Raw genomic sequence first — 115,343 nt, 5'->3', positions numbered from 1 at the left:
GGAGCCGACCGGGTACTGCGTGCCGCCGGCCGCCCGGGCGGCCTCGAACGCGGTCCGGTTGGCGGCCAGGAGGCGGTCGACCGTCGCGGTGTCCTGCGGCGGGGTGGTGCGCAGCACGGCGAGCAGGTACGGGACCGGGTCCTGGCCGGCCCGCAGCAGGGGCCGGTGCAGGTGCTCGCGCAGCAGCGGGTAGAGGAGCACGACGCCGGGGCCGAGGTCGGCGGGCGTGAGCGCGTCGAGGATGCCGCCGGCCACGGCGGCCGCCTTCTCGCCGGGGATGAGCAGGTTGAGCCAGGGGTGGGCGAAGTCCCACAGGCCGGCGGCCTTGAGTGCCGCCACCGAGGGGGCCAGCCGGTCGAGGAAGTCGAAGTAGCCGAGGTCCTCGGTCTGCACGCCCGCGGCGTCGTGGCGCAGCCCCGCCAGCAGCGCGGCGTCGTCGGGCGCGGCGTCGTAGGAGACGGCCTCCAGGACGTAGCCGCGGAAGGCTCCGTTCGCGTCCGGGACGACCTGGCCCTCCACGTAGCCGAACCGGCCGTCGGTGACGAGCAGTCGCTGGTCGGCGAGGAAGGTCCCCAGGTCGTGGTACGGCAGCAGATAGTGCCGGACCGTCGTCGGGGCCTTCACCAGGCGCAGCGTGGCGGAGACGATGACGGCGCACTGGCCCAGGCCCGCCAGCACCGCCTCGAACAGGTCCCGGTGCCGCGACGGGGAGCAGCGCACCAGTTCGCCCGCGCCGGTGACGACCTGCAGTTCGGTGACGTTGTCGACCTGCGCGCCGTGGTGGTGGCTCTGGCCGCCGAGTCCGCCGACGGACAGCGTGCCGCCGACGGAGAGTTCGAGGTAGTCGGTGAAGACGGGCGGCGTGAGGCCGTGCGCGAGGGTGGCCCTGGTGACGTCGCTCCACTTGGCCCCGGCGCCGACGGTGACGGTACGGCTGCGCGGCCCGACCGGGCCGATGTGCGCCAGCGGTGTGGTCTCGACGACCAGGCCGCCGTCCACCTGGGCCTGGCCGGACGTCCCGTGGCCCTGGCCGCGCGGCGCCGCCTTCAGGTTGTGCCGGTTGCAGAAGCGCACCATGGCGACCACGTCGTCCACCGACCCCGGCCGCAGCACCGCGGCCGGCCTGCGGTGCACGATGTGCCCGAAGTCGTCCGCGGCGGCGCCGAGCGAGGCGTCGTCGGTGAGCAGCGTCCCGTCCAGGTGGGGCAGCCCCACCAAGGCGTCGTCCGCCCGGTCCGCGGCCGTCCCGGCAGCGGCCCAGCTTCTGCCGATCGGGTCGAAGCCGACGACCGCGGCACCCGCGGCCGTCGCCGCCGTCCGCAACATGGCACGCCTGGACGGAAGTCGGGACATGCGCGCTCCCCCTGAACGGGTCGGTTCACGGTGCAACAATTGGCGATTCTAGGCCTGGTTGCGCCCTGTCGGCGGGAAGTCGCTCAATCCCGTGGGGGCCACCCGCCACGCGGACCGACCGGTCGCCGGGCGGCCCGCCGAGCGGGCCGCCCGAGTGATCATCCGAGCGAGTTCCACCGGGAGTCGGTCGCGGCGGCCACGAGCTGGTCCATGCTCAGGGCGGGTGCGGAACGGGTGGGGGGCCGGTGGTAGGCGCCGGAGTTGAGTTCCGCGATGACGACCCGCAGACCGTCGGGACGCAGGGTGTCGGCCTTCCACTGCCGGATCCCCGCTCCGCCCTTGTCGCCCCGTCCCTTCTCGGTGTCCACCAGGGTGCCGTCCGGCAGGGTCTCGGGATTCGAGAAGCGCAGGTCCCCGGTGCGCTCCGGGTCCCAGTGCTGGACGTTGACCTCGACCAGAGTGGCCCCGTGGCCGTCGTCCACGGTGACGTGGGCGTAGCCCTCCTCGCCGACCGGCTGCGTGATCTTCAGCCCTGACGGCATGACCGCCTTGAGGCGCTCGAGGATCTCCTTGCCGCTCACCTCACCCGATCCCGCGGCGGGCTCCTCCGGCGTGGCCGACGGGTCGGGGAACGAGGCGAGCACCCGCTTCCACTCCGGTGCGCCCACCAGGGCGGCGAGTTGGGCCGCGCTCAACGGCGGGTGGTCCCGGGTGGTGTGCTCGGCCTTCTGCTCGGTCGCGTTCCACTCGTCGACCGCGATCACGAAGCCGTCCAGGGTGGTCAGGACGGCCCGCCAGTTCTCGGGCCCCTCGCGTTCGTCCTGGTACTCCCAGGTCTTGAGGACCACCAGCACCGACCCGTTCGCGAGTTCCGTACGGGTGCAGGCGCTGCCCTGCTTCATGGTCGTGAGGTCGGGACAACGCGTGAGGTCCCGACCCGGCGTGGCGCGGCTGAGGTCGACGGCGATCGTCGAGGCGCCTCGGCCGTCGTCCCAGAGGACCTGGGCCCTGGGCCACATGTCCGCCGCGGGTCCCGTGTCCGTGGCGTGCCCGCTGAGGATCCTGCCCTCGGGGAGGAGGCCTTCGAAGAGGGCGAGCATCTTCCGGTCGGAGGGCGTCTCGGACCCCCATCCGGGGTTGGGGTCCGTCACCGCCGCCGCGGGGCCGGTGCTCTGTGCGTCCCCGCGCGGTACGACCAGCGCGGCCGTCATCCCCGCGGCCGCCACCGCGGCGACGGTACCGGCGACGGCGGCCGTCCGGCGACGGCGGGATCGCCGGCCCCGGGTGTGGGCGGTCGCGACCAGGGCGCCGCCGTCGGTGCTGAAGGTGGCGCCGGTGCGCCGCAGTGCGGCGCCGAGGTCGTCTTCGAAGGGCATGGTGGACCACCGTCCGGAGGAGAAGGGCAAGAGGAGGGAAGAGAGGGCGAGAGGGGGGGTCAGTAGGTGGAGACGAGTTCCGCGAGGCTGTCGCCGAGCAGTTCGCGGAGCTTGGCGAGGGCGCGGACCGAGCGGGTGCGCACGGCGCTGGAGCTGGCCCGCATGGCGTCGGCGGTCTCCTCGATGCTGCGGTCCTCCCAGTAGCGCAGGACCACGACCGCCCGGTCCTTGGGTGGCAGCCGGGTCAGCGCGTCGAGGAGGGTGAGCCGCAGCAGCGCGGTGTCACTGTCGGAGCCGTCGGCGCCCGCGGGCACGTCGGGGAGTTCCCCCGTGGGGGACTCGCCGCTGCTGCGCCGCCGCCGGTGGGTCAGGAAGGTGCGGACGAGCACGGTCTGGGCGTAGCCGGCGGGGTTGCCGACCCGGGACACCCGCCGCCAGGTGACGTACAGCTTGCCGAGGGTCTCCTGCACCAGATCCTCGGCGAGGTGGGTGTCACCGCCGGTGAGCAGGCACGCCGACCGGAAGAGGTGTCCCGCGCGGCTCGCCGCGAAGTCCAGGTACTCCTTTGTACGGTCCTCGTGCATGCCCCACCCCGTTGTCGTCCGGCACCGCCCTCACCTCACTGACGTCGTGAGGGCGGGAAAATGTTGCACCGCCACAGCAGGAGCACGGGGAGCAGGAGCGGAAGCGCCGCGAGGGCGAACAGCGGTCCCGGCCCCGACCAGTGCGAGCCCAGGGCCCAGAGGCCGAAGAGCAGCAGCGACCCGGCCTCGGAGCCCAGGCCGGCCAGGGAGGTGACCGTCGCGCGGGTGCGGTCGGTGATGCGCTCCTGGAGGGCGGCGTCGGCGGCGGTCGTCGCCCAGTCGAGGACGCCGAAGGCCAGGGCCACCAGGGCCACGCCCGCCGGATGCGCGCCTGCCGCGCCCGCGGCCAGGCAGACCGCGGCCGCCACCGGCGCGAGCGGCGCCCAGCGCGTTCCGCGACCGGCGAGCCAGCCGCCGGCCACGGCTCCCGCGGTCACCAGGAGGACGAGCAGGGGGACGTGGGACGCCCGCACGCCGGTCGCCTGAGCGAGCAGGGGGACGTACTCGTCCAGCGCGGTCGCACCGGCCAGCAGGGAGACGACCGCCACCATGCGCCCGGCGCCGGGGGTGTGCCGGGCCTGGCCCAGGGCCTCGCGCAGCAGCCCGGTGTACGAGGCGGCTGCACCGGCCTCGGCGGGGGCGGCCGCCCGGGCACGGGGCTCCGGCAGCGCGAGGGCGGAGGCGGCGGTCAGCACGGTGACCGCGACGCTGGCGAGTCCGACGGCGCGGACGCCGCCGGCCGCGAGAAGCGGCCCGGCCAGCGCGGTCGCGACCAGGGCCGCCGTGGTGCCGAGTGCCTGGGCCCGGCCGGTGAGGCGGGCGTAGGCGTGGCGGGCGCCGACACGGTTCAGCTCCTCGTGCACCAGGGCCTGCAGCGCCCCGGAGCGCAGCGCGGACCCGGCGCCCCACAGGACGAATCCGGCCGCGAAGGACGCGTAGCACGGCCACAGCGTCCACAGCGTGAAGCCCGCCCCGGCCAGCAGGGGCGCGACGAAGAGCAGGGCGCGCCGGGAGAAGCGATCGGCCCACACGCCCGAGGGCACCTCGAGCAGGAACGCCGTGAGCGACCACACGGCGAACAGCGAGGAGATCCCGGCCTCGGACAGCCCGGCGCCGGCGAAGAGCACCGCGTACACCGGGTAGAGCGGGATCAGGTCCTCGAGGAAGGCGTAGGCGTAGAGCCTGCGCGCCAGAGGGGACTCCGGTGAGGATCAATGTCGCCATGTCATGGGACGAGCGTAGCCGGGTACGAACCGAATGAGGAGGCGTTTTCCATGCGTATGGGACGTACCGGGAATGAGCCCCTGCGGGCTCGCAGCGCATTGCGGACGCGGCTCGCGCTGGCGGCCTTCGGGCTGGCCTGGGCGATCGCGGGGACGGTTCTCTTCGCGGAGCTCGGGCGCACCGGGTGGGCCGTGTTCTTCGGCCTGCTGGCGCTCGCCGCGGCCATCGATCTCGTCGTGATCGTGCGGCACATCCGCCAGGGCGCGCACTGGCAGCCGGGTCGCGACGTCCCGCCCTACGAACCGCTCCGCAAGCGCTGAGGCACGACCGCGGCGCCGGAACGCCGTGCGCACGGCCGGCCACGCAGGGGTACCCACGGGCACGCAAAGGCCGAGGGCCCGGTGCTTTCGCACCGGGCCCTCGGCTTCAGTAGCGGGGACAGGATTTGAACCTGCGACCTCTGGGTTATGAGCCCAGCGAGCTACCGAGCTGCTCCACCCCGCGTCGTTGAACAGAACCTTACGGGGTCTCGGCGCCAGGACCAAATCCATATCCGGTCAGGCTTCCGGGGCTGTGGTCCCAGTCCCTCCGTGGCGCTCACCTTTCCGGGGGCCCAGCAGCGGATCGACACACCTCGCGAGCACCTCCAGGATGTGCTGTTCACCGCCCACCACACACAGGTCGTCGGTGCCCCCAGCCGGGCCGGGGGAGATCGGTCGGGTCCTCGCCCTGACACAAAGCGCACTGTCGATCGACATAGGCCTTCTCCGGTGAGCCACGACTCCGTCTCCCGGCGCGTGCGCGCACCGCTCGCCCTCAGCCGGGTCGCCCGCCTCCGTCGATCCGGTCCAGCACCGCCATGAGCTCGTCGCAATAGGTGCGGAACATGGACTGCTCCAGCGGCGTCACGACGCCCATGCGGTTGTGCACCATGGGGTTGCGGACCTTTGCGAGCAGGGCGAACCGCACCTCCCAGTAGGCCTTGTCGCGACCGAGAAGTTTGCCGAAGACATCCCAGTGGGAGGCCATCAGGTCGTACAGGTCCCGTGGATAGGTGAAGTCGAGAAGACGGCCGGATGCGCGGTCACCGTATGTACGCAGCTCGCGGTCACGAAGCTCGGCGCAGCGGTCCAGGAGCGGCGCGACCTTGGGGCCGCGGGCCTTACGCAGACCGCCCTCCCAATCCTCGCCGTAACGTGCGATGAATCCGCTCTCGACGAGGTCCCGAACGCGCTGCTCGACCGCCATCCAATTGTCCCAGTGCCCGAGGCTGCGTCCGATGACGGTCAGATAGTGCTGAAAATCCTCGGAGAACGCGCGGTAGGTATCTCCCCGAACGACCAGCAGCCCCTGCTGCAGAAGGATCTGGGCGTCCTCCGGCGTCACCTCCAGTTGCGGGCCGAGCACGACCTCGAGAATCGCCCGCAAGCGTCCGTCCGTCCGCAGCAGGTCCTCGAGGTCCCGGTAGTAGTACTGGAACTCCGCAGGCAGCGGCGTGGCGTGGCGATCTATCGCCACCTTGAGGGATCCGCCGGGGACGCCGGCGGAGCACACGCGGTCGAGCAGAACACTCGCCAGGTACGGGTGCCCGCCCGTCAGCTCGGCCAGCCGGTCAACCGGCCCGGGGGCCTCAGCGGCACGTGAAGCCAACTGGGCGAGCTCATCGTCCTCGAAACAGGTCAGGAAGACCGAGCGGAAGATCCCGGCGAAGGTGGACTCGTCAGGATCGGCCATATCCACGATGTCCCGCAATTCACGGCGCGATGTGGTGACGAGACCGATGTTCCAATCCAGGTTGTAGGCCATCTCGCGAAGCGCCTGGAAGGTTCCGGGCTCGGCCCGGAAGACCTCGCGGGCCGCGTCGAATTCATCGAGCACGAGCACCACACGCCAGTCGCGGCGACGCACCAGTCGCAGGAACTCCTGGGTCTCCAACTGAACTTCGAGCCACGGGACGCCCTCGGCGAGAGCGCGGTCACGGGCACGGACGAGACGTCGGTCTCCAGCGCATTCGGGAGCCGCCTCCTCCATCAGCTCCCAGACTTCGTCGACGAGACGGCGCAACACCTTCGTGATGCCCCCCTGGGTGCGGACGTTCATCCACACCGGCAGCAGCCTGGGGTACGTCTGCCGGGCTTCGGGACGCATGAACAGGTGATAGGCGAGTGAGGACTTTCCGATGCGAGGCGGTCCGATGATCGCGGTCGCCCCAGCGACCGGCTGTTCGAGGACTCGCTCCCGCACGATGCGAAGTTCCTCGGCGCGACCCACGTGCGCATCGCCGTACACGGGGTGGCCGACCGTCGCGAACGGGTTGACGGACCACCTCCCCTGGAGGGCGGACTGCGATGTGTCCGACATGCGCTCACGCCCTCCTGTGGGACAGCCACTCGGCGAACAGTCCGACCTTGATCCGGAACCTTCCCTCCGACGCCTGCTCGATCACGTCACGACGCAGCAGGTCCTCTATCACGCGTTGCCCGTCGGTGAGTTCACGCGCCCTGCGGCCGTCGAGGTACACGTCCTTGCCCACACCCTCAAGGGCGCCCTTCAGTACAGCGAGTACCACGTCGCCCCGCAGCTCGCTCACGTCCGCGTCGCCAGGAGTCAGAAGGTTGTCGAATTGCTCCTGCGGCAGTGCGCGTTCCCCGCGCACCAACGAGGCCGCGACGGCGTCCACATGTGCGGGACCGATAAGGGGCTGGCGCAGTCCGTTCATGTGCTGGACCAGACGGTTGCAGAAGAGCTGGATGTAGTACGGGCTACGCGCGGTCAGTTCGACCACACGCTGCACGGAGTCGCCTCGGTAGCGGCTCTCCCCACCGGGCAGCGCGATGGGCTCGGTGATGAGTGCCTCCGCGGAATCCTGGTCAAGGTAGGAGACAGGTTCCTGGCGGGCCACCTGGAACTCGTTCGGGAAAGCCTTGAGGAAGCGAGGCATCAAGTCGTTGCCCACCACGACGCTCGAGAACATCTTGCCCTCGAGCATGGCCTTCCACGACTTCATGAACTCCCGCGGCAGCACACCACGTTCGATTGCCGAATACAGCACTGTGAACTCGTCCAGAAGCAGTACGAGGCGCCAGTTCCGGTAGGCCTCGCTGCGGCGCATCCGCTGCCGCATGTCGTACATGTACTCATCGAAGTGGAGGTTCGGGGTGCCGCTGTCGATGAACGCGGTGAGGCTGGGGCGGTCCAAACCCAGCGCCGGGTGCCCGGCGTCTTCCAGCTCCTCCAGCCGGCGGTGGAACGCGGTGGCGATGAGAAAGTACAAGGTCCCGTGGTCGATCTTGCTGGCGATCTCGAGAAGGCTCAGCTTCGCGGCCAACACCGGCGGCGCGAGTTCTTCCTGCAGATGGTGCAGGACGGACGACTTGCCGACCCGTTTCTGTCCGTAGATGACCACACACGTCGCGTCGGCACGGTGGAAGGTGTCCACAAGGATCGCGAGCAGCGCGTCGCGCCCGAAGAACATCCGGCGGTCCTGGACGGGAGCGCCCTCGGCGTACGGATTGTGGATGGCCTCCCACCGCTGAGCGTCGCTGAGCTGCAGAGACAGAGTGCTGACCTCGCTGGCGAGGACGCGTTCGGAGCGCGAGGAGTACTCCAGTCGAAACCGCAGCGTCGCGAACTGCTCGCGGATGGCCTTCGGTGTCACTGTCAGCGATACCGTGCAGGTCTCGGTTTGCTCGTCTCTCAGCGTGTGCGCGACCGGGACGGCGGTCTCGACCGGCTCATAGTCCTCGTCGTTGCGCAGAACGCGCAGCTGCACCCCGCCCGCCGGGGAGCGGTGCGCAGGATTGGTCACCGACAGTTGCACCTGGATGACGTTCGCCGCGTCCGGGGTGTAGGCGGACAGCACTTCCTTGACCGCGAGGTCGGTCGGCTCGGCGGCCCTCTGCACCTGCGCGAAGTGCTCGGTCAGCGCGCGGTCCACGTTGTTCAGCAGCGGCACGAGGTATTCGACGCTGAGCCGGGTCGGCAGCCGCTCGATGGTCGCCACCAGCTCGCGGATCGAGGTGCCAATGCGCGAGGAGAGCCGCTCCTGTTCGAGGTACGACGGCTGTTCCAGATATCCCCGCAGCTCCGCCAAGACCCCGGCCGCCTTGTTCAGCCGGTCCCGGTCCAGCGGCGGGGTGTACGCGGTGTCCGCAGCGCTTTCCAGGACACCCCGGTCCTCGGTCAGCGTACCCAGCGGTTCAGGGCGCTGCAGAAGCGCCTGCAGCATCGTGCGCTGCAGGTCCAAGAGACGGACGTGCGTACGCAGCGCCTGGTCCCACAAGGTCAGGTAGGCGTCCTGACTCGTGGACGCGGATGTCTCGCCCAGGAAGTCGCGCAACTCCCGGAAGAGGACGTCACGGATCTGGTTGTCACGGTAGGTGATCGACATGATCTCCCGCCGGACCCGCAGGGGAGACACCGAGAGAAGACCGACGAGGCCCATCGCAAGAGGCTTGTGGCGGCTCTTGTCCTCCATGACCCAGTGCGCACACTCCACGAACGTGTAGCGGCTCTTGGGCTCCTCCCAGCCGGGGTCCAGATAGGAGGCGACAAACTGCTTGACCTTCAACTCGCTCATGTTGTCCCAGCCACCGCCGAGAGCCACGGCCTCCGTGTAGTAGGAGCGGGTCACCTCGGGCGCGCGGCGTTCCGCGGCACACAGGTCGCCCATCGCCGCGCCGAAAGCCCGCAGGGAGCGCAGGAAGCGCGGATCGGTGGTCTGGCTGATGTCCCGCAGGATGCGAGCGGCGGACAGATTGAACTCGGCGCGGTCTGCCGGACGTGAAGTACCGAGACGCTCGATGAGTTTGGTCAGCTCCTGGACGTCCTGCTCACCGAGGGAGCCTTCCTGAATGCGTACTGCGGCAACTCCCGCGTACTCACAGCGGTTGAGGTGCATACGGATCACCGCGCTCAACGACTCGGACTGTTCGGGTTGCCACTCGCTCTTCGCGAGGAGTTCGTCCAGCTTGTCCCACAGCCCCGTACGGACGGCTTTCGTGACCGCGTCGTGGATTGAACGGAACTCGGGATTGCGCGGACCGTGCGCGAGGAGCCGCTCTGCGGCATCAGTGGCCCGCTGCTTGTCGCGCTGCCGCTGGTAGACGGCGACCAGGCGTTTGAGCAACCCGGTGCGGGTCTGGTTCGGGTGCTCGCCGCGCAGCAGTCCTTCCAGGAGGAGGGCCGCCTCCGGAAGTCGTTTGCGGTCGGTGAGGATCGTGATGATCATGTTCTGGTGCTGCAGGGTCTCCTGCACCACCGCCCCGGGCTCACGGAGGACCTCGAGGGCCTCGTCGCTGCGGTGGTAGCGGTGCAGTCCCCACGCAAGGGCGCGCCGCGCCCGCTCGTGGCCCGGATCCTCGGCGATCGCCTGACGGTAGAGAGCCTCCGCCTTCTTCCAGTCCTTCTCCTGGGTGTCCGCGTGCTGCGCCCTGGCGTACAAGGTGGTGTTGCGGGGGCGCGGTGCCTGCGCTTTCAACGGCTTCGCCGGCTGAGCGGGCCGAAGGGTCCCCACGGCGCGGCTTCGCTCGGCGGTCAGGGCTGTCAGCTCCGCTTCGGCATGCACGGCGATCCCCGAAAGGTCCGGATCGCCGGGGAAGTCCACCAGGGCGCTGCGGGCGATGGCAATCGCCGCGTCGAAGTTGCCTTGCTGGAATTGCCGTCGAGCCGTCTCCGTCTGGCGCTGGAGGTCCTTCGCTGTCGCGTGGGCCGTGCCGAGTCCAGGCTTGGGGCGCCCGTTGACCGCGGCCGGGAAGGGCGCGGTGGGCTGGGCATGGTGTGCGGCAGGAGGGTGCGTCACGGGTTGGGGCCCCGGAGCGGCGGACATGCCGCCGTCCGAGAGACCGAACTGTTGCGACGTCCCGGGGCTGAGCACGTCCAGGACGCGGCACAGGTCGCCCGGGGCCGGGGCCTGACGCACCAGTAGGGACTCCAATGGGGCGGCCCGCTCGGGGAACAACCTGCTCACCAGGTACAGCGCCGCTCTCGTCGCCACACGCCTGGGCTCGGGTCCCGCGTCCACGGCACCAGCGAGGGCGTGGACGGCATGGACCGTGTCCCCCGCGTAAGAAGCCTGGTCCAGGAGGGCTCGCAGAAGCCTGTCGTCGGTGGCCTCCGCCGGAGTCGCGCGCAGTGCCGCGCCAAGAGCGGCCATCGCGTCGCCGATGCGCCCGGCACGGGCCCGGAGCACCGCGAGATCCCATGCGTAACGCCCGCCAAGATGCGCGGCCTGTTCCATCCACGCTTCGGCCTGGCTCCGGGTCGCATCGACCTCGCGCCAGTCCAGCAGACTCAATGCGGCAAGGTGCAGCCCGGGCGGGTAGCCGCTGGCCTCCGAGGCGGCTGCCAGGTCGCGTATCGCGGCACTGGCCTTGCTCACGTCCTGTGCCACGCGGGCTGATTCCAGCCGGTTCTTGGCACGCGCGAGATGTTGCTCGACCGATTTGTGCATGGTGTAGCCGAGGTCGACCACTGGATCGCGCTTAAAAGACGGTTTGCTGAGCGTGAGCTTGAACTCGCCTGGGCCGAACTCCGCTTCCAGCGGTTCCCAGAGAGAGGTGTCCCGCCGCACCGCGGAGACACTGCCCGGCGGGGCCGATGCCGGTTCCGGTCCACCGTCCTGAGGGGTGTCGGCCGCACTCGGGCCGGACTCCGCCGGACTTGGAGCCCTCCCGACGGCTACCGCACCCGGCAGATCGCCCGCCACCGTTGGTATGTCGAGAACCTCGATCAGTTCGATGGCCTCCGCGCTCACCAGCGCCGGCCCCCGCTCGGTGGCCAGCACCACGCTGCCGTTGCCGATCTCGGCGAGCCGTCCGCGTGTGGAACGGCCACCGCCGAGGTGAACGATCACGTCCATGCCCACCGAGTAGTACTGCTGGATCATCCCCGCGTCCACATGAGAACGGTAGACCATACGACGTCATATGAGAGGCCTTATGTACATCAACCATCCTTCAGGCGGACAGTTTTGTGCGGACCACCCTCTCCCACGACGCGCGCATCAGGGAAGTCCGAAGACGGCTCTGCACACACGCCCGGCGAAGGGAGCGCCGCAAGCCGGATCCCCCCGGCGGCCGAGGGGCTCTCGGGCGGCGGACGGCCGGCCGGAAAACCACGGGCTCCGGCAGGCGTGCCCCGGACCTCCTCGCCAGCGGGGGGCCGCGGCCAGAACCGCGGCCGTCACGAGGTCGACGACCGGCACGCCGACAGCGCGGGCCGGGAGGCCCGGGAGTGCACGGCGGGCGTGACGGACATCGCGACGGGAACGGTCACTCGCTCCATGGGCCGGGCACCCCGTAAATCCGTTGCCGGGGGCCCCGTCCCGGCGTAGCTTCGGCCGCGGCCCTGCCACCGTCCGATTGGAGAAGGCCGTTGCTCTTCTGAGGTCCGGGACACCGTGCCCGCGGCGCCGAACCGGCGACCGCGCGGGCCGTTGTGCGACCTCGGCCGTGAGCAGCCGCCCTGTGCAGCGCCCGCCTTCCGGTGTCCCCGTGTGCCGATCTGTCGTCATTCACGAGCACCCCGGAGGACCACATGGGACATCCCACCCTGTCCATCACCTGCGTCGACCTGTCCTTCGCCTGGCCGGACGGCACTCCCGTCCTGGACGGCTTCCAGCTCGCCGTCGGCCCCGGCCGCACCGGCCTGATCGGGCTCAACGGCTCGGGGAAGTCGACCCTGCTCAGGCTCGTCGCGGGCGAACTGACCCCCACCGACGGCACGGTGCGTGTCGCCGGCGAGGTCGGGTACCTGCCGCAGGACGTCGTCCTCGACACCGCGCTGCGGGTGGACGAGGCCCTGGGCATCGCCGATGCGCGGGCCGCCCTGCACGCCATCGAGGCCGGTGACGTACGCGAGGAGAACTTCGCGGCGGTCGGCGACGACTGGGACGTGGAGGAGCAGGCCCGGGCCGGGCTGGACGGCCTCGGGCTGGGCCACGTCGGCCTCGACCGGGTCGTCGGCGAGCTGTCCGGCGGCGAGTGCGTCCTGCTGCGGCTGGCGGCCCTGCTGCTGCGCCGGCCCGACGTGCTGCTGCTCGACGAGCCGACCAACAACCTGGACCTGGAGGCCAGGCGGCGGCTCCACGAGGCGGTCGCGGGCTGGAACGGCGTGCTGGTGGTCGTCTCCCACGACCGCGAACTGCTCCGGCACGTCGACCGGATCGCCGAACTGCGCGACGGCGGGGTCCGCTGGTACGGGGGCGACATCGAGACCTACGAGGAGGCCCTGGCCGTGGAGCAGGACGCCGCCGAGCGCATGCTGCGCGTCGCGGAGTCCGATGTGCGTCGGCAGAAGCGGGAGTTGGCCGACGCCAACGTCAAACTGGCCCGGCGGGTCCGGTACGGGCAGAAGATGTACGACACCAAGCGGGAGCCGCGCGCCGTGATGAAACTGCGCAAGCGCAGCGCCCAGGTCTCGGCGGGCAAGCACCGCGTCCTGCACACCGAGCGGCTGGCCGAGGCGAAGGACCGGCTGGACGAGGCCGTCGAGGCGGTGCGGGACGACGACGAGATCCGCGTCGACCTGCCGCACACCGCGGTCCCCGCGGGCCGGACCGTGCTGACGCTGCGTTCGCTGCGGACGGCGTACGGGGCACCGGCCGGGGACCTGGAGCTGCGCGGCCCGGAACGGATCGCGCTGGTCGGCCGGAACGGCGCCGGGAAGACGACGCTGCTGCGGACGATCACCGGCGAACTGCCCCCGGCCGCGGGTGAGGCGCTGGCACATGTGCCGCTGCGCTTCCTGCCGCAGCGGCTGGACGTCCTGGACGACGAGCTGTCGGTCGTGGCCAACGTGGCGCGGTTCGCCCCGGAGGCCACGGGCAACCGCATCCGCGCGTCGCTGGCCCGCTTCCTGTTCCGCGGTGGGCGGGCCGACCAGGCGGCCGGTTCGCTGTCGGGCGGGGAGCGGTTCCGGGCCTCGCTCGCGGCGCTGATGCTCGCCCAGCCGGCGCCGCAGCTGCTCCTGCTGGACGAGCCGACGAACAGCCTGGACATGGCGAGCGTACGGCAGTTGACGACGGCGCTGGCCTCCTACGAGGGGGCGCTGATCGTGGCGAGCCACGACCTGGCGTTCCTGCGGGGCATCGGCGTCACGCGCTGGCTGCGGCTCGACACCGAAGGGCTGACGCTCGTAGAGCCGCTGTGACGGGTGCGGTGCCGTCGCCGGCGGCGGGGCGCCCCCCGGTGCCCCGCCGCCGGTGTCCGTGGGCCGCCCGGCGGCTCCGTCAGCGGTACAGCTTGTTGACGGCGGTCCGGGTGGTCTTCTTGAAGGCCTTCAGCGGGATCTGGTCGAGGGTGCCCATCTGGCCCCACTCGACGACGGTGACGGTGCGGCCGTCGCGGCCGATGCCGTACAGCCGGACGTTGTGCTCGGACTCGGGGGGTGCGACGTGCACGCCGTAGACGTGTGCGCCCTCCTCCACGGCGAGGCCGCCGAAGTCCTTCCAGTCGGCCTGTGAGCCCGGGTTCTGCGCCAGGAAGCGCGCGGCGCAGCCCCGCACGGACTTGCGGAGCTCGGCGGCGAGGTCGCGCGCGGCCTTGCTGTTCTTGGTCGTGAAGGTGACCTGCTGGGCGTTGGTGTCCAGTTCGGTCCAGAAGGAGCGGTGCGAGACGCCCTTGCGGGGCAGGCCGCGCAGCGTGCAGGCGGTGCCGCCCTCGGGCAGGCCGCTCTTGACCCGGTCCGCGTACCAGGGCGAGTCGGGGTACGGCGGCAGTTCCTTCGGCGCGAGGAACCTCGGTGCCGCGGTGGGCGCGGCGGTGGCGCCGGCCTCCGCGGAACCGGCGGCCAGGAGCGAGGTGGCCGCGACCGTGGACATCGCGGTCACGGCGGCGCGGCGGACGAGTGTGCTGTTCAAGGTGGTTCCCCCGTGGTCAGGTCGTGGACGAGGACCGCCGCCGACGGGCGGCGGTGCTGGTCCCAGCCTGCGCGGCGCCGTCACGGCCCGGCAACAGCGGCGGCGGCTTCCGGGACGCTGGAACGGTTGCGCGTACCCTGGCCTGGGGAGACGTGAGCGCCCTGGAACGGGCGGCCGGGACACGGGAAGGCGTCGGGGGCGCGGGACATGGGTGGTACGGCGGCGGGCAGCGAGCACTTCGCCCGGAATTTACGTGAGCTGAAGGACCGTTCGGGGCTGAGCTACGGGCAGTTGGCGAGCCGGCTGCACGTCAGCACCTCGACCCTGCACCGCTATTGCAACGGCGACGCCGTGCCGGCGGACTACGCGGTCGTGGAGCGTCTGGCGCGGTTGTGCGGCGCGGGGCCGGAGGAACTGGTCGAGCTGCACCGCCGGTGGGTGCTCGCGGACGCGGTCCGGCGCGTGGGCAACCGCGGGGTCGCCGGTGCCGGGGCGGAGCGCGGCGAACAGGGTGACGGCGGCGCCGGGGAGGGTGGGGGCGAGGACGGCACGGACGGCGGCGAGGACGCCGCGCCCGCCGGTGGCGTCCCCGCCGCACGGGCACCCTTGCCGGTGCCCGAAGCGGCCGCCGGGGCGGCGGCCCCGGTCACGCCCGCCGAACTCGACCCGATCGGGACCGTCCCGCCGCCGCGGCGGCCGCGCTCCTGGCGCCGCCGGCTGTCCCGGCCGGCCGTCACCGGTTCGGTGGCCGCTCTGGTGCTCACCGGCGCCGCGCTGGCGATGACCGACGGCGCCGGCGGCGAGGGCCCGCCGGCCCGTGCCGCCACCTCCTCCTCCGCGCGCCCCGGCGGCACGGACGTCACACCCCCTTCGCCCGGCGGTACGGGTACCGTCCCGGTGTCACCCGGCGCGTCCCCCTCCGGCCGGACCCCGTCCACCGGGCCGTCGGTGAAGGACACGAAGGCCGTTCCGCGCTCCCCCAGCGGTGGCACGGCCTCCCGTACCCCGGTGCCGGCGCGGCCGCTGGTCTGGAGCGTGCGCTCGCACGTCTGGGAGAACGGCTGCGGGCACCACTACCTCATCGACCGGCCGCCCGCTGACGTCCCTCCCCCGCCGCTCTCCCAGGACGCGCGTGCCTGGGCCACCGCCCTGGGCGCGGTGCACGGCGCCACGACCATCGTCGAGACCACGATCCGCGGGCGCGGGCCGGCCCCGGTGGTGGTGCAGGCCCTGCACATCCGCGTCGTCGAGCGCCGCGACCCGCCGCGCTGGTCCTCGTACTCGATGGACAACGGCTGCGGCGGAGCGCTGACGCCCGCCGAGTACGCGGTGGACCTCGACGCGGCCCGTCCGCAGCCGCAACCGCGCGACGGCAGCGACAGCGAGCACACCCTCCCCGTGGTGCGTCTGCCCTACCAGGTCTCCGCGCAGGACCCGCTGGTGCTCCGGGTGCACGCCCGCACGGTGCGCTGCGACTGCGACTGGTTCCTGGAACTGGAGTGGAGCGCGGGCGGCCGGTCGGGCACGGTCCGCGTCGACGACGGCGGGCGTCCCTTCCGCACCAGCGGCGTCAAGGGCCGCCCCGAATACGAGTACTGGTCCCCCGCGGGCTGGACCCGCAACTAGTACTCCAGCAGCATTTCGCTGTCTGACCTGCGGGTTTCGCTGGGCGGCTGGAGTGTAGCGGGTCGCGGTGTGGGCAGGGGCGGCCTCACGGAGACCGCCCCCGCACGACCGACGTCCCGCTACACTCCCGCCACCCGGCGGAAGACCAGGTCAGACAGCGAAACCCTGCTGGAGTACTAGGGCGTTTTCCGATAGAGAAGCTGGAGGCGGCGATCAAGGCGCTGGATGAGGCGCGCGCAGGGGGGCTGGAGAACGTCGTGTACGCGGAGCGCCCGCAGGTGGCCGGGGTGTACGACTACTTCCAGGACGACGATGTGCGTGGAACCGCCTCGGGCCGCACGCTTTCCGCATCCCCGCGTTCGGGCCGCGCCCCGACGTCAGGCGCGCCTGTATCGGCCCTCTACTGAACACATCCGTACACACGCGGCCACAACGCGGCCCGCGGCCCGGTCCCGTAGGGGGAGGCGGGACCGGACCGCGTGGTCTCGGGAGTACGCGTGGGGCGTCCTTTGCCGGGTTACTCGCGTGAGCCGAGCTGGACGGTCCGTGCGCGCAGTGCGGCGCTGACGGGCAGCACCGTGCCCATCACGGCGAGCAGGGTGGACACGACGGCGACAGCGATGACGATCACATACGGCACCACGATCGGTGTCGAGCCGAACAACTGGAGCAGCGCACTCCACAGACCTCCCAGGTTGACTGCCGTGGCCACGAAGGCCAGCACCACACCGATGGCGGAGACCAGCAGGGCCTCGGCGAGGAAAAACCGGACGACCTGCCTCGGCGTGGCACCTGCCAACCGCAGCACCGCCAGGTCGCGGCGCCGGTCTGCCGTCGCCATGAGGAGCGTGTTGAGGATCGCGATGAAGCAGAAGATCATGATGATCACCGCGGTGGAACGCTGCCGCACCTCCGTGAGGTGACGTGCGTACGCGCTCTCGGAAGCGACCAGCTGGTCCCTCGTCATGAACTTGGCTCCGCTGCCGGCCACCGCCTTGCGGATCCGTGCGGTAACCGCGGCGTGATCGGCTCCGGAGTCCAGGGTGATGTAGGCACGCCGGGCGAGGCCGTCCCGGGCGTAGCCGGCCGACTTGGCGAACCGCGGCGTCAGGTAGGCCACGTCCTCGCCCCGCAGCGCCTTGTAGGTCGCCGCGACCCGCAGCTCGACGTGCTCGCCGTCGGCCATCTCCACGTCGAGCTTCTCGCCGACGTCCTTGTGCCACAGATCGGCCACGGCCGTGCTGTTGTCGTCGAGATCGTCCAGGGACCCGTCGATGATCTTCAGGTCCATCGCCTTCTTCAGCGCGGCGGGGTCGACGACGAGCCCGTCGTCCGCGTCGTACCGGTTCTCGTCCTTGGTGTAGACGGTGGTGAGGATGGGCGCCGCGATGTGCACGCCTTCGATCGCCGCGACGCGGTCGATCACCTTCGGGCTGATGCCCGGAGTGCCGTCGGGCGCCAGCGCGTACTGCGAATTGACCTGGTTCTGGAAGCCGTTGTCACGAGCGGCGCCGAGCGAGTCGGTGGCGGCGAGAAGCGAGAAGGTGAGCCCGACGGTGAGCAGGACTGGCGCCGCGGTGGCGGCGGTACGCCGTCGTGAGGTCAGCGCACTCTCGCGTACCAGCATCGCGGTGGGGCCCGAAGCTCCCCGGAAGGGCAGCATCAGCACCTTGGTGAGCGGTCCGACGACCAGCGGTGCGAGCACCGCGGCGGCCAGGACCGGCACCGTCAGCGAGATGACGTAGACAGTGGGCGAGAGCACGCTCGTCGGCGAGCCGATGGCGATCCACGCCGTCCACCCCACACCGCCCGCCAGGGCGACGACACCGAGCAGCGCCCGGCCGGGCGTCACCCCCGTATCATCGACCGACGCTTCACGCAGCGCCTCGACGGGACGGATGCCGCCGGCCCTGTGTGCCGCGGTCGCCGCACCGCCGACCGCCACCAGGAGACCGATCAGGAAGGCTGCGGCGAGGGGTGCCAGTACGGTCCAGCGCAGTGAGGGTGCCACCGTGAACCACTCCGGCGAGATGTCCATCGCCTTGAGCATGTCGGCGAGCAGCTGCGCACCGAACAGCCCCAGGACCGCGCCGACGGCGGAGGCGACGATGCCGACGAGCAGCGCCTCGTTGCGGACCATCTTGCGCACCTGCTTGGGGGTGGCGCCGACGGTACGCAGCAGCGCGACCTCCCGGCGGCGCTGGACGACGGCGAAGGCGAAGGTGGAGGCCACCACGAAGATCGCGGTCACGCCCGCGACGCCGGCCATCACCGGCACCAGCGTGATGGTGTTGTCCAGCGTCTCGCGGTCCTGGGCCTCGCTGGCATCCGCCTTGTGCCGGTCCTGGCCGGTGAGCACCGCGGCACTGTCGCCGACGGCGGCCCGCACATCGGCCACCGGGCCGAGCGCCACCAGGGACTCGATGCGCGGGGAGAGCCGGGCGGCCTCCGCGTCGCTGAAGAAGACAGCGTTCTCCCAGCCGACCGGGTCGACCGTGCCGCTGACCGTGTACTGCTCGACTCCAGAGGCGGTCAGAACCGTCACCTTGTCACCGGTACGCGCCTGGTCGGACGCGACCACGACGTCCTTGGCGCCGGAGGGCTCCTTTCCGTCGGTCAGCACGTAGCCGCCGAAGCGTGCCACCGGCCAGGGGTGTCCCACCTGATCCGCGGGGCCGCCCTCCAGTTGGGCGTAGAAAGCGCGGTCGACCACGGTCTCGCCGGTGGCGGCGACCTTCTCGCTCAGCTCGGGCGAGATTCCGTGGGCGGCCGCGAGCGACCGGACGCCGAGGTCGTGATGGGCGGGGTTCCACTCCGGGTCGGAGGCCTGTACCACGGCGGGCGCCTCGGCGAACCGTTCCACCGGCCGGTCCGGCAGGTCGAGCATGGCCATGATGAGTACGCCCATGGCCGCGACCTGCGCGACGCCGAGCACCAGTGCCACGATGGTGCCGAGGAACGACACCCACCGTGTCCGCAGGGTCTGGAATGCAACCCTGATCACTGGGACACCGCCAGGTCCGTCATCCGCGCGGCGACCGCCTCGGCGGTGGGCGAGCGCAGCTCACCGACCAGGCTGCCGTCGGCGAGGAAGAGCACCGTGTCCGCGTACGCCGCCACGTTGGGGTCGTGCGTGACCATCACGATCGTCGTGGTCACCCGCTCCCCGCGGCCCGGGACTGGCAGGACGCCGGGATCCTGCACGGGCGCACCGGCCAGCTGACGTAGCGTGTCGAGCAGTTCGCGACCCGTGGTGAGGTCGAGCGCACCGGTGGGTTCGTCGGCGAAGAGCACGGCGGGCCGGGCCACCAGCGCGCGGGCGATGGCGACACGCTGCTGCTGGCCGCCGGAGAGCTGGCTGGGCCGGCTGCCCGCCTTCTTCTCCAGCCCCACCTGGGCGAGTGCCTGCTGCACGACCTGGCGCTTGGGCTTGCGCCCGGCCAGCCGCATCGGCAGCGCGACGTTCTGCTCAGCCGTGAGGGACGGCAGCAGGTTGAAGGCCTGGAATATGAACCCCGTGGTGTCGCGGCGGAGTTCGGTGAGCTGGGTCTCGTTCAGCCCGACGATGTCCGTGCCGTCGATGAACACCCTGCCCGATGTGGGTCTGTCGAGTCCGGCGGCGCACTGCAGAAGAGTCGACTTGCCGGAGCCCGACGGGCCCATGATCGCGGTGAAGCTACCGCGGGGGAAGGACAGGCCGATCTCGCGTAGCGCCGTCACCGCGCTGTCACCGGATCCATAGGTCTTGGTCAGCGACTCGAGCCGAACTGCGTCATCCATCGATTCTCCGCGATTGCAGGGTGGTGAAGGGATCGGCCGTCGGCCCGTCCGCGACGGCAAGAAGCTCGGGCTGTGGGAGCGGTGCGCTGTCCTGCCTGTCCTTAACTGCCGTACCCCGCGTGGTGAAGACCCACGGCGGCGACCAGAGCGAGCAGCACCATCACTACTGACTTCGGCTCGTCAGGGTGAACTTTGGCGAGCCGAAGTCAGTAACCGGCAGAGATGATCGTAGTGGTCGTGGACGCCGGTGCTGTCGTCGGTGGTGCAGCCTTGGCCAGCTGGATCGTGCCGTCGGTGCCGGTGGACGGCACCGGTTGGTATCCGGCGCCGCGGTAGAGGTCGAGGTTGCCGTGGCTGGCGGCGCCGGTGAACAGCACGATGCGGCGGCAGTCCGGTTCGGCCGCGGTTTCCGCGGTGTTCAGCAGCCACCGGCCCAGCCCGTGGCCGCGCAGGTCCGGTACGACGGCGAGGCGGCCGACATGCCAGTCGGTGTCGATGCGGCGGGTGCGGACCATGCCCAGGAGGCGGCCGTCCAGCCACAGGCCCGTGGTGTGCCAGGTCGCCAGCCACCCGCGGACCTGCTCCGGTGACTCGTGCAGGGCCGGGAGGTCCAGCGTGCCGTTGGCGATGGCCTCCTCCACCCAGCAGCACCGCTGCAGCACGGTGACCGCCGCGGCATCGTCCGGGTGCAAGCGCCGGGTGTACGAGCCCGGCAGCGGACCGGGGAGCGCTCCGGTCGCGGCCGGCTCGCGCATCGGCCGCAGCGCGTGGGCCAGGCGGACCAGTTCGTCCAGCACACGGAGGGCCGCCGCGTCAAGAGGGGCGGTCGGCCGCACGCGGCCATGCTCAGTCGCATCGGCGATGCGGATGGCGACCGTTGCGCCCAGCGGCACGAGGCGCAGAGTCGACACCACCTGCTTGGCGTGCTGCACCGATCGGGTGCCGGCCGAGGTGTTGCCGTAGCTGACGAAGCCGATCGGCTTCCATGCCCACTCGCGGCTCAGGTAGTCCAGCGCGTTCTTCAACGTCGCGGGCATGCCGTAGTTGTACTCCGGTGTCACCACGACGAAGCCGTCCGCCGCGTCGACCAGCGCGCTCCAGCGGCGCGTGTGCTCGTGCCGGTAGACGCCCGACGACGGGTGCTCCTCCTCGTCGAGGAACGGCAGCCCGAGGTCGGCGAGCGCGACCGGCACAAGTTCGGCACCGAGTTCCGCAGCGCGAGGCATGAGCGTGTCGACCAGCCACTGTCCGATGGCGGGGCCGAGGGCGCCCGGCCGGGTGCTGCACACGAGCACGAGAATTTTGAGCGATTTCGTTGACATGGAAATGAATCTAGGCCTAGATTAGTTACATGTCAACGAAAAATCCGGCGGCAGTGCACTGGCTGAACCCGGACGAGGAGCGGGCTTGGCGTGCGTTCCGTCGCGTGATGATCGCCGTCCAGTCCTCCACCGCGCAGGACCTAGCCGCGATCGGGCTGTCCGAGGCCGACTATGAGGTGCTGAGCACGCTGTCCGAGCGGCCAGGCCACACGAGCACGCTGCACGAGCAGGCCGACAAGATGGGCTGGTCACGCAGCCGCTTGTCCCGGCACGCGACACGGATGGAAGCACGCGGGCTGCTACGGCGGGCACCCGACCCGACCGACGGCCGGGGCTGTCTGCTGGTGCTCACCGATCAGGGTATGGACACGCTCCGCCACGCCGCGCCCGCCCACCTCGCCTCGGTACGCCGCCACTTCGTCGACCGCCTCGCTCCGGATGACCTCGTCGCGATCGAGCGGCTGGCGGAGAAACTCGCGTGAAACACCCGGCGTAGCACGGGAGGCGGGGCGGTGCCGCCTGCCCCGGTCCTGGTGGTACGGAAGGGTCCCCACTCCCCCCGTGCGGAGTGGGGACCCCTCCCCCGTTCCCGTCGGCCGCCTCCCCGGCGGTCAGAGGCCGAACGGCCAGATGAGGCCCTTGTTCATGGTGATGAGCACGACCAGCACCATCAGGTCGGCCGCGCCGAGCACCAGGCCCGCGATCGCCCGGACGGGACGCTCGGTGCCCCGGACGAGCGCCATGCCGCCGAGGACCAGGGCGAAGGGGCCGAGCACGATGTTGAAGGCCAGCAGGCCGACCAGGCCCAGTGCGAACGAGGCCACGGCCATGCCGTCGGAGCCGTCCGAGCCCGACCGGGCTCCCCTGGCGCGCAGTTCGCGGTCACGAGCGGGCACGTAGGAGTTCATGGGTGGGTTCCCCCCTGGGAGACGTGGGTCAGCGGTGGCGGTGGCGCCCGACGCGCTCGCGGACGTAGAACGCGAGCAGCCAGGCACCGACCACGCCCGCGGCGACGAGGAAGACGGGGAGCGGGGTGTAGGAGACGGTGCCCAGGAGGATTCCCATGGCGACCAGGACGACGAGGAGGGTCACGGACGGGTGCCTTTCTCGGTTGCCGGACGGCACTGCGGGATGCGGACGTCGGAACTCAGTGAACAACTGGAAGAACAGTTGTTCACTGAGTCGGTAGCCTACTCTCGCACAACTCGGCGAACAGCTGTTTACTGGATGACATGAGTCACACCCTCGGGGCCCGCGAGGCCCAGAAGCAGCAGACCCGGCGGGCCCTCCTCGACGCGGGCCTGCGCCTGCTGGAGAACCAGAGCCTGAGCAGCCTGGGACTGCGCGAGGTCACCCGCGAAGTGGGCGTCGCGCCCGCCGGGTTCTACCGGCACTTCCGCGACATGGGCGACCTCGGGGTGGCCCTGGTCGCCGAGTCGCTGGGCAGCCTGCACGCCATGATCCGGGCGATCCTCGCCGAGCAGGACGACGCGGAGGAGGTCATCGCGCACTCCGTCCGCCTCATCGCCCGGCACGTGCGCGACCACCGGCCGCACATCCGCTTCATCGCCCGCGAGCGGCACGGCGGGGTGCAGGCCGTCAGGGAGGCCATCGCCGCCGAACTCTCGCTCTTCGCCGACGAGGTGGCCGAGGCGCTCGGCACGCAGCCCGTCTCGCACGGCTGGTCACCCGAGGACGTGCACATGCTCGCCGAACTGTACGTCGACCGCATGCTGATGACGGCGATCGCCTTCATGGAGGCGCCGGCCGGCGACGCCGCGGCCGAGGAGGACGCCACGCGACGGGCCCGCAAGGAGCTCTACCTGATCCACCTGGGGCGACGCCACTGGCTGGACACCTGAGGGGAATCGACACTTGCGGATCCGCTTCGCGAGCGACCGCTTCGTGCACGAGGGCGGCTCGCGCTGGGCCGTCCACGGCCACCTCAGCATGCACGGCATCAGCCGCTCGGTGACGCTGGACACCGACTACCTGGGGTTGGCGACCGGCGGCTATGGCGAGGAGTTGCGGTGCGCGGCCCTCGCCACCGCCGAACTGCACCGCGACGACTACACCCTCAACTGGCAGAGCATGCTGGCGCGGGGCATCGCGGTGGTGGGCCCGACCATCAAACTGGAACTCGACGTCCAGGCCATGTTCTCCCGCCACGACACCCCGACGCCGCCGGAGTAGCCGCCGTGCGCCTCCTCAGCCCGCGGAGGGCGGAGGCGTGATGACGCCGAAGGCCGCGCCCTGCGTGTCGACGACCTGGGCGAAGCGCCCGACCTCCGGCACCTCCGTCGCGGGGACGCGGATCGTGCCGCCGGCCGACACGGCCTTGGCCAGGGTGGCGTCGCAGTCGGTCACCTCGAAGTACGGCAGCCAGTGCGCGCCCGCGCCGGCCGCGAGCATCTGCTCGTCGAGCTGCATGACGCCGCCGTGGGCGTCGCTCTCGCCGCCGCCCGCCGGGGAGACCAGGGTGTAGGCGGCGCCTGGCATCCCGGAGTCCTCGGTCCGCCAGTCGAAGACCGAGCGGTAGAAGGCCAGTGCCGCGGGCGCGTCCGTGGTGAAGAGCTCCGTCCAGTACAGCGTCCCGGGTTCATCGACGACGTCCAGGCCCTTGTTCTCGCCCGGCTGCCACACGCAGAAGCGGGCCCCGGCCGGGTCGGCGTACGCCGCCATCCGCCCGAGGCCGAAGACGTCCATGGGGGAGAACCGCACACCGCCGCCCGCCTGCTCGACGGACTTGGTGGTGGCGTCGGCGTCGGCCGTCTGGAAGAACGGCTCCCAGGCCGCGGTCGTGACACCGGGTTCGTTGTTCGGTCCGATGCCGGCGACGGTCCGGCCGGCGATCCGGAACATGCCGTAGCCGCCCGCCTCCGGACCGGCCGAGAGGTGGTCCCAGCCGAAGACCTCGCGGTAGTAGGCCACGGAGGCGTCGATGTCGGGAGTGCCCAGGTCGAGCCAGTTGGGCGCGCCGGGTACGTAGTCGGTGCTGAGCATGGGGTGCTCCTTCGACGGGGGTGCTGTGCCCTGGTGACTCCCAGTCTTGCAGCGGGCACTGACAGTGCCCCCGTGTCGCCTCGTCAGCTCTGCCCGGGCTGGCTGGCGATGACCGCGAACAGCGCGCCGAAGGGGTCCGCGAGGTGCGCGAAGCGGCCGACGCCCTCGGTGTGCCGGGGCGCCATGACGACCGTGCCGCCGAGCTGCCCGGCCTTGGCCACCACCGCGTCGGCGTCCTCGACCTCGAAGTACGGCAGCCAGCGCGGGGTGACGCCGGCCTCCCGCATCTCGCCGGTGATCTCCACGATCCCGCCCAGGGAGGCCTCCCGGCCGCCGCCCGAGGTCGACAGCACGCTGTACCTGGTCGTGCCGAGCGGCACGTCCTGCGTCTGCCATTCCAGGACCGCGCCGTAGAAGGCGCCGGCCGCCGCGGCGTCCGGCGCGTACAGCTCGGCCCACCCGAGGCTGCCCGGCTCGCTGACCACGTCGAGGCCCTTGGTGTCGCGGGGCTGCCACACGGCGAACTCCGCTCCCCCGGGGTCGGTGAAACCGGCCATCCGGCCGTTGGTGAAGACGTCGAAGGGCGCGACGCGCACGGTGCCGCCCGCCTGCTCGACCGCCTTGGCGGTGGCGTCGGCGTCGGCCGTCTGGAAGTAGAGCGTCCAGGAGGACCGCATGCCCTTCTCGCTGAGCGGCCCGAAGGCGGCCACGGTCTTCCCGCCGATGCGGAAGAAGCCGTAGCCGCCGGCCTCGGGCCCGAGCGGCTGCGCGTCCCAGGAGAAGAGCCCGGTGTAGAAGGAGACCGCCGCCCCGGTGTCCGGGCTGCCGAGGTCGATCCAGTTCGGCGCGCCGTTGACGTACTGGGTGGTGAGCATGGCGGTCTCCTTGGCCTGCGTGCGTGCCCGGTGCTGCCGTGGTCCCGATGTCCGTCCTCAGTCTGGCACCGGTGCCCGGCTCGCGCCGGGCGGCGTCACTTCCCCTGGGTGAACGCCTCGTACGCCTTGAGCACCTCGTCCGTGGGGCCGTCCATCCGCAGCGTGCCGTGCTCCAGCCAGATGGCGCGGTCGCAGGTGTCGCGGATGGACTTGTTGTTGTGGCTGACCAGGAAGACGGTGCCGGCCTCCTTGCGGAGCTCGCGGATCCGCTCCTCCGAGCGCTTGCGGAACCGGTTGTCACCGGTCGCGAGCGCCTCGTCGATCATGAGGACGTCGTGGCTCTTGGCCGCGGCGATCGAGAAGCGCAGACGGGCCGCCATGCCGGAGGAGTACGTCCGCATCGGGAGCGAGATGAAGTCGCCCTTCTCGTTGATCCCGGAGAACTCCACGATCTGCTCGTAGCGCTCCCGCACCTCGTCCTGCGACATGCCCATCGCCAGGCCGCCGAGCATGACGTTGCGCTCGCCGGTCAGGTCGTTCATCAGGGCCGCGTTCACACCGAGCAGCGAGGGCTGCCCCTGGGTGTACACCTTGCCGCTCTCCGCGGGCAGCAGCCCCGCCACCGCCTTGAGCAGGGTGGACTTGCCCGAGCCGTTGGAGCCGATCAGCCCGATGGACTCGCCCCGGTGGGCGGTGAAGCTCACGCCGCGCACGGCGTGCACGGTGCGGACGTTCGGGTTGGCCCCCTTGCGGCGGACCAGCCGCGACAGGGCGTTGACCGCGGTACCGCGGCCGCTGCCCGCGCCGTGCACCCGGTAGACGATGTGCAGGTCGTCCACGATCACGGTGGGGACGCGCTCGCCGCCCGGGGCGGTGTCGATGTGCTCAGCCACGGCCGTACCTCTCCTCAGCCTTCCAGAACCACACGAAGCCCCCGAGGCCCATGACCAGCGCCCAGCCCAGGGCGACCGCCCACACGTGGGGCGGCAGCTGCTCGGAGGTGAAGCTGTCGATCAGCGCGAAGCGCATCAGGTCGATGTAGACCGCCGCCGGGTTCAGGCCGAGCAGGATCTTCACGGCCTGCGGCGCGTGCGCCGCGACGTGGCTGATGCTGTACATCACACCGGAGGTGTACATCCAGGTGCGCAGGATGAACGGCATCAGCTGCGCGAGGTCGGTCATCTTGCTGCCGAGCCGCGCCATCACCATCGCCAGGCCCGCGTTGAAGACCGACTGCAGCAGCAGCGCCGGGATCACGAGCAGCCAGGACGGGCCGGGCACCTCGCCGGTCATCAGCACGATGGCGAAGAGCACGAGCATCGACATCAGCAGCTGCTGCAGCTGCATGATCGTCTGCGCGATCGGCAGGCTGGCGCGGGGGAAGTGCAGGGCCCGCACCAGGCCGAGGTTGCCGGAGATGGCACGGACGCCCGCCATCACCGAGGACTGGGTGAAGGTGTAGACGAAGATGCCGGTGACCAGGAACGCGATGTAGTTGTCGACGCCGCGGTCGGTGCCCAGCAGCAGGCCGAAGATCAGGTAGTACACGGCCGCGTTGAGGAGCGGGGTCAGCACCTGCCACAGTTGGCCCAGGCGGGCCCGCGTGTACTGCGCCGAGACGCGGGCGGTGGCGTACGAGGTGATGAAGTGCCGACGTCCCCACAGCTGCCGCACGTAGGCGCCCAGGCCGGGACGGGCCCCGCTGACCGTGAGGCCGTGCCTGGCCGCCAGCTCTGCGGGGGACGGCGCCGGGGCGCCGGGCGGCGCGGTCGCCGCTGAGGAGGACTCGATGTCAAGGCTCACGAGGGTGGCGCTTCCGTTCGGGGGGTGAGGCGCGAGGGGGCGATGATGCGCCGACGGAACGAGACCGTATCGTCGTTACCAGGACGTTAGACCACACGAGCGTTGGAACGCAACCGTTCCGTCCCGTCGTCGCGTAGGCTGCCGGACATGGCACCGGACACCGCACCCCCACGACGCGCCCCCGCCGGGGCGGCAGTGCTCCGAGACGATGTCACGGAGGCGATCCGCGCGGCCGTCTTCGCGGAACTCGCCGCGGTCGGGTACGGACGGATGTCCATCGAGGGCATCGCGCGGCGCGCGGGCGTCGGCAAGGCCGCCGTCTACCGGCGCTGGCGCTCCAAGCTTCCGCTCGTCCTCGACGTGGTCTCCGCCGTCGCGGCGGTCGGGATGCCGGCGCCCGCCACGGGCAGCCTGCTGGGCGACATCCGGATGCTGCTGGAGGTGACGGCGCGGGCGCTGCGGCACCCCGTCGCCTCGCAGATCATCCCCGACCTGCTGGCGGAGGCCGCCCGCCACCCGGAGATCGCCGAGACCCTGCAGACCGCGCTGCGGGACACCCAGCGCGGCATCGCCACGGCCATCGTCGAGGCCGCCGTCGAACGCGGCGAGCTCCCCGCCGGCACGGACTGCGACCTCGCCCTCGACCTCATCGCCGGTCCCCTCTACTGGCGCCTCGCGGTGCTCCGTTCCCCCCTCACCCCCCGCTACCTCGACCGCCTCGCCGTCGCCACGGTCGCCGCCCTGGCGGCCTCGGCCTGACGCCCGCGCGCACCGGGCCGGCGAACGGCCGGGGCCGCCCGCCGGCCCGGTGCGGTCGGCGGGCGGCCCCGTGGCGGTCGCGTCCCGCGCGGGCCGCGGCCCGGTCAGATCGTGGACGCGTCGATCACGAAGCGGTAGCGCACGTCGCTCGCGAGGATGCGCCGGAAGGCCTCGTTGATCCGGTCGGCGGGGATCAGCTCGATCTCCGCGCCGATGCCGTGCCGCGCACAGAAGTCCAGCATCTCCTGGGTCTCCGCGATGCCGCCGATCAGGGAACCGGCTATGGTCCTGCGGCCGTTGATCACGGAGAACAGGTCCAGGGAGATCGGCTCCTCGGGCAGGCCGAGGTTCACCAGGGCGCCGTCGGTCCTCAGCAGCTTGAGGTAGGCGCCGAAGTCGAGCGGTGCCGAGACGGTGGACAGGATGGTGTCGAAGGTGCCCTCGAGCTCCTCGAACGTCCTCGGGTCGCTGGTGGCGCGGTAGTGGTCGGCGCCCAGCCGCAGTCCGTCGTCCTTCTTGCTCAGGGACTGCGAGAGCACCGTCACCTCGGCGCCGAGCGCATGGGCGATCTTGACGGCCAGGTGACCGAGGCCGCCCATGCCCAGGACCGCCACCTTCCTGCCCGGTCCGGCCCCGAAGTGCCGGAGCGGGGAGTAGGTGGTGATGCCGGCGCAGAGCAGGGGCGCGGCCACGTCCAGGGAGAGGCCGTCCGGGATGCGCAGGACGTAGTTCTCGTCGACGACGACGGTCCGGGAGTAGCCGCCGTACGTCGGCTCGCCGTCCCTGCCGACCGCGTTGTACGTGAAGATCATGCCGCCGCCCGTGCAGTACTGCTCCAGGCCCGCCCTGCAGTTGTCGCAGGTACGGCACGAGTCGACCATGCAGCCGACCCCCACCCGGTCACCGACCTCGAACTTCGTGACACCTGGGCCGACTTCGGAGACGACGCCGGCGATCTCGTGGCCGGGGACCATCGGGAAGATCGCCTCACCCCAGCCCTCGTCGACCTGGTGGATGTCGGAATGGCAGATGCCGGAGTACTTGACGTCGATCAGGACGTCGAACTCGCCGACCGCGCGACGCCGGATGGTGGTGCGCTCCAGCGGGGACTTGGGGGCGTGAGCGGCGTACGCGTGGGTGGTGCTGGTCATGTCCGTGGTCTCCTCATGGATCGGTGCCGTGACGCTCGGTGATCTCGGCAGGCGGCGGCGGCCTCGATGCGCTCGGGGACGCCGTCCGCGGGAGGGAGGGGGACCGGGAACGGGGGCTCGGCTGGATCCGTGCCTGCCCGGTGGGCCTCCGAGATCCAGGACACCACGCGGCAACCGGGCCGCGGGGGCCGCTTTCGGGCCCTGACCTGCCGGGGAATCGGCTGCGTAGGACTCGGCGACCCCCTTTCCCGGGTCGCCCGCGCCACCTCGCGAGCGAGAATGGACGCATGGCCCGCAACGTCGAGCTCAGCGAGTTCCTGCGTCGATCACGCGCCCGCATCAGCCCCGAATCGGCCGGGCTGCCCGAACGGGGCGCCTACCGGCGGGTGCCGGGGCTGCGCCGCGAGGAGGTCGCCCAACTGGCAGGAGTGAGCACCGACTACTACACGCGGCTGGAGCAGGGGCGGCAGATCAGCCCCTCGGCCGGCGTGCTGGAGGCGGTGGCCGCCGCGCTGCGGCTCGACGCCGCGGAACGTGCCCACCTGTTCGACCTCACCGGGCCCAAGCCCGGTACCGCCCGCCGCCGCTCGGCACCGACCGTCCAGCGCGTCAGGCCCGGGATGCGCCGGTTCATGGACTCCTTCGTCGACCAGGCCGCCTTCGTGCTCGGGCGCCGCACCGACGTGCTGGCCGCCAACCACCTGGCCCGCGCGCTGATGGCGGATTTCGACGCCATGCCGGCACGCGAGCGCAACCTCACCCGCTGGATCCTGCTGGACGAGGCCGCCCGCGCCCTGTACCCGGACTGGGAGCAGGTCGCCGCCGAGATGACCGCCACCCTCCGTCTCGACGCCGGCCGCCACCCCGAGGACACCCGCACCGCCGAGCTGGTGGGCGAACTGGCCATGAAGAGCGAGCACTTCCGCCGCTGGTGGGCCGACCACAAGGTCTTCGACCGCACCCACGGGAGCAAGCGCCACCACCACCCCGTCGTCGGCGACCTGACCGTCGAGTACCAGGCGTTCACGATGCCGGGCGAGCCCGACCAGACCCTGTTCATGTACCTGCCGGCTGCGGAGCAGGCCTCGCAGGACGCATGGAAGCTGCTCGCGAGCTGGAGCGCCCGGGAGCCGAAGGCACCACGGGACACCGGCGGGCACGACGACGCTCCCGCCCGCGCCGGCACCACCCGGGGGTTCGACCGGCGTTCCGCCTGACGGCGTCCCGCGGGGGACGACGCGGCGGTGCCGCGGCCGGTGCCGCGCTTCAGCCGCGGGGGACGGCGAAGTCGTCGAGGCGGGCGTGTTCCGGGGTGAGGGAGGACCAGGGGCCGGGCCAGGCCAGGACGGCGAGGGCCGAGGTCGGGAACTTGTCGGCGGCGCGGAGGAGGGCGTCCGCGCGGGCCTCGCCCGTCAGGCGCAGGACGAGGTCCTGGACGCCGGGGTTGTGGCCGACCAGCAGAAGGGTCCCGGCGTCCTCGGGTGCCTCGCGCAGGACGTCGAGAAGGGCGCGGGCAGGGGCCGCGTAGACCCGCTCGTCGAGGCGCACCGGCGCGGGCGCCCGGGCGCCCAGTGCCTCCGCGGCGAGTTCCCAGGTCTCCTGGGTGCGCCGGGAGGTCGAGCAGATCACCAGGTCGGGCGTGTGCCCGGCCTCGCGCAGCCAGCGGCCGACGGCCGGGGCGTCGCGGCGGCCGCGGGGGCCGAGGGGACGTTCGTGGTCGGGGACGTCCGGGGGCCAGGCGGACTTGGCGTGCCGCAGCACGACGAGCCGTCGCGCTCCCCCCGCGCGGCGCCTCACGACCGCACCCCGCCGACCTCGCCGGTCAGCTCCAGGGCGAGCACGCGGTCCGCCCGGGCGAACGTCTCGAAGCGGGAGCCGTCCGGCAGGGCGGTCTCCTCCAGCCGGTCCAGGGCCGCCAGGCAGGCGGCGGTGTCGAGGTCCGCGCGCAGGGCCGTCTCGATGCGTTCGACGTACTCGGCGCACATGGCCTTGGACGGCGACCGCGCCCAGCGGGCCACCGCGCCGCGCCAGTGCCGCAGTCCGTCCTCCGCCGCCTCGACGGCTCGCGGGGTCAGCTCCGCGGGGGCCCGGCGGTCCAGCCGGAGCAGCGCGAGCCGTACCGCGGGGCCGGGAGCGGCCACCTCGTCCGGGTGAGCGGGTCCGACGTCCAGGCGGGGGCCGCCGGTGTCCGTGCCCGCCGGGGCGACGTGCACCCGGGCCGGTCCGGCGAGCGCCTCCTCGACCTCGTGCTCGGTGTCGCAGCGGGCCTCGCGTGGCCTGATGCCCAGCGCCGCGGCGGCGGCGTCGAGTGCGGGGTCGGCCGGGCCCACCACGGCGACCAGCGCCTGCCCGCCGTAGGTCTCCGCGGTGCGCGCCAGCACGTCCGCGACCAGCAGCACCCGCAGCGCGGCCGTCCCGCCCACGTCGCCGGTGTGGGCCAGCACCCGCAGCGGCGCGCGCCGCCCCGGGTCGAGTTCCACGGGCTCGCCGTTCCTGCCGTCCACGATGCGCAGCACGCCTTCGAATCTAACCCGTGCGGCCCACCGGCGCAGGTGCCTTCGCGGGTGACGGGGTCTCGCGTGACGCTCGGGCCACGGGTGACGGCGCCCCGCGGACCGCCCCCGCATCCCCTGGGCGCGTACCCGGACGGGACGCATGTCGCGCGGCCGTGAAGTGCCGTGCACGCCGGGGGACTTCCGGCCGGCCGATGCCGGACCCGTGCGCGCCGACGGGCTGTCGGCCGCGCGCACCGTCCGGCCGCGGCCCGGCGGACGTACGTGGCGGTCGCCCGTCCGGCCGCGGTCGGACGGGCGGGCGGGCGGAGCGCGTCCGTGGCGTCGCCGCCCGCCGAAACGCCGGTGGAGCACACGCGGCAGCGCCTCCAGGCAGTCGGGAGGGATCTCACCTCGGAAGGGCGTCGGACCTGCTCATCGCGGGGCTCGGCACCACGTCCCGCGCGGACCGGGACGACTCAGGCCGCGCGCACGGCCGTTCCGGACGCGGGGACGGCGACGGGCCCGCCGGCGCCCGACCACGCCCGGTGCGTGGGCTCTTCGCCCGATGGCGGCCGGGTCCGCGCACGGCTGCCGCCGTCCGGATCTGCCGCGGCGGTCAGTCCCCGGCGGGCGCAGAGGTGTCGCGGTCGGGCCCCTGGGCGCGGACGCGCTGGACGTGCTCAAGGGAATCGCGCAGGTCGCCGAGCCAGGTGTCGGTGTTTCCGAGGACGAGGCGGACGCACCAGGCGAGGGCCTCGCTGCGGCTGCGGGCGACACCGCCCGCGACGAGGGTGTCGAGGACCTGCCGCTCGGGCTGGCGCAGCCGGGTCATGACGGGGACGGAGACGGTGGTGTACATGGCCCGGCGCCCGCCGCACTCCACGCCCCACGAGACCTTGCGCCCGAAGCGGTGCTCCGCCTCGCGGGCAACGGCGACGCGGTCCTCGCGGGTGCGCTCCCGGAACTCCGCGATCCGCCCGTCGAGCGCGGCCTCGCGTTCCACGGCCGACGCCTCGGCGCCGACCGCGGGCGCGGGGATGCGGCCGACGACGGTGATCTCCTCGCGGTCGACGGTCACGTCCACGAGCGCCTCGAAGAGCCCTTCGGGGAGCCGCCCGGCGAGCCAGCCGCGCAGCGCTTCCTTCTGCTCGCTGGTAATCATGTAATCAACATTACGCCTCGGATTTCCGAGCGCAAGAGGCCTGCGAAACTCGCGTCCGAGGCGTCGCGCTGTCCCCGGGCGCGACTTACAGTTGCGCGTATCAGAGCAGAACGGGGGATTCGCCACGCGGCGCCTCTGGGAGGGCATATGACCCGCATCTCGGTGAAGGTGGACGGCACGGCCTACGAGGACGAGGTGGAGCCCCGCCTCCTGCTCGTCCATTACCTGCGGGACCGGCTCGGCCTGACCGGTACCCCCGTCGGGTGCGACACCACGAACTGCGGTGCCTGCACGGTGGACCTCGACGGTAAGAGTGTGAAGAGCTGCTCGGTGCTCGCCGTCCAGGCCGACGGCGGCGAGGTGACGACGATCCAGGGCCTGGCCTCCGCCGACGGCGAGTGGCACCCGCTGCAGAGGGCCTTCCACGAACAGCACGCGCTGCAGTGCGGCTTCTGCACTCCCGGCATGATCATGGCCGCCCGCGACCTGCTGCGGGAGAACCCCGACCCCACACCCGAGGAGGTCCGCGAGGGACTGGAGGGCAACCTCTGCCGCTGCACGGGCTACATGAACATCGTGCGCGCCGTGCTGGCGGCCGCCGCCGAGGAACGCCGGCACCGGGCGCCCGAGCCCGGCGCCGTCGCGGAGCACGCCGAGCCGAGCGCGGCCGGGAGCGGGGCGCCGGTATGACCGACCAGCTCACCGGACGCGAACCCGAGGTCGGCCGGGCCCGGGTCCGCAAGGAGGACGCCAGGCTGGTGACCGGCCGGACCAACTGGACCGACAACATCACCGTCCCGGGCCTGCTGCACATCGCCATCCTGCGCAGCCCCATGGCGCACGCCCGCATCGAGCGGATCGACGTCACGCCCGCCCTGGAGCGGCCGGGGGTCGTCGCCGCCTACAGCGGCCGGGACCTGGCCGAGGGGCTCGGGTCGCTGCCGTGCGCCTGGCCCGTCACCGAGGACATCGTGCTGCCCGAGCACCCGCCGGTCGCCGTCGACGAGGTCCGCCACACCGGCGACCCGGTCGCGGTCGTCGTCGCCCGGGACCGCTACGCGGCCGCCGACGCGCTGGAGGCGATCGACGTCGACTACGAGCCGCTGCCCCCCGTCCTCGACATGGAGGCGGCGCTCGCCGAGGGCGCTCCGCTGGTCCACGCCGACAAGGGGACCAACCGCTGCTACACCTGGCCGCTGGCGACCGGCGAGGACTACGCGACGGTGCGCGAGCGGGCCGACGTGGTGCTGCGCCGGCGCTTCGTGCAGCAGCGGCTCATCCCCAACGCCATGGAACCGAGGGCCGTCGTGGCGGTCCCGCCGGACACCTCGGACCAGTACACCCTGTACTCCGCGACGCAGATCCCGCACATCGTGCGGGTGATGATGGCCGTCGTCACCGGCATCCCCGAGCACCGGCTGCGCGTCGTCGCGCCGGACGTCGGCGGCGGCTTCGGCTCCAAGCTCCAGGTCTACGGCGAGGAGGCGATCGGCCTGGCCGTCGCCCGCAAGCTCGGCCGCCCCGTGAAGTGGACGGAGTCCCGGTCGGAGGGCTATCTGGCCACCCACCACGGCCGCGACCAGATCCAGGACCTCGAACTCGCCGCGACGCGCGAGGGCAGGCTGCTCGGACTGAAGGTCGACCTGCTCGCCGACATGGGCGCGTACCTGATGATCGTGACGCCGGGCGTCCCGCTGCTCGGCGCGTTCATGTTCCCCGGCATCTACAAGATGGACGCCTACGACTTCACCTGCACGGGCGTCTTCACCACCAAGACCCCCACCGACGCGTACCGCGGCGCGGGCCGCCCCGAGGCGACGTTCGCCATCGAGCGCATGATGGACGAACTCGCCGCCGAACTCGGCATGGACCCGGTCGAGGTGCGCCGCCGCAACTGGATCGGCCACGACGAGTTCCCGTACACCACCATCGGCGGCCTCACCTACGACAGCGGGAACTACGAGTCGGCGACGGACAAGGCGCTCGCCCTCTTCGGCTACGACGACCTGCGGTCCGAGCAGCGCAAGCGCGAGGAGCGCGGCGACCCGGTGCGGCTCGGCATCGGCGTGTCGACGTACACCGAGATGTGCGGGCTCGCGCCCAGCCGGATCCTGCGCGACCTGCGCTACGGCGCGGGAGGTTGGGAGGCGGCGTCCATCCGCATGCTGCCCACCGGCAAGGTCGAGGTGCTGACCGGTACCAGCCCGCACGGCCAGGGCCATGTGACGAGCTGGAGCCAGATCGCGGCGGACGTGCTGGGCGTGCCCTTCGAGGACGTCGAGGTGCTGCACGGCGACACGCGCACGGTGCCGCAGGGCATGGACACCTACGGATCGCGCTCGCTGGTGGTGGGCGGGGTGGCCGTGCACCGCGCCGCGCGGAAGGTGGTGGACAAGGCCCGCAAGGTCGCCGCGCACCTGCTGGAGGCGAGCGAGGACGACCTGGACTTCGCCGACGGCGTCTTCTCGGTCAAGGGCTCCCCGGACGCGCGCAGGACCATCCAGGAGGTGGCGTTCGCGACGTTCACCTCGCACGACCTGCCCGACGGGCTGGAACCGACGATCAACGCCGAGCACGTGGAGGACCCGGAGGCCTTCTCCTACCCGCACGGCACGCACCTGTGCGCGGTGGAGGTGGACACCGAGACCGGCCGGGTCCGGATCCGCAGTTACGTGTGCGTGGACGACGTCGGAAAGGTCGTCAACCCGATGATCGTGGAGGGCCAGGTGCACGGCGGTCTCGCCCAGGGCATCGCCCAGGCCCTGTTCGAGGAGGCCGTGTACGACGCGGAGGGCAACCTGGTGTCCGGCACCATGGCCGACTATCTGGTGCCCTGCGCCGCCGACCTGCCCGACTTCCTCACCGACCGCACCGAGACGCCGGCGACCACCAACCCGCTGGGCGTGAAGGGCGTCGGCGAGGCCGGGACGATCGCCTCGACCCCCGCGGTGGTCAACGCCGTGGTCGACGCCCTGCGCCCGCTGGGCGTCACGGACGTGCAGATGCCGTGCACGCCGGAACGGGTCTGGCGGGCCCTGCGGGACGCGCGGTCCGCCCGGCCGGAGGAGGACGGCTCATGATCCCCGCGTCGTTCGACTACGCCAGGCCCCGCTCCGTGGAGGAGGCGGTGAGGCAGCTCGCGCTCGCCGGGGAGGACGCGAAGGTGCTGGCCGGCGGCCAGAGCCTGCTGCCGATCCTGCGGATGCGGCTCGCCTTCCCCGAACTCCTCGTGGACGTCGGCCGGATCCCCGGCCTGCGCGGGGTGCGAGCCGACGGGGACACCCTCGTCATCGGCGCCCTGACCTCGCACCACGATGTCGTGCACGACCCGCTGGTGCGGCGGCACGCCGGGCTGCTGGCCGCCGCCACGGCCACGGTGGCCGATCCGGCGGTGCGGCACCGGGGCACGATCGGCGGCTCCCTCGCCCATGCCGACCCGGCCGGGGACGTGCCCGCGGCCGTCCTCGCGCTGGACGCCGAGCTGGTCGTCCAGGGCCCGGACGGGCGGCGGAGCGTCCCGGCGCGGGAGTTCTTCACCGACTACCTGCAGACGGCGCTGCGGCCGGACGAACTGCTGGTGGAGGTGCGGGTGCCCAAGGCCGACGCATGGGGCTTCCACTACGAGAAGTTCCAGCTCAGCGCCCAGGCCTGGGCCGTGGTGGGGGTGGCCGCGCTGGTGCGGCGCGACGACGGCCGCATCGTCGAGTCCCGTGTCGGTCTGTCCAACATGGGGCCCACCCCGGTACGCGCCACCGCCTGCGAGGCGGCACTCGCGGGCGCCGACGCCGCGCCGCAGGCGGTGGCCTCGGCCGCCGACAGCGCGGCGGAGGGCACCCGGCCGGCGTCCGACCTGTCGGCGTCCGCCGAATACCGAGGGCACCTGGCGAGGGTGCTGACCCGCAGGGCGGTCCTGGCCGCGGCGGACCTGACATGAGGAGCGGACGCAGCGCATGACCTGGCCGGCGCACGGGAATCCGCCGGGGTGGACCACCGCGGCGGGCCCCTCCTGCGGGCCGCTTCCCGTCACGACGGCACGCGCCGGGGCGGTGGGACCCCACGGCCCCGGCGCCCCGCGTTCCGACCCGGGCCCGGCCCCCGCCCCGGCCCCTGGGGCCTCCGGGACTCCCCCGGCCGCGCCCGCGGCCGGGGCCGCGCCGGGGATCGCCGGTCCCGAGCAGATGCGGGCCCGTCTGGAGGAGACCGGCTACCTGGTCGACGACGGCCTCGCCGTCGCCTGCTATCTGGCGCTCGCGCTGCACCGCCCGATCTTCTGCGAGGGCGACGCGGGCGTCGGCAAGACCGCGCTGGCGCACGCGCTGGCCGAGGCGCTCGGCGCGCCGCTGATCCGGCTGCAGTGCTACGAGGGCATCGACGCGTCGCAGGCGCTGTACGACTGGGACTTCCCGCGGCAGTTGCTGCACCTGCGGGCGGCCGAGGCGGCCGGCGTGAGCGACCCGGGAACGCTGGAGGGCGAGCTCTACAGCCGGCGCTTCCTGCTCGCCCGGCCGCTGCTGCGGGCCCTGGAGACCACCCCCTCGGTGCTGCTGGTCGACGAGATCGACCGCGCGGACGACGAGTTCGAGGCCTTCCTGCTGGAACTGCTGTCGGAGTACTCCGTCACCGTCCCCGAACTGGGCACCCTGCGGGCGCAGTCGCCGCCCGTGGTGGTGCTGACGTCCAACCGGACCCGCGAGGTGCACGACGCCCTCAAGCGGCGCTGCCTGTACCACTGGTTCGAGCACCCCGGCTTCGATCGGGAGCTGGCGATCGTACGGCGCCGGCAGCCGCACGTGGCGGCGCGGCTCGCGGCGCAGGTGACCGCCGTGGTGCAGTGCCTGCGGGAACAGGATTTGGTGCGGCCGCCCGGGGTGGCGGAGACCATCGACTGGGCTGAGGCGCTGGCAGCGCTGGGCGCGACGGAACTCGACGCGGACCTGGCGATGACCACCCTCGGCTCGGTGCTGAAGTACCGCGAGGACGCGGAGCGGGCGCGCTCGCTCGACCTGTCGGAGATCCTCGCCGCGCGGGCGGGCGGGTCGCGGTGAGCACGGTGCGCACGGCGACGGCGGACGGCACGGCGGGGGTGGTGGGCTTCGCCCGCGCCCTGCGGGCCGCCGGGGTGCCGGCCGGCCCCGACCGGGTGGCCGCGTTCCTGGCCGCGCTCGGCCGGCTCGACCCGGGGCGGCGCCGCGACGTGTACTGGGCGGGGCGGCTCACGCTGTGCGGCGGGCCTGATGACCTGGAGCGCTACGACCGGGTCTTCGCGGCCTTCTTCGACGGCGAACGGCCGCCGCGCCGGGTGCGTCCGGCGGCCCGCCCGGTGCGCCCGCCCGCGGTGCCGCGGGCCGAGCCCGGGGAGCGGACCACCGAGGAGGGTGGAGGACCCACCGCGACCGCGCTCGCCAGTGCGACGGAGGTGCTGCGGCACCGTGACGTCGCCGTACTGACCGCGGTCGAGCGGGCCCAACTGAACCGGCTGCTGGCGGTGTTCGCCCTCGACGGCGAGCCGCGCCGCAGCTCCCGGCGCCGTCCGGCACGCCGTGGTGGTGTGGATCCGCGCCGTACCGTGCGGGAGTTGCTGCGCCGGGGCGGGGAACCGGCCGTCCTGCTGCGGCGGGCCCCGGCCCGCAAGCCGCGCCGGGTGGTGCTGCTGCTGGACGTCAGCGGGTCGATGGCCCCGTACGCGGACGCGCTGCTGCGGTTCGCGCACGCCGCCGCGCACGGTTCGCGCGGCCGTACGCCCACCGAGGTCTTCACCCTCGGCACGCGGCTGACCCGGGTCACCCGCGAGATGGCGCGCCGAGACCCGGACGCGGCGCTGGCCGCGGTCGGCGCGGCGGTGCCCGACTGGAGCGGCGGCACCCGGCTCGGGGAGACCCTGCGGGCGTTCCTCGACCGCTGGGGCGCGCGGGGGACGGCGCGCGGCGCGGTGGTCGTGCTGCTGTCGGACGGCTGGGAGCGCGGCGACCCCGCCCTGCTGGCCGCGCAGATGCGGCGGCTGGCTCGGCTGGCGCACCGCGTGGTGTGGGCCAACCCGCGCAAGGCCAGACCGGGGTACGCCCCGCTGGCGGCGGGGATGGCGGCGGCGCTGCCGAGCGTCGACGCCTTCGTGGAGGGGCACAGTCTGGGCGCGCTGGAACGTCTGGCCGCCGTGGTGAGAGGAGCCGACGGTGCGTGAGATCCTTCCTGCGCTGGACGACTGGTACGCCTCGGGAACCCCCTTCGGGCTGGCCACGGTGGTGGCGGTGAGCCGCAGCGCGCCGCGCGGGCCGGGCGCGGCCATGGCGGTGGGGCCCGGTGACGAGGTCGTCGGCAGCGTCTCCGGGGGCTGTGTGGAGGGCGCGGTCTTCGAACTGGCCAAGGAGGTCGTCGCCTCGGGCGAGGCCCGGCTGCACACCTTCGGCTACAGCGACGCCGACGCCTTCGAGGTGGGGCTGACCTGCGGCGGCGAGATCACCCTCCTGGTCCGTCCGGTCTCCCCTGCCACGGACGCGGGCTTCGGCGAGGTCGCGGCCTCCGTCGCCGCGCACCGCCCGGTGGTCACCGCGACGGTGCTCGACGGCCCCGCGCCGCGCGGCGCCACGCTCACGGTGTGGCCGGACCGGGTGGCCGGCACTCTCGGCTCGACGGGCCTGGACGCGGCGGTCACCGACGACGCCCGGGGCGAGCTGGCCCAGGGCGCGACCGGGCAGCGCCACTACGGCCCGCACGGCGAACGGCGCGAGGACGACGTGACGGTCTTCCTGCAGTCCTTCGCCCCGCCGCCGCGGATGCTGGTGTTCGGCGCGATCGACTTCGCGGCGGCGGTGGCGCGCATCGGGCTGTTCCTGGGCTACCGGGTGACCGTCTGCGACGCGCGTCCGGTCTTCGCGACCCCGAAGCGCTTCCCCGAGGGTGTGGAGGTCGTCGTCGACTGGCCGCACCGCTACCTGGGCGGCACGGAGACCGACGACCGCACGGTGGTCTGCGTCCTCACCCACGACCCCAAGTTCGACGTGCCCCTGCTGGAGGTCGCGCTGCGCCGCCCCGCCGCGTACATCGGCGTCATGGGCAGCCGGCGGACGCACGACGACCGGCTCAAGCGGCTGCGCGACACGGAGATGGATCCGGCCGAACTGGCCCGGCTGCGCTCGCCGATCGGCCTGGACCTGGGCGCGCGCACCCCCGAGGAGGTCGCGGTGTCGATCGCCGCCGAGATCATCGCGCTGCGCTGGGGCGGCAGCGGCACCCCGCTCTCGGGCACGGCCGGCGCGATCCACCCCCCGGTGCTCAGGCCGGTGTGACGAGGAGAAGATCATGGAACTGCACCACGAGTTCGGGGTCCCTGTCCCGGTGGCGGACGCCTGGCGGGCGCTGCTGGACATCGAGCGCGTCGCCCCGTGCATGCCGGGCGCGACGGTGGAGGAGTACGACGGCGAGACCGTCAGGGGCACGGTGAAGGTCAAGGTCGGCCCGGTGACGGTGACGTACCGCGGCACGGCGGTCTTCGAGGAGCGGGACGGTACCGCGCACCGCGTCGTGCTGGCTGCCCGCGGCAAGGAGGTCCGCGGCCAGGGGACGGCGCGCGCGACGGTGACCGGCACGCTGACGGAGAAGGACGGCACGACGGTCGTCTCGGTGACGACCGACCTCGCCGTGACCGGCCGCCCCGCGCAGTTCGGGCGCGGCGTGATGGCGGAGGTAGGCGACCGCATCATCGGCCAGTTCGCCGACTGCCTCGCCGGACGGCTCGCCGCGCCGCAGCCCCCTGCCGGGGGCGAGGACGCCGCGAAGGACGCCGAGGACGCGCCCCTCGTACCGGCGGGCCACGAGGACGAGCCCCTTGACCTGCTCAGGGTCGCGGGCGCCCCGCTCGCCAAACGTGCCGCGGCCGCGGGCCTGGTGGCGGCCGCCGTCGGCGCGGCGGTCGTCGTCTTCCTGCGGCGCCGCAGGCGCTGACGCGTACGGCGGTGGGGGCTTGCTGGCGTGGGGGGGGGTGGGGTGTGGTTGTTGGGCTGTCGCGCCCTCTCGCGCCCGAAGGGCGCGACACGGCGGGACAGCCGAACCACCGGCACAGGCCCCGGCACCGGCACCGGGGCACTGCCCGCGAGCTCAGAAGTTGATCATGTGACCGGCCAGGCCGTGGACCGCCTCCTGGACGGCCTCGCTGAGCGTCGGGTGGCCGTGGACGTTGCGGGCCAGCTCGGCCGCCGTGAGGTCCCATTTCTGCGCGAGCGTCAGCTCCGGCAGCAACTCGGTGACCTCGGGGCCGATCAGGTGACCGCCCAGGATCTCGCCGTACTTCCCGTCGCTGATGAGCTTCACGAAGCCGCTCGCGTCGCCGAGGCCGTGCGCCTTGCCGTTGGCGGTGAAGGGGAACTTGGCCACGCGCACGTCGAAGCCGCGCTCGTGGGCCTGCGCCTCCGTCCACCCGAAGCTGGCGATCTGCGGCTGGCAGAAGGTCACGCGCGGGATCATCACGTAGTCGAGCGACATGGTCTCGGCCTCCGCGATGGTCTCGGCGGCGACCACGCCCATGGCCTCGGCGGCGTGCGCGAGCATCAGTTTCGCGGTGACGTCGCCGATGGCGTAGATGTGCGGGACGCTGGTGCGGCAGAACTCGTCGATGTCGATGGCGCCGCGCTCGGTGAGCCGCACGCCGGTCTGCTCCAGGCCGTAGCCCGAGATCCGCGGCTGGAAGCCGATCGCCTGGAGCACCTTGTCCGCCTGAAGCGTCTGCCGCTGGCCGCCGGTGGTCACCATGACCTTCACCGAGTCGCCGGCGTCGTTGATCGCCTCCACCCGGGTCGAGGTGAGCACGTCGATGCCCAGCTTGCGGTACTGGCGGGAGAGTTCGGCCGAGACCTCCTCGTCCTCCAGCGGCACGATCCGGTCGAGGAACTCCACGAGGGTCACCTTCACCCCGTAGTTGTGCAGGACGTACGCGAACTCCACGCCGATCGCGCCGGCGCCCGCGATGAGCATGCTGCCCGGGAGCGTGTCCGTCATGATCTGCTCCTCGTAGGTCACGACCCGCTCGCTGAGCGAGGTGCCGGGGAGCAGCCTGGTGGTGGCGCCGGTGGCGATGATGCAGTGGTCGAAGGTGACGGTCTCGCTGCCGCCGGAGCCCAGCGCGACGTGGAGGGTGTGGTCGCCGGTGAAGGTGCCGTGGCCCTCGAACTTCGTGATGTCGTTCTTCTTCATCAGGAAGTGGACGCCCCTGACGCGGCCGTCGGCGACCTTGCGGCTGCGCGCGAAGGCCTCGCGGTAGTCGAAGTCGACCTCGCCGTTCACCCGGATGCCGAAGGTCTTGGCCTCCTTGGTGAAGATGTGGGCCAGTTCCGCGTTGCGCAGCAGGGCCTTGGAGGGGATGCACCCGACGTTGAGGCAGACCCCGCCCCAGTAGCGCTCCTCGACGATCGCCGTGCGCAGGCCCAGCTGGGCGGCCCTGATGGCGGCGACGTATCCGCCGGGACCCGCGCCCAGGACGACGACGTCGAAGTGTGTGCTCATGCGGCGACCCCCTGGGTGGACCACGGTGCGGATGCTCGGGCGGGCCGGAGTGTCCCTTGGCCCACGATCAGGCCCCGGGGGCGGCCGCGCAACACGGGGGAGTCGGGCACCGCGTCGCATCGGCCGCCCGGTGCGCGTCCGGGACGACGGCGGGTCAGTTGTTCGCCAGGAACTGGCGGGCGAGGGCGTCGCCGACGGAGACCGCCTTGGCGTGGCTCTCGATCGGCGAGACGGAGGAGTTCTTGAAGAGGATGTACGTCACACCGGACTCCGCCCCGCCGGTCTCGGGGTCGGGGTCGATGCCGAGGGCCTGCGCGGTGGCGTAGGAGGCCTCGCCGATGATCGCGGTGGGTCCGGTGTCGCCGACGACCGCGTACTCGACCCGACCGCCGTACACGACGGCGACGACACCGCCGCCCTTGATGCCGGCGCCGCGGTAGTCCCAGGTGCCGCTGGGGCTGGGGACGACGACGTAGGGGAGCGTCTCGGAGTCGAGCGGGCGGCCGTCCGACTGGTGGAAGGCCGTGTCGTCCTGGAACCAGGGGTCGGTGTCCCAGTTGCACCGGGCGGTGACCTGGCCGTCGCAGTCGATGTCCATGTCGGCCTTCCAGAACACGGCGCCGTTGGCCCCGCAGACCGGGACGGTGGCGGTGGTCTCCTCGTCGGTGCGGTACCCGCCGTTGGAGATCTGGCTGCAGCCATTGACCTTGGCCAGCAACTGGGCGGCGGTGACGGAGCCCTCCTGCGGGCTGCGGGGGGAGGTTCCGGCGGGGCCTGCGGCGTCGGCGGCGGGGGTGAGGAGGGCGGCCAGCAGGGTGGCTCCGGCACCGGCGGTGGCCAGTGCGAGGCGCTTGCGCACGAGGGACTCCTTCCGTTAGGAAACTTTCCTAACGCCCATCGTGACATCTTGTCGGGGGCATGCCAAGAGGGCGAAGGTCCCGCCGGGGAAGGACCAGACGATGACCGAAAGACCGAGGGCGCGCCGCCGCGCGCCCCCTACGGTGGGGGGCTGATCCGCATGCCCGGCATGCGGCAGCCGGCCCCAGGAGGTACCACCGTGGCACTGACGACCCGCTCGACCCGAGCGCTCGGAGCGGTCGCGGCGGTGACGCTCGCCGGAGCCGCACTCGCCGCCTGCGGCACGGAGCACATGGTGCAGAACGCCGGTGCCGCCCACTCGGCGCCCTCCGCCCCTGCCGTCGCGTCGCCCGCCACACCCTCCGCGCCGTCGGCGCCCTCGTCCGCACCCGCCACAAAGCCCTCCGCGGGACACGGCACCCCGCCGGGCACGGCCCGCACCCCGGCGGGCACCGGGCACCACGGCCCCGGGCACCACGGCAGCGCGCACCCCGGCCCCGCCGCCGCGGGGACCGGCCGTCCGCAGGCCCCGGCGCACGGCTCGGACGCGCCCCATGGCACCGCGCCCCACGGCACCGCCGTCCGGGCCCCCGACCGCGCCACGGCCGTGACCGCGCGCTCGATCCAGCACGGCGTGGAGGCCCCGGGCAGGTCGGTGGCGCTCACCTTCGACGACGGCCCGGACCCGATGTGGACCCCCAAGGTCCTCGAGGTGCTCGCCCGGCACCACGCCAAGGCCACCTTCTGCGAGATAGGCCCCAACGCCCGGGCCCACCCCGACCTGGTCCGGCGGATCGCCGCCGCGGGCCACCGGCTGTGCGACCACTCCGTCCACCACGACGAGGCGCAGAGCCGCAAGTCGCCGGAGTACAACCGCCACGAGATACTCGACGCCCGCGACGAGATATCCCGCGCCGCCGGCTCCGGCGACGCGCCGCTGTGGTACTACCGTGCCCCGGGCGGCGACTTCTCCCCCGCGATCCGCGCCATCGCCGCCGACCACGGGCTGCGCCCGCTCGGCTGGACGGTCGACTCCGACGACTGGCGCCGCCCCGGCGCGGACGCCATCCTCGCGACCGTGAACCGCGAGCTGAAGCCCGGGGCCATCGTGCTGATGCACGACGGCGGCGGCGACCGGAGCCAGACCGTGCAGGCGCTGGAGACCCTGCTCGAGCGGCTCGACGCGGCCGGCTACACGTACACCTTCCCCCAGCGCTAGGCCGTGTCGTCCTAGACCCGGATCCCGGGACCGCGGTCGTCCCGCGCACCACCAGGGAACGCGGCGCCGCCCTCGATACCCCGCCCGCCCGGCGCCCGGCTCCTGGTCGCCGATGTCTTCGGCGGCAACCCCCGCCTGCCCCGGCCCGGCTGGGGACGCTGCTCGCCGGCCGGGTGCGGGCCCACCGGGAGCCGGGCGAGCGCGCTGCCGCTGCCCGGTGCGGACCCGGCCGTGGTCCGCGGCGAGTTCCCGTAGGTGGACGCCGCCGTTCAGGCCGTCCACAGCCCCCGCCTGCGGCGCTTCGTGGAGTCGGGCGGGGATCCCGGCATCGCCACCGCGTTCGTGGAGGGCCGGAGGGACGTGGCGGCGTACGCGCGGCACGGACCGTGTCTGCCGGACCCCGCCGCGGCGCGTCCGCGCGCGGGGCTGGTCGCGACAGCGGGGGGCCGAGGGCCCCGTCCCGCGTTCTTCTCACGGCCCGTGACGATTCCCTGCACACGGGCTGCGCCGGGGCTCCGGAGGCGGTGTAATGACGACGTGGTCAGCGACGGCGCGAAAGGACGCAGAGGTCGGGCGCTGTCCGCCGAGCTCGCGCTGAAATCGCTCCGATCCGACCTCGGCCGGTCCGCCCGCCTGCGGTCCGTCATCGAACAGGCTCTGGTCTTCACCGGTGCCACCCACGTCGCGGTGTACGCGCCATCGGAGACCGGCGGGCAGTTGTGCCTGGTCGCGTCGGCCGGGGTGCCGCGCATCCTGCACGGGCTGCGCCAGAGCTACGCGACGGACGGCGGTTCCCCCATGGCCGTCGCCGTGCGCCAGGACCGCGTGGTGACCGCGGGGCCCGCGGAGGTCGCCCGGCTGGTGGGGAACGGGGCGTCGGAGACGCCGGAGGTCTCGCTGACCGCCCTGCCGCTGCGGGCGGACCACGTGTGCGTCGGCTGCCTCGTGGCGGTCACCGACCAGCCCGGCGGCTTCGACGCCGAGGACCGGCGGAGTCTCGAACTGTTCGCCACGGCGATCGGCCATCCCGGTCCCGCGCCCGGCGACGTGTGCGCCGACACCGATCCGGTGGCCGGGGCGGAGTCCCGGGCCACCGGGTTCACCCTCGACATGGACACCGGCTGGATCAACGTCGGCGACGACGTGCTCGCCCTGTTCGGCCTGGAACCCGCCGCCTTCGACGGCCGGGTGGAGACCCTGCTCGCGCTGACCGTCCCCGAGGACCTGCCCGCGCTGATGTCGGTGGTGGAGGCCGGGCACATGGCCACCGGCGACCGCGAGCTGGAGTTCCGCATCCGTCGGCCCTCCGGGGAACTGCGCTGGCTGCGGCTGCGCGGGCGGGTGCTGTTCGCCCCGGACGGCCGTCCCGTACGGCTGCTGGGCACGGTCGGCGACGCCTCGCGGATGCGGGCCGGGGTCAACGACGTGGGCCGGGTGCAGCAGCTCGCCGCCGACCTGGCCAACGCCGCGACGGTGCGCGAGGTCAGCACGGTGGTGGTGACCTCGCTGCGCCGCCCGCTGAACGCCGACCGGATCGCGCTCGCCGAACTGGAGAGCGACCGGCTGGTGGTCACCGTCCTCGATCCGGCGGACCCATCGGCGTGGCCGGAGGTGTGGCGCACCGAATGGCGTTCCGAATGGCCCGACGCGCCGACCCGGGCCATGCCCACGCTGGCGACCGCGCTCCGCGAGGGCCGGGTCGGCTTCTGGCCGGCCGGGGCACCGCTGGAGTCCACGCTGGCCGGGGTCGGGCCCGGCGGCCTCGCGGTGCTGCCGCTGCCCGCGGCCGGCCGCGTCGTCGGATGCTGCATCATCGGCTGGGACGAGCCCCACGAGTTCGGCGCGGACGAACGGGCCGTGCTGACCGCCGCGGCCGGCCTGGTCGGCCAGGCGCTGGTGCGCGTGAGGGCCTTCGACGCCGAGCACGAACTGGTGGGCACCCTCCAGCGCACCCTGCTGCCGCGCCGGCTCCCGGTGCTGCCGGGCGGTGTCGCGGTCGCCCGGTACCTGCCGACGACCGGTGGGCTCGAGGTCGGCGGCGACTGGTACGACGTCATACCCCTGCACGACCACCACGTCGCCCTGGTCATCGGCGACGTCCAGGGCCACAACGCCGGGGCGGCCACGCTCATGGGCCAGATGCGCACCGCGATCCGGGCGTACGCCGTGGAGGGCCACTCCCCCGACGTCGTCGTCTCGCACGCCAACCGCCTGCTCGTGGGCATGGAGACCGACCTCTTCGCGACCTGCTGCTACGTCAGCATCGACATGGAGGAGGGCAGCGCCTGGTGCGTGCGCGCCGGCCACCTGCCCCCGGTGCTGCGGCTGCCCGACGGCAGCACCCGGACCGTGGAGGGCGACGGCGGGCCCCCGCTGGGTGTCGTCGACGACGCGGACTTCCCGCTGATCCCGCTGCGGCTGCAGATCGGCACCGTCCTCGCGCTCACCACGGACGGCCTGGTGGAGTCGGCCGAACTCCCCCTGGACGAGGGCATGCAGAGGATGTCGCGCGAGCTGTCCGAGACCGACCCCTCCCACCTGGGCCGCATGGCCGACGCCCTGCTCAGCGCCGCCACCCGCAGCGACGACGTGGCGCTGCTGCTCATGCGCTACGACGGCATGACCGTCAAGCCCGTACGCGAGAGCTGGACGGTGTGGCGGCTCCCCGACGCCGCCTCGCACGCCCGCCGCTTCACCGCCCGCACCCTGCGCGCGTGGGGGCTCGGCGAGGCGGCCGACACGGTGCTGCTCGTCGTCTCGGAGCTGGTCACCAACGCCCTGGTGCACACCGAGGGCCAGGTCCGGCTCGATCTCACCCTCACCGGCGACCGGCTGCGGATCGCGGTCGGCGACGCCTCGCCGCGGACGCCGGTCAAACCGGCGATCATCAACTGGCACGACACCGGCGGCCGCGGCATCCTCCTCGTCGACGCCATGTCCGCCGCCTGGGGCACGATGCCGCTCAGCGGCGGCAAGCAGGTGTGGTGCGAGGTCCCCGTGCACCCCCCGCACACCGGCCCCGCCGGCTGAGGCCTCGCCCGCCCGCGCACGGATCCGGCCCCGCCGCAAGGCGTCCCCCGGCCGTTCCGCGCGGCTCTGGGCCCGCGCCCACGAAACCGCCGAACGGGGGCCGGGACGGAGCCTGTTCGGGCCCCCGCGGGACGGTGCCTCAACCGTGACCTGCAGCACCTCTTCCCGACATGCCGACCAGTCGGTATCGTGCGGCCACCCCGGGGCACCGACGCCCGGGGCGTACCGGCCGAACCTTGCCCGTCCCTCCACCGCGCCCGAACACCCTGGCCACACAAGCCGCTTGGAGACCGCGCGATGACGTACCACGGCGACACCCGGCACCACTGGCAACCACCGCCACCGGCTGCGGCACCTCCACGGCCACCGGTGCGGCCCACCGCGGCCGGTCCCGGCGCTCAGCGCGCTCGGCTGCTTCGTGGTCCTCCTCCCGCTCTCCGTCCTCGCGCGGGACGCGATGGGAGCGCGGATCGCCGGAGAACCCGCGCCGGGCGCCCTGACGGGCCTGTCACAGCTCGCCGCCACCTTCGCCGCGATCCGCCGGCACGAGCGCAGCGCGCGGCGGTCGGTGGACCCGCCGGCGCGGCGCGTACGGCAGCTGATCGGGACGGCCGGCGGAGCCGCCCGGTGAACCGGTTCGCGGCCGGACACGACTCGGGGACGCTGAGCGCCGTCCCCCTCTTCGTCAGGTTCCTGGTGACCCGCCCGCTGCTGGGCGTCTTCGCCGGGCCGGAACGGGACGACCTCGCGGAGTTCTGCACCGGGTACCGCACCCTCGCCCCGTTCAGGAACGGACCGGCCGTCGCCGGCGGCCGCGTCACCGCCGCGGCCGTCCTCGGCACCACCGGCGTCATCGTCCTCGCCGACCGGCTGGGCAGCCGCTACGTCCGGCGGCGCCGGGACGGGACGGCCGCCGGGAGCGGGCGGCACCACGAGGTGGACGAGGCGCGGCCGCTCGCGGGCGCCGGCTAGCCGAACTCCTCGTCACCGGGGGCTTGTCAGCGCCTCGGGCGGGGGTCACCCTCAGTCGGAACCGAATCCGATTCTGATTCGGTCCGAGCTGGGAGGAGCCCTCCCGAACGGCAGGCCACCGCGTGCGGGAGGCCCGGCGCGCCGTCCCGCACGACCCCGCGCCGAGCCGGCGGGCGGCCGGGCGACCGGGCCGTCCGCGCGATCACTCCCCCGACCCCCGACCCCTCACCCCTCTCGTCCCTCCCGTCCCGTACCACCCCCGCCGAACTCCCAAGGAAGGGTGACTGGTGGAAAGCCTCCTGCGCATCGACGGACTCGAGGTCTCCTTCGGAGGCCTGTCCGCGCTCGATGCGGTGTCCCTGTCGGTCCGGCCGGGCGAAGTGCTCGGCGTCATCGGCCCCAACGGGGCCGGAAAGACGACCCTGTTCAACGCCGTGTGCGGCTTCGTGCGCCCGGCCGCCGGGACGCTGTACTGGCAGGACCGGGCACTGCCCTGGCCCCGCCCGCACCAGCTGGCCCGGCTCGGCATCGCCAGGACCCTGCAGGGCCTGGGGCTGTTCCCCCGGCTCACCGTGCTGGAGAACGTCATGGTCGGGGCGACCCGGCACGCCCGGGCGGGCTTCGCCTCCGCGCTGCTGGGCCTGCCCCGTTCCGACCGCGACGAGCGGCTGCTGCGCCACCGTTCGCTGGCCGTCCTGCGGGAGCTCGGCGCGGAGGACGCCGCCGGCCGGCTCCCCGGCGAACTCCCCTACGGGGTGCAGAAGCAGGTCGCGCTCGCCCGGGCGCTGGTCGGCGAGCCGCGGCTGCTGCTGCTCGACGAGCCGGCCTCGGGGCTGTCCGAGGACGGCATGCGCGGACTGGGCGAGGTCATCTCCGGGCTGCGCGAACGGATGGCGGTGATCCTCGTCGAGCACCACATGGACCTCGTCATGCGGGTCTGCGACCGCGTCCTCGTCCTCGACTTCGGAAAGGTCATCGCCTACGGCACCCCGGACGAGGTGCGCGACGACCCGCTGGTGACCGAGGCGTACCTCGGCGACGAGGTCACCGAGAGGACACCGGCGCCGGCCGACACCGCGGCGCCGGGGGCGCCCGAGGCGCGAGAGGAGTCCTCCCGTGCTTGAGGTCCGTGAACTCGCCGTCTCCTACGGCATGGTGCGGGCCCTGGACGAGGTGTCCCTCACCGTGGACCAGGGCAGCATCACCGCCGTGCTGGGCGCCAACGGCGCCGGCAAGACCACGCTCCTGCGCACCGTCAACGGACTCGTCCGGCCCCGCTCCGGCAGCGTGCTGCTCGACGGCGCCGACATCACCCGGCTGCCCGTGGAGGAGGTCGTGCGGCTGGGCCTGGCCCATGTGCCGGAGGGCCGCGGGGTCATCACCGAACTGACCGTCCAGGACAACCTCCGGCTCGGTGTCCTGTGGCGGAACCGGCGCGAGCGCAGGGCGCTGCAGTCCACCGGTCTGGAGGAGGTGTACGCCCTCTTCCCCGCGCTGGCCGAGCGGCGCGCACGGCTCGCGGAGACGCTCTCCGGCGGCGAACGGCAGATGCTGGCCATCGGCAGGGCGCTGATGACCCGGCCGCGGCTGCTGCTGCTCGACGAGCCGTCGCTGGGGCTCGCTCCCCGGGTCACCGCGCAGATCCTCGCGGTCCTGCGGGAGTTGCGGGAGCGGCAGGGGCTCACCGTGCTCCTGGTGGAGCAGAACGCGCGCAGCGCCCTGTCCGTCGCGGACCACGGCGTCGTGCTGAACCTGGGGCGGGTGGTCGCGTCCGACGCGGCCGCGAGCCTCGCCACCGCGGACGACCTCCGCCACGCCTATCTGGGGTTCTGACATGTACTTCATCAATCTGACACTGGGCGGGGTGAGCAGCGGCATCGTCTACGCGGCGGTCGCGCTGGCCCTGGTGCTCATCTGGCGGGCGACCCGGATCGTCAACTTCGCCCAGGGCGGCATGCTGATGATCACGACCTTCGTCGCGCTCGGCGTGATCCACGCGACGGGTTCGTACTGGCTCGGGCTGCTGGCCGCCCTCGCCTCGGGGTTCGTCCTGGGAGCGGTCGTGGAACGGGTGCTGGTCCGCCCGATCGAGAACGGGCCGCCGATGAACGCGGTGATCGTCACCCTCGGCCTGCTGCTGTTCCTGCAGGCGGTGGCCGGGATGGTGTGGGGCGGCACGCCGCGTTCCTTCCCGCCGCTGCTGGGCATCAAGGGCTTCGCGGTGGGCGACGCACGGTTGCTGCTGTCGCCCTCGGACCTGTTCGTCATCGGGGCCGTGCTCGTGGTGATGGCGCTGCTCGTGCTGCTCTTCCGGGTCACCCCGGTGGGGCTGCGGATGCGGGCGGCGGCGTTCTCCCCCGAGGTGGCCCGGATGTTCGGGGTGCGGGTCGGACGGGTGCTCACGCTGGGCTGGGCGCTGGCGGGGGCGGTCGGGGCGCTCGCCGGGGTCCTGGTGGCGCCGGCGACCTTCGTCGGTCCCAACCAGTTCGACGCGGTGCTGGTGTTCGGCTTCGCCGCCGCCGTCGTCGGGGGGCTGGACAGCCCGCCCGGTGCGGTGGTCGGCGGGCTCGTGGTCGGGCTCACCCTGTCCTACGTCTCGGGGTACCTGGGGTCCGAGGTCGCGCTGCTGGGCGCGCTGGCGGTGCTGATGACGGTGCTGATGATCAGGCCCAACGGCCTGTTCTCGCGTACCTCCGTGCGACGGGTGTGAGGGGCACATGACCGACACGACCGACACGACCGACACCGCCGAGGACCCGGGGTCCGCGCGCGGGGGCCCGGCGGCCGCGGGCCTGGCGGCCCGGCTGCGGGGTCCGATGGACCGCACCGCGGTACGGCACCTGGTGCCCGCGCTGCTCGGGCTGCTGGTGGTCTGCGGCGTCAGCGCCCTGCTGTCGCCGTACCAGAACCTGGAGGTCGCCACCGTCGCCACGTACGTGTGCGCGGTCGCCGGGCTGACCGTCCTGACGGGGACCAACGGCCAGATCTCGCTGGGCCACGGCGCGCTGATGGCGGTCGGCGCCTACGGGACCGGCCTGTTCCTGACCGAACTGGGCTGGCCGCTGGCCGTCTCGCTGCCGGCGGGGACGGCGGTCACGGCCGCCCTCGGCGCGCTGGTGGGCGCCGCCGCGGCGCGGCTGCAGGGCCCGTACCTCGCCGGCGCGACCCTCACCCTGGCCGTCGGCCTGCCGGCGCTCGCCAACTACCGGCACCTGACCGATCTGCTCGGCGGCGAGAACGGGCTCGTGGTGGACTCGCCCCCGCCGCCCGAGGCGCTGGGACCGTACTTCCCGCTGGAGCGCTGGCAGGCCTGGGTCTGCGTGCTGTGCGCGGTGGTCGTGCTGGTGTTCCTCGCCGACCTCGGGCGCAGCCGTGTCGGCCGGTCGTGGCGGGCGATCCGGGACGACGAGGTCTCCGCTGCGCTGGCCGGCATCCACGTGGCCCGGCTGCGGGTGCTCGCCTTCGTGGTCAGCGCGGCCTGCGCGGGCCTGGGCGGCGGGCTCCTCGCGGTGGTCAGCTCGCTGGCCGCGCCCGGGGCGTTCCCGCTGGCGCTCTCGCTGTCCCTGCTGACGGCGGCGGTGCTCGGCGGCCTCGGCAGCCTGGCGGGCGCCGTGTACGGCTCGGTGCTCCTCGTCCTGCTGCCCAACTGGACGGGGGACGTGGCGGACGCCCTGGAGCTGTCCCGGGGCTTCTACGCGAACCTGCCGCCGGCCCTGTACGGCCTCGCGCTCGTCCTGTCGATGCTCCTGTTCCCGCAAGGGATCCAGGGGGCCCTCATCCGTCTGGTCCGGCGGCTCCGCACCCGGGGCCCCGGTACCTGACCGTCCGCATCCCGTTCCCTCGACCACCGGCACGTCATGTGAAATCCGTTCAAAACCCACCGAATCCGATTCGGTTCCAGGAGGGGTCATGAGAAGAAGTCACCGACAGGGCCTGCGTCTGCGCGGCGGCGCCGCGCTGGCCGTGCTGGCCCTGGTGCTCACCGCCTGTTCGGGCGGCTCGGGCGGCGGTTCCGCCGCACCGGGCGTCACCGAGGACAGCATCGTCATCGGCAGCCACCAGCCGCTCACCGGGCCCGCGGCGCCCGGGTACAGCAACGTCTCGGCGGGCGCCAAGGCGTACTTCGACCACGTCAACGCGGGCGGCGGGGTCAACGGCCGGAAGATCGACTTCCGGTACAAGGACGACGCGTACAACCCGACCCAGACGGTGAAGGTCACCAAGGAACTCGTCCTGGAGGACAAGATCTTCGCCATGATGGGCGGCCTCGGCACGCCGACCCACACCAAGGTGGTCGACTACCTCAACAGCCGCCGTGTGCCGGACCTGTTCGTGTCCTCCGGCTGCCGCTGCTGGGACCAGCCCGACAAGCACCCGCAGACCTTCGGGTGGCAGCCGGACTACCTCGTCGAGGGCAAGATCCTCGGCCAGTACATCAAGGAGAACTTCGCGGGCAAGAAGGTCGCCTACTTCTACCAGGGCGACGACTTCGGCAAGGACGGCGTCGAGGGGCTGGACCAGTACGTCCCCAAGGAGTCGGTGGTCAGCCGGCAGAGCTACCAGCCCGGCGGCACCGACATCGCCCCGCAGGTCACAGCCATCGCCCAGTCCAAGGCGGACGTGGTGGTGCTGTTCACCATCCCGACGTACACCGCGCTGTTCAAGCTCACCTCGCTCAAGCTCCGGTACAACCCGCAGATGGTGGTGACCAACGTCGGTTCCGACCCGACCACCCTGGCGGGACTGCTGCAGTCCTTCGCGAAGCAGGCGGGCGGCACGGCCGACCCGGCGGCGCTCATGGACGGCATCATCACCGACACCTACATGCCGCCCACCAACGACGCCTCCAACAGCTGGATCAAGCTCTTCCGCGGGATCCACGACAAGTACATCCCGAAGCTGCCCTTCGACGGCAACGTCGAGTTCGGGATGTCCATGGCCTACACCTTCGTCCAGGCACTGCAGGGCGCCGGGAAGAACCCCACGCGCGAGTCGCTGGTGAAGGCCGTGGAGAAGGGCGGCTTCACCGGACCCGGGCTGGTGCCTTTCCGGTTCAGCGGGGACTCCCACGCGGGCTACACCGGCGTCCAGATCGGCATCCTGAAGGGCAGCACCGAGGTCGCCCTGCAGGGTACGCCGCTGGTCACGGACTCCGAGCGGGGCGCCATCACGCCGTACACCACGGCGCAGCCGCAGGCCCCGGCCGACGGCATCCCGGCACCCTGAACGACCAGGGGTAGTGTGCTGCCCCTCCAGGCAGTGGGTTCACGGCGCGACGCGACCGTGACGGACGGAAGGTCCCGGGATGGGCGACACACGCGGTGACGAGCTGCTCATCGGCGATCCCGCGGACCTTCCCACGACCGGTGGGGCGTCCGGGCCGGCCCCGGCCCGGACGCCCGGCCGGGCGGCGACCACCCGGCAGTCGCTCCTCAAGGCGGCCCGCGAGGTCTTCGGGGAGTCGGGGTACGCGGCGACCGGCATCGCCGAGGTGGTCCGCCGCGCGGACGCCAGCGTCGGCGGGCTCTACCACCACTTCGACGGCAAGGTGGACCTCTTCCTGGCCCTGTGGGAGGAGTTCCGCACCGCGCAGGCGCAGACCACGGCGCGGGCGGTCGCCCGGCTCCGGGAGACCGGCGAGAGCCGCCCGCGCGCCCTCTTCCTCACCGGCACCCGCGCGTACCTGGAACACACCCGGGCCCGGCGGGAGATGGCCAGGCTCTTCTACACCGGGGACACCCCGCCGGGCTTCGACCTGCTCGGCCGGCAGAACCTCAGGACCTGGATCAGCCACAACGCGACCCTGCTCGGCATCACCCACGAACGGCCGGGCGACCGCGCCCTGCTGATCGCGCTCACGACGACGATCGCCGAGATCGGGCGGGAGCTCGTCGTCTGCGACGACGCCCGCGAGGCCGCGGACCTGACCGACACCGCCCTGGAACTCATCGGCAGGCTCTGCGACTTCGGGCTGTCCGGCGCAGAGGGCGACGCCGCCGGCCGGGCCCGTCCGGCCACCGCCTGAGCCCGTCCTGGCCCCGGCCCCCGGCGCCCGCGGACCGCGGGATCACCCCTGCTCACGGGGCGAAAGGCCCCGCTCAAGCTCAGGGCTGAACATTACCTCCGGTAAATCTGCACACCGCACACGCGGGCGACATACGGCCGCACGTCCGTACGGGACACCTCCCGGCAGTGTGCGCGGTTTGATCCGGAGTGCCCGGTTCCGCAGCCCCGGGGAGATCCGCGAGTGTGAAGGAATTGCCGCCGGAAAGTGGGAAACGCACCACACCGGTGAAGTCGCGAATCCGAACCAAATTCGAACACACCCGTCGCCAATTGGCCGTCCCAGCTGCTCCCATGCTTGTATCCCGTGCCGTGGCGAAGAGGTTGCCCCCCTGATGATTCGCCACATGAAATGTGTTCACACGAAGGGAAACCCCCCATGGACTTCACCTCCCAGGTTGAGACCCGCGAGATCTCCGACGCGGACCTGGACAACGTCTCCGGCGGTCTCGTGGGCGGCCTCGTGGCCAACGCCACCGGCACCGTCGAGTCGATCGCCCCGGTCGCCGGCACCGTGTCCGGTGTCGTCGGCACGGTCGAGGGCATCTCCGGCGTCAACACCGGCGCCGTGACCGGCCTGGCCACCGGCCTGATCGCGGGTCTCTGACACTGATGGATCCGCGGGTCCCGGATGCCTCCCTTCCGGGACCCGCGGACGCCATTGCGGCCTTGTGCCCCGATGGCGAGGCATGCGGCTGAGGGAAGAGTTCCGTGCAGTTTCGCCAAAAGGCCCTTGCCAAGCTCCAATCACCGGAAGCGCTCGACCTCCCGGTGCGTTTTGCGCGCCCGCAGGGCCGTGTCGTGCTGGCCGTCGCCATTCTTGTGATCGCCGCCGCGAGTTCCTGGGCGGTAAACGGTTCCGTGTCCTCGAAATTGAGCGTGCCGGGAATTATCGGCTACGGGCAGGGCAGTTACGTCCTGCAGAGTCCGGTCGCCGGCCAGGTCACCCGGGTCCTCGCCGAGGAAGGGCAGCGCCTGCCCGCCGACGCCCCTCTGCTCAACGTCCGTACGGCGCGCGGCGACACCGTCGTCCGCACCGTGGCGGCGGGCCGGGTCACCGCCCTGGTGGCCTCGATCGGCACCGTCGTCACCGTCGGCGCGGACGTGGCGGCCGTCGAACGCGTCGCCCGCACCGGCGACCCTCTCGTCGCGACCCTCTACGTCCCGGCGACCGGCGCCTCCTCGGTACCGGTGGGCGCCGCGGTGGACCTCGCCGTCGAGTCCGCGCCCCAGGCCCGGTACGGGGTGCTGCGTGGCCATGTGCAGACCGTCGGCCGCACCTCGCGCACCGCCCGGCAGATCGCCGCGGACCTCGGCGACCCGCAACTCGCGGCGCAACTCACCCGCGCGGGACGCCCGGTGGCCGTCGTCGTGAGGCTCGACGCCTCCTCCTCCACCCCGACCGGATATCGCTGGTCCAAGGGCGACGGTCCCGCCTACGAGCTGGACTCGATGACCCTGGCCACCGGCGCCGTCCACCTGGCCGCACAGCGCCCGATCGATTGGCTGCTCCCTTGACCGCGCCGACCGCCCGGCCCCAGCAGCGGCCGCTGCCGCCCGCCGGCCGCCGCAGACACCGTCCCGAGCCCGCGCGCGCCCGCCGGCAGCGTCCGCGCAGCAGGCCGCGCACCGTCCGCACGCCGACGGTGCTGCAGATGGAGGCGGTGGAGTGCGGGGCGGCCTCCCTGGCGATGGTGCTCGGCCACTACGGCCGACACGTGCCGCTGGAGGAACTGCGCATCGCCTGCGGCGTCTCCCGCGACGGCTCCCGCGCCAGCAACCTGCTCAAGGCCGCCCGCGGCTACGGCCTGCAGGCCAAGGGCATGCAGATGGAGACCGCGGCCCTCGCCGATGTTCAGGCGCCGGCCATCCTTTTCTGGGAGTTCAACCACTACGTCGTCTACGACGGCACGGGCCGCCGCCTCGGCCGGCGCGGCGTCCACGTCAACGACCCCGACAAGGGGCGGCGTTTCGTGCCGGTGGAGGACTTCGACACCAGCTTCACCGGTGTCGTGCTGACCTTCGAGCCGGGCCCGGACTTCCACCGCGGCGGCCGCAGGCCCGGCGTCCTCGGCGCCCTTCCGGCCCGGCTGCGCGGCACCAGCGGCACCATGCTCGCCGCGCTGGTGGCCAGCCTCCTGCTGGTCGCGGTCGGGGCGGCGCTGCCCGCGCTCAGCCGCACCTACATCGACCTGTTCCTGATCGGCGACCAGACCTCCCTGCTGGGCGTGCTGTTCGCGTCGATGGCCGTCCTGGTGGCGCTCACCGCCGCGCTCACCGCGGTCCAGCAGTCCAACCTGCTGCGCGGCCGCATCATCTCCTCCACCCTCGGCAGCGCCCGCTTCCTTCGCCACCTGCTGCGGCTGCCGGTCACCTTCTTCACCCAGCGCAGCCCGGCCGACCTCGTACAGCGCCTGCAGTCCAACGACGCGGTCGCCGAGACCCTCGCCCGCGACCTGGCCGCGGCGGCCGTCGACGGCGTCGTCGTCGTGCTCTACGCGCTGCTGATGTGGACGTACGACCCCCAGCTCACCGTCCTCGGGGTGGGGATCGCCCTGCTCAACGCCGTCGCCATGCGCCTGGTGACCCGGCTGCGCGCCACCCGGACGCAGAAACTGCGCGCCGACAGCGCCCGGCTCACCAACACCTCGTACACCGGCCTGCAGTTGATCGAGACGATGAAGGCCACCGGCGGCGAGAACGGCTACTTCCGCCGCTGGGCCGGGCAGCACGCCTCCACCTTGGAGGAGCAGCAGCGGCTCGGCGTGCCCAGCGCCTGGCTGTCCGTCGTCGCCCCGACGCTCGCCACGCTCAACAGCGCGCTCATCCTGTGGATCGGCGGGCTGCGGGCGGTGGAGGGGCACATCTCGATCGGTCTGCTCGTCGCCTTCCAGGCCCTGGTCACCCGGTTCACCGCGCCCATCACCCGGCTCAACGGCGTCGCCGGCCGCATCCAGGACTTCGCCGCCGACGTGGTGCGGCTCAAGGACGTCGAGAACTTCCCCGTGGACTCGCTGTACGCCCGTCCCGAGTCCGGGGCGAGCAACCGCCGTCTGAAGGGCCACGTCACGCTGGAGGACGTCACCTTCGGCTACAGCCCCCTCGACAAGCCGCTGCTGTCCGGGTTCTCGCTCTCCGTCGCCCCCGGCCGCCAGGTCGCGCTCGTCGGCGGCTCGGGCAGCGGCAAGTCCACCGTCTCCCGGCTCATCGCGGGGCTCTACAGCCCCTGGGAGGGCGCGATCCGCATCGACGGGACGCGTCTGGAGGACATCCCGCGCGGGGCCCTGGCCGCGTCCGTCTCCTTCGTCGACCAGGACGTCTTCCTCTTCGAGGGCACGGTGCGCGACAACGTGGCGCTGTGGGACCCCTCCATTCCCGACGGCGACGTGGAGGCCGCCCTGCGCGACGCCTGCCTGTACGAGGTGGTCGCGCGGCGCCCCGGCGGCCTCCACAGCCGCGTCGAGCAGGACGGCCGCAACTTCTCCGGCGGGCAGCGGCAGCGGCTGGAGATCGCCCGGGCCCTGGTCCGGCGGCCCAGCGTGCTGGTGCTCGACGAGGTGACCAGCGCCCTCGACGCGGAGACCGAGCAGGCCATCATCGACAACCTGCGGCGCCGCGGCTGCGCCTGCGTGGTGATCGCGCACCGGCTCAGCACGGTGCGCGACAGCGACGAGATCGTGGTCCTCGACCACGGCACGGTCGTCGAGCGCGGGCGCCACGAGGAACTCATCGCGGCGGGCGGCGCGTACGCCGCCCTGGTCAAGGAGCACTGAGGTGACCCCCGTGGAGCCCGGCACCGCCGCCGACGACCCGGTCCTGGCCGCCCTCGGCGGGCTGGGCACCCCCGTCGACTGCGCCGGCCTGCGCAGCCTCCCGCTGGAGGGGCCGCACGTACTGTGGCTCGTCGTGGCGGGCGCCCTCGACCTGTTCGCGGTCGACGCCGCCCAGCAGGGCCACTGGCACTACCTGGGCCGCCTGGAACCCGGCGCCCTCCTGCTCGGCCCGGTCGAGGGACCCCGGCACACCCTCGTCGGCCGCCCCCTGCAGGGCTGCCACCTGCGCCGCGTCCCGTTGCGCGAGCTGTACCGGCACCCGCAGCAGGCGGCGTACGGCGACGGCTGGGACCGGCAGGGTCCGTACGGCGCCGGCCACGACACCCGCGAACTCGCCCTCAGCCTCCTCGAGCACGCCTTCGCGCTCGGCGTCGGCCGCAGCCAGCGCGTGCTGTACGAGGCCCCGCTGACCGGCCGCGCCACGGACGCCGAGCACGTCGCCGACGACGACATCCTGTGGCTGCCGGTCCTGCCGGGCAGCGTGCAGTACGGCGCCGCGTACTCCGCGGAGGCGGCGGGCGACCTGCTGATCGACGGCGCGATGTGGCAGAGCATGGTCAACCAGCAGTACCGGCTGCTGTCCACGCTCGACGGCTGGATCGAGGGCATGGAACGCGCCCACGAGGACCGTACGGCCGCGGGCATCAAGGCCGGGGAGGCCGTGCGGGAACAGGCCGACCGCGATCTGCTCGCCTCCATCACCGCCTCCCGCAAGGCCCCCTCGCGTACGGCCGCGGCCTCCTCCGACGACACGACGTACGCCGTCTGCCGCCAGGTCGCCGAGGCCGCCGGGATCACCCTCGTCCCGCCGTCGCGCAGCGGCGCCGTCAGCGACCGCGTGGACCCCGTCGAGCGGGTCGCGCTCACCTCCGGCATCCGCAGCCGACCGGTACGCCTCGACGGCGAGTGGTGGCGGGAGAACACCGGCCCCCTCGTCGGACGCCGCGCCGCGTCCGGCGCGCCGGTGGCACTGCTGTGGCGGCGCGGCGGGTACGAGGCGGTCGGGCCGGGCGGCAGCAGCCGCGTCCGGGTCGCCGAGTACAACGCGGAGGACTTCGAGCAGCGCGCGGACATGCTCTACCGGCCGCTCCCCGAGCGGGGCACCGGTCTGACGCGGCTGCTGCGCTTCAGCCTCAGGGGCTCTTTCGGTGATCTGCGCAACCTCGTCCTCAGCAGCCTGGTCACCGTCGGCCTCGGCGCCCTCGTGCCCATCGCGACCGGGCAGGTGCTGGGTACGTACGTACCCGACGCCGAGACCGGGCTCATCGTCCAGGCCGCGCTGGCCGTCGCCGTCACCGGCCTGGTGTGCGCCGCGTTCATGCTGACGCAGAACCTCACCGTGCTGCGTATCGAGGGCCGTATCGAGGCCACCCTGCAGCCCGCGGTGTGGGACCGCCTGCTGCGCCTGCCGACGGGGTTCTTCGCCGGGCGTTCCACGGGTGAGCTCGCCAGTGCCGCCATGGGCATCAGCGCCATCCGCCGCGTGCTCGCGGGGGTCGGCCCGGTCGCCGTCCAGGCGACGACGGTCGGGGCGATGAACCTCGTCCTGCTCCTCCTGTACAGCGTCCCGCTGGCTCTCGCCGCCCTCGGCATGCTCGTCGTCATCGGTGCCCTGCTCCTCGGCCTCGGCCTGTGGGAACTGCGCTGGCAGCGACGGCTGGTGGAACTCGGCAACAAGCTCAACAACGAGGCCTTCCAGACCCTGCGCGGCCTGCCCAAACTCCGCGTCGCCGCCGCCGAGAGCTTCGCCTACGCCGCGTGGGCCCGCCGCTTCGCGCGCAGCCGCGAACTCCAGCGGCGGGCCGGCCGCGTGAAGAACATCACCACCGTCCTCAACGCCGTCTACCTGCCGCTCTGCTCACTCATCATGTTCATGCTGCTGGCCGGTCCTGCCCGGGGCTCGCTGTCCGCCTCCGGCTTCCTCACCTTCAGCACCGCCATGACGATGCTGCTGACCTCGGTCACCCAGCTCACCGGGGCACTGCTGTCGGCCGCGGCGGTGCTGCCGATGTACGAGCAGGTCAAGCCGATCCTCGACGAGGCCCCCGAGGTGCGGGGCGGCAGCACCCAGCCCGGCGTCCTCTCGGGCGCGATCGAGGCCCGCAACCTCTCCTTCCGCTACTCCGACGACGGCCCGCTCGTCCTGGACGACGTCTCCCTGCGGGTCGGGCCCGAGGAGTTCGTGGCGATCGTCGGCCCCAGCGGCTGCGGCAAGTCCACGCTGCTGCGGCTGCTCATCGGCTTCGACCGTCCCGCCTCCGGCAGCGTCCTGTACGACGGCCAGGACCTGGCCGCCCTTGACCAGGGCGCGGTCCGCCGCCAGTGCGGCGTCGTGCTGCAGAACGCCCAGCCGTTCACCGGCTCGATCCTCGACTGCATCTGCGGCGCCGAGGCGTACTCGCAGGAGGAGGCGATGGAGGCCGCCGCCATGGCCGGTCTCGCCGAGGACATCAAGCGCATGCCCATGGGCCTGCACACCATGATCGCGGGCGGCAGCACCATCTCCGGCGGCCAGCGCCAGCGCCTGATGATCGCCCAGGCCTTGATACGCCGGCCCCGCGTCCTCTTCCTCGACGAGGCCACCAGCGCCCTCGACAACGAGACCCAGCGCATCGTCATCGACAGCACCCGGCGGCTGCGGGCCAGCCGTGTGGTGATCGCCCACCGGCTCTCCACCGTCCTGGACGCCGACCGCGTCGTCGTCATGGAGGACGGGCGCGTCGTCGAGCAGGGCCGTCCCGCCGACCTGCTGGCGAACCCCGGCGGCCGGCTGCACGGGCTGGTGCGGCGCCAGATGAGCTAGATCAGGGGGACGGCGCGCCGGTAACGTGCGGGCGTCCGCCGATGACTGACGCGGCGTTGCGGCGAGCCACCGCTTCTCGTCACTCTCGGGGCGGGGATCGCGAGGGCTCCTGCGGGTGGCGGAGCCGGGGGTGGGCGTCTCCGCGCTCGCCGTATGCGGTGGCGACCGCACGGGCCCCGAGTGCGGTGTCGGATCCCCGGCAAGCGGGAGCAGTCGCCCCTTCGAACAGGGAAGGTGCCGTCTCGCGGTGTCGGCATCCCGACACCTGTCTGCAAGACGACAGGCGGTCGGGCGCGGACGTCGCCCGGGGCCTTTGCGACGCGCCGCCCCCCCGAGAACCCCACGGCCACCACCCGCGGGCACGGACCGAACCGCTCGCCGCCATATCCGAGTTCGCGCTGGTCAAGGCCTTGGGAGGCTCGATTCCCCGCACCTCGGAGATCGACCGGCCGCCGTTCCCGACGCGGGGAACTCACCGCTCCACGACGGCGCATGACCCCCCGCCGGGCGGCCGCGGCGACGCCGGGCGGAACGGATCGTCATACGAACGTGATCTTCCCGTAATCGCCTGGAGGTTGGGTGTGACGGACATTCACACCGTTAACTTCATGGGAGGAGACTCGTGGTCAGAAGCCCGAGCCTTCGACGACGACGCCGAATCGCCGTGGCGTCGGCAATCACCGTTTTCGCCACCATATTCAGCGGCTTGGGGAACTTCGGTCCTGCCGCCGCACAGACCGGCACCCCGCTGCCGGACCTGAAGCTGGGCCAGTACGACCACGACCGCCCCTCCCTCACGGGTGGTGGCGCCCTGCGCACCGCCGCGCAGCCCGGCACCGTCAAAGGCCAGTACGTGGTGCGGCTGCGGGAAGCGCCCGTCACTTCGTACACGGGCGGCGTCAAGGGACTCGCGGCCACGAGACCGGCGGCCGGGCAGGAACTCCAGCCTCATTCGGCCGCGGCCGAGAAGTACCGCCAGCACCTGGGCGACGCGCAGCGTGACGTGCTCGGCGACTTCGGGGTGCGGGCTCAGCGGACCTACACGACCGCCTTCAACGGCTTCGCCGTCAAACTGACCGGCGCACAGGCCGGCAAGCTGTCCAAGGACCCGCGGGTCGCGGCGGTCACCCCGGCCCGCCTCGTGAAGGCCGACGCGGCGACGACCCCGACCACGCAGGCGGCGCAGCCCACCGCACAGGCGCCGGGGCGGACGGCGGCGCGTACGGCGACGACCGCGACGGCGACGGCGACGACCACGACCACGACCACGACCAAACCGGTCCACGGCTCCAATGTGGTCGTCGGTGTGATCGACACCGGGATCTGGCCGGAGAGCGCCTCCTTCGCCGCCACCATGGCGGCGCCCGCGGGCTGGCGCGGCACCTGCCAGAGCAGCAAAGACTTCCCCGCCACCGCCTGCAACGGCAAGATCGTCGGGGCACGCTACTTCGCCGACGGCTGGCTCAGCGCCCACGGCTCGCTGCCCGACGGCGAGAGCCTCTCACCCCGGGACATGAACGGGCACGGCACCCACACCGCCTCCACCGCGGCGGGTCTTCCCGTCAAGCACGCGATGGTCCTCGGGCACGACTACGGCGCGATCTCCGGAGTGGCGCCGGACGCGCGGATCGCCGTGTACAAGGCACTGTGGGGCGGCTCGGGTATGGACGCCGACATCATCGCGGCGATCGACGCGGCCGTGGCCGACGGCGTCCAGGTGATCAACTACTCGATCGGCACGGCGATGGGGGACTACCAGCCGAACAGCCCGATCGGGAACGCCTTCCTCAACGCGTACCTCGCCGGCGTCTTCGTCGCGGCGTCCGCCGGCAACGACGGCATGTCCGGGATGATCAGCAACGCCGAACCCTGGGTCACCACGGTCGGTGCGACGGTGGAGCGGTCCCACGAGGCGACCGTGCGACTCGGCGACGGCACCCGCATCGTCGGCACCTCGATGGACCAGCTCCCGTCCCGTCGCAGCACACCGATCGTCTTCGCCGACCAGGCCGGATCACTCGAGGACGGCGCGCAGTACTGCTGGTCCGGAAGTCTCGACCCCGCCAAGGTCAAGGGCAAGATCGTGGCCTGCGACTTCATCGACTCCGTCGACGCGGTGGCGACGGTCAAGGCCGCCGGCGGTGTCGGCGTGGTGCTGTTCCAGTCGACCGGCAACGTACGCCTCAACGTGATCTACGACTTCCCGACCGTCTACCTGTGGAGCGCCGAGCAGGCGGGCAAGCTCTTCAACTACCTGTGGGCGCACCGTACCGACGGGACCGCCTCGCTGGCCCAGGGCGGGGACGGCAGCAGCCTCGTCGGACTGCCGAGCGTGGCCGGACTCTCGTCCTACGGCCCCGACCAGACGCACACCGGACTCCAGAAGCCCGACCTCGTCGCGGACGGCATCGACGTGGTCGCGGCGGTGTCGCCGATGGACGGCGGGCGCCTGTTCGACGCCTACTCCGGCACCTCGATGGCGGCCCCGCACGTGGCCGGCATGGCCGCACTGCTGCGCACCCGGCACCCGAAGTGGTCGCCCGGCGCGACCGCCTCGGCACTGCGTACCACCGCCACCGACACCCGGGGCACCACCAACCCCCTCCGCCAGGGCTCGGGCCTGCCGCGCACCTCGTCCGCCGACGACCCCGGCCTGGTGATCGAGCCTTCGGCGGCCGAACTGACCGGCTTCGCGGCCGCGGCGACTCCGGACGGCAAGGAGATCAACCTGCCGTCGATCGCGCTGCGCGAGTACGACGGGACGAAGCCGGTACAGCTCACCCGGCGGCTGACGAACGTCGGCACGCGAACCGAGACGTACACCGCGCACGTCGACGGCCTCGCCGGGATGAAGGTGACCGTCAGCCCCCGGACGATCTCGGTGAAGCCCGGAGCCACCGCCAAGGTGACCATCACCCTGGAGCGGGGCACCGCGACCTGGGACCGCTACACCACCGGCTCACTCGTCTTCAGCAGCGCCAAGCACCGCGTGCGCCTGACGGTCGCCGGCCGGCCGTGGGGCTTCACGCCCCGGCCGTACGACGACACGGGCATCGAGTTCGGCCGCACCGGCGGTCAGGGCCAGGGCTTCCTGGAGCCCGGCTTCACCGGACCGCTGGCCGGCCGCACCACCGGTTACACCCCCGTGACCTGGACGGACAAGAAGCTCACGACCACCGTCAGCGGCGGCGTCTTCTCCCCCGGCGGGGTGGGCACCCAGGGCACGAGAATCGTGGTGCCGCGCGGCTCGGCCGGACTGGTCGTGCAGACGGCCTCGGACGACCCCGGCACGAATCTCGACCTGTACCTCTACAAGGACGGCAAGCTGGTCGATCGAAGCTGGGCCTCGTGGCACAGCAGCGAGCGCAGCGTCCGGTTCTTCCCCGAACCCGGCGTCTACACCGCCTACGTCCACGCCCAGACGGCGACCTCGTCCGACGTCCCCTACCGGCTCGGGGTGACCGTCATCCCTGAGAACGCCGACCGGCGCAACGCCACCATGACCACACCGGCCAGGGTGGAGCGGGGCGGGTCGTCACAGGTGACCCTCGACCCCGTGGGTCCGCAGCCCGACGTCGAGCAGTGGGCGTACACCGAGTTCCGCACCGGCCGGACCGTCGTACCCGGCCTGCTGATCAGTTCCCGCTGACCGCGGACCGACGCACTGACCAGCTCACGACGAGCCGGGGGCCGGCCTTCCCTGGGGGAGGCCGGCCCCCGGCTCGTCGGCACGGGGTCTTCGGCAGGCGGGCCCCGCACCCTGACCCGCCAGGCGGTCCGCGCAGCAGGTCGCGAGGGCCGCCGTCAGGGGACGACGATGACCGGGCGGCGGGCCCTGCGCGCCAGGCGGTCGGAGATCGAGCGGAAGAGCCTGCTGCCGGTTCCGCGCCCGCCTCCCACGATGATGGCGTTCGCCCGGTACTTGCGCCCCGCCTTCTCCAGTTCGTCCGCGACGGCGCCCTTGCGGTGGATGAGCGTCCAGGGCAGCCCCGACAGATGGTCCTCGCCCGCGAGCTGCCGCAGGAGCGTGTGCGTGCCCCCGCGGGGCCCGACCCCGCCGCCCGCGCTCTCGTAGCCGAGCAGCGACGCGACGGGGTTCTCCCTCGCGACGTGGACGATCAGGAGTGTCGCGCCGGTGCGCCGCGCCATCCCGGCCGCGTACGACAGGGCCCGTCTGCTGGTGGCGGAGCCGCTGTATCCGACGAGCACGCCGTACCGGTCGACGGCCGCGTGGTGACCGCCGGACACGGGGGCCGGCCGCCCCGCGGTGGAGGACCGCGGCAGGGGATCGTCGCCGAGGGGTCCGGGAACTCCATGGCCTGCCATGAGAAACCTTTCGGGGCTGAGCTGAACGGCTGTGCTGAACGGGAGACGGCCTCGGTGACCGGAGGCGGTCGCGCGAGGACGACCGGGCATCCACCGCTACCGACCGGCGCCGCCCGCGAAGTGTGACAAGCCAGGCACCTCCGGACGGGACGGCGCGCCCGGCGGCGGCGTGTCCGCCGGGGAGTGTCACACCCGCGCGGGACGCCCGGTCTCAGGGGAGGAAGCAGAGCGCCGACCCCGGGAACGTGAGGAGACGCACCGTGAGCGAGGAAGCGGTTCGCGGGAGGCGCGGCGCGTCGCCCGCCGCGGGGACGGGAGCGCCGTGAGCGCGCCGCAGACCGCCGGCACGGCATGGCGGCGGCGGATGGTCGCCCGCGTCGCCGACGAGAAGCACCGCACCGCCACCGCGCTGGAGCTGTTCTTCGACCTCTGCTTCGTCGTGGCCGTCGCCCAGACGTCCGCCGCGTTCGAGGAGGAACTGGCCGCGGGACACGTCGCCGGCGGCGTCCTCGGCTACGCGCTGGTGTTCTTCGCGATCTGGTGGGCGTGGATGAACTTCACGTGGTTCGCCTCCGCCTACGACACCGACGACATCCCGTACCGCCTGCTCACCGTCGTGCAGATCGGCGGCGCCCTCGTCATGTCCGCGGGCACGGCGGCCGCCCTGCAGGACGGCGACTACACGGTCATCACCTGGGGCTACGTCGTCATGCGGCTCGCCATGGTGAGCCAGTGGCTGCGGGCCGCCCGCTCCGACCCCGAGCGGCGCCGGAGCTGCCTGCGGTACGCCGCCGGGATCCTGGTGGTGCAGACCGGCTGGCTGGCGCACCTCGTCGTGCCCGGCGACCTCCGCCTCCCGGCGCACGCCGTCCTCGCCCTGGCGGAGCTCGCCGTCCCCGTCTGGGCCGAGCGGGCGGCCAACACCACCTGGCATCCGCGCCACATCGCCGAGCGCTTCGGCCTGTTCACCCTGATCGTGCTGGGCGAGTCCATCACGGCCGCCGCCGGCGCCGTACGCGCGGCCCTCGACACCGACGCCACGTTCGGTGACATCGCCACACTGGTGCTGGGCGGCACCCTCACGGTCTGCGCCCTGTGGTGGCTGTACTTCGCCCAGAACGCGTCCCGTCGCCTGGGCGGCTTCACCACGGCCACGCTGTGGGGCTACGGCCACTACGCGGTCTTCGCCTGCGCGGCGGCGGTGGGCGCCGGACTGGCCGTCAACGTCGCCCAGGCGACCGGGCACGGCTATCTGACCGCGTACGGCGCGGCAGCCGCCTACACGGTGCCCGTCGCCGGATTCGTGCTGTCCGTGTGGCTGCTGCACCGCACGGCCGCCGGGCACCCCACCGCGCCGGACGTGGTGCACGCGCTCGCCGTGGCGGCGATCCTGGCCGCCACGTTCGCCCCCGCCCCGGTCCTCGTGACCGGTCTCGTCTGCGCGCTCCTGGTCGCGGCGACCTGTGTCCCGCGCGAGCGCGGCGGCGTACGGGCGGCGGCCGTCTGAACGGGCGCCGCCGACGGAACCCCTCACGCGGCGGCGGCGTCCAACCGCCATGACCACCAGGCATTTCGCGTGCGCCACCGCCCTCGCTGCCGCCGCCGCCGCTGCCGTCCTCACGGGCTGCACCGACGGGGACCCCACCTCCGTGGTGCTCCCCACCGCGGCGGCGCCGAGTATCCCGGCGCCGACCTCCATCCCCTACGAGCTGTACACCCACTGCGGAATCGACGAGGCCCGGATCGGCTCCACGTACTTCGAGGCCGAGACCCCGCTCTCCGACGGCTCCTTCAATCCCCCGCCGGGCTGGGACAACCCCACGCAGCACGGCACGATGACGCTGGTGTCGCCGACGGAGGCGGTCTTCACCGACCCCAAGGGCCACGAGGTGCGTTTCCGGGCCCGGAAGGGGGCGCACGACTTCAAGCGCGTCTGCGAGTGACGGCCGTGGGCCGTCACGGCACGGCCCAGGTCGAGAAGATGTGGAGCGCCGCCTCGATCCGGGCCTTGTCCGCCTCGTCCGGTTCTCCGGCGAACCGGACGAGGACCACGGCCGAACCGGGGTCGCCCGCGACGAGGAGCGTCAACGGGACGCGGCCGGACAGCGGATAGGCGTACCAGCCGTCGTGGCGTTCGGCGTCGGTCGCCGGGAGGGCGCCGTCGATCGCCTGCCAGTCCCGGTCGTCGAACGCGTATCCCGTGAAGTGCGCCACCGCCTCGCACAGGGGCCGCAGGTTGGTCTCGAAGACCCAGTGACCGGTGAAGACCCGGTCGTCGTCCCCAGTGGTCAACTCTCCCCCGTCTGCGCCCGTGTTCTGAGGGAACCATGGTGGACCGGGCTCAGCAGTAGGAGTTCCAGCCGGAGCGGTAGCCGTCGCGGTAGCCGCGGCGGTATTCGGAGTTCCAGCTCTGCGGGCGGTAGGAGTCCCACTGGTTCCGGCAGCGCGGGCGGGAGCGGGCGTCGTGGCGTCCGTCGTCGCGGCCGTCGCGGTAACCGCGCCAGTACCGGGTGCCCGCCTGCGGGGCGAGGGTGCCCGCGGCCTGCGCCTGTACGGTGCCCGCCATGGCGTGGCCGGCGGTCGCGGCCTGCGCGGGCGCCGCCGGCAGGACCGCCAGGGCTCCTACGGCTACCGGGCCTGCGAGCAGTGCGAGGAATCGCTGTGCGCGCATGGCTGTTCGTCCTCTCGGAAGCGTACGGGGTGGGCGCCTCGTCCCTGGTCAGGCCCAAATCCGGGTGTCAGGCGCGCCTTTGGGGAGCGGCGGGGCACCGGCTCGAAGGGGCGGATAACACCCACCCCCGACGCTATCGAGCCGGATTTAACATGTCCACTTATGGGTCAATCTGCCCCGTATTTTCTTGCGGGTGTGCACTGTCCGTGCCCCCTCCGTCACCATCGGCGGTCCCGACAGGGGCGGGCCGCTACCCCGGCTGGTGACAGGGCCGGAGGTCTTCGTCCCAGGGCAGCGGAACGGGGCCGCCGCCGGGCACGCACCGGAGTGCGTGCCCGGCGGGGCCGTCAGACGCCGGGGGTGCGGCCCGGCGCCGGGGCCGTGCGCTGCTGCGGCAGCGTTATCCCGTCGGGCTGCTCCTGACGCAGCACCACGTTCCGCGTCGGGAAGGAGATCTCGATGCCCTCCTCCTGGTACCGGCGGTGCAGGCGCTTGATGAACTCGTGCTTGATCCGGTACTGCTCCCCGTACTCCGAGGTCCGCAGGATCACCGAGAAGTCGATCCGCGACTCGCCGAAGGTGTGGAAGCGGACGACCGAGTCGTGCTCGGGGATGCCGCCCTCGACGTGCGCCATGACCTGAGCGGCGACCTCGATGGTCACCCGCTCCACGTGCTCGAGGTCGTTGCCGTAGCCCACGCCCGCCTGGACGATGAGCGACATCTGCTGCTCGGGCTGGTGGAAGTTGGTGGCGATCGCGCTCGCCAGCTTGGCGTTGGGGATGATGACCAGGTTGTCCGACAGCTGGCGCACCACGGTGTTGCGCCAGTTGATGTCGACGACGTAGCCCTCCTCGCCGCTGCTGAGGCGTATGTAGTCGCCGGGCTGCACGGTCTTGGACGCGAGGATGTGGACGCCCGCGAAGAGGTTGGCGAGCGTGTCCTGCAGGGCCAGGGCGACGGCGAGACCGCCGACGCCGAGGGCGGTGATCAGGGGCGTGACGGAGATGCCCAGGGTCTGCAGCAGGACCAGGAAGCCCACCGCCATCACGGCGACACGGCTGATGTTGACGAAGATCGTCGCGGAGGCGGCGACCCCGGACCGGGACAGCGCCAGCGACCGCACGGTCTCGGCGACCATGCGGCCCGCGGCTATCGTGGCCGCCAGGATCAGCACCGCGACGAGCACCTGGGCGACCGTCCGGTCCACGGCGCGGGTCAGCGGCAGCGCCGCGGCCCCCACCCAGGCACCCGCCGCCAGCGCGGCCCACGGCACGACGGTGCGCAGGGCGGCCACGACGATGTCGTCGCCGCCCCACCTGGTGCTCCTGGCCCGCTCGCTCAGCCACTTCAGGGCCAGCCGCAGCAGCAGCCCCGCCAGGGCGCCGGCGGCGATCGCCGCACCGGCGACGACCAGGTCGTGCAGCGTGAGGGCGCGGTTCACCGGTCGCCTCCCCACGTGCGTACGGATTCACCCACGGGGCGCGGGGGATGCTGTGTCGTCACTGGTCGCCTCATCGTTCGGGGACGTGCGGGGGACATTCGGGGGACGTCGGGGGACGTTCGAGCGAACCGCGCCGAACAGGCGTTGTCCTGGCGCGATCTGACACATCCTGCCGCAGTGGTGAGGCGGCCCGCATACGGCCCCCACCTCTGCGACCCGATCCCGCGAAGATCGCGGCGGCCGGGCCCGGCGACCGGGGGCCTGGCGGTATCCTCCCTGTTCACGATGCCCGATGCCCGATGCCCCGCCCCCGCGTGAACGAGGGGGCGGGGCCGGGCGCCGCTAGGCCTTGTCGTCAAATGAGCTCCCCCAGCTACCGCTGGGAGGGGCCCCCACCGCCCGAAGGGCGGGCTCAGCGGCTCCCCCAGCTGACGCTGGGAGGGGCCCCCTGGTGCGGTGCATCGCAAGGCGGAGGATCGTCCTCGTAGTGGGCTACTCGGACGATTCGACAACGCAGCGAGGTGCCGTGCCAGGCGTCGCTGAGTGGGGGCACCCCCGGCCGAAGGTTGGGGGAGGGCATTTGACGACACGGCCTAGCGGCTCACCGTGCCCGCCGGTGCCGGGGCGTACCCGGCGGGGCGGGTGGTGAAGGTGCCGCGGCCCTGGGTCCGGCTGCGGAGCCGGGTCGCGTAGCCGAACAGTCCGGCCAGCGGCACCGTCGCCGTGACGACCGCCGTGCCGGAACGCGTCGTGGAGCCGGTGACGCGGCCGCGGCGGGCGGCGAGGTCGCCGAGGACGGTGCCCACGGCCTCGTCGGGGACGGTGACCGTGAGCTCGACGACCGGTTCGAGCAGGGCCATCACGCCGCCGCGCAGGGCCTCCCGGAGCCCGAGGCGGCCCGCGGTGCGGAAGGCCGTCTCGGAGGAGTCGCGGGAGTGCGTGGCGCCGTCGGTCAGGGTGACCCGTACGCCCGTGACGGGGTGGCCGCCGAGGGGGCCCTCGGCGAGGGCGTCCCGGCAGCCGGCCTCGACCGCGCGGACGAACTCCTTCGGCACCCGCCCGCCGACGACCGTCGAGGCGAACGCGAACGCGGACTCCCCGTACGGCTCGACGTCCAGGACGACGTGCGCGAACTGGCCCGCGCCGCCGTCCTGTTTGACGTGCCGGTAGACCAGCCCCGGCACGCCCCGGACGAGTGTCTCCCGGTAGGCGACCTGCGGCCGCCCGACGCGGACGTCCAGCCCCCGCTCGCGGCGGATCTTCTCCACCGCGACCTCCAGGTGCAGTTCGCCCATGCCGGACAGGACCGTCTGGCCGGTCTCGGGGTCCGTTCGCACGGCCAGCGACGGATCCTCCTCGGCCAGCCGGGCCAGCGCCACCGCCATGCGTTCGCCGTCGGTGTTGCGGGCGGCCTCGACCGCGACGAACACCACCGGCTCGGCCGCGGAGGGCGGTTCGAGGACCAGGGGTGCCCCCGGGGCGCACAGGGTCGCGCCCGCGGCGGCGGACTTCACCCCGGCCACCGCGACGATGTCCCCGGCGACCGCGGCGTCGACGTCGACGTGCCGGTCCGCCTGGACCCGCAGGATCCGCCCGATCCGCTCGGTGCGTCCGGCGCGCGTGTCCAGCACCGCGTCCCCCTTCCTGATCGTGCCCTCGTACACCCGCAGATGGGTCAGCCGCCCGGAGGCGGTCACGTTCACCTTGAACACCAGCGCGGCGAACGGCGCGGCCGGATCGGCCGCCTCCCGTACCGCCGGGACGTCCAGCGGGGACGGCAGGTAGTCCACCACGGCCTCCAGCAGCGGCTCGATCCCGCGGTTGCGGTACGCCGAGCCGCACAGCACCACGACGCCCTCGCCCGACAGCGTCAGGTCGCGCAGCGCGCAGCGCAGCGTCGCCTCCGACAGTGCGGACCGTTCGCAGAACTCCTCCAGCGCGGCCGGGTGCAGCTCCGCCACCGCCTCCTCCAGCGCGTGGCGGCGCCGCAGCGCCTCCTCGCGCAGGCCGTCGGGCACGGGGCCCTCGGCGTAAGTTTTCTGACCGTCCGGCCACACCAGGGCGCGCATGCGCAGCAGGTCCACGACGCCCGTGAAACCGTCCTCCCGGCCGATCGGCGCCTGGACGACGAGCGGCACCGTGTGCAGGCGCTCGCGCAGGGAGCGGACGGCGGCGTCGAGGTCGGCGCCGGCGCGGTCCAGCTTGTTGACGAACGCGATCCGCGGCACGCCGTGCCGGTCGGCCCGCCGCCACACCGACTCGCTCTGCGGCTCGACGCCGGCGACCGCGTCGAAGACGGCGACGGCGCCGTCGAGGACACGCAGGGAGCGTTCGACCTCGTCGGAGAAGTCGACGTGACCCGGGGTGTCGATGAGGTTGAGCCGGTGGCCGTCCCAGTCGCAGCTCACGGCCGCGGCGAAGATGGTGATGCCGCGGTCGCGTTCCTGCGGGTCGAAGTCGGTGACGGTGGTGCCGTCGTGGACCTCGCCGCGCTTGTGGGTGGCGCCGGTGAGGAAGAGGATCCGTTCGGTGACGGTGGTCTTGCCCGCGTCGACGTGGGCGAGGATGCCGAGGTTGCGGACGGCGGTCAGCGGATTGACGGTGCGCATGGCCCGGTGGCCTTTCGGGTGATCCGAGAGTGGGCGGCGCGATTCCCGGACGAGGCGGCCCGAGGGCGGGCCGTGGCGATGTCCCGGCGCACGGCGGTACGGACCTGGGGCACGGCGGGGGGTACCCGGCCGTCGTCCCCGGCTCCGCCGGTGCGGGAGGGGTCAGGCGGTCGTCGCGGGCTTCCGGTGCCGGCCGCGCAGCGGGCACCGGGCCGGCGAGGACACCAGGATCACCTCGTGCCGTGACGGGGGCACGACGGCTGCGGTACGCCAACGCACGGCCGGGCTCCCCTCGTTCGTCACGGACGCGCCGCGCTGTCGGGCGGCGCGCGATGGACGTGAGTGTAGGGGGCGGGGCGGGCACGGGGCACCGGGTTTTCCCGGGGCGGTCGCGGCGCGTGCCGACCAGGCGTGCTACCGGCCCGAACCGCGGGCGCCCGGCCGGTCGTACCCGTCGTAGCCGGGCAGGAGGCACCGCCGACGCAGCGGGTTCGCGGGCCGGTTCGCCGCCCGTCTCGATCCTGCTCGGGTGTCCCTTGCCGCAGTGGCTGCTCTGCTGCGCCTGGCGGGCGCCGACGGCGACAGGCCCCGCTCCAGGTGCGGTTCGCGCAGTCCCGGGCCGAAGGGAACGTGGTTCCCGGGATCGCGGGGGAAGGGGTGAGCGCACGGTCGGGACACGGCCACGGGCCGGCGGACCCCACCGCCCCCGTGAGCGGTGGGACCACGCCGGCCGTGGCGGACCGGGGTCGCTCAGATGGCGCCGCCCGGGGCACCGCAGCTCGGCACACCGGACAGCCAGGCGTCGCCGCGCATGTAGATGTTGCTGATCCAGCCCTGGTACTCCGGCAGGTACGACCAGGCGTTGTTGGTGTAGCCCTCGGCCGTCACCGACTCCGCGTACTTCTGGCAGGACACCGCGACGTCGGTCGGGCCGGCGAGCCGGACCACCACGGCGGACCCGGTGGCCGGGTAGGCGTGGACCGCCACGCCGGTGCCCCAGGTGCCGTACGGACTCGCGCCGGCCGGCGTGGAGGTGCCCTTGCCGTCGCAGGCGGGGACCCCGGCGAGCCAGGCGTCGCCGCGCATGTAGATGTTGGTGATCCAGCCGCCGTACTGCGGGAGATAGGACCAGGCGTCGTTGGTGTACCCCTCGGACGTCACGGTCTGCGCGTGCGTCTGGCAGCTGACGGTGACGTCGGTCGGGCCGGCCAGCCGGGCCACCGTGGTGCCGGTGGTGGTGGACGGCTCGGAGCGGACCGCCACGCCCGTGCCCCAAGTGCTGTGGGCGCCGCCCTGCGAGACACCGTCGCCGCCCCCCGAACCGGTCTGCGGGTCGTAGGCGGAGCCGGTGCACGTGGGCACCTCGGGCAGCCAGGCGGGCCCCCTCAGGTAGATGTTGCTGATCCAGCCGCCGCGGTTGGACAGGTACGTCCAGGCGTCGTTGGTGTAGCCCTCGGCGGTGACGTTCTCCCCGTGCTGCTGGCACGTCGCGTACACCAGGTCCGGCCCGGAGAGCCGGGTCACCAGCGCCGCCGACGTGTTGGGATGCTGCCGTACCGCCACGTCGGTGCCCCAGGTCACCTGGAGGGTGCCGTCGTACCCGGGCGGCTCGGTGAAGGGGCCGCCCTGCGGCATGCGCGCCACCCCGGCCAGGCGGTTGTTGTCGATGCGCGCGTTGATGTCGATCACCCGGACGGGGCGCTGCGACTGGTACGCCTCCACGACGTACCCGTCGCCGAGGTAGAGCATCACGTGGCTGATGCTGTCGACCGTGCCGCCGACCCCGGTGAAGACGATGTCGCCGGGTTGCAGGTCGGATACGGCCGGCTTGCCGCCTCCGCTGCCGTGGACCGCCTGGTAGGTGCGCCCGGCGCTCCGGTACATCGCCTCGGCGGTGCCGCCGCCGAGGATGTCCCACCCGACGGCCTTGTACCAGGCCCAGCGGACGAAGCCCGAGCAGTCGAAGCCGCGGGTGTTCGGGTCGTTCCAGGTCTCTTCCAGGTCGTGGATGTCGATGGTGCCGTAACTGGCGCCCGGCGCGGGGCCGTGCCCGCCGCCCCACGTGTACAGCGTGCGGTTGCGCCACTCCTGGCAGGCCGCGTCCGCGGCCCGGTGCGCCTCGTCGGAGGCGATGCCCTGCAGGCTGCACCAGTTCTGCTCCCCGGCCCCGGCCCCGGCAGCGCGCGCGGCGGCGGCCGGGACGAGCGCGAGGAGCAGGGCGGTCACCACGGCGGCGACCAGTCCGCCGCACCGGCGTCGTGCTCTCATGCGGTCTTCCCCCCAGGACGGGGCGGCGCCCGGCGCCGCCCTCGGTCACGTGTCGGCCCTCACGGTGGCCCCGAACGGACCGCCGGCGACAGGGGTTTCCCGTTTCCTCTTCGCCGGGCGGCCGGAAAACCCCAGGTGGGCGAGGCAGCCGCGCCGGACCTCGATGTGTGTGACGGCGTCTTCGAGCGCCGACCCGACGTACGGAACGCTCCCGGGGTTCACGGCGGTCGCCCGTGCGACGGGCGGTTGCTCTCCCCGGTGCGCGACACGACGGCAGGCGTGGCGGTCCGGGTCCGGCGGCGGGAGGAGGGCGATCTCGGCGCGTGCGTCCGGGTGCTCGCCGCGGTCCGCGACCGGGACGGCCACCCGGTCGACTGGCCCGCCGAACCGGCCGAGGGGCTCTGCGGGCGATGCCGCGCCCGGGCTGTGGAGAGCTTCGAGGGCGTGGACACCGGGCGGACCGCCGCGCCGCGGCCGGGCGCCTGACCGGCGCCTGCCGCGCGGTTCAGCGGCGCGCGCGAACCCCGTCGAGGGCGACGCCGAGGATGCGGTCGCGCTGGGCCTCGTCCGGGAAGTAGGTACCGGTGATGCCGGCGACCATGCGGAGCAGGTCGTCGAAGGAGATGTCGCCGCGGACCTCGCCGGCCTGCTGGGCGCGGTCGAAGAGCGGGCCGCCGGCCTGGAACATGGACTCGCGGCAGGCCAGGAAGACGTCGGACTCCTGGTTGAGGGCCTCACGGATGGCCCGCTTGGTCACGGTGTAGGCGACGAAGCGGCCCAGCCAGGAGGTGAGCGCGTCCCACGGCTCGCGGTCGGCGACGTCCTGGGCGACCCGGCACAGGTCGTTGACCTCGTCCGCGTAGACGGACTCGAAGAGGTGCCGGCGGGTGGGGAAGTTCCGGTAGAGGGTGGCGATGCCCACGCCCGCGCGGCGGGCGACGTCCTCCAGTGAGGCCTCGGCGCCGTTCTCCGCGAAGGCCTCGCGGGCGGCCGCCAGCAGGGCGTCGTAGTTGCGCGCCGCGTCTTTTCGGTGCGGGCGCTGGGACGCGACGATCGCGCTGACGGGGAACGTGTCGGCCGTCACTGCTGCCTCCTGACCGGAACGTTTGAAGTGGAGGATGGCCTCCGCTACAGTGGAGGCACACCTCCACTTTACCAGTCGGGGTGTGCTTCCCTTCGCCGCGTGCCCGGCACGCGGCGGCCAGGCGCGCACATCCCGCGCTGACCCTGCCACGGGCCCTGCGCCGGCGCATCGCCCGCCCCCCGACATTCCCCGGCGACCGCCGCGCGCGGTCACCGCTTCCCAGGCTGCCCAACGCGGCCCGCACGACCACGGCCGGACGCTCCCGGCCACGCCCCCGTTCGGAATCGGAGAGGCATCCCATGCCACGCAAGTCCACGCGCCTCACCTTCGCGGTCCTCGCGACCGGTGCGGGCGTGTTCTCCATGCTCCAGTCGCTGATCGCGCCGGCCCTGCCGACCGTCCAGCACGCGATGCACACCTCGCAGTCCACCGTGACCTGGGTGATGACGGCCTACCTGCTGTCGGCCTCGGTCTTCACCCCCATTCTCGGCCGCGTCGGCGACCTGATCGGCAAGAAGCGCACCCTCGTCGCCGTCCTGGTGACCCTGACGCTGGGCTGCCTGCTCGCCGCGCTGGCGCCGTCCATCGGCGTCCTGATCATCGCCCGCGTCATCCAGGGCATCGGCGGCGCGCTCTTCCCGCTGTCCTTCGGCATCATCAGGGACGAGTTCAGCGCGAGCCGGGTGGGCCCGAGTATCAGCAACCTCTCCGCCGTGATCGCCGCGGGCGGCGGCGTCGGCATCGTGGCCGCCGGCCCGATCGTCTCCGCGCTCGACTACCGCTGGCTGTTCTGGCTGCCCGTCGCCGTGGTCGCGATCACCGCGCTGATCGCCTTCCGCTACGTGCCCGAGTCCCCGAGCCGGGCCGAGGGACGCGTCAACTGGCACGGCGCGATCCTCCTGTCGGGCTGGCTCGTGGCCCTGCTGCTGCCGCTCAGCCAGGCCACCCGGTGGGGCTGGACCTCCGGCCGCGCCCTCGGCCTGTTCGCCGCCGCGGTCGTCCTCTTCGCCCTCTGGCTGACGGCCGAGGCCCGTTCCCGCCACCCCCTGATCGACCTGCGCATCATGCGGCTGCGCGCCGTGTGGACGACCAACACCGCCGGCCTGCTCTTCGGCGCGGGCATGTACGCGATCTGGTCCTTCCTCCCCGGCTTCGCCCAGACCCCGAGGGCCGCGGGCTACGGCTTCGGCGCCAGCGTGACGGGGGCCGGCCTGCTGATGCTGCCGATGCTGATCGCGATGTTCCTCTCCGGTGTCCTCAGCGGCCGCCTGGAGCCCATGGTGGGCGCGAAGCGCCTGCTCACGACCGGTGCCGCGCTGGGGGCGGTGGCCTGCGGCTTCCTCGCGGCCTGGCACGACCGGCAGTGGCAGGTGGCCTTCGCGGCCGGCATCTTCGGCCTCGGCATCGGCCTCGCCTTCGCCTCCATGGCCAACCTGATCGTGCGCAGTGTCCCGCCGGAGCAGACCGGCGCCGCGAGCGGCATGAACGCCAACATCCGCACCATCGGCGGCTCCATCGGCGCGGCGGTCACCAGCGTCCTGGTCACCAGCCGGCTCCAGCCCTCCGGCCTCCCCTACGCCTCCGGCTACACCCACGCGTTCGGCCTGCTGGCCGTGCTGTGCCTGGCGGCGGCCCTGGCCGCCCTCCTCGTCCCGGTCCACCGGGCGGCCTCCGCCCGCCACGCCGCGGGCGGCGCCGCAGCGGCCCCGGCGGACGCCGAAGCGGTCGCGTCCGGCGCACGCGGCTGACCCCGGCGCGGGTGCGGCGAGCCCCGCAAGGGCCGCCGCACCCGCCCGCGTTTCCCACGCGGCCATGGCCACCGGCCGACCACGGCAGCGCCGTGCCGGCAGGAGCGGTGAGGTCGGGCGCACGCGGCTGACCCCCTGCTGGGCGGCGCCCCGCGCAGGGTGCCGCACCCGCCCGCGTCCGCCATCACTGCGGACGGCGCGGCCAACCCTGCGGCCACACCCGTGTCTTCGATTGCCGACGGCGTCGAGCCGACCGCGTAAGGACACCCCGACGGCGCCTGGACGCACCACGCGCGGGCGCGGCCGACCTCGCGAAGGTCCGGACGTGCCCGCGCGGCGCTTTCATTCCCCGGCCGGGAAAGGCGCTCCTGCCCCCGCAGGTGCCCTGCCCCGGCGTCGGACACCCGCTGTGGTCACCCGCCACCCAGCCCTCCGGCCGCAGCGCGGGCCCCGGCCGGAGGCCGCCCTCACTCCCCCGGCTCGGCCAGGTGCTCCTGCCGCCACTGCGGTTGGCGCTCGTAGATCTTCACCCACTGGGACCAGGCCGGGTCGGCCAGCATGATCTCCAGGGCGTCCTCGGGACCGCACCGGCCCAGCCCGAGCACATGCCGGGTGATGACGACGGCGACCGGGGGGCCCGCCTCGGCGGCCAGCCGCTGCTGCAGACCGGTCATGCCCTCGCGCTCGTGGACCTCGCGGTACTCCGCGAGCCAGGGCGCCATCCACCAGGCCCGCAGCGCGGCGCCTCGCGGGGCGTCCACGAAGGTCGGGGCGAGCGCGTCGGTCAGGCGGCGGCCGTACGCGGCCGCGTCGCCGCCGAGCCGGGGGTACTCGCCCACGAAGTGCCGCCACTCCACCGCGGGCACCAGTTCGCCGAGCGCGTCCGCGGTGACGGGGCGCAGCGCGTACGAGGCCTCCGCGTCGAGGAAGACGTCGCGCAGCACCTCGTAGCGCAGCCGGCACGACTCGGCGAGCAGCACCGCGTCATACAGGTCCTTGCCCTGCGGGTACCGGTCGCTGACCAGCCACATCAGCTTCCACGCCAGCGACAGTTCCGGGGAGACACCGAGCACCGCCGCCCCCGGGCCGCCCGCCGACAGGGCGGGGAGCCAGGCCGGCTCCGGCGGCGTGGGCAGCCGCTCGTTGAAGACGATGTCGAGCTGGACGATCCCGCCGGGCAGCCCGTCCGCCGTCCACGGCAGGACGAGCCGGCGTCCTGGCACCCGCTCGTACGTCCAGATGTCCTCGGCGACCGCGTCCTCCGCAAGGATCCGCACCGGCCCGGACGCGGAACCGTGCCCGGCCGCGCGGGCGATGCCGTCGAACATCGCCTCCGTCCGCGGCTCCTCGATCCGCCATTCCCGGGGCACGACGACGAAGTCCAGGTCGCCGGGCTCGCGGGCGGCGTCCCCGAACCACGCGCGCAGCAGCCTGCTGCCGCGCAGCACCAGGTGCTCCGCCCACGGCGAGTCCGCGACGGCCGCGAGCACGAGGTCCGTCGCCATGCGACGCGCCTGCAGCCACGCGGCCTCCACCTCGGGGTCGGGGAACCGCGGGTCGGCCGCCCGGTAGGCGTTGAAATGCTGCTTGAGCGCCGGGTCGAACACCGGCCGCTGCACGGCCCGCCGGTCCTGTACGGCCCGCAGCGTCAACGGCACACCTCGTCGCAGGCGTTGCCCGTCGTCCAGCGGCGCCTGCGGCACCTCGGTGGCTCTCCAGTCGAAGTCCCTCCACGACGGCTGCATGCCCCTCCCCCTCTTCCCCGGCGTCCGGCTGCCAGGCCCAGCCTCACGACCGCCGCGCCGCCGCGCAACTTCGTTCCGCGGCACCCCGCTCGTCCGTTGCGCGGCGCAATGATCGGTGACGGCACGGTGCGAGCCGAGTACCGTACGCGCAATGCGGATCCTGCATCTCTCCGACACCCATCTCGACCGCTTCGGATCACCGAAGGCGGGTGGTGTCAACGCGAGGGAGTCGCTGCGCGGGCTCCTCAACGACCTGGAACCGGTGGCGGACATCGACGCCATCGTCATCAGCGGCGACATCGCCGACGACGGATCGCTGGACGCGTACCTCTCCGTGCGCGACATCGTCCGGGACTTCGCCCTGCGCCGGCAGGCGCCGGTGTTCTACAGCACCGGCAACCACGACGAGCGGCGGGCCTTCGCGCGGGCGCTGGGCAGCGGGCACCTGCGCCCGGACGGCCGCAACCACGCGCAGGCCATGCTCACCTCGCCCGCCGGGGAGCGGGCGGCCGTGAGCATGGTCGACGGCTACCGCTTCATCACCCTCGACTCGCTGGTGCCCGGCATGGGGTACGGACTGCTCGGCGGGGCGCAGCTCGCCTGGCTGCGGGAGGTCCTGGCCACCCCGGCCCCGATGGGCAGTGTGCTGGTGCTGCACCATCCGCCGATCGCGCTCGACGTCGAGGTGCAGCACGCGCTGGGACTGCGCAACCCCGGCGACCTGGCCGACGCGATCCGCGGCACGGACGTGCGGCTGATCCTCTGCGGCCATTTCCACCTCCAGCTGTCCGGGCACCTGGAGTCGGTGCCGGTGTGCGTGACGTCGGGGGTCGTCGGCCGGGTCGACCTCACCGCGCCGCCCGGCACCGAGCGCGCCGTCCGGGGAGCCTCGGCCACGCTGGTGCAGATCGGGTCCCGCGGCGGACCGTTGTTCCACACGTTGCACGCGCGCGACCCGAGGGCGGGCGAGACGATCTACGAGCTCGACCGGGAGCAGCTCCGTACGATCATCGACCAGCTCGGCCCCAGCGCCCGGTCCGCGCCCGGCAGTTGACCCTCCGGGGAGACCGGCTCGACCTCACCGCACGTCGCCGCGTGACGATCCGCCGCGGCGAACGAAGAGAAGGCACCGTGTGACTCGGGCACCGGTCGAGGGCGTCGACATACCCGCCCCGGTGGCCGACCTCACATGCGGCGAGGCTCGCGGACCCGCGCCACCTGGCACTGTCTGGCCAGGACCGCCACCGCCGTGACCGATCGTTTCAGAATGAGATCGGCGTGTCGGCTGGCAGTCAGTGATCTTCGTCGGCAGGGTCTGCGGGGTGCCTGATGATCATCAGTAAAGCGATCAGAGTGACCAATTTGTCAGCTTCATTGGATTCAGCATCAGCCACACGTTCGTGACGCCTTCATCACTGACGTCAAAGGTAATCATTCCGTGTCGACGCCCCTCATTTCGAAGAATGTATCCGAGACCGTCGGCTGTGTCGCGTCGCTCAAGGCGGAGGGCGGGCTGCTTGCGCATCACTCCCATGAACCAACGGGCTACATGATCCGACCCACGGATGACCCGAGGTGCGGCATTGACGAAGCCGCCGCCGTCCACCCGTAGTTCGACGTCTGGAGCCAACACGCGGAGCAGGTCTTCGATGTCCCCTCTGGCAGCTGCACCGCGGAATGCCCGAACAGCCTCATCATGCTGGTGGGGAGAAACCTGTGCGCGCCTTCCTTGTCGAACGTGGCGGCGTGCGGACGTTGCCAATTGTCTTGTTGCCGCTGCCGAACGACCTACGACACCAGCAATCTCGTCAAACGGGACGCCAAACACATCATGCAGCACGAACGTCACTCGCTCTGCTGGGGTCATGGCCTCGAGGACCGTCAGCAATGCCATGCTGACGGCATCATCGAGGGTGACACGTTCGAGCGGATCAGCAGCGAGATGACTGGAGTTCAGTGGCGCCACGGCTGTGTCCGCAAAAAGGTCAGCTGGAACTGGCTCCGGTAGCCATTGCCCGACGTACGTCTCCCGTCGCGCCCGCGCGGAACCCAGCAGGTCAAGTGAGATACGGCTCGCAACTCGAATCAGCCATGCTGCAGGCGCGGCAATTTCGTCGCGTTCCTCGGGCTCAAGGCGGTACCACCTCACATATGTCTCCTGCACGACGTCCTCGGCATCGGCCAGGGTGCCCATCATGCGAAAGGCGAGCGACAGCAGACGATGCCGCTCCGCCATGATCGAATCGAGAGCACGTGATTCATCACGCTCGGCTTTTCCGAACTCCGCGGCCTCGAAAGGAAGATCTTCCGACATGCGGCACCCTTTCCCATTGGAGCGCAGCACGCCTAACCTATCGCTTGACGGTCAGACGTTCCCGCCTCTCTCCACTATCGCATTCAGACAGTGGGGATCCCTGCAATCGGGTACCGCACGGTGCCTGTCCGGTACGCGCCGCGCGGAACCATGGCCTCGAGGGGCTCCTGTCCGTCCACGGTCACAACCTCACGATCGTCTCCGCGATCGGCCAGAGTGGCACGGAAGAGGTCGTCGTGGTAAAAGCGGTCGGGTCCAGCGATCTCGACCACACTTCCCGGATCCAGCGTCGTGACTGCCTCGGCGAGCAGCTCGATGACTTCGTCCAGCTCGACGGGCTGGATGAATGACCTCGGAGCGAGAACCTTTCCGTCCACGGTGTGCTGGTCAATGAGGACAGGGATGTAGCTCTGGAACTGGGTGGCCCGAATGATGGTGGCGGGGATCGAGGCGGATCGCACAGCCTTCTCCTGCGCCACCTTACCGAGGTAGTACCCGATCTCAGATGCGTCTCCTTCCCCGACACCGACAATGGAGAGCACGATGTGATGCCGCACACCTGCCCGCTCGCCCTCCGCAGTCAGGTTGTTGATCGCTCCCTCGAAGAACGAGATCGCCCCCTCCGCATCAAAGCGGGGGGTGTTGAGGACGTTCACGATGGTGTCGACTCCGACGAGAGCCTCGGCGAGCCCCTTGCCCGAGATCACGTCGATCCCGTCCTCAAGCCCTCCCGAGACCACCTCTATGCCCTTGGCCTGCAGGTTGTCGGCAAGGCGGGACCCAACACGGCCGCGCCCACCAGCGATGAAAACCTTCACTTCCGCACTCCGTTCCGGGCATCAGTCGCTGCCCTCACCAACATGACGACGCAGGCCGGAGGAATGTGAGGCCGCGAAGCAGGCTTGCTGCTGCACCGTGTCCTGTGTGGTGAGGCAGATGAGTCGCTTGTAGCAGCGCAGGGCGGCGGCGAGTCCGAGAAAGGCTGGGTGGTTACGGGGACCGCGTTCGTAGCGGGGGCTGAGCCGGCGGTAGCCGGAGAGCGTTCGATGACCCAGCGGCATCGGCCGCTAACTGATCGTTTCAGAATGGTTTGAGCCGCGAGTCCTGCGCTCGACGATCTTGGTCGGCAGTGAGTCCGGGGTGCATGCTGATCTTGTTCCTGACGACCTGTGGGAGCGGGTTGCTCCGCTGTTGCCGCCTGCTCCCGGACGGCGCCACCGCTATCCCGGGCGGCTGCGCGTTCCGGACCGCGTGGCACTCCCCGGCGTCACGTACGTGCTGCGGACGGGTGTCGCCTGGCGCGGCGTCCCCGCGGATACCGTGAGCTGCACCGGGGTGACGGCCTGGCGTCGGCTGCGGGACCGGACCGAGGACGGTGTCCGGCCCCGCCTGCATGCCGTCTTGCTGGACGAGTTGCGCCGCGCCGGCCTGCTGGACCTCGACGATTGCGCGGTGGACGGCTCGCACATTCGGGCGCTTGCACCGTCCCGTCGCCCGTTGACCGAGGCCGCCCTGGCTCCAAGCACCATCTGATCGTCGACCGTCACGGAATCCCGCTCGCCGTCACACTCACCGGCGGCAACCGGCAAGACGTCACCCAGCTTCTGCCACTGCTGGACGCGGTCCCACCGATCCGGGGTTCTGCGGGGACGTCCCCGCCGCAAGCCCCGGCGTCTGTACGCCGACCGGGGCTGCCCACCGAGGGCACCGTCTGCCTGCTGGGCACACCCAGCGTCCGTCTCGTCGCCGTGCCGCAGGGTACGGGCGCGTTCGGCAGCCGGGTGACGCCGTAGGCACGGCCGGGTGAAACCCTCCCTGTTCCGTAAAGACATGCCCATGCGATGGTCGGCTTTTCCCGACGAACGGGAGGAGGGTGAACCGAGGCGGCCGGTGAGCCGTACAGGCTTGTCGGTGGCCCAAGCCTCTTCGTCCGGGGTCATCGTCCGTCACTGTGGCTCGTGTGGAAGGAACTTCGGGGTGTCGCTCTCCAGTGCTCATCAGCGGTCGGCAAAGGACCAGGCGGACTCGACGGAGCACACGCCCCCAGGTGACGCCCCGGAGGAGGCGGTCGCGGAGTCGGCCCCGGAGGACGGCACGGAGGCCGCCTCCCCCGAGACGGCCGCGGCCCCCGGCGACGGACCGGACGTGGAACAGGCCCAGGAGGAACCGGCGGAACCGGCGGAAGCGACCCCCGCCGAACCGCCCCCCACCGACCCCGACCCCGACCCCGGCCCCAGGGAACCGGCCCCCGCCGCGAAGAACGCGGTCGCCCGATGGCGGGAGCGGCACCCCGACATCACCCGCGCCCTGTCGTGGAGCCTCACGGTCCTCGCCGCCGTCCTGGTGCTCTTCGCCTTCCTGATGCCCGACCGGCTCTCCCAGCTGGCCGCGTCCCGTTTCGTCCGCGTCCCGGCGGAGCCGATCCTGCTGGCCGCCCTGCTGCTCGTGCTGCCGCCGCGGCCGCGGCGTGTGGTGGCGGTGCTCAGCGGGGTCCTGCTCGCCCTGCTGGTCCTCCTCAACTGCGTGGACATGGGCTTCTACCAGACGCTGCAGCGGCCGTTCCACCTGCTGTTCGACTGGTCCCTGTTCGCCGACGGGCTGTCGTTCCTGAAGGACTCGGCCGGGGGGACGACCGCGTACGGGGCCCTGGCCGGAGCCCTGCTCGCCGTCCTCGCGCTGCTGGTGCTGATGCCGCTGGCGATCGTGCGGCTCTCCAAGCTGATGGCGCGGCACCCCTCGGTGGCACGCCGCAGCACCCTGGTGGCCGGCGTGGTCTGGATGACGTGCGCGACGCTCGGCATCCAGGTCTCGGGGCTGAGCGTGGCCGCCAAGGTCGCCGGCCAGCGGGTCCGGGGCCAGGTGGCCACGGTGCAGCAGGGGCTCGCCGACCGGAAGGTGTTCGCCAAGGAGGTGGCCGACGACCGCTTCGCGAAGGTGCCGTCGGACCGGTTGCTGTCCGGGCTGCGCGGCAAGGACGTCATCTTCACGTTCATCGAGAGCTACGGCCGCGGCGCCGTCGAGGACCCGGCGATGGCGCCGGGCGTCGACGCGGTGCTCCGCGACGGCACCCGGCAGCTCGCCGACGCCGGGTTCTCCGCCCGCAGCGGCTGGCTGACCTCGCCCGTCACCGGCGGGGGCAGCTGGCTCGCCCACACCACCTTCCTGTCCGGGCTGTGGGTCCCGGACCAGCAGCGCTACCGCTACGTCAGCTCCAGCGACCGGATGACCCTGACCAGTGCCTTCAAGCGCACCGGCGACTTCCGGACGGTCGGCATGATGCCCGGCGTCACGCGGGCCTGGCCGGAGAGCAAGTTCTTCGGCCTGGACCACGTCCACGACTCACGCACCATGGGCTACCAGGGACCCAGGTTCGGCTGGTCGCGGATGCCCGACCAGTACACCCTGTCGGCTTTCGAGCGCCTGGAGCACGGGAAGGCGTCGAACCAGCCGATGATGTCGGAGATCATCCTGACGTCCAGCCACACCCCCTGGGCACCGGTCCCCCACACCATCGGCTGGGACGAGGTCGGCGACGGCTCGGTCTACGACGCCATCCAGAAGGAGGGCAAGAACCGCGAGGACGTATGGAAGGACGCCGCCCTGGTGCGCCAGGAGTACGGCAAGGCCATCCAGTACTCGCTGACCAACCTCATCGACTTCGTGACGAAGTACGGCGACGAGAACACCGTGCTGGTCTTCCTCGGCGACCACCAGCCGGTGTCGACGGTCGTCGGCGTCGACGCCAGCCGGGACGTGCCGATCGCGATCGTCGCCCACGACCCCAAGGTGCTGGACCAGGTCTCCGGCTGGGGCTGGAGCGACGGCCTGCAGCCCGAACACGGCGCGCCCGTCTGGCGGATGGACACCTTCCGCGACCGCTTCCTGACCGCATTCAGCTCCCCGCAGCCCTGAGCCCGTTCCCGTCGCCCCACGCGAGCCGGGGGCGACGGGAGCCAGGGGAGGGCGGCGGAAAACCGGCTGCCCCATGAGCACGGGCCTGATAACGTCACCGCGCAGTGACGACCGAGGAGGTGAGACCCATCAACGCTGTATCAGGACGGGTGCTCCCCTCACGCACGGCTGCGCGGATCCGCTGACGCAGGTGTCCCCGGGAGTGCCCGCAGGCATCCCGAAAGGCACCGAACCATGCGCTTCCTCTCGGAGACGACCGCCGACGGCGTCTCGGAACACCGCTTCGTCCTCGGCGACATCACCGGCGTGCTCTGGTCCCCCGCCGGCGCGGACGGCGACCGCCCGCTGATCCTGCTGGCCCACGGCGGCGGACAACACAAGAAGGCCCCGGGCGTCCTGGCCCGCGCCCACCACCATGTGACGACCGGAGGCTTCGCGGTCGCCGCCGTCGACGCGCCGGGCCACGGCGACCGCCCGCGGACCGCCGCCGACGAGGCCGCCGCGGTCCGCATCAGGGAGGCGGTCGCCTCGGGCGGGCCCGTCGCCCCGCTCGTCGCGGCCCACAACGCGGCACTCGCCACCCGCGCCGTCCCGGAGTGGCGCGCCACCCTGGACGCCCTGCAGGCCCACGGCCGCGTCGGCCGGGACGTCCCCGTCGGATTCTGGGGCCTGTCGCTGGGCACCGCCGTCGGCGTGCCGCTCGTGGCCGCCGAACCCCGGATCACCGCCGCCGTGTTCGGGCTGCTCGGCCACGAGTCCCTCGCAGACGCGGCGGCCCGGATCACCGTCCCGGTCCGCTTCCTCCTGCAGTGGGACGACGAGCTGGTGCCGCGGTCGTCGTCCCTCGCCCTCTTCGACGCCTTCGCCTCCCGCGACAAGACGCTCCACGCCAACCCGGGCCGGCACATGGAGCTGCCCACGTCCGAGGTGGAGAGCGAACACCGCTTCTTCGCCGGCCGTCTCGCCCGGGACTCCGGCGCGCGGCAGGCACCCCACTGACCCCGCACCCCGCTACCGCGCTTCCCTCAGCACCGCCGAAAGGACCTCCGCCATGCCCTTCTTCCCCTCGTACGACGGCACCGAGCTCGCCTACCACGACTTCGGCTCGGGCCGCCCGCTGCTGTGCCTGCCCGGTGGGCCGCAGGACTCCGTGTACCTCGGCGACCTCGGCGGCCTGTCCGCGCACCGGCGGCTGATCAGGCCGGACCTCCGGGGCACCGGTCTGTCCGGACTGCCGAAGGACCTCGCCTCCTGCCGCTGCGACCGGCTCGTCGACGACGTCGAGGCCCTGCGCGAGCACCTCGGCCTCGACCGGATGGACGTGCTCGGCCACAGCGCCGGGGCGAACATCGCCGCGCAGTACGCGGGCCGCCATCCGGACCGCGTCGGCGCCCTCGTCCTCGTCACGCCGAGCGTCCGGGCCGTCGGGATTCCCGTCCCGGGCGCCCTCCGGCGCGAGACGGCCCTGCTGCGCCGGGACGAACCGTGGTTCCCGGAGGCGTTCGCGGCCCTTGAGGCGATCGCGGCGGGCGAGGCCACCGCCGAGCGGTGGCAGGCCCTCGCGCCGTTCTCCTACGGCCGCTGGGACGATGCGGCGCGGGCCCACCAGGCCGCCGAACGGGAGCAGATGAAGGACGAGGTGGTGGCCGCGTTCGGCGCCGAGGGCGCCTTCGACCCGGAGGCCACCCGCGCCGCGCTCGCCCGGCTGACCGCGCCCGTCATGCTGCTGGCCGGGCAGGTCGACCTCGGGGCTCCCCCGGCCGCGGTCGCCGAGTTCGCCGGGCTGTTCCCGGACGCCGCGCTCGTCGTCCAGCCCGGCGCCGGGCACTTCCCCTGGCTCGACGACCCGGCCCGCTTCGTGACGGCCGTGGCGGGGTTCCTGGCAGGTGGGACCGCGGTCAGGGCCTCATAACGTACGGCGGTGGCGGGACGCCCGCACCGCACGGGCCAGGGCCGGCGGAACGAGGTCCTTCGCCAGGCGGCGGACGGCGCGGGCCTGTTCCCTGACCGGGGACGTGCGGCCGCGCAGTGACGCGTGGCGGGATACCGGCGGAGCCGGGGACTTCGCGTTCGTGCCCCTGATGCGGATCAGGGGCACGCCCGCCACCTGGTCCACGGCGTGCCACAGGTCCTGACGCGTCCTCAGCCACCTCTGCAGTTCCTCGCCCGTCGGGGCCGGGTCGCCCCAGGTGCCGTAGAGCTTGGTGCTCGTGACCGCGATGGGCCTGAGGCCGAGCGTCGCCACCGCCGCCCACACGGCGGCGGCGACGCCCGGGCAGTGCTCGCTGCGGAAGTCGTCGAAGGCCGCGATGCCCTGCGGGCCGAGCAGTTCGCGCGCCGCCGCGACGTCGCCGGAGACGTGCTCGTACAGATGCGACGCGTCGACGTGCACGAAGCGGCAGCTGCCGGCGCCGACGTGCGAGGCGATCACCGATGTGGGGGCCTGCACCATCGTGGGCAGCCGGTCGTGGAACGACAGGTAATTGGCCTCGAACGCGCGCCGGGTGAGCGTCGCGTACGCCGAATTCATCTCGGCGCTGTTGGGGTCGTCCACGGCCGGGGAATCCCACAGGTCGCACACCGTGAACCGCTCGCCCTGACGGAGGTAGCCGCCCATGAAGATGGCGCTCTTCCCCATGTAGGCACCGAGTTCCAGCAGGTCACCCTGGTGTTCGAGGTTGCTCTGCCGGCGCAGGAACCAGTCGAAGAGCAATTGGTCGACCGGCCAGAACCAGCCCTCGACGTCAGCGAATCGCTGCGGCCGGGGAATCGCGTCCGCGGTCTCTCCCGAATGTGGCATGAGCTTCTCCCTGGAGAAGGTGGTCCGCCGAACTGGACGCGAGGATATCGATTTCCGGGCGGAATCCCGGGGAGGCCGTGAGGCGAGGGCGCGCGCACACGGACCGGGGGGGTGGTCCGTCACCACCAGATGACGACGTATCCGTCGCCGCCCGCCGAACCCGGAAGGTCGGTGTCGCCGCCGCCGTCGCCGCCCTCGCCCGCACCGGGTGGCGCCGGCTGGACCACGCCGTCCACCGCGGGGCGGCCGCCCTGACCCGGGGCACCCCCCGGTGTCGGGTTGCCCTCCTGGCCGTCCGCGCCCATGCGGACGGTTCCCTGCCCGGGACAGACGCCCGTGCCACCGCTGCCGCCGAGGAGCAGCGACGCGCCCCCGCCGCCACCGGCCGACACGACGCCGCCCAGGTTGTTGTCCACTCCGGTCGGCGTCCCCGGAGAGCCGTTGGCCGCGCCTGCCCCTCCGGCGCCGCCGGCGCCGACGTCCACCGCGACCGGTGTGCCGGGCTGGACGGGGAGGACGCACCAGGCGAAGCCGCCGGCGCCGCCTCCGGCGCCGGTGATCGCGCCGCCGCCTACGGCTCCGCCCCCGCCGGCGCCCCATGCCTGGACAAAGACCGTGGTTACGCCGGCGGGCGGCACGAGCACACCATCGTCGTCGAAGTCCACCAGGCCGTGGGCGGCTGCGGTTCCGGGCGGCCCCGGGGGCCCGGCTGGCCCCTGGGGACCTGCCGGTCCGGCGGGCCCGGCGGGTCCTTGCGGACCGGTCCCGCCCTGCGGCCCCTGAGGTCCGGCGGGGCCGGCGGGGCCCTGCGGACCGGGAGGTCCCGGCGGGCCAGGAGGTCCCGGCGGACCAGGGGGCCCCGGCGGACCGGGGCGGCCGGGCCGGCCCGGGCAGTGCCAGGGCGGATACGGGAAGGGCGAGCACGGCTGGGCCGCACGCTTCCCGGCGAGAGGTCCGCCCGCCCCGAACGCGGCACCACCGGCCGCGCCGGCCGCGCCGGCCGCACCCGCCATCGAACCGGCCGCCAGCGTCACGCTCGTGACCACCGCCCGCAACACGCGGGGCATGACTGTTCGAGACACCACGTCACCTCCAGGAACGGCCCGCGACGGACGGCAGGTACCGCTTCCGGAGAGTGAGCGGTCGTGAGCGGCGGGGGCCCACGTCAAGAGTCGCCTCGGGCACCTCGTCATGCACATTCAGTAGCCGGACCGGGTGATCCCCGGGTCCCGGAACCTCCACGTGAGGCGTTTTGTCATCTTGTCGACTTGGTGGGGCGGCCCGCATCCTCGTTGTCTGTCGACGGATCGGGGGATGCGGTGGCGGTGTTGCAGTGCACGCGATGCGGGTCGACCCAGGTGCAGAGCCTGAAGCTGTACGTGGCGACGATCGACCCGCGCTCGGCGCTGAAGAAGGATCTCGCGCAACCGGAGGAGGAGAAGGCGGCGCTGGTCGGGCCGCTGCTGGTGGCCGGATTCGGGGTGGCGCTGCTGGCGTCGGGGGTGATCCTGCTGGGGTTGCTCGTGACGGCCGGCGGGGCGGTGTGGGGTGCGCGGGAGCGAGGCAAGGAGCAGACCTCCCAGCGCAGGCGGGAGGAGTGGCCGAAGAAGATGATCTGCCTGCAGTGCACGACGCCGTTCCTCCCGTGACGTAGCCCGCGCGTGACGACGCGGCCCGCCCACGGTGGCGGGCGGGCCGCGTCGGCGCCCCTGGGAGAGGTGCTCCCGGGAGCCCGGGACCGGGTGCGGGCACCCACGCGTTCGCGGGGGTGCCTTGACCTCAAGGACGGTCGAGGTTCTACGGTCAGTGCATGAGCATGGAGACCACGGCCTGGACCCAGCTGCACAGCGTCATGAACGCCACGCAGGACCGCCGCCCCCTGGCCCGCGACACCCTGCGCCGCGTCGGCGCCTTCGCCCGGCCGCACCGGCGGCGCATCACCCAGTTCGTCCTGCTGAGCATCGTGACCGCGCTGCTCGCCGTGGCGACCCCCGTCCTCGCCGGATGGGTCGTCGACGCCATCGTCTCCGGCGGGGACCCCGGACGGGTGACCACGCTCGCCGTGCTGATCGCCGTGATCGCCCTGGCCGAGGCGGGTCTCGGGCTGCTGGGCCGCTGGCTGTCCGCGAACCTCGGCGAGGGCCTCATCCTCGACCTGCGCACCGCCGTGTTCGACCACGTCCAGCGCATGCCGGTCGCCTTCTTCACCCGGACCCGCACCGGAGCCCTGGTCAGCCGCCTCAACAACGACGTGATCGGCGCGCAGCGCGCCTTCAGCAACACGCTCTCCGGGGTCGTCGGCAACCTCGTCACCCTTCTGCTGACCCTCGGCGTCATGCTCACCCTGTCCTGGCAGATCACCCTGCTCGCCCTCGCCCTCCTCCCGGTCTTCGTCGTCCCGGCACGCCGCATGGGCACCCGCATGGCGCGCCTGCAGCGCGAGGCCGCGACGCACAACGCCGCCATGGGCACCCAGATGACCGAGCGCTTCTCGGCGCCCGGCGCCACCTTGGTGAAGCTCTTCGGCCGGCCCGCGGACGAGTCGGCCCGGTTCGAGGAACGTGCCCGCCGGGTCCGGGACATCGGCGTGCGGACCGCCATGGCGCAGTCGGCCTTCATCACCGCGCTCACCCTCGTCTCGGCCCTCGCGCTGGCGCTCGTCTACGGCCTGGGCGGCCACTTCGCGCTGACCGGCGCCCTCGACGCGGGCTCCGTCGTCACCCTCGCCCTCCTCCTCACCCGGCTCTACGCGCCCCTGACCGCGCTCGCGGGCGCCCGCGTCGACATCATGAGCGCCCTGGTCAGCTTCGAGCGGGTCTTCGAGGTCCTCGACCTGCGGCCCCTGATCGCCGACCGGCCCGACGCCCGGCCGGTGCCGGACGGGCCCGTCGCCGTGGAGTTCGAGGACGTCCGCTTCGGCTACCCGTCCGCCGACAAGGTGTCGCTGGCGTCACTGGAGGAGGTCGCGACGCTGGACACCCGCGCCGGCGGCGAGGTCCTCCACGGGATCTCCTTCCGCGCGGAACCCGGCCACACCGTCGCGCTCGTGGGCTCCTCCGGTGCCGGGAAGTCGACCATCGCGCAGTTGCTGCCGCGCCTGTACGACGCCGACGAGGGCGCCGTCCGCGTCGGCGGCACCGACGTCCGCGACCTGACGGCCGCCTCGCTGCGGGCCACGGTCGGCATGGTCACCCAGGACGGCCACCTCTTCCACGACACGATCCGGGCCAACCTGCTGCTCGCCAGGCCGGAGGCCACCGACGAGGAACTGCGCGACGTGCTGCGCCGCGCGCGCCTGGACCGCCTGGTCGCCGAACTCCCCGACGGCCTCGACACCGTCGTCGGCGAACGCGGCTACCGCCTGTCCGGCGGGGAGCGCCAGCGCATGACCATCGCCCGGCTGCTCCTGGCCGGGCAGCGCGTCGTCATCCTGGACGAGGCCACGGCCCACCTCGACAGCACCTCCGAGGCCGCCGTCCAGGAGGCCCTCGCCGAGGCCCTCACCGACCGCACCGCCGTCGTGATCGCCCACCGCCTGTCCACGGTGCGCGCCGCCGACCTCATCCTCGTCGTCGAGGACGGCCGCATCGTCGAGCGCGGCACCCACACGGAACTCCTGGCGGCGGACGGCCGGTACGCCGAGCTCTACCGCACCCAGTTCAGCACGGAGAGCGTCCTGCCCGGCGCTGTGGGCTGAGCCCGGGCGGACGAACCCGCTTCGTCCGGGCCGCTCCCGCAGCCGGCCTCCCCGCCCGGGTGCCACCTCGGGCGGGGAGGCCCCGGGAATCGGTTCAGCGGCCGAGCTCCATCGAGAGGCCGCCTTGATCGCTGGTGATCCTGACAAGCTGGTCCCGGGGTTGGCACCCTCGTGGACGCGGCAGTCGAACTCTGCGCCCTCCTCGGCCACCACCGACAGGGGGCCAGCGGTGGTTCGACCGGGACGGGGCCGAGGGTCATCACCTCGACCGTCACTACCGGTGCGCAATAGGCACGCCGCGATGCGGTAGGCCGTCCTCGGAATGTGCACGACGTGGGACGTCAGAAAGCCTGCGTGGACGGCTCGTTGTCACACCTCGTCGGGCTGCCCGGTCCACGTGCCCGCAGGCCGCATGACAGGGCGGTCCGCATCAGCACGGTGATCGGCCGTGCTACGCGGTGGCCGCGGTCCCGGTTCGGCACCGGTCCGGCTCGCCCGAGGCGCCCGTCCCAGCGGTGGAGGCGGGCGCCTCACTCCACCGGACGACGCGGCGGGCGTTCGGCACCCCACAGGGCGGCAGAACGGCCGAACGGGGCCTCAACAGCCACACGAGCCTGGGCACTCGGCACCGGCCGGCCCTCCACCGCTTCCGGACCACGCGGCGCACGACGCCTGCCGGACGAGGGCGTCGCGGCCGGCTCCTCCCGGCGGCGGCAGGAGGGACCGGAACCCGAATGCGGGCCTTGGCCGTATGTCGGTCACCCGGTCGGCTGGCGAATGTGCAGGTCACGTCACACAGGGTGATCCTTGCTGTGGGCTCGCTGCCTTCTACGAGAGCTTCTCTCCGCCGGTGCGGCGACCGCCGCCCGTTGCGGGCCCCTTCCTGGAGGTGACGTGTTGTCTCGAATAGCCCTACCCCGAGCGTTGTGGACGGTGGCCACCGCCGTGGCTCTGTCGTCCGGTGTTCTCACAGGTGCCGCACATGCGGGAGGCGCCGACGGTGGCGCGTCCGAGGCCGTGAAACCCGGCGCGGGAAGCCGTCTTGCCGACCCGTGCTTCCTCTTCCCCCTTTTCCCCGGGTACTGCCCCAGCCGTCCGGGGTATCACGGGCACCCGGGGCGCCCCGGGATTCCCGGCCCACCCGGCCCACCCGGGCCTCCCGGACCGCAGGGGACTCCTGGAGCCCAGGGCCCCGCCGGTCCTGCCGGGCCTCCGGGCCCGCAGGGCGAGACCGGTCAGCAGGGGCCTGCCGGGCCCGCCGGTCAGCAGGGCCCCGTAGGGCCCGAGGGACCGCAGGGGCCGCCTGGTGCCGGCACGGCTCACGGCCTGGTGGACTTCCAGAGTGACGGCCAGTTCGCGCCGCCCGCCGGGGTCGCCTCGGTCTTCGTCCAGGCATGGGGTGCCGGCGGAGGAGGTTCGGGAAGTGACGTCAACGCCGGACCGGGGGGCGGCGGCGGGGGCTTCGTCTGGTGCGTCCTCCCCGTCCAGTCGGGCACACCGGTCACGGTGGACATCGGCACAGGAGGAGCGGGCGGAACCGACAACACGAGCAGCCAGCCCGGCACGCCCAGCACGGTGGACAACGGTCTCGGCGGCGTCGTGACGGCACTTGGCGGCCGGGCCGCCACGGGCAACAGCGGCGGCGTGGGCGGCTTCGGCTCCTGCCCCGGCCAGGGCACGGTCCGGCAGGGCGCCGTCGGCGGGGCCGGTGGGGGCAGCATTCCGGGTCTGGGGGGTCGTCCGGCAGTGGACGGCGTCACCCAGCCGGCACCACCGGCCGCGGGCATCGGCGGCAACGGCGCCCCTCACGCTCCCCCCAACGAGCGCGACGGCCTGCCCGGCGGCCCCGGATACGTCGTCATCTGGTGGTAGACCGCGAAAGGCCCGGCGCACCGACTCGTGCGCCGGGCCCGGCCGCGGGCGGAGCACCCCGCCCCGTCCCTCGTGAGACGGCGTCGAGCGGACCGGCTACGCGGCATCACGCCCGTCGGTCACCCGTACGGCACGAATACCGAGCCCCCGCGTCGAGGTCGTCCCACGATCGGTTACGGGGCCCGGCCGGTGCCCGCGGCCGCTGTGTCGCCATGGCACGCACGCGCACGTGAACTCTCCGCCTTCGAGGAGGCCGCCTTGGGACACGCCGTCGGCGATGTGCTCGGCCTGGCCGCCGCCGTCGCGGTCAGTCCGCTGCCCATCGTGGCCATGATCCTCATCCTGGCCACCCCGCAGGGCCGGACGAACGGCACGCTGTTCGCCGTCGGCTGGTTCCTGGGCCTGGCCGTCCTCGGCGCGATCACGCTGGCGGTGGGCGGCCCCGGCGGGGCGTCCGCGCACGGCCAGCCGGCCACGTGGGTGGGCGCCCTCAAGCTGGCGCTGGGCGTCCTGCTCCTCCTGTTCGCCGCCCGGCAGTGGCGGGGGCGTCCACGCGACCCCTCACAGGCGCGGCTGCCGAAGTGGATGGCGGCGATCGACCACTTCACCCCGCCGAAGGTGCTCGGCCTCGGACTGCTGCTCTCGGCCGCGAACGCCAAGAACGCCCCGCTGACCATCGCCGCCGGGGCCTCCATCAGCTCGGCGGGGATCCCCGTGCCGCAGCAGATCGGGGCGCTCGCCGTGTTCGTGGTCATCGCTTCGCTCGGAGTCCTCGCCCCGCTCGCCGTGTACCTGTGCATGGGTGAGCGGGCCGAGGGCATCCTCGCCAACTGGCGGGACCGGGCGGCCCGGCACAACGCCGCCATCATGGCCGTCCTGTTCTTCGTCCTCGGCCTGAAGCTCCTGGGGGACGGCATCAGCGGCCTCGCATGAGGCCCCTCGCTCCGAGGCCCCCGCAAGCCCGAATCGGGCTTCGCGTCCACCCACGCGTAGAGCCGGCCGCCCGGGCGGTGCCGGAAGTCCCGGCCGACCCGGCGCAGCCAGCGCCGCTCGGAGGTATAGCCGAGCAACGCTGACATGACCGCGAGAGTGAGCAACTCCGCGTCACTGAGCGTGGGCGTGATCCCGACTTTCGGACGCCACGGGGCCAACCACAGTGAAGCCTTCAACTCATCGTCGATCCGGGCGTAGAGTGCCGTTGCGAGGGTGTCCAGGTCTGTCTTCACACACTGACATTGGACGCCCTCGTGCCATGTCCGCAGGCGATCCCTTGGACTCACTCATCTAAGGGCTGGCGCATGCGGCCGCACTGGATGCGCCTCGACGGCGCCCTGCCCGGGCGGGGGCGGAGTGGCGGCCGCACCGACGTCCGCGATGCCGCACCAGCAGGCAGCGCCAGGCGAGTTGAGCTGCGACGCCCAGGCGGGTCCACCACCTGACCCGGTCCCGGATGTGCGGCGCATCGCCGGACGGATCGTATCGGGGCCGTGGGTCACACCTTCGGATGCATACCGCTCACTTTCGGCATCTCCTTTCATCACCCACTTTCGTCACCGCCTTAACCGGTGATACGTTCGGATCAGTCTTGACGCCCCGAGGTCGACTCGGGGCGTCTGCCGAGGTCACGGGACTGCCCGCCCGTAGACCGGCCCTCGCCCTTCCCGTCGTGCGATGTGCCCACGCGTCGCCGCGGTCAGGCGCACCAGCTACTCAGGATGTGAAAGCAATGAAGATGAAGAAGAAACTTCTGGCCGTGATCGCGGCCGGAGTGCCGCTGGTCGCGGCGGTGTACCTGCCGACCGCTTCGGCACAGACCCCGGCTCCCGCTTCGGCCAGACCGTTCGACTGCGCTTCCATGCCGGTGCGAGCGCCTGCCGGCACCGAGGTGGAGGCCGTGACGGCGGTCCGCGACATGGGCGGCACCATCAAGGGGACCGGTGTCCTGCAGGGCGAGGTCACCGACGTCCCGGCCTTCTGCAAGGTGACCGTCACCCTCACCCACCCGGGCGAGGACGACCACGCCACGGTGCGCACCTGGCTGCCCGAAAAGGGCTGGAACGGCCGCTTCCAGGCGCTCGGCGGCAGCGCCTACCTCGCCGGGGACAACGGTGTCGGAATGGGCACCGCCGTCAAGAATGGCTACGCGGCGACCACCACGGACGCCGGCGTCGGTGACGCCCTCGACGTCAACTGGGCGCTGAACAGCGAGGGCGAGGTCAACACCACCCCGCTGAAGAACTTCGCCTCCCGTTCCCAGCACGAGGCGGCGGTCGTCGGCAAGGAGGTCGTCGACGCGGTCTACGGCAAGCGCGCCGCCTACGCCTACTTCACCGGCTGCTCCACGGGCGGACGCCAGGGCTACATGGAGGCCCAGCGCCACCCCGACGACTACGACGGCATCCTCGCCGACGCGCCCGCCGTGAACTGGGACGAGTTCGAGGTCGCCACCCTGTGGCCGCAGGTCGTCATGAACAACCAGAAGACCTTCCCGTCGGGCTGCGAACTGGACGCGTTCACCGATGCCGCCGTCAAGGCGTGCGACTCGCTCGACGGCGTCGGGGACGGACTGGTCAACGACCCGGAGCGGTGCGACTTCGACCCTCGCGGGCTGATCGGCACCAAGGTCGCGTGCAACGGCGACGAGCTGACCATCACGGCGGCCGACGCGGCCGTGGTGCGCAGGATCTGGGACGGCCCGCGCACCGCCTCCGGCAAGAAGCTGTGGTACGGCGTCCCGATCGGGGCCGACCTCAGGGGCCTCGCGGCCGTCACGACCGGCACCGACGGCACTGTCAAGGGCAGCCCCTTCCCGGTGCCCGCCGCGTGGGTCGGGCTCTGGGTGAAGAAGGACCCCTCCTTCGACCTGTCGAAGATCACCTACCGTCAGTTCACCGAGCTGTTCGAGCAGTCCCAGGCCGAGTACGACGGGGTGATCGGCACGGACGACCCCGACCTGTCCGGCTTCCGCGCGTCCGGCGGCAAACTGCTGACCTGGCACGGCCAGGCCGACCAGTTCATCCCCGCCCAGGGCACCGTCGCGTACCACGAGCAGGTCGAGCGGAAGATGGGCGGCGCCAAGCGGGTCGACGACTTCTACCGCCTCTTCCTCGCCCCGGGCACCGACCACTGCGGTCTCAACGGCACCGACGGCTCGGCCGACGGCCTTGCCGCGCTGACCGCCTGGGTCGAGCACGGCAAGGCCCCCAAGACACTGCCCGCCACCCTGGTCGACGCCTCCGGCAAGAGCGTCACCCGCGACCTGTGCGGCTACCCCGAGGTGTCCCGTTACAAGGGTCACGGAGACCCGGACCTCGCCTCCAGCTTCAGGTGCGTCCTCCCGCCCCGGCACTGAACTCGCCGTCACCGATCCGATCCACCCGAGAAAGGCCGAGCACCATGAGTACGCAGACGGCGAATCCCCCGACCCGGGGCGCGACGGCGGAACGTTCCTCCCTGCTGAGGCTGTACCTGGGCCGCGGCGTCCTGGCTGTGGCGTGGGCCCTGGTGTTCGCCCGCGCCCATGACTCCCTTGACGCCCCGGTGATCACGCTGCTGGTCGTCTACCCGCTGATTGACGCGGTGTCCTCGCTGCTCGACCACCGCGCCACCCCCGATGGTTCGGAGCGCGGAGTCACCGCGTTCAACGGCGTGTTGAGCACGTTCGCCGCCCTCGCCGTCGGCATCGCCGGAGCGGGTGGCGTGGAGCCGGTGCTCCACGTCTTCGGCGCCTGGGCGGCCGTCTCCGGAGCGGCCCAAGTGGTCGTCGGCCTGCGGCGGCGCGGCTCCGAGCTGGGCAACCAGTGGCCGACCCTGATATCGGGCGGACTGTCCCTCCTGGTCGGCGTCTTCTACAACATCCAGGCCGTGGGCGACGACCCCTCGCTCGACGTGCTGGCGACGTACGCCACGGGCGGCGGGGTGTGGTTCATCCTCCAGGCCCTGCTGCTGGGCTGGAAGAGCCGCCGGCTGCGCACCCGAAGCGCCTGCCGGTCGCACGGCGCCCGTCACCGGCCCGCGTCGGTCCCGCAAGGGACGTCAAGCCCGTCGAGCCCCTGAGCCGACGACGGGTTCCGGCCCGGCGGTTCCCACCACCGGGCCGGAACCCGTATGTCTCCGGGCGGCCCCGGCTCGGTGGTACACCCAGTACCCGTCGTAATAGTCGTAGGAATCCCTGTAGTAGCAGTCCGCGTACTCCCCGTATCCGTAGTCGCACTCCCAGCAGTCGCTGTCGCCGCCGTGACCGGCGGTCTCCGACTGCTGGTGGGGCGCCTGAGTAGACACGGCGCTCGTCCGTGCGGATGCGGGGGCGGCGAACGCGGTGGTGGGGATCAGCGCACCCCCTGCCGCCAGAGCGGCGGAGGCCGTGAGGATCGCGAGACGCCGGGTGCGAGGTGTGCGGGGCATGGGAATTCTCCTGGGGAAGTGGTGAAGGGAAAGGAACGTCCGGCAGGCGGCGGGACGCGTGTCCCGCCGGCACCGCCCGGATGACCCCGGTGGGGGCCGTCTGCTGCGCTCGACCCCGTGTCTCCGTTGACCCCGGCCCGGCGCGCCACGTCGCGCCCCTCGAATTCGGGGCCTGACGACCACGGCAGCACGCCCGGCACCTGCCGACTGTCACGCCAAGGCCACAGATTTCTGCCTCCCAGCCACGTGACCCCCTCCCGGTGATAGCTTCCACCGGCCACTTGACCTTGCCTTTACGCACCCCAGGGGGACCCGCGATGACCACTCCGCCGCCGCCCGGCAGCAACCCGTACAACCAGCAACCGCCCGCCCCGCACGGCCCTCAGGGCGGCAACCCGTACAGCGTCCCCGGCCCTCCGGCGCCCGCGCCCCGGCGCCCCCGGAGCGTCAAGGGCGTACTCAAGGGAATCCTCAGCGTCGTGGTGATCGGGGTCGTCGCCTACGGCGGCTACACCACCTGGTTCGGGGGCGCCGCGACCGCCGACGCCGGCGACTGCCTGCACGCGGGTAACGCGGCGGCAACAGGCGTGATCTCCGTCGGGGACCCGGAGTTCGAGATCGTGGACTGCGGCGACTCCAAGGCGCAGTTCAAGGTGGCCGACAGGCAGTCCGGGACGGACGGAACCTGCGACGAGCAGTACAGCCGCTACACCCAGGGCGGTTCCGGCCGGGACTTCACGCTCTGCCTCGAGAGGCTGAAGTGACCGCGCGCCGGCACCGCTGAGGCCGGCTCGCGGCCCCGGTGACGTCGCGTCAGGCGATGAGTACCGTGGTAGGGATGCGGATCCTTCACCTGTCCGACATCCACATCGGCCCCGTCGAGGGGCCCAACTCCCGCGGGATCGACGCGAGGGAGTCCCTGCGCCGGATGCTCGCCGGCCTCGACTCCGTCCCGGACGTCGGCGCCGTCGTCGTCAGCGGCGACGTCGCCGACGACGGCTCCCCGGAGGCCTACACCGCCGCCCGCGACATGGTGCGGGAGTTCGCCGGGCCCAGGCGGGCGCCTGTGGTGTTCTGCACCGGCAACCACGACGAGCGCGGCGCCTTCGCCAAGGTGCTGGGCAGCGGCCACCTGGGAGCCGACGGCGGCGACCTGGCGAGCGCGGTCGTCGACTCCCCGGAGGGCGAGCGAGCTGCCGTCAGCGAGATCGGCGGCCACCGTTTCGTCACGCTCGACTCGCTCGTCCCCGGCAAGGTCTACGGCCGGATCGGGCCACGCCAGCTCGACTGGCTCCGCGAGGTGCTCGCCGAACCCGCGCCGCACGGAACCGTGGTGGTCCTGCACCACCCGCCCGTCACCCTCGAGGTCGAGGTCCAGCAGGCCCTCGGGCTGCAGGACGGTGCCGCACTGGCCGACGCCGTGCGCGGCACGGACGTACGGCTCGTCCTGTGCGGCCACTTCCACCTGCAGCTCTTCGGCCACCTCGCCTCGGTCCCGGTGTGGGTGACCCCCGGGGTCCTCAGCCGCATCGACCTCACCGGCCCGCAGGGCACCGAGCGGACGGTACGCGGGGCCTCGGCGACCCTCGTCGACCTCGGCGGCCCGTACGCCCCGCTGTTCCACGTGCTCCACGCACGCGACCCGCGGGCGGGCGAGACCGTCTACGAGCTCGACCGCGACCAGCTCCGCTCGATCGTCGAGCGACTGGGCCCCGGCGCGTGACGTCCCGCAGGCAACTGCCGTAACTAAGCCTGATGCGTGTTGATCTGACGCTACGTTGACTCAAGCACAGATGTCGCGTCACATCGAGTGACGGTGACACCATCGGTCAGCGCTTCATGTGAGGACGGGGGAGAGCTTGTGACGCACCTCATCAGCTTTCGCACAGCAGACGGCGGTGAAGCCGTGGTGGAGATCGCCGAGGACGAACCGGGAGTCGTGGCCGTCTCGAGGACCGGCGACACCATTGCGCAGGCTTCCGCTTCTCTGGAATCCGGGCTGGACCGCATCCGGACCGTGGCCGAGACGACGCTCGACCGGCTGATCGCACTCCCTCGGCAACCCGACGAGGTCAGCGTCGAGTTCGGTGTCCGCTTCAATGCCAAGGCGGGGGCCGTCATCGCCCACACCGAAGGCGAGGGACACCTCAAGGTCGCCATGGTGTGGCGGCGAGGGACCTCCTGAATCCCTGCCGCCTACACTTGTCGCAGCGGGTGTGAAGTACAACGGTGACGCTCGGGGGAGACGATCGCTGTGGGGCCTGAACGTGGTCAAGTGCGCGTCCTTTCCGCGGACGGGACGCTGTGGGGAGCCGGAGTCCTGGTCGCGCCCAAGGACTCCACGACGGCCGGTGCCCACGTGCTGACGTGTGCCCATGTGGTCGAAGCCGCCGTGGAGGGCACTTCCGGAGGCCGCCTGCTGGTCGATCTGCCCGGACGTGACTGGTCCGCCTCCGCCCACCCCGTGCCCGCCGCCTGGTCGCCCCCTCCACCGCTCGACGGCCCCGCTCCGGGCGTCTCCCTCACCGACCGCTGCGACTTCGCCGTCCTCGCCCTGGACGTGGGCCATCCTCCCCTCCCCCGCGGCTGCGGCCCGCTGTCCTTGGCACCGGACCCCGTTCGCCCCGGCCACCGTGTGTCGATCATCGGCTATCCGCGGGACGCCCCCGCCGGCCTCATCGCGACGGCCCGGCTCGCCGGAGCAGGTGGGCCGTGTCCGGAGTGGGTCCAGCTCGACGGAATGCGTACCACTGGTGCCGTGGTGCAGCGGGGATTCAGTGGCGCGGCCGTGTGGGATCCGGACGGGTCCCGCGTCGTCGGGATCGTCACGGCCGCCCACACCGACCGCAGCACGAAGGTCGCATGGATGCTTCCCGCCGACGTCGCCATTCGGCTCTGGCCACCGCTGTCGGGCGCAGCGCGGCCTCCGGCAGCACGCACCTGCACTCCGCCCTCGCTGGAGAAGCAGTACGAGCTCGCCGACGCGCTGCTCGACGTGCCGCAGATCGGCTACGACTCCGGCCGTGCCCTGCGGGACGCGTTGCCGGCGCGGGTTCGCCGCGGCATCCGTGATCACCCATGGCCGCGGCAGCAGCTCCACGCGGTGGTGCAGGCCTGCACGGACCACCGCGAGGGTTGCCCGGCCCTGCGCGCGGCTCTGCTCACCCTGGGCGGGGATTCGGAATCGGCGCTCGACGCCCTGGGAATCCTCGACCGCATGTGCTGCTCCGGCGTGCCGGGATCGGGGGGTGGTCGATGACGGTCGCGGAGCGGGTACCACCGCGGTATCTGGTGGACGCCGTGGCGCAGGTCAGCTGCCTGCGGGACACCGAGACGCTGCGTCAGGTCGTGCACCGGCTGTGTCCGCAGCTGAGCCCGTCCCTCGACACCACGGCGGGCACCTCCCGACGCGGCGTGGTCTTCGCCGTCATGGAGGAGTTGTCCGTCCAGCCCGCGGGCATCGCCCGGCTCATCGAGGCCCTGGAGGTACGCGAGGGCAACTCGATCACGATGCGGAAGCTCAAGGTGGCCACCGCCGCCTGGGAGGTGGAACTCCTGGACGACGAGAGCTGGGAGGAGCTCTTCGATCTCCTGGACGGCATCCGGATACCCGATCTGGATCGCCGCTACGCGGAGTTCCTCGACACCTTGGGAAGGTTCGCTCCCCCGCTCCCCTGCACCGAGCCCTGGACGGTGTTCCTCCACGCCGCGACGCTCAACGCCCGGCCGGGGAGCCAACTCCCCTGCTTCCAGGTCCTGCAGCAGCTTCTCGCACTCGGAGCCGACGGTGAGCGACAGCAGCTCATCATCGACTGGGCGGAGGAACACGACCCCTACCGCCCCGCGGCGACGGGGCGGTCGGAGCGGCCGTCCGCGGCGGACGAGGGTTCCCCGGCGTCCGAACACATCGACGTATGGAACCCTTCCGATTATCTGATGGTTCAACTGCGTCCGCTCCTCGACGCGGAGTCGGGACGCGATACCCTCCTGAGCCACTGGCTGCGTGTACATCCGGGTGGCCGGATCAAGGGAGAGGACTCCCGCATCGACCTGCGCGACGCCGAGAGGGAGGTGGCCACCCTGGTCTTCCACGCGGAGAGCGACATGGCGCACCGCAGGGCGGATCTGGCATTGGAGTTCGTACTCCCCAGGGACCTCCTCGACCTGGATGTGGAACGATGGCACAAGACTTCATTCCAAGGAGTGGGCGGGGTGCTGGGCGAGGATCACCACGTCGTCGTCCGCAGTCTCGACCGACTGGGCCGACGTGATCTCCACGGCCGCTGGGGCCGGAGGTGGGATGCCTTCGCCAACGGCCGTGCCGGGCGTGTGCATTGGTATCCCGAGGACGGCAGGTCGCACCTCCTCTCGGAACCTCCGCCCGCGGTGGCGGTCCTCAGCGACCCGCCCACCGGCGCACGCGGCGAAACGGGGGCGCGCGGAAGCCGGGACGAACTGGTGGAGGCGCTCAGGGCCGGGGTCCCCGTCATCCTCTGGGACCGGAGAGGCCCAGCGGATCCGGTATTCCTGTCCGCTCTGCGCTCATTGCTGGATCGCCACGATCTCCGCGGATTACCCGGTGTCGTGAAGGCGTTGCGCATCGCAGCCATCGACAGCGATCCTGAGAACGATGTATTGGTCGGCCGCCATGTCGCTCTGCTCTGGGATGATCCGAACCGGATGCCCGTCGCGTCGGTGGGCACATCGGCGGGTCCTCCCCCGGGCGGGGAGGAGAGTTCGTGACTCGCCCTGACGACGATGCTGTGCCCGTTGCCGGTCAGAACGACGGGCAACCACCGCGCTGGTGGATCTACCGAGGGGCCGGTCAGCCACTTCAGGACACCCGCCTCGCGGATCTCCTCCCCCCTCCCCCGCCGTGGAGGAGCTTCGGCGGCGGCCCGGTCCTTCCGCCGCCGCCCGACGACGACGCCGAGATCAGGCGCCGGCTCGGGCTGCACCGGGCCCCGGCACGGCAGTTCGCGAACTTCGCCGAACACGAGGCGAACATGGTCAACGCCGCGCTCCTGCTGCGACGACCGCTGCTGGTGTCGGGACGTCCGGGGACGGGGAAGTCCAGCCTGGCGTACCGCATCAGTCGTGAGTTACGCCTCGGACGCGTCCTGCGCTGGCACATCACGAGCCGCACCACCCTCCAGCAGGGTCTCTACGAGTACGACGCGATCGGTCGCGTCCAGGACACCGCTGCGCAGAGGGCCGCGGAAGGGGAAGGCCACTCCGGCGGCGACCGCTCCGCGCCGCCCGGCGTGGGTGACTACATCCAGCTGGGCCCCGTCGGTACGGCGCTCCTCCCCTATGCCGAACCCCGGGTGCTGTTGATCGACGAACTGGACAAAAGCGACCTCGACCTGGCCAACGACCTGCTCAGTGTCTTCGAGGAGGGCTCCTACTCGATCCCGGAACTCCTCCGGGCGCGCCGCAGGCATCCGAGGGTGAAGGTGCTGACGGACGACCCGGACCGGGAGGCGGAAATCATCGGAGGGACGGTCACCTGCAGCGCCTTCCCCCTGGTCATCCTGACGTCCAACAGCGAACGGGAGTTCCCGCCCGCGTTCCTCCGCCGGTGCCTCCTGCTCGACATGCCCGAACCCGACGAGAACGACCTCGCGGACATGCTCGTCGCGCACTTCGGCGGCGAGGCCGTCACCGAGTGGGCCGACGACCTGATCTCCCGGTTCCTCGAGCGGAGCCGTCAGCGCGGCGGCCTCTCCAACGATCAGCTGCTGAACTCGCTCTACCTCGCCATGTCCGCGCGCGCCTCGGACGAGACCGGCCCGCTCCCGGAGTTCAGCCGGACGGTCTGGCACGGGCTCAACGGAACGGATCCCGGAGCGAGGACCGCGTGACCGGGGAAGAGGGAGGCCCGTCGTCGCGGCCGACCCAGCAGGAGTTGCTGGACGCGCTGTACCTGGCGGCGTGGCGGGACTCCGCCTCTCCCTACCCGTACCTGGACTGGCGGTCCGGCCGCTCCGCCGAGCTCGGCTCCCCACGGCCGGCAACCCGGTCGGCGACGGGCCCGGGCGGCCGGCCCGATGAGAGCTCCCCTCCCGGCGAGGCATCCGACGGCATCGGCGGCGGTGCCGACGACTCCGGACCCACACGCGAGGACGGCGACGCCGGAGACTCCGGCGACGGCATCCGCCGTCCCGAGCACGATGGCCGGAGGAGCGAACCGGCCGCGCACCCAACCTCGGAGCCCCTGGTCGCGAACGCATGGCGCTCGGACGCGACGGGGCCCGCGCCAGCCGTCCGGTCCGCCTCCTTCTGGTCCACCGCGCCCAGGCGTGAGCCGCAGTCGGGCGGCCGCCCCTCCGCCGCGGCACCGTCCGGTGATCTCGCACTGGCCCGTTCCCTGCGTCCGCTGCGGTTGAGGCGGCCCTCCCACACGGCCTGGGAGGTGGACGAGGCGGCCACGGCGGAGCGTGCGGCGGCGGACGGACTGTGGATTCCGGCTTGCCACCCCGCCGAAGAGCGCAGGCTCGAACTGCTGCTGCTGGTCGACGACCACCCGTCACTCACCCTGTGGCAGGACACCGTGCACAGGCTCCGCCGCTTACTGGAACGGACGGCGGCGTTCCGGACCATCACCGTGACCCGCGTCGCCATCGCGGAGAAGGGCGCCCGCATAAGGGGACTCGGAGCCACGTCACGGCGGAGCACACCGGGTCCCGACTGTGTGGCGCTCGTGGTCACGGACGCGGTCTCACCGAGTTGGCGCAACGGCGACGCGGCCGCCTACCTCTACTCGCTGGCGCGATCGTCACCGACCGCCGTGCTCAGCGTCATGCCACAGGAAGTGTGGGAGTTCACCCTCCCCACCGCCGTGAGGGTGGAGCTCACCGTCCCCGCGCCGGTCTCACCGAACCGGCTGCTGAGAACACGCCGGATCAGCGCGGGCCTGTCGGCCCTGGGCGATCCGCCTCACCCGAACGCCGCCGACCCCCTGCCCGTACCGCTTCTGGAGTTCACGCCGGGGTCCCTCGGCCGCTGGGCACGGCTGATCGCCTCCACCGGCGGACGTCACACCATGGCCGCGCTGCTCACGGGCATCAACGGTGACCTCGAGACCAGAGCCGATCAGCAGGTCTCCCTGTCGGAGCCGACGCCGGGCCGGGCCCGGGAGACCGTCGGCCGGTTCATGGCCAAGGCATCACCCACCGCTTTCACGCTGGCCCGCCGGCTGGCCGCCGCTCCGCTCAACCTCCCCGTCATGCGCCTCGTGCAACGGATGCTCCCGGAGGCGAAGACCTGGAACCTCGCCGAGATCATGATGTTCGGTCTGTTGCGGTCTGTGCGTGACGACTACGACGCCGAGGACGCCGAGAGGGTCTCCTTCGATTTCACGACAGGCGTCAGGCAGGAACTCCTCGCCCTGGGCACGAGGGCGGAGACGCTGGGCGTGCTGCGGCATGTCTCCGAGCATCTGGGGCCCCGCCTCGCCTCGGCTTTCGCGGGCGGGGAAGCGGTGGTGGCCTGGCAGACCGACGCCCCGGACCCCCCGGTGACCGAGCAGACACGGCCGTTCGTCAAACACCTGCGCACGGCGCTCTCCGCGGTCTCAGGTCCCTATCAAGCTCGCGCCGATCGTTTGGAGTGCTTACTGAACGAGGAACGGCGAGCTTCACCCATACATCCCCTACCAGCGCATATGACGACGGGTGATCGGTCGGATACGCTTGAGCGGCGGTCCGCCGCCGCTACGACGCCTCCGCAGGAGTCGCCCTCCCCAGCAATCCCAGGAGGTTCCGTGTCGTCCCCCGTGAAGCAGTCCGCAGGCCCGTTGACGGTTCAGCCGCAGACTGCCCCGCCGAACCCGAGGCGCATCGGGGCGAACCTGCCGCTGCGCAACAGGAATTTCACGGGACGCGAGGAACAGCTGGCCAAGCTCCGCCAGAGGCTCGCCACCGGAATAACCACCGCCGTACTGCCCGAGGCGTTGCACGGAATGGGCGGAGTGGGAAAATCCCAGATCGCCATCGAATACGTGTACCGCTACGGCAGGGACTACGAGCTCATCTGGTGGATTCCCTCCGAACAGACCAACCTGATCGTGCAATCCCTGATCGAACTCGGGGAACACATGGGTTTGCGGGCAGGCGCCGACCGAAGCGCCGTACCTGCCGTCCTGGAAGCACTTCGCGTGGGCCAACCCTACTCGAACTGGCTCCTGGTCTTCGACAATGCCGAAAATCCGCATGAAGTCCGGCAGTTCTTCCCTCATGACGGTCCGGGACGCGTCATGGTAACTTCCCGCAACTCCCAATGGTCTACTCTGGCCAGCTCACTAGAGGTCGATGTGTTCACACGTTCGGAAAGCGTCGCATTGATCAAGCGACGCAGTCCGCAAATTCCCGACGAGGCCGCCGACCGGCTGGCCGACGCCCTCGGCGACCTGCCTCTCGCCGTTGAACAGGCGGCCGTATGGCTCGCCGAGACGGGAATGCCTGCCCATCAGTACCTCGACCTCTTCGAGACCAAGTGCTCGGAGCTGCTGGAATTGGCGCCTCCCGCCGATTACGATCTGCCGGTCGCAGCGGCGTGGAACGTCTCCCTGGACCGCCTGCGCGAAGACCATCCGGCCGCTTTGCAATTGCTGCAGATCTGTGCCTTCTTCGCGCCGGAGCCCATCTCCCGGGGGTTCTTCGAGGCGGTACGGGGCGTCACCGCCCCACCGGCGTTGCGTGCCGCTCTTGACGATCCCATCAAGCTCTCCCAGGCGGTACGGGAAATCGGCCGGTACGCGCTCGCCCGGATCGACCACCGCAATTCGACCATCCAGGTTCACCGCCTGGTGCAGCGCGTCCTCGTCGAGCAGATGAATCCCCAGGAACGCGCTGAGATGCGCCACTACGCACACGAAATCCTCGCCAACGCCGATCCCAGGAATCCCGGACTCCCCGAGGCATGGTCACGCTACTCCGCCCTGCTGCCACATGTGCGGGCCACCAGGATGGTCGAGTGCGAGGACGGCTGGGCCCGTCAGCTCGTCCTGAACGAAGCGCGGTTCCTCCAGGAACGCAGTGACTACGTCGAAGCCCTTAACGTCGCCGACGAGGCCGCGGCGATCTGGCGCCGCACCTTGGGCGAGGACCACGAGCACGTGATCGCCGTGGACCAGGTCCGCGCCCTCGCGCTGCGCTGGCAGAACCGCTACGCCGAGGCCTACGGCCTCCAGGCCGAACTGGTGGAGCGCTGCCGACGCGTGCTGGGCGAGCGCAACGAGACGACCCAGCGCGCCCTGAGCGTGCTCGCGATCCTGCTCCGCCTGCGCGGCGACTTCTACCGCGCCAGGGAGCTGGACCAGCAGGCTTACGACACCACGCACCGCGAGCTGGGCGCCGACGACCCCGGCACCCTGCAGTCGGCCCACAACTACGCGGTCAGCCTCCGTCTCGCCGGTGACTTCGCCGAGGCGTACCGGCTGGACGAGGACACCTACGAACGACGGGTCGAAGTCCTCGGGGACGATCACCTCGCGACCCTCAGCAGCAGGTACCAAATGGCACTGGACCTGCAGGAACTCGGCCGCGGGGACGAAGCGCGGACCCTGTTGTCCAACCTCAGGGACCTGGCACTCGCACGGCTGGGTCCGGAGCACGACATGACCATCCGCGCCACCCGGGAGCTGTCGGTCACCCTGCGCAAACTGGGTGACCACCAGGCCGCCCTGGAGCTCTCCGGCATGGCGCTGAAGGTGCTCCGCGAAAAGGCCGGGGAGGACTCGCTGGAAACCGTGCGCGCGTCGCTGAACCATGCGACCGACCTGCGTCAGACGGGCAGTCTCGACAAGGCGGCGGAGCTCGGCCGGGCCGCCATGGAGAGGTGCCAGGCACTGCTCGGCGACGAGCACCCGCACACCTACGCCACCGCCACCAATCTCGCGGTCAGCCTCCGGTTGCTCGGCCAGGTCTCGGAGGCGCACGAGTTGGACCACGAGGCCGTGGACGGCCTCAGCGGGGTCCTGAGCCCGGACCACCCTCGTACGCTCCTGGCCAGGACCAATCTGGCCAGCGACCACTTCGCGGTCGGCGAGTTCGAGGAGGCGCGCACCATGGACACGGAGCTGCTGGCCCTCAGCACCCAGTCACGCGGCGCGAGTCACCCCGCGACCCTGGCTATCATGGTGAACCTGTCCTACGACCTCGACAGTCTCGGTGAGTCCCAGGAGGCCGAGGAGTTGCACGACCGCGCTGTGGCCCTGTTCCGCACCGTTCACGGGCCGGAGCACCAGGCCACGGTCGACGCGGAGAACTTCAAACGGGCCAACTGCGACATCGACCTACTCGGCGTGTGACCGTCCGGTCGGCCGGACGGGCGCCGAGCCAGTCGGCGAGTCCCTCCGGCCCCGGAGGCAGCACTTCGCGGCGCAGCAGGGCGGAGTGGAGCGCCAGAACGAGCTCGGGGCGCTCCACCAGCAGGGTGTCGTCGTGCTCCGCTGCCAGGCCGATGCCGATCCAGGCCGCGGCGGCGGGTTCGGCTTCGCGGTAGCCGGCGATCGCCTCGTCTCGGTCCTCCGCCACCAAGGCCGCGTCGGCGGCCGACGCCCGCGGGATGCCCTGCGGATTGTGGGCGCCCGCCTCGAGTTCCGCGCGGACCTTCGAGAAGGCGTTGCGGTCGGCGAGACGCAGGCGGGCGAGCCATGTCCGCGCCCCGCCGCGTACCCCGGGCGGCCGCACGGTCGTGATACGGGCCGCCGGAAGTTCCGTGGGCGGTGGCCGGCCGTCCAGCCAGCGCCGCGCCAGCGCGTCGGCGGCGGTCTCCGCCACCGCCAGGTTCGCCGCCCGCCACGTGGCCCGTGTGTCACGGCAGCACAAGTCCGCCAGTCGGGCGGCAGGCCCCCGCACCGGTTCCTGCCACCATTCGGCTGCCCGTTCCGTCAGCGCGGTGACGATTCTTCCGCCCGTCTCGGTCAGACCGACGGCGCTGCGCAGAGCGACGAGTGCCATCCTCAGCTGCCACCGGTGAAGGGCGAACTCGAAGTCCGCCCGCGGGTCGCCGTCCCGTCGGCGCTCCCGCCAGAACGCCGTCATTCCGGCGAACGCGTGGGCGCCGAAGAGCAGTCCCCGCAGGGGACGCGGGTCCTCCCGCCACGGGGCGAAGTACAGCGGCTCGGGCCCCTCTCGTGCCGGGACGAACAGAGGGGTGAGATCCCCGAGGGCCGTCAGCAACTGATGCCGTGCCTCATGGATGAGCGTGGCGGCCATGGAGGACGTGTCGGAGCTGAACGACATGGTGATGGCGCCGTAGGCATCCGGGACCGACGCGCTGACGATGTGCAGTCCGCTCGCGGTCTCCACGGGGACGACGGAACGTACGGTCCCGGCCACCACCCTGTGGGCCGTGGTGTCGGTGAACCGCAGGAGTTCGTATGTACGGCGGAATTGGGAACGCCATTCCTCGACCTCCGGGGCGGAGAGGTCCGTGGCGTCCCGCAGCGACCGGAAGTCCCGGTAGGGGGAGAGATGGTCCAGCACGGCCGCTCGTGACGTTCCCGGAACCGCGTGCCCGATCTCCGGCAGGGGCGACCATCCCTCGGCCCGCACCGTGAGGTCCTCGGGCATCCGCACGGATCCGCCGTCCCCGTAGACCACCGTTCCGTCGTGCCCGCTCTCCACCCCCACCACCGTCCAGTCCCCCCGCCCCACGGCGCCGGTCACCCCGAGGGACGGCAGCCACAGCCGCCCCCCTCGGGCGGGAACCCGCAGCGAGCACCGGGCTCCGGCGCGGACGGCCGCGGCCGCGGCGAGGGAACCCAGCATCGTCGCGCCGGCCCATGACGGAGCGTCCGAAGGGGCGGCCACGGCGCCGTGCGCGAGCTGCCTCAGCAGCCGGAAGGCCCAGGCACCCACCGCGGGGTCCTGGAGCACGGCCTCCACCGCGCCCGGATCGCGTCGCTGTACGGCCCCGAGCACGACCCACGCGGCAGCGGGACGGGTCGGAGGAGCCCCGTGCGGCCATCCGCCGTCAACGTGCCCGGCGAGCTGGAGAATCGCCTGCAGCGCCAGGAGGAGCCGGCTTCGCTGAGCCGATCGCAGCAGGGCGAGATCCGCCTCGCCCAAGTCGCCGTTGGCGACTCCGACGAGCGTCTGCTGGTGAATCCGATAGGCCTCAGGTGTGATCAAAAGTCGCGGACGGACACAAAGGGACCGTCATCGGGCGCCGCCACACATGGCCGCCATGCTGCCCTCGCACAGTGGGGCAGCGGTACGGGCCAACTGTCCCTGCAGGACCGCGAGTGCGCTGGAGAGGCCGCGCACGTCGTCGAACTCGTCCAAGGATATGCCCGACAGGTCGATGAGCGCTGACTGCAGGCCCTCGGCACTTCCCTCCGTGTACGTCATGCCCCCATGGTGACCGAAGGCTGTCCTCTGGGGAAGACCCACTCCCCGGCGCCCGGGGTACGGCCCGCCCCTTCCGGCCGGACGGCGAAGGCCCCCGCATCACCGCGGAGGCCTTCAACCGTCCGGTCCCACCGCCCGGCAGGGGAACCGCTGGGCCCCGGCGCGTGATCAGGGGGTGACCAGGACCTTGCTGACCAGCGGCAGGTGGTCGGAGGCCGTCGGGTCGGCCTGCACCACGCGGGTGACCAGCGGCTTGACGTCGCCGGTGGTGTAGATGGCGTCGATGCGCTCGGTCGGGGCCTCGGCGGGGTAGGTCGCGCCGTCGCCGCGGCCGTGCGCCGAACGGGCCCACGCGTCGGTGTAGCTGGCCTGCAGCGGCTGCGACTCGGGGGCGGCCGGCAGGGCGTTGAAGTCGCCGACGAGGACGGCCGGCTCCTTGTCGCCGATCAGGTCGACGATCTGCGGGGTCTGCCGGAGGCGGTCGGTCTGCGAACTGGCCGCCAGGTGCGTGCAGTAGAACTGCACGGCCTTCCCGCGCACGTTCAAGGTGGCGTGCAGCAGACCGCGCTGCTCCTGGCCGGGCGACTTGTACAGCCAGGTGTTGTCCGACGCGGTGATCGGGTAGCGGGACAGGATGGCGGTGCCGTACTGGATCCGGTGGTCGCTGCCGGCCGGGGGCGCGTTGTCGATGTTGGCGCCGAAGACGACGTGGTAGCCGAGCAGCTTCGCGAGGTCGGCGGCCTGGTCGGCCCAGTCGCTGCGCGCGGAGTAGTGGTTGTCGACCTCCTGCAGGCCGACCACGTCGGCGCCGCTGCGGCGGACGACGTCCGCGATCCGCGGGACGTCGAGCACGTCGTCGGTGCCCTGGGCGTGGTGGATGTTGAACGTCATCACGTCCAGCACGCGGGCGCCGCGGCCGTCGGCGGCGGGAGCCTTGCCCGTGGTGGCGGCGGCGGTGCCGGTGGTGGTGGCGAGCGCGAAGACGACGGCGAGGGCGGACAGGGTCCGGCGCAGCATGGTGCAGGTCCTCCAGGGACGGCGACAGGAACGATCACGATCGTGGTCGGGGCTCCTGGCGGACGCGTGACGGGCGAATGAAGACCGGGTCCCCTCTCCCGGTGCCGGATGTCACGCCCCGTTCAACCCGCCGACCTACGCGTCTGGTTGGCGTCCGGCCGGGAAGGCGGGTTGACCCTCGACCTGGTGGAGGGGGCAGAGTCCCGGGTGTGGAGAACGACATGCGCAGTATCGGTGAGCTGGCCCGGGACAGTGGACTGGGCGTGAGCGCACTGCGGTTCTACGACACCGCCGGGGTGCTCGTCCCAACCCGGGTGGACCCGTCGAGCGGCTACCGCTGGTACGGCCCCGAGCAGCTGGCGGAGGCCCGGTTGCTCGCGCGGCTGCGCCGCACCGGTATGCCCCTGGCGGACGTGCGCCTGGTGCTGGCCGCGTGGTGCGGTGAGGACACCGGTCTCGTCCGCAAGCTGCTGGACGCGCAACTGCGCCGTCTGGAGCGGGGGCTGTCCGAGGCCCGCGTCGAGTTCTCCGCGATCCGTGCACTACTCGACCGCAAGGAGAATCCCATGTCCTCACCCGTCACCGACGGCACCGTCCGACTCGCCGTCCCCGCCTCGGGCCTGGCCGCCGCGCTGGACGCGGTCCGTTTCGCCGCCGGGACCGATCCCGAGCTGCCGGTGCTGGGCGGCGTCCTGTTCGACATCGAGGGCGGGACGCTCCATGCCGTCGCCACCGACCGGTACCGGATGGCGGTCGCGCGGACCGGTGTCACCGGGCACGACGGGCCGCGCAGGCAGGTCGTCGTGCCGTCCCCGCTCGCCGACGCGATGCGGGCGCTGCTGGCCGGCGACCCCGCGTCCGTCGAGCTCACGGTGGACGGTGACCGTGTCGCCCTGGCGGCGGGGGACCGTCAGGCGGCCGGTCGTTGTCCCGACCACGACTACCCCGACTACCGGCGCCTCGTGCGGCTGCCGGAGGGGCGCCGCGTCGTCGTCGAGGTCCCGGCCTTGCGTACGGCGCTGGAGACCGGCCCCGTCCGCGCCGGCGAAGCGCGGGAGCAGGACGGGAAGTCCCCCGACATCAGCGTGCTCGCGGTGGCGGCCGACGGCACGGTGGGTGTGTGCGGGGACGGCGACGAGGGCCCGGACGACGTCGCGGTCAACCGCGAGTACCTGCTGCAGGCACTCGCCGCGGGTGCCCGGGACCGGCTGGTGCTGGAGTTCGGCGCGCCCACCGCTCCCCTGGCGGTCCGCAGGCCGGACGCCGACGACACGTTCTCCATCCTGATGCCGGTGCGCCTGGACGCGTGACCGCCTGACCGCTTCGGGGGGATCCGGTCCGGCGGCCGAGCCGTCAGGCTGGCACGCACTCCAACAGCCGGGCTCGCATCCCGTCGATCGCCCTCCTGCAGTCCACAGCCAGGTCGAGCCGGTGTGAGGTGAGGATGCACAGGTCGGCGGCCGGCTCGTCCACGCGAGGCGCTCGGCCGGGGATCCCCGGCCGAGCGCCTCATCAGGCTTCTCTCAGCCCTCGTGCATCGCCCGCATGTAGGCGTCCAGGCCTTCCCACAGACCGTTCTCGCCCTCGCGGTTCCGATCGATCGAGCCACCACCCTTTTCAAGCATCACGATCGAGGTCAGCAAGAGCCCACGCAGGAGGCCATGCAGGACGAAGTTGTTGGTGGAGCAGTATCTGTCGTAGAGCCCCTGCGTGAACTGCTGGAACACAGCGACGTCGACGTCACTACCGCCGAGTCGTTCGTTGTCCGTCAAACCCGTTGGCAAGCCGTTCATTTCACCGGCTTCCCGAGCAAGGGCCACGTAGGTCTGCCCCACTCTGAGTGCCGGGTCCCAGAGGGTTCTTGATGTGTCGGCGGTTTGGAACGGGTGACTCATCAGAACCACCTGGTCTGGATGTGCACGTCCGGATACTTTTCCCTGAGTTTCTGGAACCGGGCCTCGACTGCCGCAATGAACCGCGAGTCCTGGTTCGGACGGGTGAACCGGAAACCGATCGAGGCGTCCGCATAGTGCTCGGGAAGTGCCTTGCGGGCCCTCAGGTACTTCTCGAACTTCTCTTCGATGTGTTCGTTGAGCCAATCCTCATCAGCCCAGTAACCGAGAACGTGCTTGTCCTCCCAGAGGACATCACCCTCGAAGAGATCGATGTCGGTGATCCTGTCTCCGGTAATGGGATCGTAGACATCGTAATCGACCTTGCCTTCAAGGCATCCGAACCCTCCACTGCCCGACCGGGCGAGGAGCCCGGACGAGACGCGCGCCCCGGGGGCTTTGCCGACGATCTTACATCCGCGCTTGAGGAGTTGCAGGCTGTCGAGAGCCCTGTCCAGCGCCTTCAACTTGGCTCCGATGAGAACATCTGCGGCCAGGCTTGAGCAGTGCTCGAAGTCCTTGTTCTCCAGGCATGTCTCGAGTTCGCCGAGACCGGTGAGTTCGGAGGTGACGTCCCACAGCTGCTTCATCGCGGCCTCGAACTCTTCTCCCCTGGAGAGGATTTCGCAGTACACCTCCTCGTGCTGGCACCAGCGGGCGAAGCCTTGTGGGTCGCAGGGGACGATTGCCTGACCGCAGCGGTATATCTCGCGGGCGCGGGCGCCAGGGTCGTTCATCGCCTCCTGTTTGGCGGCGACCGCGGCCTTGCGTCGGGCTTCCTCCTCTTCGCGGTACTTGGTGACCGCCACGGTGAACGCCTCGGTGGCCGCCCGCAATGCGGCCTGGGCGTCCTTGCCTGCATCGATGGCTGATTGCCGTGCCTGGTCGGCGGCGACCCATGCGCTGGACGACGAGGCCTGCGCCATCTCCGAGGAGAGCGTGGCGTCCGCGGCCGACCTGGCCGCGTCATTGGCGGCGGTGTTGGCCTTGTTGGCCGCATCGCGTGCGGTCTTGGCTGAGGCGGCGGCGCTGGCCGCCGAAGCCTCGGCGTCCTTGGCGTGCTGAGTCGCCTGATCCGCGTATCCCTGAGCCAGGGCGCCCGAGGCGTCGGCCTTCTGTGCCCACTCGGCGGCCTCGGCCGCCGCCTTGCGGGCGGTCGCGGCGACCTTCTGGGCGGTGGCGGCGTTCTGCTGCGCGGTGGCCGCGATCTTCGCAGCGTCCGCGATCAGCTTCTGCACCTGGGCCACGTGAGTCGTGGCGAGGTAGTCCTTGCGCTGTGCCTTGTACTGGCCGGAGGCGATGAAGGCGTGCAGCGTCTGAGGAGAGCCTTCCAGTGCGATCCGGGCCGCCGACTTCACCTCCGGTCCACCGGAGTCGACGAGTTGGGTCGCCCTGACCCGCTCGTCCTGCGTCCGCGCGGTGTGCTGCGTGGTGATCAGGAACTCGCTGTACTTCTTGGAATCGCCGGTCGCCAGGGCTTCGCGGCCGGCTTCGGTGACGATCGGTCCTGCGTCTTCGAGGACCTGTGCTACAGCGACCCGCATGCTCTGGGCAGCCACCTGGTACTGGCCGTTGGCGATGAAGGCGGTGACGGTGGAGGCGTCACCGTCGAGCGCGACCTCGGCCGCGTCGCGCACCTCCGTGACCTCGCTCTCCTCAGCGAGGCGTTCGACGTAGGAGCGGTCGTCCTGCTCCTTGGCGGTCGTCCATCCGTTGCGGAGGTAGTCGATGACGACCTCGTCGGGGCCGGACAGGGCGGCCTCGGCCGCCGCGCGCCCCCACGTGGTGCCGTTCTTGATGACGAGTACGGACAGTTCACGGCCCTTGTCGGCGACGGCTGCCAGGTCCGCGCCGGGTTCGGCGGCTTGTGCCACCAGCCGGTCCCGCTCTGCGTCCCGGTCCTGGACCGCTTGCTCCAACTCGTTCAACGCGGTGATTCGGGCAGCATCGGCTGCCTTCTGGTCCTTGGCGCGTTCGATTCCGGCGTTGGTACGCCCGAGCAACTCCTCGGCCTCGACCTCGCGGGCGAGTGTGTAGACCTGCTGCGCCTTGAGAACTGCTGCCGTTGCCATGTTCGCGGCCTCGGTGGCGGCGTTGGCGTGCGCCGTGGACTTCGCGGCGGCCGTGGCTGCGTCGCCCGCGTGATCGGCGGCCTCGTCGGCCGCATCAGCTGCGTTCTTGGCATGCGTCGCGGCCGACCGGGCCGCGTCACGTGCCTCGGCCGCTGCCGTTGCCGCCTTACGCGAAAGAGCTTCGGCGGCGGCTGCGGCGCGGTTGGCCTCCGCGGCGTGGCGCTTGGTTGCCGCCGCGGCTGCGCGCGCCTCGGCTGCGGCGGCACTGGAGTCCCCGGCGTAGTTGCCGGCCTCGATGGCGGCGTTGGCGGCGAGGTTCGCGTTGGTGCCCGCGCCTATGGCGGAGCGGGCTGCGTCACCGGCGGCGGTGGCCGCCTTGGACGCTTCATCGGCGGCGTCCGCGGCGAGGTCCGCGCCCGTGGCGGCTTTGCGTGCGTTCTGCGCGGCCACGCGTGCGGCGTCCGCGTTC

The 115,343-nt window shown here is 72.3% G+C and carries 91 protein-coding genes, 1 tRNA gene and 4 pseudogenes (2 of these 96 cut by a window edge); 53 read left to right on the top strand and 43 right to left on the bottom strand.

Going from position 1 to position 115,343, the window contains the following annotated elements:
* The 4 genes from B085_RS0108210 to B085_RS41725 form a co-directional block, all read right to left on the bottom strand.
* Positions 1 to 1,353 carry the 5' portion of an FAD-binding protein gene (locus B085_RS0108210; RefSeq protein ID WP_026250795.1) on the bottom strand. 120 nt of this gene lie to the left of the window's left edge, so 1,353 of the gene's 1,473 nt are visible here — the first part of the coding sequence; the start codon lies at positions 1,351 to 1,353; its stop codon lies off the left edge, out of view.
* A 158-nt stretch (positions 1,354 to 1,511) separates the two neighbouring features.
* Positions 1,512 to 2,729: a hypothetical protein gene (locus tag B085_RS41730; protein ID WP_018558091.1), complete on the bottom strand. Its 1,218-nt coding sequence runs from the start codon at positions 2,727 to 2,729 to the stop codon at positions 1,512 to 1,514.
* Positions 2,730 to 2,788: 59 nt separating this feature from the next.
* Complete coding sequence (locus tag B085_RS0108200) at positions 2,789 to 3,313, bottom strand: SigE family RNA polymerase sigma factor (protein ID WP_018558090.1); 525 nt, start codon at positions 3,311 to 3,313, stop codon at positions 2,789 to 2,791.
* A 35-nt stretch (positions 3,314 to 3,348) separates the two neighbouring features.
* A complete protein-coding gene (locus B085_RS41725; RefSeq protein WP_018558089.1) occupies positions 3,349 to 4,449 on the bottom strand; it encodes an MFS transporter in 1,101 nt (366 codons plus the stop codon).
* A gap of 138 nt (positions 4,450 to 4,587) precedes the next feature.
* Here B085_RS41725 and B085_RS0108190 point away from each other — a divergent pair, with 138 nt between their 5' ends.
* Positions 4,588 to 4,857, top strand: a complete 270-nt coding sequence (locus B085_RS0108190; RefSeq protein WP_026250794.1) for a DUF6343 family protein — start codon at positions 4,588 to 4,590, stop codon at positions 4,855 to 4,857.
* A 110-nt stretch (positions 4,858 to 4,967) separates the two neighbouring features.
* On the opposite strand, the gene B085_RS0108185 is transcribed toward B085_RS0108190, so the two are convergent.
* The 3 genes from B085_RS0108185 to B085_RS0108175 form a co-directional block, all read right to left on the bottom strand.
* A tRNA-Met gene (locus B085_RS0108185) sits at positions 4,968 to 5,041 on the bottom strand.
* Between the two features lie 312 nt (positions 5,042 to 5,353).
* Positions 5,354 to 6,898 (bottom strand): ATP-binding protein, encoded by a 1,545-nt coding sequence (locus tag B085_RS0108180; RefSeq protein ID WP_018558087.1) that lies wholly within the window; start codon positions 6,896 to 6,898, stop codon positions 5,354 to 5,356.
* A 4-nt stretch (positions 6,899 to 6,902) separates the two neighbouring features.
* Positions 6,903 to 11,423, bottom strand: a complete 4,521-nt coding sequence (locus tag B085_RS0108175; RefSeq protein ID WP_234018524.1) for a tetratricopeptide repeat protein — start codon at positions 11,421 to 11,423, stop codon at positions 6,903 to 6,905.
* 650 nt (positions 11,424 to 12,073) lie between these two features.
* On the opposite strand from B085_RS0108175, the gene B085_RS0108170 reads away from it, so the two are divergent.
* The gene (locus B085_RS0108170) at positions 12,074 to 13,687 is read left to right on the top strand and encodes an ABC-F family ATP-binding cassette domain-containing protein (RefSeq protein ID WP_018558085.1); all 1,614 of its coding nucleotides are present in this window, start codon (positions 12,074 to 12,076) and stop codon (positions 13,685 to 13,687) included.
* A 79-nt stretch (positions 13,688 to 13,766) separates the two neighbouring features.
* On the opposite strand, the gene B085_RS0108165 is transcribed toward B085_RS0108170, so the two are convergent.
* Complete coding sequence (locus tag B085_RS0108165) at positions 13,767 to 14,396, bottom strand: hypothetical protein (RefSeq protein ID WP_018558084.1); 630 nt, start codon at positions 14,394 to 14,396, stop codon at positions 13,767 to 13,769.
* Positions 14,397 to 14,603: 207 nt separating this feature from the next.
* Here B085_RS0108165 and B085_RS0108160 point away from each other — a divergent pair, with 207 nt between their 5' ends.
* The gene (locus B085_RS0108160) at positions 14,604 to 16,022 is read left to right on the top strand and encodes a helix-turn-helix domain-containing protein (RefSeq protein ID WP_026250793.1); all 1,419 of its coding nucleotides are present in this window, start codon (positions 14,604 to 14,606) and stop codon (positions 16,020 to 16,022) included.
* Positions 16,023 to 16,539: 517 nt separating this feature from the next.
* Here B085_RS0108160 and B085_RS0108155 read toward each other — a convergent pair.
* The 3 genes from B085_RS0108155 to B085_RS41720 all read right to left on the bottom strand — a co-directional run bounded on the left by B085_RS0108155 (position 16,540) and on the right by B085_RS41720 (position 21,124).
* Positions 16,540 to 19,026: an FtsX-like permease family protein gene (locus B085_RS0108155; protein WP_026250792.1), complete on the bottom strand. Its 2,487-nt coding sequence runs from the start codon at positions 19,024 to 19,026 to the stop codon at positions 16,540 to 16,542.
* Positions 19,023 to 19,802 (bottom strand): ABC transporter ATP-binding protein, encoded by a 780-nt coding sequence (locus B085_RS0108150; protein ID WP_018558081.1) that lies wholly within the window; start codon positions 19,800 to 19,802, stop codon positions 19,023 to 19,025. The genes B085_RS0108155 and B085_RS0108150 overlap by 4 nt, the downstream gene beginning before the upstream one ends.
* Before the next feature lie 206 nt (positions 19,803 to 20,008).
* Positions 20,009 to 21,124: a bifunctional NAD(P)H-dependent oxidoreductase/GNAT family N-acetyltransferase gene (locus B085_RS41720; RefSeq protein WP_037731440.1), complete on the bottom strand. Its 1,116-nt coding sequence runs from the start codon at positions 21,122 to 21,124 to the stop codon at positions 20,009 to 20,011.
* Between the two features lie 29 nt (positions 21,125 to 21,153).
* Between B085_RS41720 and B085_RS0108140 the strand changes: the two genes are divergently transcribed.
* A complete protein-coding gene (locus B085_RS0108140; protein ID WP_026250791.1) occupies positions 21,154 to 21,606 on the top strand; it encodes a MarR family winged helix-turn-helix transcriptional regulator in 453 nt (150 codons plus the stop codon).
* Positions 21,607 to 21,735: 129 nt separating this feature from the next.
* On the opposite strand, the gene B085_RS0108135 is transcribed toward B085_RS0108140, so the two are convergent.
* Together B085_RS0108135 and B085_RS49195 are read right to left on the bottom strand one after the other, a co-directional pair.
* The gene (locus tag B085_RS0108135) at positions 21,736 to 22,032 is read right to left on the bottom strand and encodes a DUF4190 domain-containing protein (RefSeq protein WP_018558078.1); all 297 of its coding nucleotides are present in this window, start codon (positions 22,030 to 22,032) and stop codon (positions 21,736 to 21,738) included.
* A gap of 28 nt (positions 22,033 to 22,060) precedes the next feature.
* Positions 22,061 to 22,216 carry a hypothetical protein gene (locus B085_RS49195; RefSeq protein WP_018558077.1) on the bottom strand — a complete coding sequence of 52 codons (156 nt, stop codon included), beginning with the start codon at positions 22,214 to 22,216 and terminating at the stop codon, positions 22,061 to 22,063.
* Positions 22,217 to 22,356: 140 nt separating this feature from the next.
* Here B085_RS49195 and B085_RS0108125 point away from each other — a divergent pair, with 140 nt between their 5' ends.
* Both B085_RS0108125 and B085_RS0108120 read left to right on the top strand, forming a co-directional pair.
* Positions 22,357 to 22,986, top strand: coding sequence for a TetR family transcriptional regulator (locus B085_RS0108125; RefSeq protein WP_018558076.1), 630 nt, complete (start codon positions 22,357 to 22,359; stop codon positions 22,984 to 22,986).
* A gap of 19 nt (positions 22,987 to 23,005) precedes the next feature.
* A pseudogene (locus B085_RS0108120) lies at positions 23,006 to 23,317 on the top strand (YceI family protein); the annotation flags it as partial.
* Positions 23,318 to 23,332: 15 nt separating this feature from the next.
* On the opposite strand, the gene B085_RS0108115 reads toward B085_RS0108120, so the two are convergent.
* From B085_RS0108115 to B085_RS0108100, 4 genes are all read right to left on the bottom strand, one after another.
* Complete coding sequence (locus B085_RS0108115; protein ID WP_018558074.1) at positions 23,333 to 24,127, bottom strand: VOC family protein; 795 nt, start codon at positions 24,125 to 24,127, stop codon at positions 23,333 to 23,335.
* Positions 24,128 to 24,210: 83 nt separating this feature from the next.
* The gene (locus B085_RS0108110) at positions 24,211 to 25,002 is read right to left on the bottom strand and encodes a VOC family protein (RefSeq protein WP_018558073.1); all 792 of its coding nucleotides are present in this window, start codon (positions 25,000 to 25,002) and stop codon (positions 24,211 to 24,213) included.
* A 95-nt stretch (positions 25,003 to 25,097) separates the two neighbouring features.
* Positions 25,098 to 25,895, bottom strand: a complete 798-nt coding sequence (locus B085_RS0108105; RefSeq protein ID WP_018558072.1) for an ABC transporter ATP-binding protein — start codon at positions 25,893 to 25,895, stop codon at positions 25,098 to 25,100.
* Positions 25,888 to 26,805, bottom strand: coding sequence for an ABC transporter permease (locus B085_RS0108100; protein ID WP_018558071.1), 918 nt, complete (start codon positions 26,803 to 26,805; stop codon positions 25,888 to 25,890). Before B085_RS0108100 ends, B085_RS0108105 begins: the two co-directional genes overlap by 8 nt.
* A 147-nt stretch (positions 26,806 to 26,952) precedes the next feature.
* Here B085_RS0108100 and B085_RS0108095 point away from each other — a divergent pair, with 147 nt between their 5' ends.
* Positions 26,953 to 27,564 (top strand): TetR/AcrR family transcriptional regulator, encoded by a 612-nt coding sequence (locus B085_RS0108095; RefSeq protein ID WP_026250790.1) that lies wholly within the window; start codon positions 26,953 to 26,955, stop codon positions 27,562 to 27,564.
* Between the two features lie 104 nt (positions 27,565 to 27,668).
* Here B085_RS0108095 and B085_RS0108090 read toward each other — a convergent pair whose 3' ends face one another.
* Positions 27,669 to 28,715, bottom strand: coding sequence for an NAD(P)-dependent alcohol dehydrogenase (locus B085_RS0108090; protein WP_018558069.1), 1,047 nt, complete (start codon positions 28,713 to 28,715; stop codon positions 27,669 to 27,671).
* Between the two features lie 287 nt (positions 28,716 to 29,002).
* Between B085_RS0108090 and B085_RS0108085 the strand changes: the two genes are divergently transcribed.
* On the top strand, positions 29,003 to 29,932 hold the full coding sequence (locus tag B085_RS0108085; RefSeq protein ID WP_018558068.1) for a helix-turn-helix transcriptional regulator: 930 nt from the start codon (positions 29,003 to 29,005) through the stop codon (positions 29,930 to 29,932).
* Between the two features lie 49 nt (positions 29,933 to 29,981).
* Here the strand turns inward: B085_RS0108085 and B085_RS0108080 are convergent, their stop codons facing one another.
* The 3 genes from B085_RS0108080 to B085_RS0108070 form a co-directional block, all read right to left on the bottom strand.
* Positions 29,982 to 30,512 (bottom strand): SixA phosphatase family protein, encoded by a 531-nt coding sequence (locus B085_RS0108080; RefSeq protein ID WP_106434885.1) that lies wholly within the window; start codon positions 30,510 to 30,512, stop codon positions 29,982 to 29,984.
* Complete coding sequence (locus B085_RS0108075; RefSeq protein WP_018558066.1) at positions 30,509 to 31,231, bottom strand: hypothetical protein; 723 nt, start codon at positions 31,229 to 31,231, stop codon at positions 30,509 to 30,511. Before B085_RS0108075 ends, B085_RS0108080 begins: the two co-directional genes overlap by 4 nt.
* A 595-nt stretch (positions 31,232 to 31,826) precedes the next feature.
* Entirely contained in the window at positions 31,827 to 32,372 is a 546-nt protein-coding gene (locus B085_RS0108070) for a hypothetical protein (RefSeq protein WP_018558065.1), read from the bottom strand.
* Between the two features lie 147 nt (positions 32,373 to 32,519).
* Between B085_RS0108070 and B085_RS0108065 the strand changes: the two genes are divergently transcribed.
* The 7 genes from B085_RS0108065 to B085_RS0108035 are packed head-to-tail and all read left to right on the top strand — an operon-like array spanning position 32,520 to position 40,310.
* Positions 32,520 to 33,062, top strand: a complete 543-nt coding sequence (locus B085_RS0108065; protein ID WP_018558064.1) for a (2Fe-2S)-binding protein — start codon at positions 32,520 to 32,522, stop codon at positions 33,060 to 33,062.
* Positions 33,059 to 35,452 carry a xanthine dehydrogenase family protein molybdopterin-binding subunit gene (locus tag B085_RS0108060; RefSeq protein ID WP_018558063.1) on the top strand — a complete coding sequence of 798 codons (2,394 nt, stop codon included), beginning with the start codon at positions 33,059 to 33,061 and terminating at the stop codon, positions 35,450 to 35,452. The genes B085_RS0108065 and B085_RS0108060 overlap by 4 nt, the downstream gene beginning before the upstream one ends.
* The gene (locus tag B085_RS0108055; RefSeq protein ID WP_018558062.1) at positions 35,449 to 36,306 is read left to right on the top strand and encodes an FAD binding domain-containing protein; all 858 of its coding nucleotides are present in this window, start codon (positions 35,449 to 35,451) and stop codon (positions 36,304 to 36,306) included. The genes B085_RS0108060 and B085_RS0108055 overlap by 4 nt, the downstream gene beginning before the upstream one ends.
* A gap of 16 nt (positions 36,307 to 36,322) precedes the next feature.
* A complete protein-coding gene (locus B085_RS41715; protein ID WP_018558061.1) occupies positions 36,323 to 37,417 on the top strand; it encodes an AAA family ATPase in 1,095 nt (364 codons plus the stop codon).
* The gene (locus B085_RS0108045; RefSeq protein WP_018558060.1) at positions 37,414 to 38,550 is read left to right on the top strand and encodes a vWA domain-containing protein; all 1,137 of its coding nucleotides are present in this window, start codon (positions 37,414 to 37,416) and stop codon (positions 38,548 to 38,550) included. The genes B085_RS41715 and B085_RS0108045 overlap by 4 nt, the downstream gene beginning before the upstream one ends.
* Positions 38,543 to 39,655, top strand: a complete 1,113-nt coding sequence (locus tag B085_RS0108040; protein WP_018558059.1) for an XdhC family protein — start codon at positions 38,543 to 38,545, stop codon at positions 39,653 to 39,655. The genes B085_RS0108045 and B085_RS0108040 overlap by 8 nt, the downstream gene beginning before the upstream one ends.
* 13 nt (positions 39,656 to 39,668) lie before the next feature.
* A complete protein-coding gene (locus B085_RS0108035) occupies positions 39,669 to 40,310 on the top strand; it encodes an SRPBCC family protein (RefSeq protein ID WP_018558058.1) in 642 nt (213 codons plus the stop codon).
* Between the two features lie 153 nt (positions 40,311 to 40,463).
* Here B085_RS0108035 and lpdA read toward each other — a convergent pair whose 3' ends face one another.
* Together lpdA and B085_RS0108025 are read right to left on the bottom strand one after the other, a co-directional pair.
* Positions 40,464 to 41,864, bottom strand: a complete 1,401-nt coding sequence (gene lpdA, locus B085_RS0108030) for a dihydrolipoyl dehydrogenase (protein ID WP_018558057.1) — start codon at positions 41,862 to 41,864, stop codon at positions 40,464 to 40,466.
* A gap of 154 nt (positions 41,865 to 42,018) precedes the next feature.
* Positions 42,019 to 42,723 carry a glycoside hydrolase family 75 protein gene (locus B085_RS0108025; protein WP_018558056.1) on the bottom strand — a complete coding sequence of 235 codons (705 nt, stop codon included), beginning with the start codon at positions 42,721 to 42,723 and terminating at the stop codon, positions 42,019 to 42,021.
* A 198-nt stretch (positions 42,724 to 42,921) separates the two neighbouring features.
* Here B085_RS0108025 and B085_RS0108020 point away from each other — a divergent pair, with 198 nt between their 5' ends.
* The 15 genes from B085_RS0108020 (at position 42,922) to B085_RS0107950 (ending at position 64,291) form a co-directional block, all read left to right on the top strand.
* On the top strand, positions 42,922 to 43,941 hold the full coding sequence (locus B085_RS0108020) for a polysaccharide deacetylase family protein (RefSeq protein WP_018558055.1): 1,020 nt from the start codon (positions 42,922 to 42,924) through the stop codon (positions 43,939 to 43,941).
* Between the two features lie 537 nt (positions 43,942 to 44,478).
* Positions 44,479 to 46,971, top strand: coding sequence for a SpoIIE family protein phosphatase (locus tag B085_RS0108015; RefSeq protein ID WP_018558054.1), 2,493 nt, complete (start codon positions 44,479 to 44,481; stop codon positions 46,969 to 46,971).
* 346 nt (positions 46,972 to 47,317) lie between these two features.
* The gene (locus tag B085_RS41710; protein WP_420706585.1) at positions 47,318 to 47,602 is read left to right on the top strand and encodes a DUF485 domain-containing protein; all 285 of its coding nucleotides are present in this window, start codon (positions 47,318 to 47,320) and stop codon (positions 47,600 to 47,602) included.
* Positions 47,599 to 47,943 carry a hypothetical protein gene (locus B085_RS51620; RefSeq protein WP_018558052.1) on the top strand — a complete coding sequence of 115 codons (345 nt, stop codon included), beginning with the start codon at positions 47,599 to 47,601 and terminating at the stop codon, positions 47,941 to 47,943. Before B085_RS41710 ends, B085_RS51620 begins: the two co-directional genes overlap by 4 nt.
* Positions 47,944 to 48,230: 287 nt before the next feature.
* On the top strand, positions 48,231 to 49,067 hold the full coding sequence (locus tag B085_RS0108000; RefSeq protein ID WP_018558051.1) for an ABC transporter ATP-binding protein: 837 nt from the start codon (positions 48,231 to 48,233) through the stop codon (positions 49,065 to 49,067).
* Positions 49,060 to 49,776, top strand: coding sequence for an ABC transporter ATP-binding protein (locus B085_RS0107995; protein ID WP_018558050.1), 717 nt, complete (start codon positions 49,060 to 49,062; stop codon positions 49,774 to 49,776). Before B085_RS0108000 ends, B085_RS0107995 begins: the two co-directional genes overlap by 8 nt.
* Position 49,777: 1 nt before the next feature.
* Entirely contained in the window at positions 49,778 to 50,653 is an 876-nt protein-coding gene (locus B085_RS0107990) for a branched-chain amino acid ABC transporter permease (protein ID WP_018558049.1), read from the top strand.
* A 7-nt stretch (positions 50,654 to 50,660) separates the two neighbouring features.
* A complete protein-coding gene (locus B085_RS0107985; RefSeq protein ID WP_018558048.1) occupies positions 50,661 to 51,764 on the top strand; it encodes a branched-chain amino acid ABC transporter permease in 1,104 nt (367 codons plus the stop codon).
* Positions 51,765 to 51,852: 88 nt separating this feature from the next.
* Positions 51,853 to 53,169, top strand: a complete 1,317-nt coding sequence (locus B085_RS0107980) for an ABC transporter substrate-binding protein (RefSeq protein ID WP_018558047.1) — start codon at positions 51,853 to 51,855, stop codon at positions 53,167 to 53,169.
* 79 nt (positions 53,170 to 53,248) lie between these two features.
* Complete coding sequence (locus B085_RS41705; protein WP_018558046.1) at positions 53,249 to 53,968, top strand: TetR/AcrR family transcriptional regulator; 720 nt, start codon at positions 53,249 to 53,251, stop codon at positions 53,966 to 53,968.
* A 417-nt stretch (positions 53,969 to 54,385) separates the two neighbouring features.
* The gene (locus tag B085_RS0107970) at positions 54,386 to 54,613 is read left to right on the top strand and encodes a hypothetical protein (RefSeq protein ID WP_018558045.1); all 228 of its coding nucleotides are present in this window, start codon (positions 54,386 to 54,388) and stop codon (positions 54,611 to 54,613) included.
* A gap of 104 nt (positions 54,614 to 54,717) precedes the next feature.
* On the top strand, positions 54,718 to 55,524 hold the full coding sequence (locus B085_RS0107965) for an HlyD family efflux transporter periplasmic adaptor subunit (protein WP_026250788.1): 807 nt from the start codon (positions 54,718 to 54,720) through the stop codon (positions 55,522 to 55,524).
* The gene (locus B085_RS0107960; protein WP_018558043.1) at positions 55,521 to 57,779 is read left to right on the top strand and encodes an NHLP family bacteriocin export ABC transporter peptidase/permease/ATPase subunit; all 2,259 of its coding nucleotides are present in this window, start codon (positions 55,521 to 55,523) and stop codon (positions 57,777 to 57,779) included. The genes B085_RS0107965 and B085_RS0107960 overlap by 4 nt, the downstream gene beginning before the upstream one ends.
* A gap of 1 nt (position 57,780) precedes the next feature.
* Positions 57,781 to 60,642: an NHLP bacteriocin export ABC transporter permease/ATPase subunit gene (locus tag B085_RS0107955; protein ID WP_018558042.1), complete on the top strand. Its 2,862-nt coding sequence runs from the start codon at positions 57,781 to 57,783 to the stop codon at positions 60,640 to 60,642.
* A gap of 706 nt (positions 60,643 to 61,348) precedes the next feature.
* On the top strand, positions 61,349 to 64,291 hold the full coding sequence (locus tag B085_RS0107950; RefSeq protein WP_199789171.1) for a S8 family serine peptidase: 2,943 nt from the start codon (positions 61,349 to 61,351) through the stop codon (positions 64,289 to 64,291).
* A gap of 155 nt (positions 64,292 to 64,446) precedes the next feature.
* On the opposite strand, the gene B085_RS0107945 is transcribed toward B085_RS0107950, so the two are convergent.
* Positions 64,447 to 64,968, bottom strand: a complete 522-nt coding sequence (locus B085_RS0107945) for a universal stress protein (protein WP_026250787.1) — start codon at positions 64,966 to 64,968, stop codon at positions 64,447 to 64,449.
* Positions 64,969 to 65,290: 322 nt separating this feature from the next.
* On the opposite strand from B085_RS0107945, the gene B085_RS0107940 reads away from it, so the two are divergent.
* A complete protein-coding gene (locus B085_RS0107940; RefSeq protein WP_018558039.1) occupies positions 65,291 to 66,475 on the top strand; it encodes a low temperature requirement protein A in 1,185 nt (394 codons plus the stop codon).
* A gap of 49 nt (positions 66,476 to 66,524) precedes the next feature.
* Positions 66,525 to 66,911, top strand: a complete 387-nt coding sequence (locus B085_RS0107935; RefSeq protein WP_018558038.1) for a hypothetical protein — start codon at positions 66,525 to 66,527, stop codon at positions 66,909 to 66,911.
* Positions 66,912 to 66,924: 13 nt separating this feature from the next.
* On the opposite strand, the gene B085_RS0107930 is transcribed toward B085_RS0107935, so the two are convergent.
* From B085_RS0107930 to B085_RS41700, 5 genes are all read right to left on the bottom strand, one after another.
* Complete coding sequence (locus tag B085_RS0107930) at positions 66,925 to 67,260, bottom strand: hypothetical protein (RefSeq protein ID WP_018558037.1); 336 nt, start codon at positions 67,258 to 67,260, stop codon at positions 66,925 to 66,927.
* A gap of 49 nt (positions 67,261 to 67,309) precedes the next feature.
* Complete coding sequence (locus B085_RS0107925) at positions 67,310 to 67,639, bottom strand: hypothetical protein (protein WP_018558036.1); 330 nt, start codon at positions 67,637 to 67,639, stop codon at positions 67,310 to 67,312.
* A gap of 347 nt (positions 67,640 to 67,986) precedes the next feature.
* Entirely contained in the window at positions 67,987 to 69,081 is a 1,095-nt protein-coding gene (locus tag B085_RS0107920) for a mechanosensitive ion channel family protein (protein ID WP_018558035.1), read from the bottom strand.
* Positions 69,082 to 69,674: 593 nt separating this feature from the next.
* A complete protein-coding gene (fusA, locus tag B085_RS0107915) occupies positions 69,675 to 71,690 on the bottom strand; it encodes an elongation factor G (protein WP_018558034.1) in 2,016 nt (671 codons plus the stop codon).
* A 750-nt stretch (positions 71,691 to 72,440) separates the two neighbouring features.
* Positions 72,441 to 73,958: an NlpC/P60 family protein gene (locus tag B085_RS41700; RefSeq protein WP_078619807.1), complete on the bottom strand. Its 1,518-nt coding sequence runs from the start codon at positions 73,956 to 73,958 to the stop codon at positions 72,441 to 72,443.
* Positions 73,959 to 74,216: 258 nt separating this feature from the next.
* Here B085_RS41700 and B085_RS0107905 point away from each other — a divergent pair, with 258 nt between their 5' ends.
* On the top strand, positions 74,217 to 74,444 hold the full coding sequence (locus B085_RS0107905; RefSeq protein WP_158689687.1) for a hypothetical protein: 228 nt from the start codon (positions 74,217 to 74,219) through the stop codon (positions 74,442 to 74,444).
* A gap of 19 nt (positions 74,445 to 74,463) precedes the next feature.
* On the opposite strand, the gene B085_RS0107900 is transcribed toward B085_RS0107905, so the two are convergent.
* Positions 74,464 to 75,042: a TetR/AcrR family transcriptional regulator gene (locus B085_RS0107900; RefSeq protein WP_018558031.1), complete on the bottom strand. Its 579-nt coding sequence runs from the start codon at positions 75,040 to 75,042 to the stop codon at positions 74,464 to 74,466.
* Positions 75,043 to 75,341: 299 nt separating this feature from the next.
* On the opposite strand from B085_RS0107900, the gene B085_RS0107895 reads away from it, so the two are divergent.
* Positions 75,342 to 76,790, top strand: a complete 1,449-nt coding sequence (locus B085_RS0107895) for an MFS transporter (protein ID WP_018558030.1) — start codon at positions 75,342 to 75,344, stop codon at positions 76,788 to 76,790.
* 467 nt (positions 76,791 to 77,257) lie between these two features.
* Here the strand turns inward: B085_RS0107895 and B085_RS41695 are convergent, their stop codons facing one another.
* On the bottom strand, positions 77,258 to 78,535 hold the full coding sequence (locus B085_RS41695) for a nucleotidyl transferase AbiEii/AbiGii toxin family protein (RefSeq protein ID WP_018558029.1): 1,278 nt from the start codon (positions 78,533 to 78,535) through the stop codon (positions 77,258 to 77,260).
* A gap of 151 nt (positions 78,536 to 78,686) precedes the next feature.
* Here B085_RS41695 and B085_RS0107885 point away from each other — a divergent pair, with 151 nt between their 5' ends.
* Positions 78,687 to 79,589, top strand: coding sequence for a metallophosphoesterase family protein (locus B085_RS0107885; protein WP_018558028.1), 903 nt, complete (start codon positions 78,687 to 78,689; stop codon positions 79,587 to 79,589).
* Between the two features lie 294 nt (positions 79,590 to 79,883).
* Here the strand turns inward: B085_RS0107885 and sigJ are convergent, their stop codons facing one another.
* The 3 genes and pseudogenes from sigJ to B085_RS49950 all read right to left on the bottom strand — a co-directional run.
* Entirely contained in the window at positions 79,884 to 80,849 is a 966-nt protein-coding gene (gene sigJ / locus B085_RS46700) for an RNA polymerase sigma factor SigJ (RefSeq protein WP_078619806.1), read from the bottom strand.
* Positions 80,850 to 80,932: 83 nt separating this feature from the next.
* A complete protein-coding gene (locus B085_RS0107875; protein WP_018558026.1) occupies positions 80,933 to 81,667 on the bottom strand; it encodes an SDR family oxidoreductase in 735 nt (244 codons plus the stop codon).
* A 105-nt stretch (positions 81,668 to 81,772) separates the two neighbouring features.
* A pseudogene (locus B085_RS49950) lies at positions 81,773 to 81,889 on the bottom strand (IS5/IS1182 family transposase); the annotation flags it as partial.
* A 100-nt stretch (positions 81,890 to 81,989) separates the two neighbouring features.
* Between B085_RS49950 and B085_RS46690 the strand changes: the two are divergent.
* The 4 genes and pseudogenes from B085_RS46690 to B085_RS0107855 form a co-directional block, all read left to right on the top strand.
* A pseudogene (locus B085_RS46690) lies at positions 81,990 to 82,541 on the top strand (IS5 family transposase); the annotation flags it as partial.
* Between the two features lie 285 nt (positions 82,542 to 82,826).
* Positions 82,827 to 84,761 (top strand): hypothetical protein, encoded by a 1,935-nt coding sequence (locus B085_RS41690; RefSeq protein ID WP_018558024.1) that lies wholly within the window; start codon positions 82,827 to 82,829, stop codon positions 84,759 to 84,761.
* Between the two features lie 234 nt (positions 84,762 to 84,995).
* The gene (locus B085_RS0107860) at positions 84,996 to 85,760 is read left to right on the top strand and encodes an alpha/beta hydrolase (protein WP_018558023.1); all 765 of its coding nucleotides are present in this window, start codon (positions 84,996 to 84,998) and stop codon (positions 85,758 to 85,760) included.
* A 52-nt stretch (positions 85,761 to 85,812) separates the two neighbouring features.
* A complete protein-coding gene (locus B085_RS0107855; RefSeq protein ID WP_018558022.1) occupies positions 85,813 to 86,673 on the top strand; it encodes an alpha/beta fold hydrolase in 861 nt (286 codons plus the stop codon).
* On the opposite strand, the gene B085_RS0107850 is transcribed toward B085_RS0107855, so the two are convergent.
* Both B085_RS0107850 and B085_RS50585 read right to left on the bottom strand, forming a co-directional pair.
* On the bottom strand, positions 86,668 to 87,561 hold the full coding sequence (locus tag B085_RS0107850; RefSeq protein WP_018558021.1) for a class I SAM-dependent methyltransferase: 894 nt from the start codon (positions 87,559 to 87,561) through the stop codon (positions 86,668 to 86,670). The two genes, B085_RS0107855 and B085_RS0107850, sit on opposite strands and share 6 nt — an antisense overlap.
* 119 nt (positions 87,562 to 87,680) lie before the next feature.
* Entirely contained in the window at positions 87,681 to 88,226 is a 546-nt protein-coding gene (locus tag B085_RS50585) for a hypothetical protein (protein ID WP_018558020.1), read from the bottom strand.
* 693 nt (positions 88,227 to 88,919) lie between these two features.
* On the opposite strand from B085_RS50585, the gene B085_RS0107840 reads away from it, so the two are divergent.
* The 4 genes from B085_RS0107840 (at position 88,920) to B085_RS0107825 (ending at position 94,063) form a co-directional block, all read left to right on the top strand.
* On the top strand, positions 88,920 to 89,210 hold the full coding sequence (locus B085_RS0107840) for a hypothetical protein (protein WP_158689686.1): 291 nt from the start codon (positions 88,920 to 88,922) through the stop codon (positions 89,208 to 89,210).
* A gap of 161 nt (positions 89,211 to 89,371) precedes the next feature.
* Entirely contained in the window at positions 89,372 to 91,258 is a 1,887-nt protein-coding gene (locus tag B085_RS0107835) for an ABC transporter ATP-binding protein (RefSeq protein WP_018558018.1), read from the top strand.
* Positions 91,259 to 92,587: 1,329 nt separating this feature from the next.
* Positions 92,588 to 93,130: a glycine-rich domain-containing protein gene (locus B085_RS50580; protein WP_018558017.1), complete on the top strand. Its 543-nt coding sequence runs from the start codon at positions 92,588 to 92,590 to the stop codon at positions 93,128 to 93,130.
* A gap of 258 nt (positions 93,131 to 93,388) precedes the next feature.
* The gene (locus B085_RS0107825) at positions 93,389 to 94,063 is read left to right on the top strand and encodes a GAP family protein (RefSeq protein WP_018558016.1); all 675 of its coding nucleotides are present in this window, start codon (positions 93,389 to 93,391) and stop codon (positions 94,061 to 94,063) included.
* A 77-nt stretch (positions 94,064 to 94,140) separates the two neighbouring features.
* Here B085_RS0107825 and B085_RS50575 read toward each other — a convergent pair.
* Positions 94,141 to 94,356: pseudogene (locus B085_RS50575) on the bottom strand (IS982 family transposase); the annotation flags it as partial.
* 506 nt (positions 94,357 to 94,862) lie between these two features.
* On the opposite strand from B085_RS50575, the gene B085_RS0107820 reads away from it, so the two are divergent.
* Together B085_RS0107820 and B085_RS0107815 are read left to right on the top strand one after the other, a co-directional pair.
* Complete coding sequence (locus tag B085_RS0107820) at positions 94,863 to 96,482, top strand: tannase/feruloyl esterase family alpha/beta hydrolase (protein ID WP_026250785.1); 1,620 nt, start codon at positions 94,863 to 94,865, stop codon at positions 96,480 to 96,482.
* 44 nt (positions 96,483 to 96,526) lie between these two features.
* Positions 96,527 to 97,186: a DUF308 domain-containing protein gene (locus tag B085_RS0107815; RefSeq protein WP_018558014.1), complete on the top strand. Its 660-nt coding sequence runs from the start codon at positions 96,527 to 96,529 to the stop codon at positions 97,184 to 97,186.
* Here B085_RS0107815 and B085_RS0107810 read toward each other — a convergent pair.
* Positions 97,166 to 97,534, bottom strand: a complete 369-nt coding sequence (locus tag B085_RS0107810; RefSeq protein WP_018558013.1) for a hypothetical protein — start codon at positions 97,532 to 97,534, stop codon at positions 97,166 to 97,168. The two genes, B085_RS0107815 and B085_RS0107810, sit on opposite strands and share 21 nt — an antisense overlap.
* A 317-nt stretch (positions 97,535 to 97,851) precedes the next feature.
* Between B085_RS0107810 and B085_RS41675 the strand changes: the two genes are divergently transcribed.
* The 7 genes from B085_RS41675 to fxsT all read left to right on the top strand — a co-directional run bounded on the left by B085_RS41675 (position 97,852) and on the right by fxsT (position 107,846).
* Positions 97,852 to 98,298 carry an LppU/SCO3897 family protein gene (locus tag B085_RS41675; protein WP_018558012.1) on the top strand — a complete coding sequence of 149 codons (447 nt, stop codon included), beginning with the start codon at positions 97,852 to 97,854 and terminating at the stop codon, positions 98,296 to 98,298.
* 74 nt (positions 98,299 to 98,372) lie between these two features.
* Positions 98,373 to 99,257: a metallophosphoesterase family protein gene (locus tag B085_RS0107800; RefSeq protein WP_018558011.1), complete on the top strand. Its 885-nt coding sequence runs from the start codon at positions 98,373 to 98,375 to the stop codon at positions 99,255 to 99,257.
* Positions 99,258 to 99,395: 138 nt separating this feature from the next.
* Positions 99,396 to 99,719, top strand: coding sequence for a CU044_2847 family protein (locus B085_RS0107795; RefSeq protein WP_106434881.1), 324 nt, complete (start codon positions 99,396 to 99,398; stop codon positions 99,717 to 99,719).
* 90 nt (positions 99,720 to 99,809) lie between these two features.
* Positions 99,810 to 100,793, top strand: coding sequence for a trypsin-like peptidase domain-containing protein (locus B085_RS0107790; protein ID WP_018558009.1), 984 nt, complete (start codon positions 99,810 to 99,812; stop codon positions 100,791 to 100,793).
* Positions 100,790 to 102,277, top strand: coding sequence for an effector-associated domain 2-containing protein (locus tag B085_RS0107785; RefSeq protein ID WP_106434889.1), 1,488 nt, complete (start codon positions 100,790 to 100,792; stop codon positions 102,275 to 102,277). Before B085_RS0107790 ends, B085_RS0107785 begins: the two co-directional genes overlap by 4 nt.
* Positions 102,274 to 103,398 (top strand): AAA family ATPase, encoded by a 1,125-nt coding sequence (locus B085_RS0107780; protein ID WP_106434880.1) that lies wholly within the window; start codon positions 102,274 to 102,276, stop codon positions 103,396 to 103,398. The genes B085_RS0107785 and B085_RS0107780 overlap by 4 nt, the downstream gene beginning before the upstream one ends.
* Positions 103,395 to 107,846, top strand: coding sequence for an FxSxx-COOH system tetratricopeptide repeat protein (gene fxsT / locus B085_RS0107775; RefSeq protein WP_018558006.1), 4,452 nt, complete (start codon positions 103,395 to 103,397; stop codon positions 107,844 to 107,846). Before B085_RS0107780 ends, fxsT begins: the two co-directional genes overlap by 4 nt.
* Here fxsT and B085_RS0107770 read toward each other — a convergent pair.
* The 3 genes from B085_RS0107770 to B085_RS0107760 form a co-directional block, all read right to left on the bottom strand.
* Entirely contained in the window at positions 107,806 to 109,419 is a 1,614-nt protein-coding gene (locus B085_RS0107770) for an aKG-HExxH-type peptide beta-hydroxylase (RefSeq protein WP_234018522.1), read from the bottom strand. The two genes, fxsT and B085_RS0107770, sit on opposite strands and share 41 nt — an antisense overlap.
* A 282-nt stretch (positions 109,420 to 109,701) precedes the next feature.
* On the bottom strand, positions 109,702 to 109,893 hold the full coding sequence (locus B085_RS0107765) for a hypothetical protein (RefSeq protein WP_018558004.1): 192 nt from the start codon (positions 109,891 to 109,893) through the stop codon (positions 109,702 to 109,704).
* A 168-nt stretch (positions 109,894 to 110,061) separates the two neighbouring features.
* Positions 110,062 to 110,910, bottom strand: coding sequence for an endonuclease/exonuclease/phosphatase family protein (locus tag B085_RS0107760; protein WP_018558003.1), 849 nt, complete (start codon positions 110,908 to 110,910; stop codon positions 110,062 to 110,064).
* A 221-nt stretch (positions 110,911 to 111,131) separates the two neighbouring features.
* On the opposite strand from B085_RS0107760, the gene B085_RS0107755 reads away from it, so the two are divergent.
* The gene (locus B085_RS0107755; protein ID WP_051102004.1) at positions 111,132 to 112,220 is read left to right on the top strand and encodes a MerR family transcriptional regulator; all 1,089 of its coding nucleotides are present in this window, start codon (positions 111,132 to 111,134) and stop codon (positions 112,218 to 112,220) included.
* Positions 112,221 to 112,433: 213 nt separating this feature from the next.
* On the opposite strand, the gene B085_RS0107745 is transcribed toward B085_RS0107755, so the two are convergent.
* Together B085_RS0107745 and B085_RS41670 are read right to left on the bottom strand one after the other, a co-directional pair.
* Positions 112,434 to 112,805, bottom strand: coding sequence for a DUF6086 family protein (locus B085_RS0107745; RefSeq protein WP_158689684.1), 372 nt, complete (start codon positions 112,803 to 112,805; stop codon positions 112,434 to 112,436).
* Positions 112,805 to 115,343, bottom strand: the 3' portion of a protein-coding gene (locus tag B085_RS41670; protein ID WP_158689683.1) for an ALF repeat-containing protein. 1,061 nt of this gene lie beyond the right edge of the window; only the last 2,539 of its 3,600 coding nucleotides appear in the window; the start codon falls outside the window, past its right edge — the gene reads right to left on this strand; it ends in the stop codon at positions 112,805 to 112,807. The genes B085_RS0107745 and B085_RS41670 overlap by 1 nt, the downstream gene beginning before the upstream one ends.

Source organism: Streptomyces sp. BoleA5 (genome assembly GCF_000373665.1).
Classification (GTDB): Bacteria; Actinomycetota; Actinomycetes; order Streptomycetales; family Streptomycetaceae; genus Actinacidiphila.
The sequence above is the reverse complement of the archived record's forward strand: the minus strand, read 5'-3'. Positions and strand labels throughout refer to the sequence as shown.

Coding starts and splice junctions, on each gene's coding strand:
- B085_RS0108095 (WP_026250790.1), top strand. CDS start 26,953: ATGGCACCGGACACCGCACCCCCACGACGCGCCCCCGCCGGGGCGGCA.
- B085_RS0107925 (WP_018558036.1), bottom strand. CDS start 67,639: ATGCGCGCACAGCGATTCCTCGCACTGCTCGCAGGCCCGGTAGCCGTA.
- B085_RS0108125 (WP_018558076.1), top strand. CDS start 22,357: ATGAGTCACACCCTCGGGGCCCGCGAGGCCCAGAAGCAGCAGACCCGG.
- B085_RS0107970 (WP_018558045.1), top strand. CDS start 54,386: ATGGACTTCACCTCCCAGGTTGAGACCCGCGAGATCTCCGACGCGGAC.
- B085_RS0107860 (WP_018558023.1), top strand. CDS start 84,996: ATGCGCTTCCTCTCGGAGACGACCGCCGACGGCGTCTCGGAACACCGC.
- B085_RS0108035 (WP_018558058.1), top strand. CDS start 39,669: ATGGAACTGCACCACGAGTTCGGGGTCCCTGTCCCGGTGGCGGACGCC.
- B085_RS41695 (WP_018558029.1), bottom strand. CDS start 78,535: ATGCAGCCGTCGTGGAGGGACTTCGACTGGAGAGCCACCGAGGTGCCG.
- B085_RS0108180 (WP_018558087.1), bottom strand. CDS start 6,898: ATGTCGGACACATCGCAGTCCGCCCTCCAGGGGAGGTGGTCCGTCAAC.
- B085_RS0107800 (WP_018558011.1), top strand. CDS start 98,373: ATGCGGATCCTTCACCTGTCCGACATCCACATCGGCCCCGTCGAGGGG.
- B085_RS0108115 (WP_018558074.1), bottom strand. CDS start 24,127: ATGCTCAGCACCGACTACGTACCCGGCGCGCCCAACTGGCTCGACCTG.
- B085_RS0108160 (WP_026250793.1), top strand. CDS start 14,604: ATGGGTGGTACGGCGGCGGGCAGCGAGCACTTCGCCCGGAATTTACGT.
- B085_RS0108150 (WP_018558081.1), bottom strand. CDS start 19,802: ATGGATGACGCAGTTCGGCTCGAGTCGCTGACCAAGACCTATGGATCC.
- B085_RS0107765 (WP_018558004.1), bottom strand. CDS start 109,893: ATGACGTACACGGAGGGAAGTGCCGAGGGCCTGCAGTCAGCGCTCATC.
- B085_RS0107895 (WP_018558030.1), top strand. CDS start 75,342: ATGCCACGCAAGTCCACGCGCCTCACCTTCGCGGTCCTCGCGACCGGT.
- B085_RS41705 (WP_018558046.1), top strand. CDS start 53,249: ATGGGCGACACACGCGGTGACGAGCTGCTCATCGGCGATCCCGCGGAC.
- B085_RS0108135 (WP_018558078.1), bottom strand. CDS start 22,032: ATGAACTCCTACGTGCCCGCTCGTGACCGCGAACTGCGCGCCAGGGGA.
- B085_RS0108190 (WP_026250794.1), top strand. CDS start 4,588: ATGCGTATGGGACGTACCGGGAATGAGCCCCTGCGGGCTCGCAGCGCA.
- B085_RS0108170 (WP_018558085.1), top strand. CDS start 12,074: ATGGGACATCCCACCCTGTCCATCACCTGCGTCGACCTGTCCTTCGCC.
- B085_RS0107755 (WP_051102004.1), top strand. CDS start 111,132: ATGCGCAGTATCGGTGAGCTGGCCCGGGACAGTGGACTGGGCGTGAGC.
- B085_RS0107980 (WP_018558047.1), top strand. CDS start 51,853: ATGAGAAGAAGTCACCGACAGGGCCTGCGTCTGCGCGGCGGCGCCGCG.
- B085_RS0107745 (WP_158689684.1), bottom strand. CDS start 112,805: ATGAGTCACCCGTTCCAAACCGCCGACACATCAAGAACCCTCTGGGAC.
- B085_RS0107885 (WP_018558028.1), top strand. CDS start 78,687: ATGCGGATCCTGCATCTCTCCGACACCCATCTCGACCGCTTCGGATCA.
- B085_RS0107785 (WP_106434889.1), top strand. CDS start 100,790: ATGACGGTCGCGGAGCGGGTACCACCGCGGTATCTGGTGGACGCCGTG.
- B085_RS0107810 (WP_018558013.1), bottom strand. CDS start 97,534: ATGCCCCGCACACCTCGCACCCGGCGTCTCGCGATCCTCACGGCCTCC.
- B085_RS0108175 (WP_234018524.1), bottom strand. CDS start 11,423: ATGATCCAGCAGTACTACTCGGTGGGCATGGACGTGATCGTTCACCTC.
- B085_RS41675 (WP_018558012.1), top strand. CDS start 97,852: ATGACCACTCCGCCGCCGCCCGGCAGCAACCCGTACAACCAGCAACCG.
- B085_RS0108055 (WP_018558062.1), top strand. CDS start 35,449: ATGATCCCCGCGTCGTTCGACTACGCCAGGCCCCGCTCCGTGGAGGAG.
- B085_RS0107985 (WP_018558048.1), top strand. CDS start 50,661: ATGACCGACACGACCGACACGACCGACACCGCCGAGGACCCGGGGTCC.
- B085_RS0107990 (WP_018558049.1), top strand. CDS start 49,778: ATGTACTTCATCAATCTGACACTGGGCGGGGTGAGCAGCGGCATCGTC.
- B085_RS0107835 (WP_018558018.1), top strand. CDS start 89,372: ATGAGCATGGAGACCACGGCCTGGACCCAGCTGCACAGCGTCATGAAC.
- B085_RS0108090 (WP_018558069.1), bottom strand. CDS start 28,715: ATGACCAGCACCACCCACGCGTACGCCGCTCACGCCCCCAAGTCCCCG.
- sigJ (WP_078619806.1), bottom strand. CDS start 80,849: ATGTCGGAAGATCTTCCTTTCGAGGCCGCGGAGTTCGGAAAAGCCGAG.
- B085_RS0107935 (WP_018558038.1), top strand. CDS start 66,525: ATGACCACCAGGCATTTCGCGTGCGCCACCGCCCTCGCTGCCGCCGCC.
- B085_RS0108110 (WP_018558073.1), bottom strand. CDS start 25,002: ATGCTCACCACCCAGTACGTCAACGGCGCGCCGAACTGGATCGACCTC.
- B085_RS0107850 (WP_018558021.1), bottom strand. CDS start 87,561: ATGCCACATTCGGGAGAGACCGCGGACGCGATTCCCCGGCCGCAGCGA.
- B085_RS0108065 (WP_018558064.1), top strand. CDS start 32,520: ATGACCCGCATCTCGGTGAAGGTGGACGGCACGGCCTACGAGGACGAG.
- B085_RS0107855 (WP_018558022.1), top strand. CDS start 85,813: ATGCCCTTCTTCCCCTCGTACGACGGCACCGAGCTCGCCTACCACGAC.
- fusA (WP_018558034.1), bottom strand. CDS start 71,690: ATGCGCACCGTCAATCCGCTGACCGCCGTCCGCAACCTCGGCATCCTC.
- B085_RS0107760 (WP_018558003.1), bottom strand. CDS start 110,910: ATGCTGCGCCGGACCCTGTCCGCCCTCGCCGTCGTCTTCGCGCTCGCC.
- B085_RS41730 (WP_018558091.1), bottom strand. CDS start 2,729: ATGCCCTTCGAAGACGACCTCGGCGCCGCACTGCGGCGCACCGGCGCC.
- B085_RS0108200 (WP_018558090.1), bottom strand. CDS start 3,313: ATGCACGAGGACCGTACAAAGGAGTACCTGGACTTCGCGGCGAGCCGC.
- lpdA (WP_018558057.1), bottom strand. CDS start 41,864: ATGAGCACACACTTCGACGTCGTCGTCCTGGGCGCGGGTCCCGGCGGA.
- B085_RS41700 (WP_078619807.1), bottom strand. CDS start 73,958: ATGAGAGCACGACGCCGGTGCGGCGGACTGGTCGCCGCCGTGGTGACC.
- B085_RS0107820 (WP_026250785.1), top strand. CDS start 94,863: ATGAAGAAGAAACTTCTGGCCGTGATCGCGGCCGGAGTGCCGCTGGTC.
- B085_RS0108140 (WP_026250791.1), top strand. CDS start 21,154: ATGTCAACGAAAAATCCGGCGGCAGTGCACTGGCTGAACCCGGACGAG.
- B085_RS0108060 (WP_018558063.1), top strand. CDS start 33,059: ATGACCGACCAGCTCACCGGACGCGAACCCGAGGTCGGCCGGGCCCGG.
- B085_RS0107945 (WP_026250787.1), bottom strand. CDS start 64,968: ATGGCAGGCCATGGAGTTCCCGGACCCCTCGGCGACGATCCCCTGCCG.
- B085_RS0108070 (WP_018558065.1), bottom strand. CDS start 32,372: ATGATTACCAGCGAGCAGAAGGAAGCGCTGCGCGGCTGGCTCGCCGGG.
- B085_RS0108085 (WP_018558068.1), top strand. CDS start 29,003: ATGGCCCGCAACGTCGAGCTCAGCGAGTTCCTGCGTCGATCACGCGCC.
- B085_RS41720 (WP_037731440.1), bottom strand. CDS start 21,124: ATGTCAACGAAATCGCTCAAAATTCTCGTGCTCGTGTGCAGCACCCGG.
- B085_RS0107815 (WP_018558014.1), top strand. CDS start 96,527: ATGAGTACGCAGACGGCGAATCCCCCGACCCGGGGCGCGACGGCGGAA.
- B085_RS41715 (WP_018558061.1), top strand. CDS start 36,323: ATGACCTGGCCGGCGCACGGGAATCCGCCGGGGTGGACCACCGCGGCG.